This window comes from Sphingobacterium sp. UBA7631, from assembly GCF_002483935.1.
Taxonomy (GTDB): Bacteria; Bacteroidota; Bacteroidia; order Sphingobacteriales; family Sphingobacteriaceae; genus Sphingobacterium; species Sphingobacterium multivorum.
The window spans coordinates 115343-230685 of the sequence record NZ_DLIX01000003.1 but is presented as its reverse complement, the minus strand read 5'-3'; the positions used below and the strand labels follow the sequence as shown (position 1 = coordinate 230685).

Annotated in this window: 101 protein-coding genes and 1 riboswitch (2 of these 102 running past the window's edge); of the genes, 44 read left to right on the top strand and 57 right to left on the bottom strand. The window is 39.7% G+C overall.

Annotated features, from left to right (window positions below; translation table 11 throughout):
• Positions 1-2578, top strand: partial view of a DUF1080 domain-containing protein gene (locus B3P16_RS04195; RefSeq protein ID WP_286841526.1) — the 3' portion only. It extends 824 nt beyond the left edge of the window; only the last 2578 of its 3402 coding nucleotides appear in the window; its start codon lies beyond the left edge, outside the window; it ends in the stop codon at positions 2576-2578.
• Positions 2579-2729: 151 nt separating this feature from the next.
• Positions 2730-3980 carry an ROK family transcriptional regulator gene (locus tag B3P16_RS04190; RefSeq protein WP_046674854.1) on the top strand — a complete coding sequence of 417 codons (1251 nt, stop codon included), beginning with the start codon at positions 2730-2732 and terminating at the stop codon, positions 3978-3980.
• Here the strand turns inward: B3P16_RS04190 and B3P16_RS04185 are convergent.
• The 8 genes from B3P16_RS04185 to B3P16_RS04150 all read right to left on the bottom strand — a co-directional run bounded on the left by B3P16_RS04185 (position 3977) and on the right by B3P16_RS04150 (position 12684).
• Positions 3977-4336 carry a CoA-binding protein gene (locus tag B3P16_RS04185; protein WP_046674853.1) on the bottom strand — a complete coding sequence of 120 codons (360 nt, stop codon included), beginning with the start codon at positions 4334-4336 and terminating at the stop codon, positions 3977-3979. The two genes, B3P16_RS04190 and B3P16_RS04185, sit on opposite strands and share 4 nt — an antisense overlap.
• A 124-nt stretch (positions 4337-4460) precedes the next feature.
• Entirely contained in the window at positions 4461-5651 is a 1191-nt protein-coding gene (locus B3P16_RS04180; protein WP_046674852.1) for a serine hydrolase domain-containing protein, read from the bottom strand.
• A 383-nt stretch (positions 5652-6034) separates the two neighbouring features.
• Complete coding sequence (locus tag B3P16_RS04175) at positions 6035-7666, bottom strand: pyruvate dehydrogenase complex dihydrolipoamide acetyltransferase (protein WP_286841524.1); 1632 nt, start codon at positions 7664-7666, stop codon at positions 6035-6037.
• Positions 7667-7695: 29 nt separating this feature from the next.
• Positions 7696-8691 carry a pyruvate dehydrogenase (acetyl-transferring) E1 component subunit alpha gene (pdhA, locus tag B3P16_RS04170; RefSeq protein ID WP_046674850.1) on the bottom strand — a complete coding sequence of 332 codons (996 nt, stop codon included), beginning with the start codon at positions 8689-8691 and terminating at the stop codon, positions 7696-7698.
• A 243-nt stretch (positions 8692-8934) separates the two neighbouring features.
• A complete protein-coding gene (gene hisS, locus B3P16_RS04165) occupies positions 8935-10317 on the bottom strand; it encodes a histidine--tRNA ligase (RefSeq protein ID WP_070561565.1) in 1383 nt (460 codons plus the stop codon).
• A 24-nt stretch (positions 10318-10341) separates the two neighbouring features.
• Positions 10342-11082 (bottom strand): ribonuclease III, encoded by a 741-nt coding sequence (rnc, locus tag B3P16_RS04160; RefSeq protein ID WP_046674848.1) that lies wholly within the window; start codon positions 11080-11082, stop codon positions 10342-10344.
• Between the two features lie 84 nt (positions 11083-11166).
• Positions 11167-12420 (bottom strand): beta-ketoacyl-ACP synthase II, encoded by a 1254-nt coding sequence (gene fabF / locus B3P16_RS04155; RefSeq protein ID WP_046674847.1) that lies wholly within the window; start codon positions 12418-12420, stop codon positions 11167-11169.
• 27 nt (positions 12421-12447) lie between these two features.
• Complete coding sequence (locus tag B3P16_RS04150; RefSeq protein ID WP_028070665.1) at positions 12448-12684, bottom strand: acyl carrier protein; 237 nt, start codon at positions 12682-12684, stop codon at positions 12448-12450.
• 287 nt (positions 12685-12971) lie between these two features.
• Between B3P16_RS04150 and B3P16_RS04145 the strand changes: the two genes are divergently transcribed.
• Positions 12972-13466: an IPExxxVDY family protein gene (locus B3P16_RS04145; protein WP_236560104.1), complete on the top strand. Its 495-nt coding sequence runs from the start codon at positions 12972-12974 to the stop codon at positions 13464-13466.
• A gap of 134 nt (positions 13467-13600) precedes the next feature.
• On the top strand, positions 13601-15028 hold the full coding sequence (gene pyk / locus B3P16_RS04140) for a pyruvate kinase (RefSeq protein ID WP_070561569.1): 1428 nt from the start codon (positions 13601-13603) through the stop codon (positions 15026-15028).
• A 45-nt stretch (positions 15029-15073) separates the two neighbouring features.
• Here the strand turns inward: pyk and B3P16_RS04135 are convergent, their stop codons facing one another.
• On the bottom strand, positions 15074-15403 hold the full coding sequence (locus B3P16_RS04135; RefSeq protein ID WP_070561571.1) for a hypothetical protein: 330 nt from the start codon (positions 15401-15403) through the stop codon (positions 15074-15076).
• Positions 15404-15777: 374 nt separating this feature from the next.
• Between B3P16_RS04135 and B3P16_RS04130 the strand changes: the two genes are divergently transcribed.
• From B3P16_RS04130 to metE, 3 genes are all read left to right on the top strand, one after another.
• The gene (locus B3P16_RS04130) at positions 15778-17610 is read left to right on the top strand and encodes a sensor histidine kinase (protein ID WP_115047017.1); all 1833 of its coding nucleotides are present in this window, start codon (positions 15778-15780) and stop codon (positions 17608-17610) included.
• 102 nt (positions 17611-17712) lie between these two features.
• Entirely contained in the window at positions 17713-18402 is a 690-nt protein-coding gene (locus B3P16_RS04125) for a response regulator transcription factor (protein ID WP_172840643.1), read from the top strand.
• Between the two features lie 184 nt (positions 18403-18586).
• Positions 18587-18690: riboswitch (SAM riboswitch) on the top strand.
• Between the two features lie 78 nt (positions 18691-18768).
• Positions 18769-21081, top strand: a complete 2313-nt coding sequence (metE, locus tag B3P16_RS04120) for a 5-methyltetrahydropteroyltriglutamate--homocysteine S-methyltransferase (protein WP_313159026.1) — start codon at positions 18769-18771, stop codon at positions 21079-21081.
• A 99-nt stretch (positions 21082-21180) separates the two neighbouring features.
• Here metE and B3P16_RS04115 read toward each other — a convergent pair whose 3' ends face one another.
• On the bottom strand, positions 21181-21711 hold the full coding sequence (locus B3P16_RS04115; RefSeq protein ID WP_286841523.1) for a hypothetical protein: 531 nt from the start codon (positions 21709-21711) through the stop codon (positions 21181-21183).
• 420 nt (positions 21712-22131) lie between these two features.
• On the opposite strand from B3P16_RS04115, the gene B3P16_RS04110 reads away from it, so the two are divergent.
• A complete protein-coding gene (locus tag B3P16_RS04110) occupies positions 22132-22722 on the top strand; it encodes a helix-turn-helix domain-containing protein (protein ID WP_286841522.1) in 591 nt (196 codons plus the stop codon).
• Positions 22723-22752: 30 nt separating this feature from the next.
• Here B3P16_RS04110 and B3P16_RS04105 read toward each other — a convergent pair whose 3' ends face one another.
• Positions 22753-23118, bottom strand: coding sequence for a hypothetical protein (locus B3P16_RS04105; RefSeq protein WP_070561580.1), 366 nt, complete (start codon positions 23116-23118; stop codon positions 22753-22755).
• Positions 23119-23292: 174 nt separating this feature from the next.
• On the opposite strand from B3P16_RS04105, the gene B3P16_RS04100 reads away from it, so the two are divergent.
• Complete coding sequence (locus tag B3P16_RS04100) at positions 23293-23688, top strand: single-stranded DNA-binding protein (RefSeq protein ID WP_070561582.1); 396 nt, start codon at positions 23293-23295, stop codon at positions 23686-23688.
• Between the two features lie 52 nt (positions 23689-23740).
• Here the strand turns inward: B3P16_RS04100 and B3P16_RS04095 are convergent, their stop codons facing one another.
• Entirely contained in the window at positions 23741-24148 is a 408-nt protein-coding gene (locus B3P16_RS04095; protein WP_286841521.1) for a hypothetical protein, read from the bottom strand.
• Positions 24149-24580: 432 nt separating this feature from the next.
• The gene (locus B3P16_RS04090) at positions 24581-25240 is read right to left on the bottom strand and encodes a helix-turn-helix domain-containing protein (protein WP_070561585.1); all 660 of its coding nucleotides are present in this window, start codon (positions 25238-25240) and stop codon (positions 24581-24583) included.
• Positions 25241-25331: 91 nt separating this feature from the next.
• Between B3P16_RS04090 and B3P16_RS04085 the strand changes: the two genes are divergently transcribed.
• The 6 genes from B3P16_RS04085 to B3P16_RS04060 all read left to right on the top strand — a co-directional run bounded on the left by B3P16_RS04085 (position 25332) and on the right by B3P16_RS04060 (position 34530).
• Complete coding sequence (locus B3P16_RS04085) at positions 25332-25721, top strand: YbjN domain-containing protein (RefSeq protein ID WP_046674974.1); 390 nt, start codon at positions 25332-25334, stop codon at positions 25719-25721.
• A gap of 4 nt (positions 25722-25725) precedes the next feature.
• Positions 25726-26433 (top strand): PspA/IM30 family protein, encoded by a 708-nt coding sequence (locus B3P16_RS04080; protein WP_070561586.1) that lies wholly within the window; start codon positions 25726-25728, stop codon positions 26431-26433.
• Positions 26417-26614: a DUF4177 domain-containing protein gene (locus tag B3P16_RS04075; RefSeq protein ID WP_083295781.1), complete on the top strand. Its 198-nt coding sequence runs from the start codon at positions 26417-26419 to the stop codon at positions 26612-26614. Before B3P16_RS04080 ends, B3P16_RS04075 begins: the two co-directional genes overlap by 17 nt.
• A gap of 11 nt (positions 26615-26625) precedes the next feature.
• The gene (locus B3P16_RS04070; RefSeq protein ID WP_046674834.1) at positions 26626-27351 is read left to right on the top strand and encodes an OB-fold-containig protein; all 726 of its coding nucleotides are present in this window, start codon (positions 26626-26628) and stop codon (positions 27349-27351) included.
• A 119-nt stretch (positions 27352-27470) separates the two neighbouring features.
• The gene (locus B3P16_RS04065) at positions 27471-29588 is read left to right on the top strand and encodes a flotillin family protein (RefSeq protein ID WP_115047009.1); all 2118 of its coding nucleotides are present in this window, start codon (positions 27471-27473) and stop codon (positions 29586-29588) included.
• 97 nt (positions 29589-29685) lie between these two features.
• A complete protein-coding gene (locus B3P16_RS04060) occupies positions 29686-34530 on the top strand; it encodes a DNA repair ATPase (protein ID WP_286841520.1) in 4845 nt (1614 codons plus the stop codon).
• Positions 34531-34634: 104 nt separating this feature from the next.
• Here the strand turns inward: B3P16_RS04060 and B3P16_RS04055 are convergent, their stop codons facing one another.
• The 9 genes from B3P16_RS04055 to B3P16_RS04015 form a co-directional block, all read right to left on the bottom strand.
• Positions 34635-36338 carry a bifunctional alpha/beta hydrolase/class I SAM-dependent methyltransferase gene (locus B3P16_RS04055; protein WP_070561591.1) on the bottom strand — a complete coding sequence of 568 codons (1704 nt, stop codon included), beginning with the start codon at positions 36336-36338 and terminating at the stop codon, positions 34635-34637.
• 64 nt (positions 36339-36402) lie between these two features.
• Positions 36403-37839, bottom strand: a complete 1437-nt coding sequence (locus B3P16_RS04050; RefSeq protein WP_286709456.1) for a phosphatase PAP2 family protein — start codon at positions 37837-37839, stop codon at positions 36403-36405.
• Positions 37821-38576 (bottom strand): SDR family NAD(P)-dependent oxidoreductase, encoded by a 756-nt coding sequence (locus tag B3P16_RS04045; RefSeq protein WP_115047003.1) that lies wholly within the window; start codon positions 38574-38576, stop codon positions 37821-37823. Before B3P16_RS04045 ends, B3P16_RS04050 begins: the two co-directional genes overlap by 19 nt.
• Before the next feature lie 4 nt (positions 38577-38580).
• Entirely contained in the window at positions 38581-39612 is a 1032-nt protein-coding gene (locus B3P16_RS04040) for a patatin-like phospholipase family protein (RefSeq protein ID WP_286841519.1), read from the bottom strand.
• A 50-nt stretch (positions 39613-39662) separates the two neighbouring features.
• Complete coding sequence (locus B3P16_RS04035) at positions 39663-40493, bottom strand: phosphatidate cytidylyltransferase (RefSeq protein ID WP_286841518.1); 831 nt, start codon at positions 40491-40493, stop codon at positions 39663-39665.
• On the bottom strand, positions 40486-41070 hold the full coding sequence (locus B3P16_RS04030; protein ID WP_286767400.1) for a CDP-alcohol phosphatidyltransferase family protein: 585 nt from the start codon (positions 41068-41070) through the stop codon (positions 40486-40488). Before B3P16_RS04030 ends, B3P16_RS04035 begins: the two co-directional genes overlap by 8 nt.
• A 179-nt stretch (positions 41071-41249) precedes the next feature.
• Positions 41250-42737 carry a TPM domain-containing protein gene (locus tag B3P16_RS04025; protein WP_286841517.1) on the bottom strand — a complete coding sequence of 496 codons (1488 nt, stop codon included), beginning with the start codon at positions 42735-42737 and terminating at the stop codon, positions 41250-41252.
• Positions 42738-43025: 288 nt separating this feature from the next.
• A complete protein-coding gene (locus B3P16_RS04020; RefSeq protein ID WP_286841516.1) occupies positions 43026-44348 on the bottom strand; it encodes a gluconate:H+ symporter in 1323 nt (440 codons plus the stop codon).
• Between the two features lie 16 nt (positions 44349-44364).
• On the bottom strand, positions 44365-45876 hold the full coding sequence (locus tag B3P16_RS04015; protein ID WP_115046996.1) for a gluconokinase: 1512 nt from the start codon (positions 45874-45876) through the stop codon (positions 44365-44367).
• A gap of 180 nt (positions 45877-46056) precedes the next feature.
• On the opposite strand from B3P16_RS04015, the gene B3P16_RS04010 reads away from it, so the two are divergent.
• Positions 46057-46236: a hypothetical protein gene (locus B3P16_RS04010; RefSeq protein ID WP_070561606.1), complete on the top strand. Its 180-nt coding sequence runs from the start codon at positions 46057-46059 to the stop codon at positions 46234-46236.
• Positions 46237-46276: 40 nt separating this feature from the next.
• On the opposite strand, the gene B3P16_RS04005 is transcribed toward B3P16_RS04010, so the two are convergent.
• Positions 46277-47908: an ABC-F family ATP-binding cassette domain-containing protein gene (locus B3P16_RS04005; RefSeq protein ID WP_046674822.1), complete on the bottom strand. Its 1632-nt coding sequence runs from the start codon at positions 47906-47908 to the stop codon at positions 46277-46279.
• Between the two features lie 84 nt (positions 47909-47992).
• On the opposite strand from B3P16_RS04005, the gene trmD reads away from it, so the two are divergent.
• The 13 genes from trmD to dusB all read left to right on the top strand — a co-directional run bounded on the left by trmD (position 47993) and on the right by dusB (position 62972).
• Entirely contained in the window at positions 47993-48670 is a 678-nt protein-coding gene (trmD, locus tag B3P16_RS04000; protein WP_070561607.1) for a tRNA (guanosine(37)-N1)-methyltransferase TrmD, read from the top strand.
• A gap of 258 nt (positions 48671-48928) precedes the next feature.
• Positions 48929-50332: an anthranilate synthase component I family protein gene (locus tag B3P16_RS03995; protein WP_070561608.1), complete on the top strand. Its 1404-nt coding sequence runs from the start codon at positions 48929-48931 to the stop codon at positions 50330-50332.
• A complete protein-coding gene (locus tag B3P16_RS03990) occupies positions 50329-50622 on the top strand; it encodes a chorismate mutase (RefSeq protein ID WP_070561610.1) in 294 nt (97 codons plus the stop codon). Before B3P16_RS03995 ends, B3P16_RS03990 begins: the two co-directional genes overlap by 4 nt.
• Positions 50609-51184, top strand: coding sequence for an anthranilate synthase component II (locus tag B3P16_RS03985; RefSeq protein WP_070561612.1), 576 nt, complete (start codon positions 50609-50611; stop codon positions 51182-51184). The genes B3P16_RS03990 and B3P16_RS03985 overlap by 14 nt, the downstream gene beginning before the upstream one ends.
• An 11-nt stretch (positions 51185-51195) precedes the next feature.
• Positions 51196-51978, top strand: a complete 783-nt coding sequence (gene trpC / locus B3P16_RS03980; RefSeq protein ID WP_286841515.1) for an indole-3-glycerol phosphate synthase TrpC — start codon at positions 51196-51198, stop codon at positions 51976-51978.
• Between the two features lie 66 nt (positions 51979-52044).
• The gene (locus tag B3P16_RS03975; RefSeq protein WP_286754789.1) at positions 52045-52560 is read left to right on the top strand and encodes an RNA polymerase sigma-70 factor; all 516 of its coding nucleotides are present in this window, start codon (positions 52045-52047) and stop codon (positions 52558-52560) included.
• A 54-nt stretch (positions 52561-52614) separates the two neighbouring features.
• A complete protein-coding gene (locus B3P16_RS03970; RefSeq protein WP_286754788.1) occupies positions 52615-53250 on the top strand; it encodes a hypothetical protein in 636 nt (211 codons plus the stop codon).
• A gap of 144 nt (positions 53251-53394) precedes the next feature.
• Positions 53395-54483, top strand: coding sequence for a hypothetical protein (locus B3P16_RS03965; RefSeq protein ID WP_286754787.1), 1089 nt, complete (start codon positions 53395-53397; stop codon positions 54481-54483).
• Between the two features lie 112 nt (positions 54484-54595).
• Complete coding sequence (locus B3P16_RS03960; RefSeq protein ID WP_286841513.1) at positions 54596-56983, top strand: TonB-dependent receptor; 2388 nt, start codon at positions 54596-54598, stop codon at positions 56981-56983.
• 23 nt (positions 56984-57006) lie between these two features.
• Positions 57007-58236, top strand: coding sequence for a DUF4374 domain-containing protein (locus B3P16_RS03955; RefSeq protein ID WP_286754785.1), 1230 nt, complete (start codon positions 57007-57009; stop codon positions 58234-58236).
• A gap of 70 nt (positions 58237-58306) precedes the next feature.
• Positions 58307-59440 (top strand): PepSY-associated TM helix domain-containing protein, encoded by a 1134-nt coding sequence (locus tag B3P16_RS03950; RefSeq protein ID WP_286841511.1) that lies wholly within the window; start codon positions 58307-58309, stop codon positions 59438-59440.
• Positions 59441-59468: 28 nt separating this feature from the next.
• Entirely contained in the window at positions 59469-61910 is a 2442-nt protein-coding gene (locus B3P16_RS03945) for an outer membrane beta-barrel family protein (RefSeq protein WP_286841509.1), read from the top strand.
• A gap of 66 nt (positions 61911-61976) precedes the next feature.
• Entirely contained in the window at positions 61977-62972 is a 996-nt protein-coding gene (gene dusB, locus B3P16_RS03940; protein WP_286841507.1) for a tRNA dihydrouridine synthase DusB, read from the top strand.
• Positions 62973-63031: 59 nt separating this feature from the next.
• Here dusB and B3P16_RS03935 read toward each other — a convergent pair whose 3' ends face one another.
• From B3P16_RS03935 to B3P16_RS03925, 3 genes are all read right to left on the bottom strand, one after another.
• Entirely contained in the window at positions 63032-64468 is a 1437-nt protein-coding gene (locus B3P16_RS03935; protein WP_286841505.1) for a lipopolysaccharide biosynthesis protein, read from the bottom strand.
• A gap of 71 nt (positions 64469-64539) precedes the next feature.
• Positions 64540-64821, bottom strand: a complete 282-nt coding sequence (locus tag B3P16_RS03930; protein ID WP_046674815.1) for an acylphosphatase — start codon at positions 64819-64821, stop codon at positions 64540-64542.
• Between the two features lie 118 nt (positions 64822-64939).
• Complete coding sequence (locus tag B3P16_RS03925; RefSeq protein WP_070561620.1) at positions 64940-66115, bottom strand: amidohydrolase family protein; 1176 nt, start codon at positions 66113-66115, stop codon at positions 64940-64942.
• Positions 66116-66523: 408 nt separating this feature from the next.
• Between B3P16_RS03925 and B3P16_RS03920 the strand changes: the two genes are divergently transcribed.
• The 4 genes from B3P16_RS03920 (at position 66524) to ggt (ending at position 71733) form a co-directional block, all read left to right on the top strand.
• Positions 66524-68959 carry a TonB-dependent receptor gene (locus B3P16_RS03920; RefSeq protein WP_286841504.1) on the top strand — a complete coding sequence of 812 codons (2436 nt, stop codon included), beginning with the start codon at positions 66524-66526 and terminating at the stop codon, positions 68957-68959.
• A 209-nt stretch (positions 68960-69168) separates the two neighbouring features.
• Positions 69169-69627: a D-aminoacyl-tRNA deacylase gene (gene dtd / locus B3P16_RS03915; protein ID WP_070561625.1), complete on the top strand. Its 459-nt coding sequence runs from the start codon at positions 69169-69171 to the stop codon at positions 69625-69627.
• A gap of 18 nt (positions 69628-69645) precedes the next feature.
• Positions 69646-69972: a nucleotide pyrophosphohydrolase gene (locus tag B3P16_RS03910; RefSeq protein ID WP_070561627.1), complete on the top strand. Its 327-nt coding sequence runs from the start codon at positions 69646-69648 to the stop codon at positions 69970-69972.
• Positions 69973-70032: 60 nt separating this feature from the next.
• Complete coding sequence (gene ggt / locus B3P16_RS03905; RefSeq protein WP_286841502.1) at positions 70033-71733, top strand: gamma-glutamyltransferase; 1701 nt, start codon at positions 70033-70035, stop codon at positions 71731-71733.
• Between the two features lie 69 nt (positions 71734-71802).
• Here ggt and groL read toward each other — a convergent pair whose 3' ends face one another.
• The 26 genes from groL to B3P16_RS03775 form a co-directional block, all read right to left on the bottom strand.
• Positions 71803-73440 (bottom strand): chaperonin GroEL, encoded by a 1638-nt coding sequence (groL, locus tag B3P16_RS03900; protein WP_070561631.1) that lies wholly within the window; start codon positions 73438-73440, stop codon positions 71803-71805.
• 163 nt (positions 73441-73603) lie between these two features.
• Positions 73604-73879, bottom strand: coding sequence for a co-chaperone GroES (locus B3P16_RS03895; protein ID WP_028070710.1), 276 nt, complete (start codon positions 73877-73879; stop codon positions 73604-73606).
• 302 nt (positions 73880-74181) lie between these two features.
• The gene (secG, locus tag B3P16_RS03890) at positions 74182-74595 is read right to left on the bottom strand and encodes a preprotein translocase subunit SecG (RefSeq protein WP_070561633.1); all 414 of its coding nucleotides are present in this window, start codon (positions 74593-74595) and stop codon (positions 74182-74184) included.
• Positions 74596-74607: 12 nt separating this feature from the next.
• The gene (locus tag B3P16_RS03885; protein WP_070561635.1) at positions 74608-75678 is read right to left on the bottom strand and encodes a hypothetical protein; all 1071 of its coding nucleotides are present in this window, start codon (positions 75676-75678) and stop codon (positions 74608-74610) included.
• A 13-nt stretch (positions 75679-75691) separates the two neighbouring features.
• Positions 75692-76207: an LptE family protein gene (locus B3P16_RS03880; protein WP_070561637.1), complete on the bottom strand. Its 516-nt coding sequence runs from the start codon at positions 76205-76207 to the stop codon at positions 75692-75694.
• A 9-nt stretch (positions 76208-76216) separates the two neighbouring features.
• A complete protein-coding gene (locus tag B3P16_RS03875; protein WP_070561639.1) occupies positions 76217-77491 on the bottom strand; it encodes a sigma-54 interaction domain-containing protein in 1275 nt (424 codons plus the stop codon).
• Positions 77492-77527: 36 nt separating this feature from the next.
• The gene (gene miaB, locus B3P16_RS03870; protein ID WP_115046985.1) at positions 77528-78964 is read right to left on the bottom strand and encodes a tRNA (N6-isopentenyl adenosine(37)-C2)-methylthiotransferase MiaB; all 1437 of its coding nucleotides are present in this window, start codon (positions 78962-78964) and stop codon (positions 77528-77530) included.
• 314 nt (positions 78965-79278) lie between these two features.
• Positions 79279-79968 (bottom strand): OmpA family protein, encoded by a 690-nt coding sequence (locus B3P16_RS03865; protein WP_172462318.1) that lies wholly within the window; start codon positions 79966-79968, stop codon positions 79279-79281.
• A 211-nt stretch (positions 79969-80179) separates the two neighbouring features.
• Positions 80180-80932: a hypothetical protein gene (locus tag B3P16_RS03860; protein ID WP_286841500.1), complete on the bottom strand. Its 753-nt coding sequence runs from the start codon at positions 80930-80932 to the stop codon at positions 80180-80182.
• Between the two features lie 205 nt (positions 80933-81137).
• The gene (locus tag B3P16_RS03855; RefSeq protein ID WP_070561647.1) at positions 81138-81536 is read right to left on the bottom strand and encodes a hypothetical protein; all 399 of its coding nucleotides are present in this window, start codon (positions 81534-81536) and stop codon (positions 81138-81140) included.
• Positions 81537-81547: 11 nt separating this feature from the next.
• Entirely contained in the window at positions 81548-82957 is a 1410-nt protein-coding gene (rlmD, locus tag B3P16_RS03850) for a 23S rRNA (uracil(1939)-C(5))-methyltransferase RlmD (protein WP_070561796.1), read from the bottom strand.
• A 424-nt stretch (positions 82958-83381) separates the two neighbouring features.
• Entirely contained in the window at positions 83382-83957 is a 576-nt protein-coding gene (locus tag B3P16_RS03845) for a TetR/AcrR family transcriptional regulator (protein ID WP_046674798.1), read from the bottom strand.
• 125 nt (positions 83958-84082) lie between these two features.
• A complete protein-coding gene (gene pheS, locus B3P16_RS03840; protein WP_046674797.1) occupies positions 84083-85123 on the bottom strand; it encodes a phenylalanine--tRNA ligase subunit alpha in 1041 nt (346 codons plus the stop codon).
• A gap of 236 nt (positions 85124-85359) precedes the next feature.
• Entirely contained in the window at positions 85360-85818 is a 459-nt protein-coding gene (locus B3P16_RS03835) for a single-stranded DNA-binding protein (RefSeq protein WP_046674796.1), read from the bottom strand.
• Between the two features lie 19 nt (positions 85819-85837).
• The gene (gene mutY / locus B3P16_RS03830; RefSeq protein WP_070561649.1) at positions 85838-86887 is read right to left on the bottom strand and encodes an A/G-specific adenine glycosylase; all 1050 of its coding nucleotides are present in this window, start codon (positions 86885-86887) and stop codon (positions 85838-85840) included.
• A 42-nt stretch (positions 86888-86929) separates the two neighbouring features.
• The gene (locus B3P16_RS03825; RefSeq protein ID WP_053003768.1) at positions 86930-87412 is read right to left on the bottom strand and encodes a hypothetical protein; all 483 of its coding nucleotides are present in this window, start codon (positions 87410-87412) and stop codon (positions 86930-86932) included.
• Positions 87405-88346 (bottom strand): urease accessory protein UreD, encoded by a 942-nt coding sequence (locus B3P16_RS03820; RefSeq protein WP_112373964.1) that lies wholly within the window; start codon positions 88344-88346, stop codon positions 87405-87407. The genes B3P16_RS03825 and B3P16_RS03820 overlap by 8 nt, the downstream gene beginning before the upstream one ends.
• A gap of 12 nt (positions 88347-88358) precedes the next feature.
• Entirely contained in the window at positions 88359-88979 is a 621-nt protein-coding gene (ureG, locus tag B3P16_RS03815) for an urease accessory protein UreG (RefSeq protein ID WP_046674969.1), read from the bottom strand.
• A gap of 16 nt (positions 88980-88995) precedes the next feature.
• A complete protein-coding gene (locus tag B3P16_RS03810) occupies positions 88996-89682 on the bottom strand; it encodes an urease accessory protein UreF (protein ID WP_286770605.1) in 687 nt (228 codons plus the stop codon).
• Positions 89683-89705: 23 nt separating this feature from the next.
• A complete protein-coding gene (locus B3P16_RS03805; RefSeq protein ID WP_070561655.1) occupies positions 89706-90200 on the bottom strand; it encodes an urease accessory protein UreE in 495 nt (164 codons plus the stop codon).
• A gap of 10 nt (positions 90201-90210) precedes the next feature.
• Entirely contained in the window at positions 90211-92061 is a 1851-nt protein-coding gene (gene ureC / locus B3P16_RS03800; protein ID WP_046674791.1) for an urease subunit alpha, read from the bottom strand.
• A 2-nt stretch (positions 92062-92063) separates the two neighbouring features.
• Positions 92064-92435 carry an urease subunit beta gene (gene ureB, locus B3P16_RS03795; protein WP_070561656.1) on the bottom strand — a complete coding sequence of 124 codons (372 nt, stop codon included), beginning with the start codon at positions 92433-92435 and terminating at the stop codon, positions 92064-92066.
• A gap of 15 nt (positions 92436-92450) precedes the next feature.
• Positions 92451-92753: an urease subunit gamma gene (ureA, locus tag B3P16_RS03790; protein ID WP_046674789.1), complete on the bottom strand. Its 303-nt coding sequence runs from the start codon at positions 92751-92753 to the stop codon at positions 92451-92453.
• A 37-nt stretch (positions 92754-92790) separates the two neighbouring features.
• Positions 92791-93981: a porin gene (locus B3P16_RS03785; protein ID WP_286841498.1), complete on the bottom strand. Its 1191-nt coding sequence runs from the start codon at positions 93979-93981 to the stop codon at positions 92791-92793.
• A gap of 157 nt (positions 93982-94138) precedes the next feature.
• Positions 94139-95521 (bottom strand): sensor histidine kinase, encoded by a 1383-nt coding sequence (locus B3P16_RS03780; RefSeq protein ID WP_286841496.1) that lies wholly within the window; start codon positions 95519-95521, stop codon positions 94139-94141.
• Entirely contained in the window at positions 95511-96191 is a 681-nt protein-coding gene (locus tag B3P16_RS03775; protein ID WP_115046975.1) for a response regulator transcription factor, read from the bottom strand. Before B3P16_RS03775 ends, B3P16_RS03780 begins: the two co-directional genes overlap by 11 nt.
• A 403-nt stretch (positions 96192-96594) precedes the next feature.
• Between B3P16_RS03775 and B3P16_RS03770 the strand changes: the two genes are divergently transcribed.
• The 6 genes from B3P16_RS03770 (at position 96595) to B3P16_RS03745 (ending at position 101794) form a co-directional block, all read left to right on the top strand.
• The gene (locus B3P16_RS03770; RefSeq protein ID WP_286841494.1) at positions 96595-97998 is read left to right on the top strand and encodes a WG repeat-containing protein; all 1404 of its coding nucleotides are present in this window, start codon (positions 96595-96597) and stop codon (positions 97996-97998) included.
• Positions 97988-98428 carry a hypothetical protein gene (locus B3P16_RS03765; protein ID WP_286841492.1) on the top strand — a complete coding sequence of 147 codons (441 nt, stop codon included), beginning with the start codon at positions 97988-97990 and terminating at the stop codon, positions 98426-98428. Before B3P16_RS03770 ends, B3P16_RS03765 begins: the two co-directional genes overlap by 11 nt.
• Before the next feature lie 83 nt (positions 98429-98511).
• The gene (locus B3P16_RS03760; RefSeq protein ID WP_254667645.1) at positions 98512-99072 is read left to right on the top strand and encodes a YeeE/YedE family protein; all 561 of its coding nucleotides are present in this window, start codon (positions 98512-98514) and stop codon (positions 99070-99072) included.
• Positions 99073-99486, top strand: a complete 414-nt coding sequence (locus B3P16_RS03755) for a DUF6691 family protein (protein WP_070561666.1) — start codon at positions 99073-99075, stop codon at positions 99484-99486.
• A gap of 83 nt (positions 99487-99569) precedes the next feature.
• The gene (locus B3P16_RS03750) at positions 99570-100385 is read left to right on the top strand and encodes a sulfite exporter TauE/SafE family protein (RefSeq protein WP_286841490.1); all 816 of its coding nucleotides are present in this window, start codon (positions 99570-99572) and stop codon (positions 100383-100385) included.
• 11 nt (positions 100386-100396) lie between these two features.
• Positions 100397-101794, top strand: coding sequence for an MBL fold metallo-hydrolase (locus B3P16_RS03745; RefSeq protein ID WP_286841488.1), 1398 nt, complete (start codon positions 100397-100399; stop codon positions 101792-101794).
• 123 nt (positions 101795-101917) lie between these two features.
• Here B3P16_RS03745 and B3P16_RS03740 read toward each other — a convergent pair whose 3' ends face one another.
• Positions 101918-102775: a hypothetical protein gene (locus B3P16_RS03740; RefSeq protein ID WP_112373969.1), complete on the bottom strand. Its 858-nt coding sequence runs from the start codon at positions 102773-102775 to the stop codon at positions 101918-101920.
• Between the two features lie 159 nt (positions 102776-102934).
• Between B3P16_RS03740 and B3P16_RS03735 the strand changes: the two genes are divergently transcribed.
• Entirely contained in the window at positions 102935-104812 is a 1878-nt protein-coding gene (locus B3P16_RS03735; protein ID WP_286841486.1) for a M1 family metallopeptidase, read from the top strand.
• A 104-nt stretch (positions 104813-104916) separates the two neighbouring features.
• Here the strand turns inward: B3P16_RS03735 and B3P16_RS03730 are convergent, their stop codons facing one another.
• Positions 104917-106056 (bottom strand): glycoside hydrolase family protein, encoded by a 1140-nt coding sequence (locus B3P16_RS03730; protein ID WP_286841484.1) that lies wholly within the window; start codon positions 106054-106056, stop codon positions 104917-104919.
• A 443-nt stretch (positions 106057-106499) separates the two neighbouring features.
• Between B3P16_RS03730 and hemW the strand changes: the two genes are divergently transcribed.
• Both hemW and B3P16_RS03720 read left to right on the top strand, forming a co-directional pair.
• Positions 106500-107627, top strand: a complete 1128-nt coding sequence (gene hemW / locus B3P16_RS03725; RefSeq protein WP_083295784.1) for a radical SAM family heme chaperone HemW — start codon at positions 106500-106502, stop codon at positions 107625-107627.
• Positions 107628-107764: 137 nt separating this feature from the next.
• Positions 107765-109213, top strand: coding sequence for a glyceraldehyde-3-phosphate dehydrogenase (locus tag B3P16_RS03720; protein WP_286841482.1), 1449 nt, complete (start codon positions 107765-107767; stop codon positions 109211-109213).
• Between the two features lie 74 nt (positions 109214-109287).
• Here the strand turns inward: B3P16_RS03720 and B3P16_RS03715 are convergent, their stop codons facing one another.
• Positions 109288-110532, bottom strand: coding sequence for a 3-deoxy-D-manno-octulosonic acid transferase (locus B3P16_RS03715; RefSeq protein WP_286841480.1), 1245 nt, complete (start codon positions 110530-110532; stop codon positions 109288-109290).
• Positions 110533-110597: 65 nt separating this feature from the next.
• Between B3P16_RS03715 and B3P16_RS03710 the strand changes: the two genes are divergently transcribed.
• Together B3P16_RS03710 and galE are read left to right on the top strand one after the other, a co-directional pair.
• Positions 110598-111590 carry a UDP-glucuronic acid decarboxylase family protein gene (locus tag B3P16_RS03710; RefSeq protein ID WP_286841478.1) on the top strand — a complete coding sequence of 331 codons (993 nt, stop codon included), beginning with the start codon at positions 110598-110600 and terminating at the stop codon, positions 111588-111590.
• The gene (galE, locus tag B3P16_RS03705; RefSeq protein ID WP_046674775.1) at positions 111590-112621 is read left to right on the top strand and encodes a UDP-glucose 4-epimerase GalE; all 1032 of its coding nucleotides are present in this window, start codon (positions 111590-111592) and stop codon (positions 112619-112621) included. Before B3P16_RS03710 ends, galE begins: the two co-directional genes overlap by 1 nt.
• A 133-nt stretch (positions 112622-112754) precedes the next feature.
• Here galE and B3P16_RS03700 read toward each other — a convergent pair whose 3' ends face one another.
• Both B3P16_RS03700 and B3P16_RS03695 read right to left on the bottom strand, forming a co-directional pair.
• Positions 112755-113492, bottom strand: coding sequence for a hypothetical protein (locus tag B3P16_RS03700; protein WP_286841476.1), 738 nt, complete (start codon positions 113490-113492; stop codon positions 112755-112757).
• Positions 113493-113806: 314 nt separating this feature from the next.
• Positions 113807-115343: the 3' portion of a helix-turn-helix transcriptional regulator gene (locus B3P16_RS03695; protein WP_147281992.1), read on the bottom strand. The gene runs 206 nt beyond the window's last position; the window shows 1537 of its 1743 coding nt (coding positions 207-1743); its start codon lies beyond the right edge, outside the window; the stop codon is at positions 113807-113809.

Genomic DNA, 115343 nt, shown 5'->3' with positions numbered 1-115343 from the left:
CCAAGAATCCCAAAAAGCCAAATCAATCAACGGTCAAATTGCATCGCTTAAATTATTGACAACTCTTGACCCGGCGAAACAACAAAAGAACTTATTAGCAGCAGTTAAGAGCGATAATGGTGCTTACCGTAACATTGCTTTACAATTACTCGGAAAATACGGAAAGGGCAGCGACGCAAAAAGCTTGCTTGCTTTAGCAAGCAAGGGTACGCCTGAAGTTCAAGAAAGTGTATTGAACTACTTAGCCCACAATGGTTCGGCAAGCAGTTTAAAACTAATCCAGGCGTTAGTAAATAAAACACAATCTCCAGTAACTAAATTAGCTGGATTAAGTGCACTAAATACACTATCACAGGGAAAAGAAACCAATACTTTAATCCAGGCTCTCAACACAGATCAACAGTTCAACAATTCGGTAAAGGCGTTGATCCTATCATCTAAAGATGCAAATGTTGTTACCGATGTCAACAATGCGCTCGCCACGGTAGAAGACGACAAAAAGATTCAATTACTGGATATTTTAAGTAAACGTTCCAACAATGCATCATCCAAAGCTGTATTAGCAATAAAGAGTTCAAATCCTGCTGTCGAAGAAGCGATCAACAAAGCACTTCCCAATGTTGCCCAGGAGTCGGATTTAGAAGAACTATTCAATAGGCTAAACAATACGACAGATAATAAATCTGCCGTTCTATTGCAGCGTGCCATTGTCAATGTGATTCAGTCAAGCACAAATTCAAAAGGATTAACAGAAAAACTAGCAGCTAATATAGCGAAATCAGCAGCGCCTAATACCGCTAAATATTTCCCTATTTTTGCTGGGCTTGGTGACGCACAGTCATTGAAAGCTGTAACTGCATACCTTAACAATAATAATACAAGTCTACGGTCAGCAGCAATTGAATCTTTGGCTGGCTGGTCTTCCTCCAACGCACTTCCAGAATTGGTATCTCTTTCCCGAACAGAAAAAGACGATAATCTGTTCAATACGGTATACCGGGGATTAATTAAATCAATTTCTTCTTCTTCGAATACGCCTGAACAGAAAACGTTGTTATTAAGAGATGCATTCAGCGTTGCCAAAACAGCAGATCAGAAAAAAGCAGCATTATCGGCGTTACAACCTACAGGAACATACCAGTCTTTAGTTTTTGCCGCCGACTTAATGAACGATGCACAACTGGGCGGAACTGCTGCCAATGTAGCAATGAACATTGCAATGGACAACAAGTTCTATGGAAAAAAGGTCAGAGAGGTTCTTGAACAGGTAATCGGTAAATTGTCGGGTAGTGAAAGTGGATACCTTAAAGAAGCCGTTGTTCGCTATCTCGCTGAAATGCCCATCAAAGAGGGTTACGTTTCGATGTTCAATGGTAAAGACCTAAGTGGCTGGAAAGGTTTGGTAGCGGATCCGATCAAACGTAGTAAGATGAACGAGAAAACTTTAGCAGCAGAACAAGCTAAAGCCGATGACATCATGCGCAAAGGCTGGACAGCATCCAATGGCGAAATTACCTTCAGTGGTAAAGGAGATAACCTGGCTACCGTAAAAAAATATGGCGATTTTGAAATGCTTGTAGATTGGAAATTGGAGAACTATGGTGGTATAGAAGGTGATGCCGGTATTTACTTGAGAGGTACTCCACAAGTACAGATTTGGGATATTGCGAATACAAGAGTCGGTGCCCAAGTTGGCTCTGGTGGATTATATAACAACCAGAAAAATGAAAGCAAACCATTGAAGGTTGCCGACAATGCTACCGGCGAATGGAATACGTTTAAAATCAAAATGGTAGACGATAAAGTCACGGTTTGGTTAAATGGACAGTTAGTAACCGATAATATTCCTCTTGAAAACTATTGGGATAGAAACCAATCCATTTTCCCTACCGAACAAATTGAGTTACAAGCGCATGGTTCAGTTGTTTATTATAGAGATCTTTTTATCAAGGAATTCCCAAGAAAGCAAATCTTTAAATTGAGCGATCAAGAGAAAAAAGAAGGTTTTGAAGTACTTTTTGATGGAACAAACCTGGACAAGTGGACAGAAAACCAAGCCTATGTCATCAATGACGAAGGTTATATCTGGGTGTATCCAAATGCAAAATTTGGTGGAAACCTCTACACAAAAGAAGAATACGCAGACTTCATTTATCGCTTCGACTTCAAATTGACCCCTGGTGCCAACAATGGTGTGGGAATAAGGGCTCCTCTAGAGGGGGACGCCGCATATGAGGCAATGGAAATCCAGGTACTTGATGATGGCGCAGATGTTTATAAAGACTTGAAGCAATACCAATATCACGGTTCGATTTATGGTGTTGTTCCTGCCAAAAAAGGTCATTTAAAACCTGTAGGTGAATGGAACTCCGAGGAAATAGTCGTGAAAGGAAATCGTATCAAAGTTACACTAAATGGCGCTGTTATTGTTGATGCGGATATCGCCGAGGCAAGCAAAAACGGAACCTTGGATGGCAAACAACATCCTGGACTTAAACGAACCTCTGGTCATATCGGGTTCCTTGGACACGGTACCGAAGTATTCTTTAAAGATATTCGAGTAAAAAAACTCAAATAGTCTTAACTTATACGTAGAAAGGGGATAAGGAATCTTATCCCCTTTTTGCTAATTAGCCCACTTGTTTGTCAAGTGAGAAAAATAACCAAATGATTCCAAAACTTTTGCTAAATTAAAGCCCTGAGGATTCTATTTCAAAATATGATGTTTTATGACTAAAGCCGTAAACTTACTGATTAACAAAAAATTGGAGAGTAAACCTGAAAAGAAAAATCTGTTCAATAAAATCTCCATTATAAAATTAATAGCCGAATTAGGATCTGTATCGGTAAATGACATTGTAAAAAACCTCTATTTAAGCCTGCCTACGGTGAATAGCCTCATTGCAGAGTTGCTGGAAGATGATTTTATCCGTCAATTTGACAAAGGAGAATCTATTGGCGGACGTAAACCCAATTTATATAAGCTATGTGATGGATTGTTTCAGGTGCTTTCGATTGAGCTCCAACGTTTCTCTATCACTATGAGCATAATGGACAACAACCAGAACATTATTGCTGAAACTGTTGAGCTGGATAATGAATTATCTCGCAATGGAGAAAATCTAGCCGCTATCACACAAATCGTTGATCAATATCTTATCGATAAATCAGTTGATATCGAGAACCTAACAGGGATTATCATTGGTATGCCTGGGCTAATCAACGCTGAAGAAGGTACCAACGAGACTTTTTTACATGACGACAATCAATCCATAACAAATTATTTTGAGCGCATATATAAAAAACCAGTCTTCATTCTCAATGACGTCAAAGGCGCTGCTTATGCTGAATTGAAATTTGGATTGGCAAAAAACACAAAAAACAGTTTAATTATCCTAATGGATTGGGGGATTGGTTTAGGAATCGTGTCCAATGGCGAAGTCTATCTGGGACGTGATGGCTACTCCGGCGAAGTGGGACATATGCCCTTTATCGATAATGGCGAACTATGCTACTGTGGGAAAAGAGGTTGTTTGGAAACCGTAGCTTCCGGAATTGCTTTAGTCAACAATGCGAAACAGGAAATCCAGAAAGGAGAGCTGACTAAATTAAACGAATTGCAACCCGATGAATTACAACATTTAACACCAACGCATATTATTGAAGCTGCAAACAAAGGTGATCAATTTGCAATAAACCAGATTTCAAAACTAGGGACAAATCTAGGGAAAGCATTTGCATCCTTGATACAGCTCCTCAACCCCGAATTGATCGTATTGGGGGGGAAAATTGCAAAAGCAAATGAACTGATCACGATTCCGATACAGCAAGCCATCAATTCTTATACCATGGCAATATTGAAGGAACATTGTGACATAAAAGTGTCAAGCCTAAATCTCGACAGCAATACCGTGGGACTTACAAATTATTTTATCACGAAGTATCTGTCGGTTGAGTTGCTTCATAAATCCAAAATCTAAAACTGCCCTGTACTCAACAAAACAAGAGTGCAGGCTCTTTCTGTCTTAATACCATGCTCCATCGCGAGCTGTTCCAATGCTGAATTCTCTGCACCTGGATTAAATATTATTCTTTTTGGCTTCGTCGCTAATATATAATCGTAATATTCTTTCTGATTAGGCTCGCTAAGATACATTGTCACCGTATCAATATCTGTATAGATCTCACCTTTCTTTTCAATGGCAACTCCAGCGGCTTCTCCTCCACTCAAGCCAATATTGACGATTGCATGCCCATGTTTATGAAGCATATTTGCCGCTTTATTCGAATAACGTGATGGATTGGTGCTAGCACCCAAAATCAATGTTTTTTTCATCCCTTTATATATCTTTTGTATTTACTTATTACACGCTCACTCAAGGCATTTAGATTATCTTCTCTGCATTCTAGTTTACGATAAAAAAGATAATCTAAATGCTCCGAGTAGCATCGCTCAGAAATTACTCATCGATGATAAAATCACCATGGGTGCTATAGGCATTTTTACGCAATACCGGCATTCCCATGATTTTATAAAGCTCATCCAATTTGACCAAGCTTCCATTGGTCATATTAGAAAGTAAAACAATAACAATGTTTCTTTTTAAATCTCTTACATAAATATGTCTAAAACCGTGCCACCAGCCTGTATGGTATACGATATGATCATTACCATGCTCAAAGGTACGCCAACCATAACCATAGCTAAAAATTCCCTTTTTGGCATCGGGATATCCTCGGTATGCTGAATCCAATGTTGACTGCTTTAACAATCGTCCATCTCTCAAAGCCAGATCAAAACGATAAAGGTCACGGACTGTACTATAAATTCCTTTGTCACCAAGCGGTCCATCCTGAAAATTTTGCACCACCGATCTTCGCCATACCTTATCATGCCCGATAACGTTGGTCGGAATTTTATCATACACGGCCTTAGAGAGTGCGGCTGTATTTGTCATTCCGGCAACATTGAATACGCTATCTTTCATATACGTCGCATAATCTTGCTTTGATATCTTTTCAATAATGGCCCCTAAGACCATAAAGTTCGAATTATTGTAAAAGAAACGGCCTCCTGGCGCACCATAGCGATTAGGCTTAAATTCGGTCAGCATTTTCATCACATCTTGATTTGTCATTCCTTTCTTGCGATCAGGCCAATGTTCCTCCGAAAAATAAACGTAATTAGGTAATCCCGAGCGGTGTGTCAATAACATTTTTATGGTAATACCAGGATAAGGAAAATCCGGATAGAAGTCATTGATCGTTTGATCGAGACGTAGCTTTCCTGCCTCCACTAACTTCAAAATTCCGACAGCTGTTAACGGTTTAGAAACTGAAGCGAGTTCAAATTTGTCATCTATTTTTAGACTATCCCGTTTTAAGTAATTGGCCCAGCCGAATGTATTCTGATATAAGATTTTCCCATCTTTAGCAACAAGAACGTTCCCATTGAATGCAGCTTTTGAATGAAGGTTTTTCATAAAAGCATCGATTTTCTGATCTGCATTATTTGGATTATAGACGAGTCTTGTGCTATCTACTTTTGCCTGCGCTATTGCTGCTTCCTTCTGTTTTTTCTCTTTTGAACTACAAGCCACTGTAGATACCATCAAAAGAGCGACCATTCCCTTTAAAAAAAATAATTTCACTATACTAAGTCTCCCGGATTTTTGTGTTTTATGTATTGTTTATCAATAAATACCTCCTATTTCCTTTGTTCTAAACAACATCAAATTATTGAAGCTCGTAATAGAAGGACCAGCCTACTGATAATAATGCTAAAATGAAGATTTTAGTATAAAAAAACGAATTTTTCACCACAATAATTGATATTCATCGGATATGTTACCTTTTTTATGTGCGCAGTCTCTTTCACTCTAGCAACGGACAACCTGGGCTTACTTCAAACAAATGGATAACGATGGAAAACTATAGGTAAAAAAACTTTTCCCTATCATAAGATTAACCAATTAAGGCCATAAAAAAAAGCCACCTTATTACTAAAGTGGCTTTTAATTCCTCAACTAAAGGATTATGCTAATAATCTTACTGGATTTTCAACCAAAGATTTTAATGTTTGCAAAAATGCAGCTCCAGTTGCACCATCGACCACGCGGTGATCACAACCCAATGTCACTTTCATTACATTACCAGGAACTACAGCACCGTTTTTAACAACAGGAACTGCTTGAATAGCACCAACAGAAAGGATTGCTCCATCTGGTGAGTTGATAATGGATGTAAATTCGTCAATTCCAAACATACCTAAGTTGGACACCGTAAATGTAGATCCTTCCCAGTCCGCAGGCTGTAATTTTTTAGCTTTCGCTTTTTGAGCGAAGTCTTTCACCTCTGCAGAGATATGCGACAATGATTTACCATCTGCAAAACGCACAACAGGAACTAATAAACCATCTTCAACAGCCATTGCAACACCAATGTTGGTATGCTCATTGAAACGGATTTTATCACCTTGCCATGAAGAGTTTACGGCAGGATGTTTTTTCAAGGCAACAGCAACAGCTTTTACAACGATATCATTGAAAGAAACTTTTACTGGAGCAACCTCATTAATCTGCGCACGAGCAGCCATTGCATTGTCCATGTCAATTGATACAGTCAAATAGAAGTGTGGAGCTGTAAACAATGACTCTGCTAGACGACGCGCAATAGTTTTACGCATTTGGTTAACTGGTTTTTCAGTATAACGCTCTTCACCAACAAATGTAGGTAAAGTGATTGCTTTTGCTTCTGTTGCAGGAGCGGCTGCAGCTTTTGTTTCCGCAGGTTGTGCAGCAACAGGAACAAATGATTCTACGTCTTTCTTCACAATACGGCCACCATCTGCAGAACCTTTGATATCACTTAAGTTGATACCTTTTTCCTGTGCAATTTTACGTGCTAAAGGAGAAGCTTTCACACGAGAATCATCGCTTGAAGTCGATGCTACCGATGCGGCAGTTACAGCAGCAGCTGAGTCAGCTTTAGGAGCTTCAGCAGTTTCTGCCTTTGCAGGTGCAGATTTTTGATTTAACAAAGGTGTGATATCAGTTCCTGCAGGACCAACGATCGCGATGATGTCGTTAACCTTTGCCGCTTGTCCAGCTTCAAGGCCAACATATAATAAAGTACCATCAGCATAAGCTGTAACTTCCATTGTCGCTTTATCAGTTTCTACATCAGCAATAGCATCGTCAGATTTAATCGTATCACCAACTTTGAAGTTCCATTGCGCAATGACACCCTCTTTCATGGTATCACTTAACAAAGGCATTGTAATTACCGTACATCCCAATTCCTCAGGAGTTACAGTACTAGCCGAAGATTCTGGACCAGAAACTTCTTCTGCTTTTTTTTCTTCTGTTTTTTCCGGTGCTTTTTCAGCTGCAGGCGCATCACCGCTCAACAATGCTTGAAAATCTTCACCTGGCTCACCTAAAACAGCAATAACAGCATCAATAGCTACTGCTTCGCCTTCTTTAGGACCAATATATAAAAGAGTTCCTTCTTGGTAAGACTCAAAGTCCATCGTAGCTTTATCTGTTTCAATCTCAGCTACTAAATCACCAGAATTTACTTTATCACCAACTTTTTTGTGCCATTTCGCGATGACCCCTTCGGTCATTGTATCGCTCATTTTCGGCATTCTTACTACTTCAGCCATTCTTTATTATATTATCAAGTTAAAGAGTATTAATCTAAAATAAATGGATAGTCTTGTTGTACATATACATCTTTGTACAATTCATCTGCAGTTGGATAAGGAGATTCCTCTGCAAATTTTACAGACTCTTCAACGACCTTTTTCACATCAGCCTCAACCTCTGCAAACCAAGCGTCATCCGCATAGTTGTTTTCTAAAATAGCATGTTTAGTCGACAACAATGGATCACGGTCTTTATACGCTTCAAGCTCTTCTTTCGTACGATATTTAGCCGGATCAGACATTGAGTGTCCTTTGTAACGGTATGTACGAATTTCTAAGAACGTTGGACCTTCACCTGCACGAGCACGTTGAACAGCTTCGTCCATCGCATTGTGTACAGCAACAACATCCATTCCATCAACCGGAGCAGAAGGCATATCGAAACCTAAGCCCATTTTGTAAATATCCTGCATGTTCGTTGTACGTTGTACAGAAGTACCCATTGCATAACCGTTGTTTTCACATACGAAGATAACAGGGAGTTTCCACAACATCGCCATGTTCAATGTCTCATTGAATGCACCTTGACGCACAGCTCCATCACCCATATAACAGATATTTACATTATCTGTACCAAGATATTTTTCAGCAAATGCGATACCAGCACCTAAAGGAATCTGACCTCCAACAATACCATGGCCACCCATGAATTTGTGCTCTTTGGAGAAGAAGTGCATAGAACCTCCTTTACCTTTTGAACAACCAGTGATCTTTCCATATAATTCAGCCATACAAGCATTTGCAGAAACGCCTTTAGCCAAAGCGTGGGCGTGATCACGATAAGCAGTGATTAGAGAATCCTCAGGTTTGATTACTGACATCGTTCCAGCGACTACAGCCTCTTGTCCTATGTACAAGTGACAGAAACCACGAATCTTTTGCTGTCCGTAAAGTTGACCTGCTTTTTCTTCAAACTTACGCATAAGTAACATAGACTTATACCACTCCAAATATGTCTCTTTTGTTATAGGTGTTGAACTCATTTCAAAGTTTTGATTTTCTTACTATTCTAGACTACAAATCTAATAATTTTGGACGAATTTCCTTGCCCAAAAATCAATTTTATTTATACTTTAAGACACTTCTAAGACATTTGATTTAAAGTATATAGCATTTGATTACAAATAAATGAACGGCACAATCAAATAAATCAAAAACTTATGAAAATAAAAAAGCCAAAGGACTTAATAATCATTTGGCTTAATCTATTTTATGCAAACTGTTTGCTATCGAAGTTTTTGGATCAGCTCACTTTCAGTTACCTTTACCTGCTCCCCGCTTTCCATGTCCTTTAAGGACAATTGCCCCGATGCAGCCTCCTCTTCACCGACTAATAACACGTAGGGAATACCCTTCCCATCCGCATAACCCATTTGTTTTTTCAATTTTACAGGAGATGCATAGAGTTCCGAAGCGATATTTTCCTTGCGAAGCTTGTTGAGTAAGCTCAGGGTATAACTTTCCAGCTGTTTGTCAAAATTGATGATCAGGAGCTTGGTAGAATCAGCTTTCCCAGCAGGAAATAAGTTCAACTCTTCCAGCACATCATAAATGCGGTCTGCACCAAAGGAAACGCCGACACCGGTCAGTCCCTTCAAACCAAACATTCCTGTAAGATCATCGTAGCGGCCACCTCCACCAATACTTCCCATGGCAACCTCATTCGTCTTGACCTCAAAGATACAGCCCGTATAATAATTGAGACCTCGGGCCAATGTAATATCCAGATCTATAATTTGATGAAGCAACTTTTCTTCAGCACCTAATTTGGCCACATAGTCAAACACATCCTCAATCTCTGCAATACCATTTAAGCCGACAGAAGAAGTTGCTAAAATCGCTTTTAAGGAAGCAAGTTTCTCATCATTTGAGCCTTCCAATAAAATTATAGGTTTCAAAATAGCAAGATCTGCTTCTGTAAAACCCCTTTCCAACAGTTCTTTGTTGACACCTTCCAACCCGATTTTATCCAATTTATCGATCGCGACAGTCATGTCTACGATCAGCTCCGGTTTGCCGATGATTTCAGCAATACCCGAAAGAATTTTCCTGTTGTTGATTTTGATATTAAAATCTTTCAGTCCAAACCGTTCGAAGGCTTCTTGATAAATCAAAATAAACTCCGCTTCATTCAATAGACTTTCTGACCCGACAACGTCGACATCACATTGGTAAAACTCGCGGTATCTTCCGCGCTGCGGACGATCTGCACGCCATACAGGTTGCACCTGAAAGCGCTTAAACGGTAAAGTAATATCATTTTGGTGCATCACAACATAGCGCGCAAAGGGCACCGTAAGATCATATCTTAGTGCTTTCTCTGTTATATGCGGAATGAGCTTATTGGAATTTTTATCGTGAAGCAGGCTGTCGGGCGCTTTTGTCAGGTAGTCACCCGAATTAAGAATCTTAAAGATCAATTTATCACCCTCGTCGCCGTATTTACCGGTGAGGGTCGTCAAATTTTCAAATGAAGGGGTCTGTATTTCATTATAGCCATATTTTCTGAATACCGTTTTCAGTGTATCGAAAATATAGTTGCGTTTGATCATTTCGGAAGGCGAAAAATCACGCGTTCCTTTTGCCAAAGAAGGTTTTACTACTGCCATATTTGGCAAAGTTAATAAAATCCTTTATTCTACTTCCAGAATTTTAAGGAATTCACAGGCTTTTTCGGCGGCAGATTTCTCGGCAGACTTCTTATTAAAATCACGGCCAAGTCCACAAACAATACCATCCACGACCGCTTCAATACTAAACATCTTAGAAGATTCCCCTTCCGGGTTGTCTGTTTGCCGAAATACAATCTCTTTGCCAGTATGTTGACACCACTCGATCAACCGACTTTTAAAGTTTGTTTCCGTCTGTTCCAATAGGTGAATATCGACGTGCGGTTTAATAATTCGATTCAACAAAAAGCTCTTGGTAAAAACATAGCCCCTATCTAGATAAACTGCCCCAATCAATGCCTCAAAAGCATCACCCAATAAAGATCCTTGTTTATTTGGAAAACTGATCATTCGCGCATCAAACTGGATAAGCTCATTAAACCCCAACTTTCTGGAAAGCTGGTTTAGATTTGCTCTACTGACAATTTTTGAGCGCATTTCAGTCAGGAACCCTTCGTCTTTATAAGGATATTTCTTAAATAACAGTTCAGCCACAACCGAACCCAAAACAGCATCACCTAAGAATTCTAAACGTTCGTTGCTATTTTTTGCGCCCTCTTTAATTGTAACGGCGACAGACTTGTGTCTAAACGCCATCTTGTACAGATGTACATTTCCGGGAACAAATCCTAGCAGGTTTTTTAGTTTTCTAACGTATTCCCGATCTGGCGAAAAATATAATTTATATATCCTTGCAAAAGGCATCTCTTCTAAAAATAAGGCGACAAGTCCTAGTTAAAGAACCTGTCGCTAGCTCATATTATCAAACCATGTTTGAAGGATCAAACATTAAGCTTTATATTTTTTCACAATAACGGTAGCATTATGCCCACCGAAACCGAATGTGTTGCTCAAAGCGGCATTAACGATACGTTTTTGCGCTTTGTTGAATGTAAAATTCAAGTTGTTATCAATTTCCGGATCGTCTGTAAAGTGATTGATTGTCGGAGGGACAATATCATTTTGAACAGCCAATATAGAAGCGATAGTTTCAATAGCCCCTGCAGCACCCAAAAGGTGCCCTGTCATTGATTTAGTTGAACTGATATTCAATTTATAAGCGTGTTCACCAAACAGGTCAACAATAGCCTTCGTTTCACTAATATCACCGACCGGTGTAGACGTTCCATGAACATTGATATAATCAATATCTGAAAAATCCATCTCTGCATCATTTACAGCCATTGTCATAGCCAGTTTTGCGCCCAATCCTTCAGGATGCGAGGCTGTGATGTGATGTGCATCTGCACTCATTCCACCCCCTGCAATCTCTGCATAGATTTTTGCTCCACGTGCTAAGGCATGCTCCAAACTTTCTAAGATCAATGCACCCGAACCCTCTCCCGAAACAAAACCGTCTCTGTCTTTATCAAAAGGACGTGATGCTGTTTTAGGATCATCATTCCGGGTTGACAACGCATGCATAGCATTGAACCCACCAATTCCAGCTTCATTGACTGTAGCTTCTGATCCACCTGTAACAATCACATCAGCTTTGCCCATACGAATATAGTTAAAAGCATCTATCATTGCATTGGTAGCCGAGGCACAAGCCGATACGGCAGAAAAGTTAGGGCCACGTAGACCATGACGCATTGAAATATGTCCTGGAGCAATATCAACGAGCATCTTAGGAATGAAGAAAGGATTGAAACGAGGTGTTCCATCTCCCTTTGCAAAGTTTGCAACTTCTTCAGTGAAAGTTGTTAAACCTCCAATTCCTGATCCCCAAATTACTCCGATACGATTTGTATCTAATTTTTCAAAATCTAAGCCAGCATCTTTAATTGCCTCATCTGTTGACGCAATTGCATACTGGACAAAAGGATCGACTTTACGAGCTTCCTTTCGATCCATAAATTCATGCGGATCAAACCCCTTTACCTCACATGCAAACTGAGTCTTGAATTTTGACGCATCAAAATGCGTAATAGGAGCAGCTCCGCTTACACCATTTATTAACGCCTCCCAGTAAGCTGAGACGGTATTACCAATTGGTGTAAGGGCGCCTAATCCTGTTACTACTACTCTTTTAAGCTCCATTTATTACGATTAGCCTAATTAAATTAGTTAGTTAACGTTTTTTTCTAAATAAGCGATTGCTTGACCAACAGTACCAATAGTCTCTGCTTGATCATCAGGAATAGCAACGTTGAATTCTTTTTCAAACTCCATGATCAACTCAACAGTGTCAAGTGAATCAGCACCTAAATCATTAGTGAATGAAGCTTCTGGTGTTACTTCGTTTTCGTCAACACCTAATTTTTCAACGATAATTGCTTTTACTCTTGAAGCGATATCTGACATGATTTTATAGTTTAATTGTTTAATAAATCTGTGCAAAGAAAAATAAATTTCATCAAAATTCAAACCTAAATTGATATTTAGATGAAAGTCACCATGTTAGGCGACCGAACTTATTCGCGTCTTATACTAGCTAACCCACTCTATATTAACTTAGTTCAAGTATAACAAAAAATATTTTGTATTCCAAACGCTCAGCTAATTAACTCAAATTTTACACAAAAAGTATATTCCTACCTCAAAATTATTAGTACCTTCGTTAGCAGAGGGACATATATTTAAACATTAAAGTGGTCAATAAGTTAGTAGCAAGATTGGATATGGACATGAATGAAGAGTTGGATTTTACCCTACTCGCCATCACCTGTTCGTTGAAAGATTACCGACTCTGCCATTTCATCAACAAGGAGACTAACCTGAATTTTTCCAGAGGAAAAGAAAGCAAGTACGACCATGATGGTCGACAAAAAAACAAAACCGAAGAAGAGCTTGAATATCACATTGTCTTTGATCCAAAGAAAAAAATAAGCTACCACTTCACTGCTTTTCATTACCTTATCGCCGATGCCGACACCGAATATTTCTTGATCAACAATAAGAGCATCGAAGGCACTTATTTAATCCCGGAAAACCCCCACTTCGATTTTTTTATCATCATCAAAAACTACATCTGTGAGGATGACGTGGAACATATTATCAAAAGGATCAACAAATTACCCGAAGTCGTCATTGCAAAAGAAATATCACCAAAAATATTGAAATCTAAAGAAAATCTCATATTTTAGCAAACTGTAGGTTAGTGTATCAAATACACCCCAACTTAGATCTAAATTAATTCGATTTAGTTTTGACAAAACACAACAATATAGTAGGCTATTTGTTGTGATTAATGAAGAACATTTAAAATACAAAATAACAGATGGAAAAAGTTCAAAAAAGGACTAAAATTGTCGCAACATTAGGCCCTGCCTCGGCAGACAAACAAGTTTTGACCAACATGATTGCCAAAGGGGTTGATGTGTGCCGGTTGAATTTCTCTCATGGCAGCCAGGAAGATCACCTTAAGGTAATCGAAACTATAAATGCAATAAATAATGAAACAGGATTCAATGTTGCCATCTTAGCCGATTTACAAGGTCCAAAAATTAGGATCGGAAAAATGAAAGAAGGTGGAGCTATTCTCGTGAATGGTTCAAAAGTTGAAATTACAACACAAGAACTCATCGGAGACGAAAACAGAATCTACATTACATACGAAAACTTTCCAAACGATGTTGAAGCCAACGAAATCATTTTACTTGATGACGGAAAACTTCAACTTCGTGTTTTAGAGACCAATCATAAAGATACTGTTACCTGTGAAGTTGTACACGGAGGTGTCCTTACTTCACGTAAAGGCGTTAACTTACCGAACACCAAAGTATCTATCCCATCGTTGACGGAAGAAGATTTAGACAACTTGAATTTTGCCCTGGATCATGGTGCAGACTGGATCGCGATGTCTTTCGTACGTTCGGCAGAAGATATTTTTCAATGTAAAAAAATCATCGAGGCAAAAGGAAGCCATGCTCGTGTCATCGCAAAAGTTGAAAAACCGGAAGCGATTGAAAATATTGATGCCATTATCGAAGCTACAGATGCTGTTATGGTTGCTCGTGGTGACTTGGGCGTTGAGCTTCCAATGGAAGAGGTACCAGGACTTCAAAAGATCATCGTACAGAAATGTAGAGATCTTTCAAAACCGGTAATCATTGCGACACAGATGTTGGAAAGTATGATCACTACACCACGTCCTACACGTGCTGAAGTAAATGACGTAGCCAACTCCGTATTGGATGGAGCGGATGCTGTGATGTTAAGTGGCGAGACTTCAGTTGGTGAATTCCCTGAAATCGTTATCGAAACAATGAGCAAAATCATTATCCACGTGGAACAAACTTCTTATCCTTATTATAATGAGAAAGTTAGTGAAATCCACGACGGAACACTTATTCCGGACGCGATTTGCGCATCTTCGGTTTATCTTGCTCAAAAAACAAATGCATCTGCAATTGCGGTATTGACATCATCTGGTGCAACAGCGTTTGAAATTACAAGTTATAGACCAAATGTAGATATCTTAGTTTTCACAGGAACACAAAAATTGCTGAAACAACTCAGCCTACTTTGGGGCGTAAAAACTTTTATCTACGACAAGTTCGAAAGCACAGATGGATCTATTCATGATGTTAACAAATTTATTGTAAAAAATAACTACGTTAAACCTGGATCTATCATTATCAATACAGCTTCGACACCGTTAATCGAAAAAGGTAAAACAAATACAATCCGTGTTTCCCAGCTATAATGGACAATAAGGATTAAAGCAAAAAAAATAGCGTTCTNNAGAACGCTATTTTTTTTGCTTGTTTGGATACAAGGAGTCGATTTTTAATTTAAAGTCCTTCACCTTTAGCGAATCATTCAAGCGCCTAAAAGGAAGATTGTTTTCTTTCTCATCACCTTTGGGCATTTTTTCCGTTCCTGGCATTGGGGCTAGACCGTCCACACGATTTGGCTTCTTAATGGGCATATGATACTTTTCATCTGAAGAATCCAATTTAAAGACAGGCATCTTTGATTCTTTTTCCTCCATTAAAGGAATCTGCGGTTTCACCTTTACTTGTCCTAAAGCAATGGTCCCTATGGAAGACAATACCAATAATAATACGTAGCTTTTCATCTTTATATAGTTATTAAAGAGCACTCATTGTACCAATGAACGCGTCATATTCGGCTTATTCACTTCTCCAGCAGTTAGACTCAACCGCGTAGATTAAAATTTGTCCACAGCGCAATTCAGCACATAATCCATTTCTATTCACTAATTTACAAAGAACAACATCTATATTTAAACAGATTGCTGTTAAACATTGTTAAAACAGCTACAAAACACATTAGCATCTTTATATTTGTAACAATTTAAGAAAAAATGAGCTATCGCACCTTAAATGGCCGCTCACATGGCATAAGGGATGAATACGCAAATGGTAAATAAACTGAGCGCTATAAACTTTTTGATATATTCAAAATACATTTATTTAATACCCAATACTAATGAAGAAAAATAGCATTGTATTAATCATTGGACTGATGTCTCTCGCTCTAATTGGGGTATTGGCCATGCAATTCTATTTTCTGAGAGATTCTTATCGCCAAAAGTCTCAATTATTTGATGAGTCCGTCAATGCTGCGATTACAGCTGTTGCCGGTAAGCTTGAACGACGGGAGGTAGTTGACTTCGCTAAGGTTCAACAGGAGCGTAACATTGAAAAATCCAAGCAGGAACAGGCCAAACAACGTCTTTTGGCCGAGCAACTCGAAATACAGTATAGAATTGAAGAATTAAAAAACAAACAACATGTTGTTTTCTCAAACTTTAAAGAGCAAGAAGACCAATTACGTGCATTGTATCCAAATGTAATTGAAATCAAAAATTCATTCTACGAAACATACATCAAAAGACCGGAGTACCAGAAATTTATCAAATTTTCTGTTTCAAATGAGCTTACCGACGATAATTTGGTACAGGCTTTTATCATGTTAAATGCTTCAAAGGTAGATGATCAGATCAATGGGAAGGACGATAGCACGCGGTTTGTTATCCCCCTAATGGACCCACTGGTCAATCAACAAACAAAATTCCGGGTAGCCACATTACCTCCAAGAGAGAATGCGAAACTTGCGAAAACAATTTCTGATTTGGAAAAAAGATTGGATATCCTCAACAGAAAAAACGCGTGGAGTGGCTTTAATGTATATGATTCCGTTGCCATGCTGGGCGGCAAAAAAGCAGACTACATCGAAGATATTGCTATTGGAATGGAGCTTGCTAAACGTCCATTAAAGGATCGATTGAATGTGATCATCGTTCAAGAACTTATCAAAGAGGAGTTGGCTCAACGCGACATTAAAGCTCCTTTCAATATTGAAATATGGAGCACAAACAATATATTACTAAATAATATTTTAAACGAAGCCGCTTTAAATAACCCAACAAATACAACCAAATACTCAACGGCACTTTTTAAAGGTGATATCGGTGCTGCGCCAGGAAAATTAACCATCTATTTCCCCAATAAAAAGGCGATAATTGCCGATAATATGGGCTATCTGTTGCTGCCCATGCTGGCACTGCTTTTCTTGTTGGTGGGGTGTTTTGCTTATACACTGATTATCATCTTCAGACAAAAGAAAGTTTCGGAAATGAAGACGGATTTCATCAACAACATGACGCATGAGTTTAAAACACCTGTTGCAACAATTATGATTGCCAGTGAGTCACTTAAAGATCCAGACATCAATGCCGACCACAAGCGCGTTCAGAAATTGGCTAATATCATCTACGACGAAAATGTTAGACTCGGAAATCATATTGAACGTGTGCTCGATTTGGCAAGACTAGAAAAAGAAACGCTAAAACTCGACCAGGTAGAAGTATGCATCAATGATCTTGTTTCGGCAGTAACGGACAGTATGCAGCTACGGATGCAAAATATTGGCGGGAAATTCAGTATAGATCTTGCAGCGACCAAGGATGTTGTCGTTGGTGATGAGTTACATTTTTCCAATGTATTTTACAATCTTTTGGATAATGCCATCAAGTACAGCAAAGGAGATTTACATGTCAACATCAATTCAAAAAATGTTGGCGACACCATTGTTGTCACCATAGCCGACAATGGTATTGGGATGAGCCGGGATCACCTGCAAAAGATTTTCGACCAGTTTTACCGTATTCCAACTGGGAATGTTCATAATGTCAAAGGATTTGGCCTTGGCTTAAGTTATGTACAGGACATTCTGAGAAGGCTGAACGGAAAAATTACAGTTAAAAGTGAAAAAGATAAAGGCACGACCTTTGAAGTAATTTTGCCTATTAAAAAATAAAACGTTCCTTTTTTGTATATTTCCTCTTTAAAAAATTTCAAAGGTTGAGGAAGGCTGATTTATCAGCATCAAGGGACATTGGTGAAAATTAATATATTCATTATGCAAAAGATATTATTAGCAGAAGATGATCCTAATTTGGGGGATCTTTTAAAAGACTATCTCGAATTAAAGGGAAAATTTGACGTCACATTATGCACGGATGGAGATGAAGCGATTTCTCAATTCAAAAAAAATAACTACGACCTTTGTATTTTTGATGTCATGATGCCAAAAAAGGACGGATTTACAGTTGGACGTGAAATCAGAAAAACAAACAATACTGTTCCTATTATCTTTGCCACAGCAAAGGGGATGATGGAAGATAAGACCGAAGCCTTTGAGCTAGGAGGAGATGATTATATCACCAAGCCTTTTCGAGTGGAAGAATTATTGCTCCGCATCAATGCTTTGCTGAAACGCAGTGTTCGAGACAAAGAAGAAGAAGTGGTTGCGGATAAATTTGAAATTGGCGATTATTTCTTTGATTATACAAGTCAGCAGATTTCTTACAAAGGACAGATGCAAAAACTCTCCACGAAAGAAGCTGAACTACTCCGCTTGCTTTGCTTAAAGAAAAATGATGTGCTGACCCGGGAAGAAGCGTTGTTAAAAATATGGCATGATGATAACTATTTTACGGGTAGAAGTATGGATGTATTTCTCAGTAAACTTCGTAAATATCTAAAAGAAGATAGCAAAGTTGAAATTGTCAATGTGCACGGAAAAGGTTACAAACTTTTGGTCAGCTAAAAAAAGGGGAATGAAAAATATAGTCATTCCCCTTTTTATGCTACACACGTATTCAAGCGTGACTTACTCGAATTCGTGGATGAAAATAAAAGAACAAAACAATTTCATCCTTAGTAGAATATAAAAAATTGACGCACTTTTATAAAAAATTTGCATTTCAAAAAGAAATGTTCTAACTTAGCGTCGCTTATAGAGAAAGGCAGAGGGAATAGACCCGATGAAGCCTTAGCAACCTGTCCCTTGACAAGGTGCTAAATTCTACCCTACTTGATATGGGAATGATAAGCCGAAGTCACCAAATTCTAGTGTGTCCTTCTCTCTCTAGCAAGAAATATAGTTGAAAAAGAAATATTAAAAACATTCATTATGTTATTGACTAACAATTTAGGTTACCCTCGTGTGGGCGCGTTCCGCGAATTGAAAAAAGCCAATGAGGCCTATTGGGCTAAAAAATCTTCTGTTGAGGAATTATTGGACACAGCAAAAAAAATTCGTGAAGGCAATTGGAAAACACAAAAAGATGCTGGAATAGATTTGATCCCTTCCAATGATTTCTCTTTTTACGATCAAGTATTGGATTTAACCCTCACTGTTGGTGCAATTCCTGCTCGCTACCATTCTTTATTGAATAAAGTAGACAACAATTACAGTTTAGATCTATATTTTGCCATGGCGCGCGGTTTCCAACAAGAAGGAATCGACGTGACTGCAATGGAAATGACCAAGTGGTTGGATACGAACTACCACTACATGGTACCAGAATTCACAAAAGATCAAGAATTCAAATTGACTTCCGAAAAATTCTTAAATGAATACAACGAAGCAAAATCATTGGGCATCGATACTAAACCAGTTCTATTAGGTCCTATTACATACCTTTTGATCGGTAAAGAAAAAGAAGCTGGCTTCGACCGTATCGATTTATTGGATAAACTTATTCCAGTATATGAGCAAATACTAGCTAAACTAGCTGATGCTGGTGCACAATATGTTCAGATTGACGAGCCTTTCTTAGCATTGGATTTAGATGCTAAAGTAAAAGCTTTATATCAACCTACTTTCGAAAAATTAGCTGCAGCAGCAAAAAATATCAAATTAATCGCAACGACTTACTTCGAATCTTTAAAAGACAACGAAGATATCGCAGTTAACCTACCTATCCATGCTTTACATTTGGATCTGGTACGCGGTGAAAATCAATTGGATACGGTATTGGCTAAAGTTCCTGCTTCATTAACATTATCTTTAGGTATTGTTGAAGGCCGTAACATCTGGAAAAATGATTACGAAAAATCATTGGTTAAAATCAAACAGGCTGTTGATGCATTAGGAAAAGACCGTGTATGGGTAGCTCCTTCTTCATCACTGTTGCACGTTCCTTTTGACTTAGACAATGAACACAATGAACAATCGCTACCAACTGAAGTAAAAAACTGGTTAGCATTTGCTAAACAAAAATTAGCTGAAGTAAAAGACTTAGCCGTACTAGCGGAGGGAGAAGTTGATGCTGAAACAGCAAAACGCTTCGAAGCGAACAAAGCGGCTGCTGAAAGCCGCCGTACCTCTCCATTGATCCACAAACCAGAGGTTAAAACACGTACAAGCAATATTACTGATGACGATGCAAAACGCACTTCAGCATTTGCAGACCGTAAAGCAGCGCAACAAGCGAAATTCAACTTACCGGCGTTCCCGACCACAACTATCGGTTCATTCCCACAAACGAAAGATGTTCGTAAATGGAGAGCAGATCTGAAAAAGGGTGCTATTACGCAGGCAGAATACGATAAAGCAATCGCAGAAGAAACAGAAAACACCATCCGTCTTCAAGAGCAATTGGATATCGACGTATTAGTACACGGCGAATTCGAACGTAATGACATGGTTGAATACTTCGGTGAACAATTGGCTGGTTACGCTTTCACACAAAATGGTTGGGTACAATCTTACGGTTCACGTTGTGTAAAACCTCCGATTATCTATGGTGACGTATACCGTCCTGAAGATATGACTGTCCGTTGGTCTTCATATGCACAATCATTGACAAATCGTCCGGTTAAAGGTATGTTGACTGGTCCTGTAACAATCTTACAATGGTCTTTCGTACGTAACGATCAACCGCGCTCAACAACGACTTACCAAATTGCATTGGCGATCTTGGATGAAGTACAAGCCTTGGAAAAAGCAGGTATCAAAATCATACAAATCGATGAACCAGCTATCCGTGAAGGATTACCGTTACGTAAAGCTGATCAAAAAGATTACTTGAACTGGGCAGTACGTGCTTTCCGTGTCTCTTCATCAAATGTTGAAGACGATACACAGATTCACACACACATGTGTTATTCTGAGTTCAATAATGTGATCGAAGATATCGCTGCAATGGATGCCGATGTTATCACGATTGAGACTTCACGTTCTCAAATGAAATTATTGAATGCTTTCGCCGGTGATTTCAAATATCCAAATGATATTGGTCCAGGTGTTTATGACATTCACTCACCACGTGTTCCAAGCAAAGATGAGATGGTAGATCTATTGCGCAAAGCAAAAGCAGTAGTTCCAGCAGAACAACTTTGGGTTAATCCTGACTGTGGTTTGAAAACTCGTGCTTGGCCAGAAACCAAAGCGGCTTTAGAGTCTATGGTTGAGGCTGCGAAAATCTTAAGAGCAGAATAATTCTTAAACTATATTGATAAAGCCCTAGCTGAAATTTCAGCTAGGGCTTCTTTATTGGGCTTCGTTCAAAATAAAAACTGTTATCCGAATAAGGTGAGATTATTTTCGGCTGTTCTTCCGTTCTTTCTTGTTTTCCTTTTCGTTCCCGTTCTTAATTTCCTGTTTTCCTTTAATCCGATCTTCAATCGCCTTCAGGTTTGACGAAAAATCGAGGTCAACATTTTCAAGTTTAGCCTTTTTTAACGCCTTCAATGCCTTTTTGTATTTTCTCATTTTTTCAAATAGCAGTGCTTTCTTGATCCAGATTCCTGTCAAGGGCATGGCCGGAAGTGTCAAAGCAAATTTGATCGTCTTTTTTGCAGCTTCATACTCCCCCATATCAATCAATGTCTGAATGAAATAAGGATATACTTCCAGTGCCTGCACATTATGCACCAAAGCTTCCTGGAAATACCTTTTTGCCTGCTCATAGTCCAATAGCTGTTCGGCATAAACTCTTCCCATCAAACACAGCGCCATTGTATTGGACTCATCATAGGATAGCGCATAGGATAAGGATTCCATGGTCTCCTCCAAATACATCGGATAGTTATCCAGCGCCTGAAGGACATATTTATTTACTGAATTCATAAAATTTTCTAAAACATAACATTCATATCCAGCTTTCACGATAACTTTGAAAGTAACTGGATTTTTAAAACTCCTGAATAAGCTAAGCATATTGGAAAAGTGGACTACCATTTCGAGCGCCACGTTTTAGCCAATATCAACCTAGGTTACTTAACGTATTAAGAAGAAGATTAGGAAAGGGCCGTATTCCGAAGAATATTCCCGAGAATCTTCTCTGTGGACGAAGCGGGATTTTCTAATATTGCAAACATATTCTTCCGTTTTTATTAATTACTCTATTGAATTGCAAAGATTCAAAATATTTACCAAATTCCAAAAACTTTTGATTATTAATCTGTTATATTGTTCAGCACGATATTGGCATATTATTGTCGCATCAATTTCACTAAAATTCACCGACTATTTCCCCATATTTGAACCATGGAAAGTCAATCAGCTAATCAATTAATCAAACTAGCAAGAAAACGTAAGGGACTAACGCAGCAGGAACTCGCCGATCAAGCGGGGGTATCGCTAAGAACAGTGCAACGCATAGAAAAAGGCACGGAAGAAATCAGTGGATTTAGTCTCAAACAGATCAGTCAAATTTTGGAAATACCATTAGAACAACTCATTATGCCAAATGTAAATCAAATCAGTATCGACAACAATCAAACAGGAAGTATTAAAGCGCTATACTTATCATCGCTCACCTTTTTGGTCAATCCATTATTAGGGCTATTGGTCCCAGCAATTATGGGTTATACGAAACAAAACAAAGACGCCTTATACAGTAAGCACCTAAAAAAAATAATTATAATACACGCTGTTGGACTATTTTTTCTCGGAAGTTTCATAGGCTATATCATTATTGCAGATTTTTTTAAAATTGCACTACCGTCTTTTTTAACCAATATCTTTAATAGCGCCTATTTTCTACTCATCCCAGTATGCTATTACATATTGATTCTAACGTTTACTATTTTTAATTATATCGCAATAAGAAAAGCCAAGCTCAGTTCTGCAAACTAAACCAATACATATGAAATGTTGCGATCAATATCACAGCGGTTTCTTTTGAACAATCAATACCCAATCATTCTCCAACAACAGATAGCCTGTTTCGTAAATAAAGTTATAGGTCTGCCCCTTGTTATTGGAAAAAGTATGTGTATGAAACTTAAAATCAAATCCCAACCGCTTTAACTTTTCACGTTGGATCTTCACCATACCCTCCCCACTCAATGCATCTAATAAAATACGGCGGTTTTTTCGTAGGATATTATTCACATTGCGCACCAGATTGGTCTGGTCGCTATTTAATTTATTGTTATAGGCGTTCCGGCAAGCATCATCACAAAATCGCTTGTCCGAACGGCCATATATTACTTTGCCACATTCAAGGCAGACTTTTTCTCCAGAACTCATAACGGAAGATTAAACGACAACAAACGGTTACAACCGACTATAGTCGAATACAAATGGTAAATAGACGACTATAGTTATTTCCCCGCCCCACCTTTGCTTAAGATCATTCGGCGTTCATAGCCAATGACCATCAACTAAAATAAGAATTATTAAAAACTTTTAAAAATTAGACACATGAGCACATTACGCAACAAAGTACAATTGGTTGGGCATTTAGGAAACGACCCGTTAATCAAAACAACTTCCACTGGCACCAATTACTCCATATTACGTCTCGCCACCAATGATCTTTTCAAGAACAAAGCCGGTGAATGGGTTGAAGAAGTTCAATGGCATACACTCGTGGTTTGGGGTAAGCAAAACAATACCATTGAAAAGAAATGCCAACGTGGGACCAAACTCATGGTTGAAGGCAAACTCACCTATCGTAACTATGAGAACGCAGATGGGGTAAAACAATATGTCACAGAAATTAAAGTAGATAATTTCATGATTTTATCTGATTCGAACGGTGCCAAAGATGACATCCCAACACCTCCAGATGAAAATGAAGACGATCTGCCTTTCTAGTATGATCAACGAGGTAGGTTTTCAAGCCCCTACCTCGTCGATTGTTTCCAACTTATTTTGTCAGGCTTGCAGTCAACGCTCTTCCTAGGTTCTCTGCATACGCCTTCCATAATTTAGCATCTTCTGGCGTAAACTTAGCAACAGCTTCAGTTTCTTTGGCCGCCCATTCCTGTCGCTTCGCTGCAAGCTCCTTGAGTTTAACAACATCGCCGCTTTTAGCAACAGCGATAAATTCTTTGATATATTTTGTATAATCCTCCGCCAATTTTTGTGTCCCAGCAGAACTAAACTTCGGTATTGGCACTTCGCCACCGCTATTTTCTACCGACGTTTCGGCCGTATCTTTTTTTAAGTCAATAGCGGCAGTTGTATCTTTTACTTCGACTTTTTTAGTCGCGGAATTATTGCAGGAAATAACAAAAAATCCAGCAATTAATGCTGATAAGGCTACTTTCTTCATTTATTTAAATTTAGTTTTTTATGTCTGGTCATTTATTCGTTTATGCGTGTTGCTCTAAAGCTAAATAAATCACTCTAGTTTTATCGGATCGACAAGTTCACCATCATCTTAATCACAACCCTACCTTTTTGTAACGTTACTTTATTATCGAACTAATTTAATTACAATGCCCGACTCTACGAAATTTTTTGTGGACACTCACATTCTGCAGGCCTGAGTTAGGAGTCTTCTTTTCTTGTAGGCAAGTCAACATCAGATCAACTCCAAGGCCGTACATATTAGGGGTATTACAAGGGTAAACCCCTGCAAACCCCTTGTTAATACCTTGTAAATGGACTGCGATTACATAATTAACCACGGATATGATAACAACATGGAAATACGCCCGATACCGGCAAAACCGAATAAACAATAGGAAAAAGTTCCACGCAATTAGATTCGCTCAAACCTGCCATACAATTTCCAGAAATATGCTTTCTCCCCCATAGTGAGATCAATCTTCTTCCAGGCATTTAAGGCTAAACTAATCTCCTTTTCCTGCAAACTGTATTTTCCAATAAAGAACTCTTCTTCGGAAAAATACAAACCAAATGCTTTATCCAACGTATGTAGGCTCTGAACATCTACCTCTTCAAAAAATAAAATGGATTGAGGGCCAGCCAAAAAATCACTCGGCACCGGAATAGCGTCAGCGTATTCGATTGCGATGAGGCGGTTCCTACTTTGCAAAGGAAATTCAATTATTGGAAGCTCTTCTAATTTCGAAAAATAACTACCCGCCTCAAAAATACCATCTCGTTCCAGCAGCGGGATTTGTAACAATCTTTTACGTCCAATAAGAGAAACATTTGGATCAAAATAATCATTGAAATTAAGAATTTCATTGACAGATAGATTTTTTTCAATAAGATGCTGCACAGGAATGCCAAAATAATTTGCAATTTTTAGAACAATCTCAATTTTTGGCTCTGCACGCATTTCTTCGTAAGACGAAATATTACCTCTAGTAAGATTAAAAATATCCCCAAATGCCTGTTGACTCATTCCTTTCACTTTTCTTAATTTCTTAATATTGTTGCCTACGTTGCTCATTTTAAAAAAAATTGAATATTTATTGCAAAATATTTTTGCATTTTTATTACCTTTATGCAAAGAATATGTGCAATATATAAAAAACTTGATTATGTACTTCTCAAAAATTGAAAATTATATCGCCAATATCGGTTACACCATCACCCATAAGGATACAAAAGAAGGAATCTTTGTCATCGAAAATGAAGACGACGGAATCCGTAACCTGATTGTAGGCATTGCCCAACCCATCCTGATTTTTGAGCAATATCTTTTTACAATCAGCAATGACACCATGGATATGTTCAAATCACTATTGATAAAAAATAGAGATATTATACACGGTGGGTTTGCATTAACAGAAGATGGTACCAAAGTTATATTTCGGTATACCTTACAAATACATAATCTCGATCAGAATGAGTTTGATGCAGCCATTAATTCGCTGAGTCTTTTGATGAGTGAATATTATAATCAGTTAATAAGTTTTTCAAAATTATAGAATAATGAATATTTTTAAGAGAATTTTCAGAATTGGTCAAGCCGAGATCCACGCAGTCGTGGACAAAATGGAAGACCCTATCAAAATGACGGAACAGGGTATCCGTGAGATGAAAGAGGACCTGGAACAATCGTTAGAAGCCTATGCTAAAGTTAAAGCGTTAGCCATACGTACCCAAAACAATTGTGAAAGGAAAAAAGAAGAAGCCAATGAATTCGAAAACAAAGCTATTCTATTACTCCAAAAAGCACAAAAGGGAGAATTAACGACAGAAAAGGCAGAAGGTCTTGCAAAGGAAGCGCTGTTGTTGAAAAAACAGTTATTAATCGAAGCTGGTGAATTGGAGAAACAAGCCGTGATTCATCAAAGTTCATCGGATGAGCTACACAAAAATGTAGACATTCTCAAATTCAATATATCGAAATGGGAAGGTGAACTCTCTACTTTAAAGGCACGTGTAAAGGTATCCAACGCAGCTAAAATGGTCAATCGTCAGCTCGCTAATATCGATTCCAATAGTACGATTTCCATGTTAGAACGTATGAAAGAGAAGGTCGAGGAAGACGAGGCACTAGCAAAGGCCTATGGCGAGATTGCACTAGGTAACAAAAGTAAAGTTGATGAGATCAACGAGACCATCGGCGGGTCTGAAGCCGTCAACAACGAATTAGAAGAACTAAAAAGAAAATTAAATAATGATGAAAAGATTTGAATATAAAACGCTAAAAATTGAACCTAAAGGTTTTTGGGGAACAAAGTTGGATCCCGAAAAAATTGATGAAATCTTAAATGATCTTGGAAATCAAGGCTGGGAATTGGTAACCATGCAGGACCTTGAAGTCAATGGGAATTCCTGGTCTTTTCATTATACTTTCAAGAGAGAGAAAATTTAAACAATAACACTATGACAGAACTAATCAATATCTTATTCAATCCATTGTCCAATGGAATTATGACAGTCTTAACTGGCATGTCTGTAGTGTATTGGTTATTTATGTTTCTGATGGGTGATGGAGTACATCTATTTGATGCCGATGCAGATATAGACCTCCATCCTACACCTGATGTCACGGACGTTGATGGCTCACATGATATCGCAACTGAGGGCGGCGATCATGCACACCATCATCATACGGATACGGACGCTAATACAGAACCTGGTTTCTTTGCAAAAGCAATGGATTACATCAATGTTGGCAAAGTACCCATCATGCTTATTGTAACACTGTTCAAATTTATAGGCTGGATAATTACCATTGTTTCTTCGCTCTTTATCGACGTTGCTTCATGGGGGATAAAGTCCGTATTAATCCTGATCCCTGTTTTTATTGTTACATTTATTTTAATGCATTTTCTGACCAAACCTTTAGCTAAAATGTTCAAAAGTATAGGTTACAATGGCGAAGAAAGTCACGATTTTCTTGGTCGCATGGGTAAAATGAGAGCCAGTATTGAAGGCAAGAAAATAGGTTCTGCCGAATTTATCATCCAACAGGATCCTATTCGCCTCAATGTTGTCAGCCATAATGGGGAGAAAATAGGCTATGGAGACGATGTCATTATTGTTGACGAATCCAAGGACAAGAAATATTATTATGTGACCAAAGAAATCACGATAGACAATATTTAATGGAAAAGGAATAAACGCAAAGCCCCGACACTAAACAACTGTCCTAAAAGAGCGAATCTTTATCCTTTTAAATTCTAATCGTAAACCCAAATATTAAAATCTAAATAAATACAAATCATATGCTATATCAACCTCTTTTATTTTTAAGTGGCTTAAACGGAATTATACTTTTAATTGTCGGTTTGGCTGTCTTTTTAATTTTTGCATTCTTTGTTGTATTGAGTGCATTCTACAAGAAAATTCCACAAGGGAAGGCGATTGTACGAACCGGTGTTGGTGGTACAAAAGTAGCATTCAACAAGGGAATGTATGTTGTACCTGTATTTCACAAGATGGAGATCATGGACATCTCAATCAAAAAAATTGAGATTGCCCGTATGCAGGGTGAAGGTTTGATCTGTAAGGACAATATTCGTGCAGATATCAAAGTTGCTTTCTTTGTTCGTGTCAATAAAAATGTAGATGATGTGATCAATGTAGCCCAAAATTTAGGTTGCGACCGCGCCAGTGAACCAGAAACATTAAAAAGTATTTTTGAATCTAAATTCTCCGAAGCACTCAAAACAGTAGGTAAGAAATTTGATTTCATTGAATTATACGAAGCCCGTCGCGAATTCCGTGATGAGATACTCGACGTCATCGGAACTGATCTTAATGGTTATATTTTGGACGACTGTGCGATTGATTACCTTGAACAGACCGACATCGAACATCTCAATCCAAATAATATCCTAGACAGTGAGGGTATCAAAAAGATCACCGAATTAACAGCCAAACAAAATATAAATGCCAACTTCATTCGTCGTGATGAGGAGAAACTAATCAAAAAACAAAACGTGGAAGCAAGGGAAGCGATTCTAGAACTAGACCGTCAGCTTGCCGAAAAGGAAGAGAAACAAAAACGGGAAATTGACAACATCAGAGCACGCGAAGAAGCAGAAATAGCAAAGGTACGCGAAGAAGAACGTCTCAAGTACGAAAGCGTCCGGATTTCTACCGAAGAGCAACTCGCTGTTCAAGAAGAAAATAAACTGCGGCAGATTATCATTGCTGAAAAGAATAAACAACGTACCGATGCTGTGGAGGCCGAACGTGTAGAAAAAGATCGCGCCTTAGAACAAACAGAACGCGAGCGCATTGTTACCTTAGCACAGATCGACAAAGAACGCTCGATCGAAACCGAAAAGAAAAGTATCCAAGGCGTTATCAAAGAACGTGTACAATTGGAAAAAGGTGTTGTTGAAGAGCAACAAGGCGTCAAAGACATCGAAGTATTCCGTGAAGTAGAACGTAAAAAACAAGCGGGTGTTATTGCGGCATCACAAGAAGCAGAAGAAAAATTAATTTCAACTGTTAAAGCTGCCGAAGCTGCAAAAATTGCGGCAGAACAGGAAGCAGAGAAAAAAGTAATCGACGCGGAGGCTGCTCGTAAAATCGCTGAAAAGCGTGCACAAGAGCTATTGATCGATGCGGAAGCGAAAAAAGAAGCATCACTCAAAGAAGCCGAAAGTCGTAAGATTATTGCCGAGGCACAAGCCAAAGAAGAAGCTGCACTTGGCTTGTCCGAAGCCGAAGTTATGGTTGCCAAAGCTGAAGCTGAAGAAAAACAAGGTACTGTAGAAGCTAGTGTCATTGAGAAGAAAGCAGAAGCGATGCGTAAAGAGGGCTTAGCACAGGCGGAAGTTGTGCGTGAGAAAGCGCTTGCTGAAGCCAAAGGTATCGAAGAGAAAGCTGAAGCGATGAAGAAATTAGACGGCGTGGGCAGAGATCACGAAGAATTCAAATTGCAATTGCAAAAAGAACGTGATATTGAACTCGCACACATCAATATCCAAAAAGACATTGCTCAAGCACAAGCCGGCGTATTATCGGAAGCACTTAAAACAGCAAAAATCGATATTGTTGGTGGTGAAACTATGTTCTTTGAGAATATCGTCCGTCAAGTATCCAACTCCAAAGGTTTTGATCACTTGATTGACAACTCCAAACATGCCACAGCTATTAAAAATTCTTTGATAGGTCCAGATGGACAAGGAGACCTCGCAGAGAAGGTGCGTGGATTAGCCGATAAATATGGAATTTCCACAAACGATATTAAGAACCTCACCGTTTCAGCAGCATTGATCAAACTTCAACAAGCGGCGACTGATGCTGAAAATGGCGAAGATACAAGCTTTATTAATTCTTTGTTCGGATTGGCGAAAAACTTGGGCATATCAAACAAAAAACTGTCCTAGTCCCTCCCCAATTCATTATTGCTTGCAATGATAATTACCATTGCAGGCAATAAACAAAAGATTTTATCACATATACCAAGTCGAGAAAGCTCATTTTATGCCAGAAGAAAACGTAATAAATCAGAACGACTCCCTTGATCAAGGTGCATACGAGATTATTCGGAAGCGGCTTCTTACACAAAAAGAAGAGCTTACTATCAAACTCCAACAACTAAATAATGCCCGCAAGGAAATATTTAATGCGACAAGTTTTATACTCAGGGCCAATCAACGGATCACCACAGAAAATAACTGTGTTGCTCGTGGTATTTTAGCCCTGGACAAGCTATGTATATTTGGTTATAATGTCCATTTTGGGTTACGCACCGAAATTAAACTCGAAGATGTTTTCAGTGTATATACATTCGAAAACAATCAGTTTATCCCACAATCACTCGATCTGATCAATGATCCTAATTTCATTGGCGATTACCAAAATTTATACAAATACTATCGCGACTCGATCTTTTCCAAGTTTCGACGTACGGAAAACTATCTTTATATGATCTTTCAGACCAGCAAAAATCCTGCTGACCTGAAGGCATTCAAGTGGTTGATTAAAGACGGAAAGCTCCAATATCAGGACGACCGCAGCATCCATGAAGTCAAATTACCCAACCAATTTGAATTTGAATGGACAAAAACAACCTTGGAAGACCGTCGCCTCGGAAAACACCCACACATATCCATTAAGGACAAGATCTTTATAGAAGCGATCAATGGCGATATTACTTTCAAAATTGAAAATAACACCGATACAGGGAAAGGAATCTTCTCCGAAAAAGTTTCAAACGCCGACCAACAATTGGATGATGCGGATTACTACTATGCAGACCTTGGCAATTTGATTGCCGTTCGCATCAAACCGTATCAAGAAGATTTCCGTGCATTTGTCTTTAATCAACGGACAAAAGAAGTGGTGAATCTTAAATCCCTTAATGAATCAGCCATTTTACTACCCGATAATCAAGGAATCATTTTTTCTAACGGATACTACCTGCAGAATGGCACCCATAAAATCTTTGACGTCCAGTTTGACCGGGTTAGTTTCCTTAGACGCATCGCATCACCAAACGGTGAAGACTTCCTCTATATCTTTTGTCAGGAGGAAACGAATACCTACATCTTACTGTCTTATAACATCATTCAGCAGCATGTCGAAACGCCGATCATCTGCAATGGATTCACACTTTTTAAAGACGGTAGTTTAATTTACTTCCATACAGAGGCCGAAGCAACAAGGCATCATCAGGTTCAGATCTGGGAAACCCCTTACATGGCCGTGCTCAAAGAAAATGAGTTAAAAAAAGACGACCCGCTTTATAAGGTTGGTAATAAACAGATCGTACAGGCCATGGCCGAAGCACAAGAAGTCATACAGCTCATCAACAAAGAAGATAGTTATGAAGGCCTTTACGAGGATATACTCAAAAAATCGACTGTCCTTCTTGACTCTTATTTTTGGATAAAGGATGAAGCCTTGTCCAACCTTGGTCAGCCATTAGCTCAGATCAAGGAGGTCGCTAATACGGCAATTGACGAATTTGTTAAGGTCCAAGCCCAACGTAAATACGCTACAGAGCTCAATAGCACTGCCGAGAAGAAAATGGAAGAGCTTACCTTTTCCATCAATAGTACTGTAGTCGAAAAGCTTGACCAACTTGTTCATCAACTGGCAGATTCACGACGTTTACAGGGCGAAATCATTGACCTCAAAAATGTCAGATATATTGATATAGTCCGTATCGATGCTTTACTCGAGAAGCTGCAGTCAATCACCACCGAACTTGCCGAAAAGACAATTGCTTTCTTGCTCCGCGACGAGGCTTTACAACCCTATGAGCAGAAAGTGGAGCAGCAGAAAAACAATGTTGCTGCAATTGTCAAAGTCTATGACGCCAAAGCGATTGAGGAAGCCAATTCGGCTATATCGAGTGAATTGGAGCTGTTGATCGATATTCTAAACAGTTTAAAAATTGACGACTCCACCCAAACCACCAAAATCATCGAGAAGATAGCCGTTATTTTCTCGTCCTTGAATGAGGTCCGGGCGCAGCTTACGCGTAAACTCAATTCATTAAAAAGTACGGAAGCCATTGCAGAATTTTCCGCCCAACTTACGCTACTGGAACAGTCTGTCACCAATTATCTTGAACTCTCTACGACAACTGAAAAAGTAGACGAGTATTATACCAAGGTCATTGTTCAACTGGAAGAACTCGAAAGTAAGTTTTCAGAATTTGAGGACTTCGCCCTGAAAATAGCAGATAAACGCGATGAGATCATCAAAGCATTTAATTCCCGCAGAGAGCAAATCGTTGAACAGATCAACAAACGTAGCTCTTCACTCGAGCAAATTGGACTTCGCGTATTAAAGAATATCGAAAACAAATCAAAGACATTTGCAACGCGTGAGGAAATCCTAAGTTTCTTTGCTTCAGATTTGATGATTGACAAAATCAGACAGCTTGTGCAAGAGCTGAAAACGCTCAGTGATGTTTCAAAAGCCGAAAATCTTGAAAACCTGCTCAAAAAATCTCAGGAGGATGCATTACGCATTTTACGTGACAAGAATGATCTTTTTGTAGATGGAGAGAACATTATTGCGCTTGGCAAGCATAAATTTGCCGTCAATAGTCAGTCACTCAGTTTAACACTCGTACGCAAAAATGACGAACTATTCTTCCATCTTACCGGAACGAGCTTCTATCAAAAAGTCAAAGGATCCGAGATCGAAAACTTTAGCGATATTTGGGATCAGGAACTGATTTCCGAAAACAAGGACGTATACCGGGCTGAATATCTCGCCTATAAAACATTCCTTGCTTCCAAAGGACAGTTAGATTTTGATGCCAACCTGTTTATCAATCAGACTGTCGAGCAAAGTTATTCGGAAGGTTATGTCAAAGGAGTGCATAACTTTGATGCCTTGGTAATCTATGATACCATCAAGCAGCTAGATAGCAAACTTGATCTTTTACGTTACGATGCTCATTTGCGTGCTATGGCACAATTGTTTTGGCATTCACTTGCGCAAGACGAGCAGGAAAAACAGAAAGCGTTGATTCAATCTACACATTCGGTATTAAAAGCATTTCCAAATTCCACACGCTACCAATCTGTCGTGGACGAACTCACAAAATTATTCATCAATTGGGACACCCATTTGGATCGTTCGACATTTCATGCGGAGGACGTCGCGAGCTATCTCTTCCAGACTTTCACAAGCTACAGCAAGTTTGTCGTCAGTGAGCAATCGGATGAACTTAAAAAGGCTTTCATCAGGCTATTGGAAAACAAGAAGAGTTTTAAACTCTTTGAAGCAGATATTCAGCATACACAATTTAGTCTCGTAGACCGCTTCTATTTGACCTTAAATTGGCTAAATTCTTTTATCGACGAGAACGACGATTACCAGGCTTTCCAAAAGTACGTGGAGGAAACTGCAGTCACGCTTCTTTATCCGAAGGATGAATACCAATTGATCATCGCCAAAGACAATGCACTCATCCAGGGATTAAAGGGAAATCACGTGATCTTGAACAATGGAGAAGAGCAAATTCAATACCATCAATTTCTGCGTAGATTGAAGACTTTTGCAGAATGGAATGTTCCTCGTTTTCAAGAATTCGCTTCTTTGAAGGAGCAGCTTGGAAAAACATACGCCAAGGAGCTGAAAATCGGAGAATTTGAACCAAAAGTCCTAACATCTTTTGTCCGAAATAAGTTGATCAACGAAGTTTACTTCCCATTGATCGGAAATAATTTGGCCAAACAGCTGGGGGCAGCTGGCGACAATAAACGTACCGCCAGGATGGGTATGCTTCTCCTCATTTCTCCGCCAGGTTACGGAAAGACAACATTAATGGAATACCTCGCGAAAACCATGGGATTACATTTTGTAAAAATCAACGGACCTACAATAGGGCATTCCATTACTTCAATAGATCCTGTGGAAGCGAAAACCTCTGGTGAACGTGAGGAACTTAAGAAGATCAATCTTGCTTTCGAAATGGCCGATAATGTGATGCTTTACCTCGATGATATCCAACATTTGAATCCCGAATTCCTTCAGAAATTCATTTCATTGGCTGATGGGCAACGTAAGATCGACGGTATTTTTGAAGGTGAGAGTAAAACATACGATTTGCGTGGGAAAAGATTCTGCATCGTAATGGCAGGAAACCCTTACACCGAAAGTGGGTCCAAATTTCAGATTCCAGATATGTTGGCCAACCGTGCGGATGTATACAATCTTGGGGATGTGATCGGTGATACCGAAGCACTTTTCAATCTCAGCTTAATTGAAAATGCGGCAATTGAAAACAGCTACCTTGAAAAAATAGCAAGCAAATCTTTCAACGATTTCTATGCTTTAGTGAACTATGCACAATCGGTTGTAGATCAACTTCCCGATTTAGAAGGCAATTACCTGAAGCAAGATATCGATGATTTTATCACAGTATTAAAACATGTATTAAAGATCAGAAACGTTGTCATCAAGGTCAATCAAAATTATATTCAAAGTGCGGCCATGCAGGACAATTACCGAACAGAACCGCCGTTCAAACTGCAAGGGTCTTATCGGAATATGAGTAAGCTCGTCGCCCAAGTTGTGCCGATGATGAACGAACAGGAAATCGATCAAGTTCTCCTCGCACATTATGAAAGTGAGTCACAAACCCTTACTGCCGATACGGAAAGTAATCTTTTAAAATTGAAAGAACTTGCTGGATTAATCAATACAGTGGAACAAGAACGGTGGGAACACATCAAAGAAATATTCCGCAAGAACAATAAACATGGTGGACTTGCCAAAGATGATAAGGTCTTTGCACAAATGCAGGACTTTAACGAAAACCTGGAGGGCATCATACAAGCTATCCGTGCTTATAGGAATTAATATTCGTCCTGATTATTCCAGCTGACGTAATTGGAAGCGTCAGCTGGAATAATCATTACCCTAAACAAAGACATAACTTTTCACTGCTAAGAATAGCGGAATGGCTACCCATTTACCGTCCCTGAAGACACCGTAAATATGCCAAAGTCATCGATCAGCATACGTTCCTTAACAACTCCATTGTACGCCATCAGACGATCTAATTCTTTCTGCGAACGACGACGCATCACCCAGTCCTTTTTCTGATGACTGTTTAACACGTAAGCAATCATCTTTAACTGTGGATGCCATGGCTGTCCAGTATAAACCAAATGACTGCTTGATTCGCAAATCGAAATTGCGCCTTTTACAGCCCTACTTGCCATTTCATTGTCACCAAAAAGTTCAAAAATACCTGAGATAATAACAATATTAGGCTCGAATTCCAGTTTGGAATAGGTAGCTGGATCAAAACAATCGTAATTGGTAAATCGTATCCCCTGCAATCCATTTCTACGGATAATCCTCTCTCCCACCTCAATATTGGACAACAGGAATTCATTAATCACGATTTCGGCTTCGGGATATTTCGCTTTGATATCAAATAAGTAATTGCCGGTGCCACCTGCAATATCCAATATCTTCACGGTCTTTCCAGCAGCTTTGACCTTCGCGATATTCTCTTCCAATAACTGTAATAAGTGCTGTTTTCGAATGCGAATTCCTTTCCATCCAATCGCCTCCAGATAACCTCGGTCGAGGATACGACCGAACCGATTTTTACCCTGCGATTCATTGCGATAGACGTAGTCCAGCGATATCCCCGAATCAAATCCAAACTGCAGGCCTAAATTCATTCCTTTACTTAAGGAACCTATTTTGCCCAATGCCCATTTCTGGACAGCATAGTTCAATTTTTCACCTGCAGGAAGTAATTTATGGTATAATTGTTCATACTCTTTCACCGAAAAATCATCGGGTTCGAGCGTCAGTTCAGGACTTTGTCGGGCATAGGCTTTGTCGATAAAATTTCGCAGATAGTGATAAACTTTCTGCCGATTTGTTTCAAATAGAATCCCGTGGTAGAAATTACGTAAAGTGATAAAAGTCTTCAACTTTGAAGCTATTGTCACAAAGAATTTTTTCTGCACCGAATTTTTGACCACATAATCTTTTTCAGCAGAAAGGACAATTACTGGGATATCAATCGCCGCTGCGTCTTCAACGATACGCTCGCCGGCTTTTAATAGATCAACCAACAAAGCGCCATTGATAGATTTGGAAATCAACGGATCAGCATCGTAAGCCTTCTGCTGATCGATATCGTGAGTCAACACCTTGGATTTGACGTAACTCTGGATAATCAGATCTTTTTTTAGCTTTGTTCCCAAAGCAATCATCCGATTGGCTAGGGGCACATATAATTTAATTTCAAATGCAGGTGCCAACAATGCAATACCTGCGACTTTAGGCGCAAAATCGTGTACCCACGCACTGACAACAACCCCCGCAATACTATTGGCGATAACGAAGATGTCTTTCGAATCAACCAAATATTCACGGCCTATATAATGAAAGAAACTATCCAAATCACGCACATAATCCATAAAGATCGGTGAAACTGGTTCTTTCGTATAACCATGTCCGCGCAAATCAAATGCAAAGATGGAGTGATCGGCAAACTGTGGATCCGTAGCCATCTCCTGCAGACGTTCCGAATGCTCATGCCCCCGGTGCAGTACGACCAATGCCCGCTGTCCGGCCTGATAATTCCAAACGCGATATAATAACTCTCCTTGATCAAAACTCTTGAAGTAACCTGATTTCATGTATAATTTTTACGTACTAATATCAAATAGTATATTTCATAACAAAGATCATGCAAAGGACCGTCTAGCTATTTCTCTCGACCAGCACCTCCATCAACTCAAGTGCATGTCTATGCAATACAAAATGCTTATTATGAGATTTAACCCGATCTATAGCATCCGTTAAATCTAAAGATAATATTTTTTGTGACAATAGAACAGCAAAAATCATACTCCTGCTGTAACCCATTGTACAATGTATAATCATATTTTCACCTCGCTTCAATTGTTGATAACTGATTACGAGCGCTGCCAATATCCTTTCGGCATCCGACAATTTAATTGCTGCTATATCCAACAATGGAAACGAATGATAGTTTTTCTCTAAATGTAGAATAGGTATTTCTTCCAATTCAGCAGCCAGATCAAAAACAACCAGATGCTTATTCAGACCAAGCACACGGAGATCTCCTGCAGTCATCCTCGGCCCCACATAACAACCTGGTAAAATTTCAAATAAAGGCGGATTATTGCTGCGTCTGACAAAACGCCACAGTAACCAATATATGCATTGATATGGACAATAAAACCATTTTTTAAATCTAGGTATCCAACCTTTTTCATTTTTTAAAAACCTTGGATTATTGATAACATAATTCCTTCCTACCGCAATGCAGACCAGGGATGGCCAACACAGAAGATATAATCCAAAAGCATGAGCTCCGCCCCACAATGCCAGTAACAATAAACTCCAGCCAATGGCATAGTAAACGTTACCAATTCTTTGGTTTCTACGACAAATCTCCGTTTCGAGGTCTAATTTCGTCTTTTCGTATAAATTTGCCTTTTCGGTACCAGCCAAAAAGGGAAAATTCCCAGCCTTTAACATAGATAATGCACTGTCATGAAGCAGTCCCGATGGAGATGGGAATAGAACGAATCCCATATGAACCAAAATCAATGCGGTCAGCACATCCACCAGATGGTGCTGATAAACGGTGAGTGTAGCAATGCCCATGAGTAGTAGCCAAATTCCCACTACCCAGCGTTTCCAGCCTTTTAGCTGCTTACCGAGCACCGACCAAAACAGACATGCATAGGCCACATGCAACGAAGGTGCTTGATTAAATGGGGAATCGTACTTCCCTAAAAAGGCGAAGAAAAATTCAAAAACTGAATGCTCAACGCTAGGCCTATCAAAAGAAAATCGCAAGGGAAAAATAAAAAAACAACAAATAGAGAAGATGGTAATGAAACTGAAACGCTTCGTATAGACCCAAAGCTCTTCTCGACTTCGACAACAGAAAGGAACCACAGCGAAGAACAAACCACTGCTCATGTAGGGGATAATCATCCAAGAAACGAACGGCATAAAGTGTTCAAAAGGAAACACAAACGAAGATACAGTAGTCTGATTTGCAGCATGGACCGCAGCAGCAGAATAAGTCACCTGGAAAAATAGCGCACAATAAAGGAAAACAGCAAATTGCAGTCCCCCATTTTTCAGTCGTTTTTCATCCATTTGGCCTTCCTCGACATAATTTTATTCAATACGATATTTGGAAGTAGTCCCAGCGATGCCATTAACCACTTCATACGCTTCGGAAACACTACTTGCTTCTTCTTCTGTTCGATAGCTGCCATTATACGCTGTGCCGCATCGCCTACGGGGATTAAAAATGGCTTTTTAGACAAATCTTGCTTATTGAGCGCTCTCAGTTTATCCGTATCAACATAGCCCGGGGCGATAACAGTAACCGCAATTCCATACGGCTGGAGTGCCCTCCGATATGCATCAGCCACTTGGATTGCAGCACGCTTGGTCTTACTATATAGGCTTGAATTGGGAAAATGAAGCGTTCCCGATACCGATGCGACGATTGCAATCTGTCCTTCCGACTGACCCTGCATAACCATTCTTGCCGCTTCGAAACAATTTATCGTACCCATCATATTCACCTGTAGCATGGCAACCGCCTCCTGATAACTTATCTGTTGAGCAACGTCATCTGCGTAACTCCCGGTACAATTGATAAAGAGGTCCAAAGATGAATGTGCACAAAATGTGCTGACCGCATCCTGCAGACTGTTTAATTGACATACGTCTACTTCAAAACTTTTAAGGCTATGCGTCCAGGAATATGCTGACATTTTCGGCAGATCACGTCCACATACCGCTACCTCTGCTCCTTGATCAAGATAACGCTTGGCCAAAGCAAGGCCTATTCCACTTGTACCACCGGCAATAAATACTTTCATCCAATTACTTCTTAAACGAATTTAAAGTCACCTGATAACCATAACTCCATTGCGCTTCCATCGCTTCAGCAAATTCTTCCAGATCTCTCGGGAAAGAAAGCGTAACTTCAAATTTACGCCAATCAATTCCTTTTTTACAGTATTTCCCAGCTAATTGTTTCGCGGCATCCTGTGTATCTATCCAATGTGCATACGGAAAATGTTGTTCCAAATCTGCTAACCGTTTATTTCCACTAAAGCCCAATACTGCCCGTACCAACGCTTCTTCTTGTGGTTTGTAAGGTTGTTTTCGCTCACATATAATGTTTTCAACAAGCACATTTGCTAGCTCCATTGGAACGAGATCAATTGCTCCACCAGCGTAATGAGTATTATTGGAACATACAGGTTCAATATAAAACATATCGGACATTGAAATACGGGCCGCCTGTAGCACAGAAAATTCAGCGCTCAAACGAACTTCTTCAGCCACTGCACTGTGCACATAATTCTCATCCGCAATGCCTATTGCCTCAACAGGCACATTGGCCAATACATCCTTAGTTCCCATCAGCATTTTTTGATAGAGTTTCCGATCTCCACGCCGCTGCCCTACTTCAGACGGGCTGAACAGCATTTTAGCGCCGACCACCAGTGCCGGTATTGCTGCCGAGAATGGTCTATCCAAGGTAGGCAATAGTAAGGAAAGATCCTGTTCCATATCTACGAGATAGCGACTAAAGACATCCTCGATAAAGGGCGCCCGTTTTTTGTTCAGCTGTTTTTTCAAAACATACACGCCCAGCTTCCCCAAACGACGCTGTTCAGTGAGCCGATGATGCAAGAAAAATCGATAAAGTTCTTCAGATTGTAGATAGCACTTGCGGGCTTCATGTGTAGCAAAGGCCTGTATAACAGCGACTGCCATTGAACCTCCGCAGCTCGCTATAAGCAGATCTGGTTTTAAGCCCAGCTCATCTAACGCAGCGTACATGCCCAGATATAGACTGAACCGCGTTCCACCCCCTGAAAATAAAACAGCACGTTGATAAGCCATCACATTGAAATTTTAATTAACCTTCTCTCTACTACATTCGTCAAATTTTATTAATTCCCCAACAACAGGATAATCAGAGCATAAAACAGTGGCGCATTGAAGATCAGACTATCGATACGGTCCAATAAGCCACCATGCCCGGGAATCAATGTTCCAGTATCTTTCACTCCTGCCTTCCTTTTCAGATAGGAAAAAAGAACATCTCCCCAGAATCCCAAAATACCGAAGAACAAACCGAACAACGAAAAGTATAGAAAATTCTGAAAAGGCAGTAGGAAATACCCCAATAAATTACTCAGTATAATTGTTAAGCCGATACCGCCCACACATCCAGCAATTGTCTTATTTGGGCTAATACGCGGAACGATTTTACGTTTGCCGAAAAACTTGCCCATCAGGTATTGAAAGACGTCATTCAGCTCCGTTAGCACAACAATGTAACCAATTAATTTTAATCCCACCATTACGTTGTTATCCATTTTTATGGATCGGATAAAAGCTAAATGGCTAAAGGCAAGCAAACAAGCTACTGCTCCAAAAAACAGTCCAAATACAGCTCCCTTCTTAACCTTTAAACCATAGTTGAAAAATAAAGCAGTCCCCAAACACATGAAGCTGGCCAACACTAAATATTCTTGATAGGAACAAAAGTAAAGGAGCAACGCTTGCAACATTGCCATGGAAAGAAATACGAATGGATTCGCCTTCCATTCAGGGATAAACATACGCGCAAACTCGCACATCCCTTGAAAGGTTATCCAGGCAACAAACAAAGGTGATAATGTTGGTGGGACGAAGGCAACCGCCAGCACCAAGACAATGTATCCCCAACTTCTAACGCGAACAGGAACATCTGCGAATTTGCCATTGGCATCAGCCATGCGCCAAAGCCTTTCTCAATCGAGTTACCGAACTCAAAAGTAAGAGTAAGCACAAAACGCCAAAAATATAGCCCGAAAAAGCAACGATAGAAATATGCAATAATGCTAAAATTCCATATACGCCCAACAGCAAAGCACGATCACTTTTGCCCATCGGCCCATCGTAACGACGATCATTGGCAATTACCTTCCCTATCAATCCACAAAATTCATTCACAACACTCAAGACAATAAAAGCGACGATTGTATACACGCTTTCCGGATGAAACTTCAACAAAGGAAAAAATAGCACGACATCCGAAACAATATCTCCGACTTCGTTCAAAACCTCTCCGGTCTTGCTGGTCTGATTAAAAAGCCTCGCCATCATACCATCTAAGGCATTCAAGGCCATGCGTAATAACAATCCGATTGGCAGGACCAAAAAGAAAATCGGGAAACGATCAGCATACCAAAAAAACAAAGCAATGATCAACGAGAATACGATCGATCCAATTGTAATTTGATTGGCCGTTATCTTCCTGTGATGCAAAAAATTCAAGATCGGCATCAGCAACTGCTGAAATTTTGGTTTCAATTTATAAACAGAAATCATATAGCGTTAGCTGTAACTTATTTTTTATTTTTTTTAAAAAAAGTTTGCATAGTGTAATAAATACACTATATTTGTGTCATCATAATTTAGGTTTATAATTGGTTATTTAAGGTTTTCATTCTCCCCGTTTGGAAACCTTTTTTTTTGCCCTAAATTACGGATTACCATCTTCCGCCTGCACCACCGCCACCAGAAGATCCGCCACCAAAACTACCACCACCTCCGCTACTACTACTCGATCCTCCGCCAGAGCTACTCGATGTTGAGCGCACTTTAACTGGAGTTGAATGTTCACCATGGGATACCCGATGGCCACAGTTCTTGCATAAGTCAAAGCGTTCTTCCAATCCCTGCGAACTATACGTTGCTGCACGTATCGTCTTGGTACGCCCGGTCTCAAAAGTTCTGTAATGACATGCAGGACAATCAATGAACCCAACATTTTCATCCCAGGGAACCAGCTTTGTTTCATTGGTCGTCTGATCTATCCATATTTCGTACGAACGACTACCGATTTTTTCCTCCAAAAGCTGCCCCTTATCCAGGTATGCACTTTCTCGGGTAGACACATCATCCTTATTCATGCGCAACCAACGTCCAGATTGATCTGGAGGAGCCAATCGAAGTTGATTCTTCCGAATGCGTTTATTTAATCCAATGAGATCAAATAGCGCCAATGGACTCAGCAATAGCGGAAATAAGCCCCAGACACGAAATTTGCGCAAAGCTTTTTGTATATTTTCTTCGTCCTGATAAGAATTGACAATCTGCGTACGACTTGCATTATACTTCATCGCCAAGGTAATACTACCAAAAACACCAATAAAATAAGGTAAATTTTTCCACTGATAGACCTCCTCAAAATTATTGAGGGCAAATGCACAGATAAACACCGAGATAAACATTACTATCCCAATACAGCCGCATCCACTGACTAAAGGCGGGAAATATTTACTTTTTTTGGTCAACTTCCCTTTGATCGCTCGGGTCACTTCACCCAACCAGATATAACAGATTGCAAACAAACCTAAAACCAACAGTGAATTTTGCAGGATTGGACTTTTAAAGCTCCAGACAGGTGTTGCCTCTGGCATTAAGCGCTCCAGCTCGGCTTTACTATCCGGTGAGGTGAGAATGGTCTTTATAAATTCTGAAGCCTCCATAACACCCCGGTCGTAATCCTCATTCCTAAAATTAGGTACGAGATATTTTTCGCCAATGCGCTTTAAATAAGCGTCGGGCAAAATACTTTCCATACCATACCCAGTGATAAAACGGTATTCATGGCGGTCTTTAGCAATAAACAACAAAAGCCCATTGTTACTTTCCTTCTTACCGATCCCCCAGGCATTGAATAATTTTAAAGCAAATTCGAAATCACTGTCGCCAACGTAATCGTTCACAACAACGATGGCAAATTCACTTTTTGTAGTAGCCTCAATCTGCGTCGATAAACCATCTAATTCAGCCACTGTACCTGAGGATAGAATCCCATCAGGATTGGACACAAAATAATCCTGCCCCTTTATTTTTGGACTGGGCAAATTGTCTACTGTATAAGCAATTGATTGTCCAAAAGACGGTAACCCAGATAGGCAGCTTACCAACAGGATTGAGCAAAGTATATAAAATCGGTGTAATCTCCACATAATTTTAGAACAACAAAAATTTGGTTCATTGTCACGATATTAAGAAAAAAAAATCAAACAAAGGTTTCCGTCAAAAAAAAGCCCATAATCAACCGATTATGGGCCTGTATAATTCAATATTCGTTTGAGCTATTACTATACATCCTTACGATTACTTCATATCATCATTTTGTTGAGCTACCGTGACAGTACACGATCGTGTTTATGTTGTTTATAAAAAAGCAATGCTTAGAAAGCCAAGAGTATTAACTAAAGATGTATGACAATAGGAAACTTTCCCATTCGCTGTCAATGACCAAGCCAATGTAAAATCAAGACGCCAATCAATCCAACAACAGAAACGAGCGTTTCCATCACCGTCCATGAGCGAAACGTATCCTTCATGCTCACTCCAAAATAAGATTTAAACATCCAAAACCCAGGATCGTTGACGTGTGAGAACATAAGACTACCCGCTCCCGTCGCTAGCACCATTAATTCAGGAGTAACCTTTCCTGCCTGCACAATGGGAAGCATAATGCCCGCTGCCGTGAGCCCAGCAACACTAGCCGAACCGATAACTAGGCGAATGATACCGGCTATTAACCATGCAAGCACAAGAGGCGACAAGCTCAGGTCTGCGGTTAGGTCAGCGATGTAGTTCGCTACACCACTGTCTACCAAAATTTGCTTAAAGGCGCCTGATGCTGCAATGATAAAAAGGATCATCATTATCCCGCGGATTGCTTCTTCCACACTTTCTGATTGCTCCCGCAAACTTTTACCTTGGCGGATACCCATTGTGTACATCGCCATTAGCGATGCAATCATTAAAGCCACAACCGGGTCACCCAAGAAACGTAGTGCCTTCAGCCAAGAGGAGCCTTCTGGAAATATTAGATGTGAAAATGAACCAAAAGCAATTAAAATTATTGGAAAAAGCCCCGTAAATATGCTAATTGCAAATCCGGGAAGCTCTTTCCTATCCGCTTGATTGTGTTCAGGAAAAAACTCGGTCGGTGGGTTGGTCGGAATACGCTTAAGCATCCTTCCAAAGAGCGGTCCACCGATAATGATGGCAGGAATTGCCACAACAATGCCATAGACCATTGTTAAACCGATATCCGCTTTGTAGGTAAGCGCTATGGCCGTAGCTCCCGGATGTGGTGGCAAATAACCATGTGTCACGGACAGCGCTGCCAGCAACGGCATGGCTATGTAAAGCAAAGGCATTTTATTGGAAACACATACCATGAAAACGAATGGTACTAAGACGATAAAACCGACATTGTAAAATAAGGGAATTCCTACTAAAAAGCCCGTGAGAACCATTGCCCAAGGTAAGTTCTTTTTGCCAAATACAGCCGTTAGTACCGTTGTAATCTTTTCTGCAGCACCACCCTCCGCCATCAATTTTCCCAGTAAAGACCCGAAAGCCAACAATAGTGCCAACTGGCCCATAGTGGTACTCACTCCGTTTTCAACAGATTTAAGGATGTCGACGGCACTCATATTCATAGCAAAACCGACCGCAACAGAGGTTATCAGTAATGAAAAGATCGTGTTTAACCTGACGACGGTAACTAAAAGAAGTAGTAAAGCTACTCCCAAAATAACGATGATTAGAGGCATAATAATTTATATTTACTTAAAACTCACCTTCCAATATATGGTACAGGCGTTCAAATTTCCGGAAGTTTTTCATATATACAGCGTGATTCTCCGCACTCGGTTTATAATAATGCTCGGTCTCTTGCTCTCCTTCCGCTTGTTTGTTTTTTATAGTAGGCTCACATCCCTGAATACCCAAGGCTTCCAAGCCTATCAATGCTGCTCCCCATGCAGAGCTTTCTACTGTATTTTTGGTGAATACAGGTTTATTGAAAATGTCTGCAAGCATCTGCACGAACAACGATGACCGCGCCAAGCCGCCGCTTGCAAAGATCGTATGAATGGGACCGGTGTTCTCCTCTAACGCGATTCCTACACTGTAAATTGCAAACAACATCCCTTCCATCATGGCACGTGCAAAGTGCGCCCTGCCATGATGCAACTGTATTCCAAAATAAACACCTTTAGCATTGGAATTCCAATGTGGTGCCCGTTCACCAGTTAAATAGGGCAAGAATATCAAGCCCTCTGCCCCCGGAACGACGGAGCCGATCAAAGCATCTAACGACGCCGAAAGATCTCCATCTGCTTCCATTTGGGTATATTCGTTCAAAAAGTTGTCTCGAAACCAGTTGCGTAATACACCGCCATTATTAACCGCACCACCAATTATATATTCATTTGATCTCAGTAGGTAGGTAAATAGTCTTTGTTTTTTTTCTTGATTTGCCTGCGAGCTTGCTACGCGAATAGCTCCACTGGTACCTACAGTTACCGAAGCCACTCCAGGACGTATAGCTCCTACTCCGAGATTAGCCAAACAACCATCGCTACCACCTATAACAAAAGGGGTATCTTCAGGGATATGCATCAAGGCCGCAATTTCTCGGCTAGGCATATTTAAAATATAATTGACCGGAACTGGAGATGCTAGCTGTTCTTCCGATATGCCCGCCAAGCTTAACGCCTGATCAGACCATCTTAGGTGATGTATGTCGAAAAGCCCTGTTGCAGATGCAATGGAATGATCGACCACATACACGCCAAAGAGCCGGTAAAAAAGAAATTCTTTGATACCGATAAACTTGTACGATTGAGCAAATAATTTTTGATCATTGGCCCCTATCCACATTAATTTGCAAAGCAAAGACATGGGATGTATTGGTGTACCCGTCTGCTGATAAAGCAACCTGCCCGCCTCACTTGCCTCCAAGGCAACCGCAATATGCTCACTTCTGCGATCTGCCCATATAATGCAATTGCTAAGTGGCTGTCCTGCCGAGTCAACAGCGATCAGTCCGTGCATAGCACTGCTCACCGAAATACATACAGGTTTCGGTATCTCCCCACTAGATTGCCTTAAGCTAATCATGACATGCATAATAGAATCAATACATGCGCCATAAACAATCTCCGGATCTTGCTCATACCACCCTTCCAACGGGTTTATTATAGGATAAGGTATACTATGCTGGGATAAGATGTTACCTGCGTGGTCAAATGCAACAGCTTTCGCAGATGATGTCCCAATGTCTAATCCAATGATCATAAATAAAATTGATGTTTAGGAAAGTTCAATATACGGAATATCTGTTAGCTTACAACAAAAGACTCAATACCAGCAAAGTAATTGGAGCGAGAAAATCGCCGCATACCGATCTGCTGATAATTGTCTTTCGTAGTATCAACATAAATGGTAAATTTCAACTTAGAAAAATGGTATTAAACGATGAGTATAGACAAAAAGAATAACTACGATTTTGGAATAGTTGGACTCGGCGTAATGGTATTGATCGGGAAGGTGTCTTTCACACACTTTGGGATTAAGGAAAAAAAGCTTGAAGGCTCGATTAATATTCTTTTAAAACACAAAAAAGCGGCTTTTATATCAAAAAGCCGCTTTTTATAACTGAGCCCCTATCGGGTTTTACACGACGTTTATCTAGATGCTAACGTTCAATATCTTTCAAGCTACTCATCTTCTTGTATTCCAAGAAACCTTTAATATCTTCAAAATGCTCCCGTACACGTTTATTTCCGAATTCAAAGACTTTCTCTGCCAAACCATCCAAAAAGTCACGGTCGTGCGAAACAAGGATCAATGTACCATCGAAATCTTTTAAAGCATCTTTGATAATGTCCTTTGTCTTCATATCCAAATGGTTTGTGGGCTCATCAAGAATCAATACATTGACCGGTTCCAACAACAATTTTATCATCGCCAAACGCGTTCTCTCCCCTCCAGATAATACTTTCACCTTTTTAGTTGTATCATCGCCGCTAAACATGAAAGCCCCCAAAAGATCTTTCATTTTAACACGTACATCGCCTACTGCGATTTGATCAATGGTATCAAAAACAGTCATTTCACCATCAAGTAAGGCTGCCTGATTCTGTGCGAAATAGCCAATTTTTGCATTGTGGCCAACTTTTAACGTACCTTCGAAATCGATCTCACCCATAATTGCTTTGATCATGGTAGATTTACCCTCACCGTTCTTTCCGACAAAAGCAACCTTTTCACCACGTTCGATAACCATATTTGCTTTTTGAAACACAACATGTTCATCATAAGCTTTGGTTAGATCCTCAACAATAACAGGATATTGACCCGAACGCGGAGATGGTGGGAACTTAAGACGCAATGCGGAAGTATCCACTTCGTCAATCTCGATGATTTCCAATTTCTCCAACATCTTTACACGTGATTGTACCTGCAATGTTTTAGAATAGGTTCCTCTGAAACGATCAATAAACTCCTGATTGTCCGCAATAAAGCGTTGTTGCTCTTCATATGCTTTTAGCTGATGCTGGCGACGCTCCTGACGTAATTCCAGGTAATGACTATACTTGGCACGATAATCATAAATCCGTCCCATCGTCACCTCAATGGTCCTATTGGTGATATTGTCGACAAATGCCCTATCGTGCGAAATAACGATAACTGCTTTAGCCGAATTGACCAAGAAATCTTCCAGCCATTGAATACTCTCGATATCCATGTGGTTGGTTGGCTCATCCAATAAAATCAAATCCGGCTTCTTCAATAATATTTTAGCTAATTCGATACGCATCCGCCAACCACCCGAAAACTCAGAAGTCTGTCTTGTAAAATCAGAACGCTCAAAACCGAGTCCCTTCAAGACCTTTTCAACTTCTGCATCATAATTAACTTCCTCAATTGAATAGAACTTTTCGCTTAATTCGGATACACGTTCGATCAATTGCATATAATCATCAGACTCATAGTCTGTACGGATATTTAATTGCTCATTCAGGTTTTCCAACTCATCACGCATACCATAGACTTCTTCGAAAGCCTTTGACGTTTCCTCAAAAACAGTCACGTTATCCTCTGTTAGCAAATGTTGCGGTAAATAGGCTATAATGGCATCTTTCGGACCAGCAACATTACCTGTAGTAGGTTTACCCACTCCAGCGATAATTTTCAATAAAGTCGATTTACCGGCGCCATTTTTACCCATCAATGCGATCTTATCATTCTCATTGATGGAGAAGGATACATCTGAAAAAAGAGTTGTTCCCCCAAAGGAAACAGAAATATTATTTACGTCAATCACTGTATATACACTTAATTTTGGCACAAAGATAAGCGAATCAATCTTATAAATAGACAATGGTGCATTTTTGTGTATCTTTGCCCCATGCGTTTTGATATTATTACGGTCTTACCTGACCTCTTGGAAAGTCCATTTGCACACTCTATTTTGCAACGAGCAAAGAACAAAGGCTTGGCTGAAATATATGTCCATAATTTAAGAGACTATTCAACAAATAAACACAAAAGTGTCGATGATTATCCGTACGGGGGCGGATCGGGCATGGTCCTTCAAATAGAACCCTTTGCCAAGTGTATTGAGGAATTGCAGTCTGAACGGGAATACGATGAGATCATTTATATGACTCCCGATGGTGAAACATTCAATCAGGATATTGCGAACGGATTATCGACAAAAGGAAATATGATGATTCTCTGTGGGCATTACAAGGGAATAGATCAACGTATCCGTGATATTTATGTAACAAAGGAGATATCTGTAGGTGATTATGTATTGTCTGGAGGTGAACTTCCAGCGGCGATTGTTACAGATGCTGTGATCCGTCTGATTCCCGGAGTTTTGTCGGATGAAACATCCGCGCTTTCAGATTCTTTTCAGGATGGATTACTTGATGCACCTATCTATACACGCCCTGCAGACTGGAAAGGCCACAAAGTGCCTGATATTCTCCTTAGTGGTCATGAGGCAAAAATCGCTGCATGGAAAGATGAACAACAGTTAAAAAGAACACAAGAAAGACGTCCTGATTTATTAAATGATTAAGAAATAAGGTGAATTTTTGTTTTTTTGTCACAAAAAGTTTGCTTATTTATTTTTTTTTATAAATTTGTGTAATAATGACACGAAGATATACAAATACAAATTGGTGGTGGCCTGAAGCAATAAGCATCGGGAACTAATTGGTATTGTCATAATATTTCATAATCAACCAAAACCATTTATGGAAATTCCAACCCCGATGCTGACCAGTATCGGGGTTTTTTTATACATAATTTACAAAAAGAAGATAAGACACAAAAAATGAAGTATACATTCAAAACACAAACCAGAAAGTTGCTTGCGGATACAACTACCCCCGTGAGCATCTATCTTCGTCTAAGAGATATCTTTCCAAACTCCTTGTTACTGGAAAGCTCCGACTACCATAGTCGCGACAACAACATAAGTTATATCTGTTGTCAACCAATAGCTGGAATCCAGCTCGATGAGGAAGAGCTGACGCTCACTTATCCGGGTAGAGAACGTATCGCAAAAAGTGCACACGAAATCGAATTACGTCAAGAAGTTTCCGATTTTAGAAATTCGTTCGAAGATCATACAATTGCTGAACTTAACTTGATCTCCAATGGCCTATTTGGTTACTTCACCTTCGATTGTATTGAACACTTTGAGGACATCAAACTCACAACAACGGTAGATCCAGCACGGAAAATACCGTTTATGCAATATCATGTTTACAAATATGTCATTGCCATCGACCACTTCCGTAATCAACTCTATATTTTTGAACATCTGCTGGACGACGAAGAATCAGAACTTGAAAGAATGCAGTTCCTTATTCAGAACAAAAACTTCCCTGAATATACCTTCAAACTAGCTGGTGAGGAAAGCTCCAATCGTACCGATGAAGAACACCGTCAGCTGGTCAAGAAGATGAAAGAGCATATCCAACGTGGCGATGTATTCCAGATTGTTCCATCCAGAGGCTTTAAGACACCATTCTCTGGTGATGAATTCAATGTCTATCGTGCACTCCGCTCCATCAACCCATCACCTTATCTTTTCTATTTTGACTACGGTGACTTTAAACTTTTCGGATCTTCGCCTGAGGCTCAACTGCGTATTCACGGAAAACAAGCGACGATTTTCCCTATTGCAGGAACATTTAAACGGACAGGCAACATGGAAGAAGATCAAAAAATAGCCACCAAACTCAAAGAAGATCCAAAAGAGACTTCAGAACATGTTATGCTCGTAGATCTTGCCCGCAATGACTTAAGTAGACATTGTACCCAAGTTAAAGTTGAGTCCTACATGGAACCACAATATTACTCCCATATTATCCACTTGGTCTCTAAAGTAACGGGCACATTAAAAGATAATATCAATCCATTTGACATCGTAGGCGATACGTATCCAGCGGGTACACTTTCAGGTGCTCCAAAACATATGGCGTTGACACTGATTGATCGTTACGAAGGATTACAACGCTCATTTTATTCTGGTGCAATTGGATTCATGGGTTTTAACGGCGACTTTAATCATGCCATTATGATTCGTTCCTTCCTAAGTAAACAAAACACCCTACACTATCAGGCCGGCGGTGGTATTGTACTAGATTCAGATCCTGAAATGGAGCTACAAGAAGTAAATAACAAAATTGCTGCTCTACGAAAAGCATTACAATTAGCAGAAACATTATGATCAGACCATTGGAATACTGTGTCAACAAGCAACATATCCATGATTCGGTAGACACTATTGACAACCGCATCGTTGAGCTATTGGCATTACGAAAAACCTATATCGGTAAAGGTAAGGCCTTCAAGGATGAGCAAAACGAAGAGCAGCATATTATTCGGAACCTGGGCAGTAATTATGGAGTGCTGGCAAAAAGATTTAATTTGCCAACCGAATTTATTCAATCTATATTTCAGGAAATTGAAAATTATATTAATCAAGATTTTATAGTAAAAGGTTATGAGCAACAATAAAATAGTCGTTATAGACAACTACGATTCGTTCACTTACAACTTGGTCCATTTGTTACAGGAATTAGATCAAGAGTATGTTGTATGGAGAAATGATAAATTCAAACTGGAAGATATTGATGCTTTCGATAAAATACTTCTTTCGCCCGGACCAGGCATTCCGGAAGAAGCTGGATTATTGCTTGATGTTATCCGTACCTACGCTCCACATAAAAGTATATTGGGCATTTGTTTGGGCCAACAGGCGATCGCAGAGGTTTTTGGTGGTACGCTATTCAATATGGAAAAACCTTTGCATGGCGTAGCAACAAATATTACCGTTGTTGATGAGTCAGAAAAATTGTTTCGCGACTTCCCAAAAGATTCCAAAATAGGACGCTATCATTCTTGGGCCGTAAACAAAGACACCTTACCGGCTAGCCTCAAGGTAACGGCGATCGACGAGAATGGCATCATTATGGCCTTAACCCATACTGAATACGATGTAAGGGGAATGCAGTTCCACCCAGAGTCGGTATTGACCACAAATGGTAAGAAATTAATTGAAAACTGGTTGGGAATCTAACATCTAGAAAAATGACTATACTTGATAAAATCATTGAACGAAAAAAAATAGAAGTAGAACAGGCAAAAGCTTTAGTTCCTTTGGAGGAATTATTAAACTATCCCTATTTCAATGTGGCTTGTCTATCGTTGAGAGAATCTATTCTTGATCCTGAAAAAACAGGAATTATAGCTGAATACAAAAGAGCATCGCCATCAAAAGGAGACATCAATAGCACTTCAGCAGTGGAAGATGTTGTAAAGGCATACGAGGAGGCAGGTGCTTCAGCGGTGTCTGTTCTGACGGATGGGGAATTTTTCAAAGGCAATTTAGAAGATCTATCGAAAGCACGTAAGGCTATTAGCATTCCTATCTTAAGAAAAGAATTCATCGTCGATAAGTATCAGATCGCCGAAGCAAAAGCGTATGGCGCAGACATCATTCTTTTAATTGCAGCATGTCTGAAAAAGGAGGAAGTTCAGCAATTTGCAGCCTATGCACATCAATTGGGTTTAAATGTCTTACTTGAGGTGCATAACGAACAGGAACTGTTGGATAATCTTTTTGATGACATTGACGCAATCGGTGTTAATAATAGAAATCTGAAAGATTTTTCAGTCGACATTCAGCATTCCTATGATCTCCTAGACAAAATACCAACAGAATATATTAAAGTATCTGAGAGCGGCATAGCTGATCCTTCGACAATTAAAGCCTTAAAAAAAGCTGGATTCCAAGGTTTTCTAATTGGTGAAAATTTCATGAAGACAGCCGATCCTGGACAAGCCATCAAAGACTTTGTAAAAGAAATATAGAAAGTTATTTAAAATCGATCTAAATAAGGTTATATTTGCCAAGGTATAAGCTAAGGTCAGTGTATTTTGGAAACGGATTTTTTTATTATAGATCGAGAGAGTTTTGAGCAAATATATCTTCGCCATTGGGAAGGTATGTTTGCTTTCTGTCTTAGTAATATCCAAGATGAAGAGCATGCAAAAGAAATCGTTCAAGATGTTTTCAAATCACTTTGGGAAAGACGGAATGAACTTCGACTGAAAGAAGTTGAACGTTATCTGATCCGCTCGGTAAAACTCAAAGCTTTTGAATACATTCGCAATAAGGTCGCCCGTCAGCAGCACCTAAACAATATTTCAAACATCACCGAATCCCACTATACGGATAATACGTTGATTGCCGAGGAACTCGCAAATAAAATCTCTCGTCTGGTCAATACACTGCCTAACCAATGTCGAAAAGTATTTCGGATGAGCAGGGAACAGGGACTTACCAACAAACAAATCGCTCAGGAACTGGTGATCTCTGAAAGAGCTGTAGAATACCATATTTCGCGGGCGCTTAAAACTTTAAAAACAGAATTAACAGAATATATATCGTAAGTTGATCCATAAAAAAAGAAATCTCGTATTTTTGTTAGCAAGTTGAATATACGGATGAACATAGACCAGAAGTTAATAGAGAAATATCATTTAGGCCAATGCTCGCCAACAGAAAGACTGCTGGTAGAACAATGGTTGCTGGATGACACCTTCGAAACTAAGCCATTGCCTATTTCTACAGCTCAAAAAAACAAATTAGAAAGTGATATCTGGGCCGATATCAACACCTATATTGAAAAATCAGAAACCCCAGTACAAATCAGGAGCAAAAAATACCCACTTAAATATGTTGGTATTGCAGCCTCCCTCCTAGTCCTGCTTGGCTTTGGGTTCCATCAGTTCAATAACATGCAGGAGAAGACTGATGCTACATTCGACAACAGAACGAATGCTAGTCTAAAATATATCAATCAGGATAATTATAAAATAGTCTTAGGCAAGAATGCAACTGCTCAGATCAATACCGATACCGGGGAAATCAAAACGACAGGAAATATGCTCTTTATACCCAAAAAGAACATTGCATTCAGCCTTTCGGGAGATAAAAAGAAAGAACTAAAAACCGGTGAGACCTATTTTGTATTGCAACCACAAAAAAACGGAAATCAGGTTATCATTGCCAAATCCGAACTGACTTTCCTTGCACCAACATTACAGCACGAACTTAAATTACAATTTAACATCATTTAATCGTTCCCAATTCCCCCATCCTATATGACCATGCTAACAAGCCGTCTTATCTTATTCTTACCGCTCTTGCTTCTTAGCTTTACGATAAGTTGCCGATCAGAACATGCTGAGAGAAACTTAGCTGGAAAATATAGCTTCTATACCATGGATAAGGATTTAGGAAACACCATCATCACGACCAACAGCATTGATAGCGGAAAATTGACGATTCGACAAAGTGGAGTTGATATCCCAACACAAGAGTTCGATCGTAGTATCATTGTTAAAAATGGTAGATTTTATTTCCTCAGAGAAGGGAAATTTAGAAAATATACACTTGAAAAAACAGGCCTAAAAGAAATTGCTCAGTTGTCTATGCCTGACCAACATATTGAAAATATCAATTGGCTCAACAATGACACCTTGCTCCTTTTCACATCAGACAACAAAACTAACCGTCGCTTATGGTATACGAAGATCGCTGTCAATGCGTTTAACATCATTCAGCAACAAGAGGTAATCTTACCTTCCGCAGCACCCAATTTCAATATTATTTCCATCGGCTTTAGTACCATACACCAGCAACAACTACTCGTTGGATATACCTTCAATAAAATTATCAATGAAACAGACTTCACCACAATAGATACCCTCTATGTAGCAACATTCGATAAAACGACATTACATTTAAAGGGAATTCAAAAAGATACCCGATCCACTTATCCCGGAGGGATAAATACGGTACAATCCTATAGTTTCAATGATGAAGAAGGAAACTATTATTTTATGGCTTGTCCAGGTATAGCTTTAGGAAACATTCCCTCAAAGCCAACTGCAATCTTTAAAATTGGTCAGAAATCAACTCAAATTGACCCGAATTATTTCTTTGATTTAACAGCACAGACTCATAACCACGCTTATGGTATGTGGTATTTGGGAAACCATCAAGCAATTGTACGGAGCGAACGTAAAGATCGCTATACCGATTTCAGTGACCACCACTCTACTTATCAATTTGAATATTTTCTTGTTGACCTCAGTACCAAAACCACACGCAAACTCAACCTACCCTTTGACAAAGGTACCCGTAAAGAATCTGTACTTGTTGAAAATGGTAAAGCATATATCACCATTGATGATAACTCAGACAAGCATCAGGTTTGGATCTATGATATCAAATCAGGTCAAATTACCCCAGGGCTTCAATTAGACCAAGAGACCGATTTCATTGTAAGAATCGACCGACTAAATTAATTCCACCTGTAAAACAGATCATTACAAAAATTATCCTTTTTTTTCACCTTAGGACCTTCGGTAAATTTAGAGTTACGCAACTACTTTGTGTGTAATTAATCTAAATAAAACAATGTCCAAATTTAAAGTGATATGGTTACTATTATTTTTAACCCTATCTTTTCCCTCGTTTTCTCAGCAACTTGCTCAAATCGAAGGTAGCATCAAAAATAGCGCAAAGGAACCGATTGAAGGCGCTACAATTTTACAAAAAGGCACCAAGAAAGGCGCACAAGCAAATAGAACCGGTACATTTATACTAAAACATGTACCCTTTGGAAATCATGAATTTATTATTTCAGCACTCGGCTATAAAACTTTAACGCTGAAACTCGAAGTCAATAAATCAACCGAAATTCTAAAAGAGATCACATTAAGTACAGAAAGCAATTCATTGGATGAAGTACAAGTTGAAGGAAAAACTGTCAGCAAAAAGATCAAAGAATCTGGTTTCAACGTTAATGTAATCGAAACCAAACAGTATGCCAATACCAATTCCGATATCAATCAAATACTCAATCGAAGTACAGGCGTAAAGATTCGAGAACAAGGCGGCTTAGGTTCCCGATATTCCTTTTCGCTAAATGGCTTATCTGGCAATAACATTAAATTTTTCATCGACGGGGTACCAATCGAGTCTTTCGGTAGTGGCATGAGTCTTAATAATATGCCGGTCAACATCGCTGAGCGCATCGAGGTGTATAAAGGTGTGGTGCCGGCGCACCTAGGATCAGATGCTTTAGGTGGAGCGATCAACATCGTCACCAATCGTGATTATAAAAAATCTTTAGACGTCAGTTATAGTATTGGTTCGTTTAATACACACCGTGCTGCGATGAGCGCCGGTTATAAACATCCAAAAAATGGCTTGATGATCAATTTGAATAGTTATTACAATTACTCAAATAATAACTATCTCATGAGAACCAATCCGAAAGTAGGTGTATACCTAAAGGCACCTATGCCTCCGAAAAATGAATTATTTGACACCCTTCAATCCGCAAGACGTTTTCATGATGACTATCGCTCATTTATGACACAGGTTGAAGTGGGTATAAGTAATAAAAAATGGGCCGATATCGCTGTCTTAGGGTTGACTTATAATGACGTGTATGACCAACAACAAACCGCAGCGACACAAGAACGTGTGCTAGGGCATGTATTCAGTAAAAGTCATACGTTTACACCAAGCTTGCGCTATAGAAAAGACAAGTTTCTTTTTGAGAATCTATCAGCGACAGTATATGCAAATTATTCACGCGGCGAAAATATTATTACCGACACGAGCTCGAGGACATATTACTTTTGGAACGGTATAGCGACAGAATATAGTCCTAATGCAGGGGAGCTGAATAGCTACAAATCCATCACCCATCAAAAGATTAACAACAGCTTTTCGCAGGCAAATTTAAATTACAAGCTATCGGCATCGCACCTTTTCAATTTCAACTATAATTTAAACACCAATAAACGCGAAAATTATAATGAAATAGATCCTTACAATGATTTTTATAATATAACAAATCAGATCTATAGAACGACTATTGGGCTCAATTATCAACAGATTCTTTGGAAAGAGCGACTAAATAATTCATTTTTCATCAAAGAGTATGGCTTATCCGGCAAAACCAACACAGCTGGTAAAACCTCCAAAAATTACGTTGGTTATGGCGCTGTGACGAACATTAAATTAGATGCGACTTACGGCATAAAACTATCGTATGAACATGCCTATCAGCTACCAACTTTTACAGAGCTCTTTGGAGATGGTTTAAACGTGATAGCTAATGAAAAATTAAATCCTGCAAATAGCGACAACTATAACCTGAATTTCTACTATGGAACAACCTTTGGAAACCACTATCTAAATGTTGACGCTTCTACCTATTATAGGAATGTTAAGGACTATATCATTCAGAAATCTTACGATACCCCGCAGGGGCAAAAACAACTAGCGGATAACGAAGGTGGCGTGAAGGTCAATGGTCTTGATTTCGAAGTTAAATATGGGTACAAATCCAATTTCATGGCCGTATTAAACATGAGCTATTATAATGCAGTCGATCGCGAAAAGTATGATAAAAATAATAGAGAAAAGATAACCTACAAAAATCGTACACCCAATGAACCTTGGCTATTTGGAAACTTAGACATCAGTTATGGCCGAAATAACCTTTTTAGCGCCAAAGACAATCGTATACAGCTAAATTATTACTTGCAGTTTGTCAATAACTATTCGTTAAGCTGGTCCAAATTAGCGGAAAAATCAACAAAAGATTATATTCCAGCCCAATGGCTACACAATATTGCCGCTACCTATTCTTTCAAGAACAATACTTATAACATCACCGTCGAGGGGAAAAACATGACTGATCAAATTGCTTACGATATTTTCAAACAACAGCGTCCCGGTCGTTCTGTCTATCTAAAATTGCGGTACCTCATCCGCTCTTCACATTAAAAATTATTTAATACTATAATATCATGTTAAAATCAATTACAAAAAACGTTAGTTTAATTGCTTTGGCAGGCATTTCGTTAATAGGCTGTAGCAAGTCCACGCCTGACAACAGTACGCCAACAAATCCAACGGAAGAAGTTGGTGGAAATTTTGCGATAAAGTTCAGTACAGACAATGGCTCATTTATGCTTCCTGTAAAGGATCTCATGTCGGGTACGATTTCTCCAGTAGGCGCCGGTACTGATGTGACAAGTATGTTCCCTTGGGAAGAGAATGTAATTCAAAAAGGTAAATATTTCTACTCGATTGATCCAAATGCAGCGCAGTTCGGAAAATATAGCTTTGAAAATGGTGTATTAAAGGCTATTAAAGTCATTCCTTTCACCAAATTAACCACTTTATATATAGGATGGCATAGTTGGCTTGATGACGATCGCTTGGCCGTCGGTCCACGCAATAGCAACGAATACGCTGTAATCAACACAAATACGATGCTTGTAGAGGCAAGTGGTACAATAACATCAGATACCGATATCCCGAAAGACCATAATATGCGGATTTATGCATTTCTTCCTCAAGGGAATAAAATTGTCTTAGGTTATTGCTTATATAACAATATAACAAAAGTAAGCTACGACGTTACGTATACAGGTTCGGTTGACTATCCATCGTTTAAGAACTTTAAAAAAACAGGTGAAGACAACCGTTCAGCACCTGTCGGTCCAGTTAGAAACGGCTATTTCCATAAATTCAAGGAAAATGGTTATACATATTTGCAAACGTATACAATGCCTGCATTAGGTGGGGGCAAAAACTTACCTACTGGATTCTATCGAATTAAAGATGGAGATGACAAGCTTGATCCAAATTACTTCTTCAATATCAGTCAATATCAAGGCGGAGATAACCAGCTAGGTGTTTCTTACCTGGGTAACGGTAAAGCTTTACTGATCAGTGCACATGACACAAACAATAACGTTAAAGAATGGAACGATTGGTGGTATGCTGCTATGTGGGAATACTTGATCGTTGACGTAAACTCGCAAAAAGTAGTTAAAAAATTAGACTTTCCATTGGTCAGCAATTCCCGTTCGGCAGTTGTCATCAATGGGAATGCATACATAGCGGTAAATGATCCAAAAGCAGACGCCATCTACATTTGGGAGTATAACCCAACAACTGACAAATTAACAAAAGGCGCCAAAATACTTGGTGGTGACGCAGATACACCAATGCTCTATAATTTAGATTAATCTCTTATTAAACCGGGGCGGCCTATTGTCGCCCCTTCGATTACATACGATCCATTATCATTATTAAATTATGTTCAGTAAAATCAACGCCTGGCTGCATCTTTGGTTAGGGCTTGCCGCCGGTATTCCCGTTATTATCTTAGCAATCACAGGTTGTGTACTCGTCTTTGAACATGACATCAAAGAATTGACTACAAATTACATTCACATCGAACCCAGGAGTGCCGAAGAACAACTTCCTCCTTCCGCCATTTACAAAGCTGTAAACCATATTCTTCCTGATAAAAAAATCGCAAGTTCCTGGTATAATGGATTAGACAAATCCGTCAAAGTGAGTTTGGACCATTCCGATAGTCTAGTGTACGTAAATCCCTACACCGCAGAAATCCTCGCCATTGTAGATCATGAAGATTTCTTTCATTTCATGGATGAAGGGCATCGTCACCTTTGGATGCCCGTAAAAATAGGGCGACAGGTAGTCGGCTGGAGTACATTCATCTTTTTTATATTGTTGATCACTGGGCTTATACTTTGGTGGCCAAAAAAATGGAACAAGAGATCCAGAGAACAAAGCTTTTCAATCAAATGGAAAGCGAAATTTAAAAGAGTGAATTACGACCTTCACAATGTGCTCGGTTTCTATTCACTAACAATAGCGCTGATTATGTGTTTTACTGGACTCATTATGAGCTTTCCATGGATCCGAAGTGCAGTGGTCTCGTTGACTGGAGGGTATCCCAGTAAACCTAAGATAGAGAAATCAACTAAAGAAGAACAGATTGAACAACCTTTAAACGATGCTTTAGTTGTTGCTGATCAGATTTGGTATAAGGTACGTCATGAATATGCCAAGTATAACAAAGAGGCTGTCATTGTACATTATCCTGAACCGGAAGACAAAACAGTGTATGCTTGTACCGATATGGAAGGTGGTACCTGGCGCGATCTCAATTTCGATCGATATACACTTGAGCTAGCTGGCAGAAAACAAGGTCCTATTGATGAAGCAAATACCACAGAATGGTTGATGCGATCCAACTATGCACTTCATACGGGTTTTATTGGAGGAATGACAACAAAAATCATCTACTTCGTGGCCTCATTGATCTGCGCGACCCTGCCTATCACAGGATGCTATATCTGGTGGGGCAAGAAAAGAAAAACGGTAAAAAAAACAAAACGTACACAGCTAGTAGCTCCTTAAATTTTAGTAATCTCTTAATCATAGTACTATGCGTCATATCCTGCATTATATCGTAAGTTTTCTATTCATTTGTACAACGTTCAATTGCTATGCACAAAAAACCAATCCTATTAAGGGACAAATTGTAGGTGAAGATAAACAAGCTATTCCTTATGTAACTATAAGCCTTCATAACGCTAAAGATAGTACACTATCCCACACGATCCTTTCGGATAGCTTAGGACATTTTACATTCGCCAATGAAAAAGCAGGTCGCTATTTTGTAAAGATAAAAAACATCACACATCAAGAGACTTTTAGCCCACATTTCAGTCTGACTGAGCAACTCGGCGAATTTAACCTCGGTCAGATTATTCTCTTAACGAATAATACGTACTTAGCAGAAGTACTGGTGCAACGCAAAAAGCAATTCATCGAACAACAACAGGATAAGCTTGTATTCAATGTAGAAAACTCGATGCTTGCTGACGGCAATAATGGACTTGAACTACTGAATAAGATCCCAGGAATAGCTGTAGATGACAGCGGAGTATTAAGCATGAAAGGGAAATCGGGAGCAACCCTGATGATTAATGGAAAGATGACCTATCTTTCAGGCGATCAATTGGCCAATTTACTACGGAGCACATCTTCCATTGATATCAACAAAATTGAGGTTATGTCCAACCCTAGTGCAAAACAAGATGCGGCTGGTTCAGCAGGAATTATCAATATCGTTTTAAAAAAAGGAATAAAACAAGGATGGAATGGTGCCATCTCGCTCAATGGAGGAGCAGGAAGAGGCATGCATCTTGGCGGTAGTCTCAATTTAAATTACCGCACGGAGAAGCTTAATGTATTTGGAATTTACAACCAATATCATCAGAACCTCAAATATTTCAATTCCCTCACGCGGTATTTTTATCCGGATCAGCACAAGGTTCCAGAATCTTATGCTCAACAGGAAAATAACATACGTCCCAAACTACGGTCTAATAACTTTAGGGCTGGTATAGATTATAACATAGATTCCAAACAGACACTTGGCGTGCTTATCAATGGTGGATTTGGCAAATATCCGAAGTATGAACCGACGACAAATAACTTCAGAAACTTTGACGATAATCAATTAGTATGGTCTTCATCTACGATAACGGAAGGGAAAGAACGCTGGCGGGATATGCTCTACAATATCAACTACACGCTCAAATTTAACGATAAAGGGCACGAACTAAAAATCGACCTCGATCTTGTCGACCATTATTCCAAAATGGATCAGCAGCTGAACACGAATTATACGAAAGCAGATGGTACCCCGCTCAACCAACCGTCGTCACGTCGAGGAGACATTCCCTCAGACAATAAAGTGTACGTCGCCAAATTGGATTATACACTGCCCCTTTCCCAAGGGTATAAACTGGAGACAGGCTGGAAAGCCAGTCATGTACGTACAGAAAATGACCTGTATTATGACACCTTACAAAATGGTCAATACGTCCCTGACCTGACAACTAGCAACCACTTCATTTACAAAGAAACGATACAAGCGGGGTATATCAATCTATCCAAAAGCTGGAATAAAATTTCGGCTCAGGTTGGTTTCAGAGGAGAACATACCCATACTTTAGGTAATCAAATCACTCTCCATGAGCAATTTGAAAAATCATATTTCAAACTATTTCCTTCGGCATTTCTAACCTATACCCTCAATGAAAAAAACAAATTGCAGACAAGCTACAGCTACCGTGTGCAAAGGCCATCATTTTGGGATCTCAATCCATTTCGTGTATATACAGATCCTTTTTCCTATTCGGAAGGCAATGCTCAGCTTAATCCTGCTTATGAGCATTCTCTTGAACTTGGTTATACATTTGTCAGTAAATATATTTTTACCTTAAACTATGCGAAGAGAACCAATGTCGTTAACGAGATCATTGGCACGGATCCAGCCAATCCATACATTACCTATGAGCGACCCGAGAATATTGGTTCGTATAGAAATTACGGGTTGTCCATTATCGCCCCTACCCAATTGACAGCTTGGTGGGCAGCTACGCACTTCGCAAATTATTACCGGAATGAATATGATATTCCGCAAGAGGATGGCTTGATCAGCCGAAAAGGCAATACGCTTACACTAAATAGTCAGAACACATTCAAATTGCCTAAAGATTGGTCAATAGAACTAGGTGGGAGCTATGTATCCGGGCTGACAATAGGATTAAGTCAGATCAAGAGTTACGGTCAAATATATACTGGCATCCAAAAAAATATACTCAATAAAAGAGCATCTGTCAAACTAGTGGTGAATGATATTTTGAGAACCAACAATCGGCGTTATGAGACCGTTTCCTCAACAATAAGGCTCGTAGGGAAATCGAACCCTGACAGCAGGACGGCTATCCTCTCCTTTAATTATCGATTTGGCGGGCTTAGCGATTTGAACAGTCAACGTTCGACAGGGTCTGAAGAGATCAAAAATAGGCTTTAAACTCGTGACAGTGAGTTAACTTTATACTAATGCCAAATTTTGTACCTTTGTAAAAAATTATCGAAGATGTCGGTCAAGATTGGTGAAAATATTGATTTGGGTAAATTCCCTTTGTTATTAGCTCCGATGGAGGATGTAAGTGATCCTCCGTTTCGCTATGTGTGCAAACAGAATGGTGTTGATTTAATGTATACTGAATTTATTTCTTCGGAAGGGTTAATTCGGGATGCTGCAAAGTCAATTCAAAAATTGGATATTTTTGAGTATGAACGTCCTATTGGCATTCAGATCTTCGGTGGAGATATTGAAAGTATGCGTCAATCTGCTGAAATCTGCACAAAAGCAGGACCTAATTTAATCGACATCAATTACGGCTGCCCAGTTAAAAAAGTAGTCTGTAAAGGAGCTGGTTCATCCCTGCTACAGGACATCGATAAAATGGTTGCAATGACAAAAGCTGTCGTTGAGGCTACGGATTTACCCGTAACAGTGAAAACACGTCTTGGTTGGGATGACAACACAAAAAATGTATACGAAGTTGCTGAAAGACTACAAGATGTAGGAATCAAAGCACTGGCTATTCATGGACGTACGCGCGCACAATTGTATAAGGGTCAGGCGGACTGGTCCATGATTCGGGATATCAAACGTAATCCGCGTATCAAAATCCCAATTTTTGGCAATGGCGATGTAGACTCTGTCGAAAAAGCTGCAGCATGGCGCCAGGAGTTTGAAGTGGATGGCATTATGATTGGCCGTGCAGCAATCGGATACCCTTGGATCTTTAGAGAAATAAAACATTTTTTCAATACTGGTGAACGTTTAGAAGGACCTACCATTGCCGAACGTGTCGAGGTTTGCCGAACACATCTCAACAAATCCATCGAATGGAAAGGTGATAAATTGGGGATTTTTGAAATGCGTAGGCATTATGCGAATTACTTTAAAGGAATCCCCAACTTTAAAGAACACCGCATGAAATTAGTCAGCTTACAAAGCCAGGCAGAGATTCTTGAGGTACTTCATGAAATTGAACACTCGTTCATTACAGAACTCATCTAAAAAGAAAAAAAGGCAATAACTATGAAATTATTGCCTTTTTTGTAAATATGTAAAAAAGATTATTTTCTTCGTAATAAGTTCATCAACTCATTTTTTTCAAGTACAAAGGTAACGCCTAGTAGGATCAAAAGCATGGCATTGCCGATCCAGATATTGCTATGAAAAACCTGAAAACTCATCCACGAGATCAAAATCCCTATCCCAAGATAAATAGTAATCTTTATCATCTTATAAGGTATAGGATAGTACTTTTGACCCCAATACAGTGAAAAACCAATCATCACAAAGTAGACCACTGTCGTCGACAAAACAGCCCCGACATAAGAATAGATTGGAATAAGCCAAACATTGAGCATAATCGTAATTAAAGCTCCTATTCCTGAAATATAGAGAGCATAGCGTGTCTGATCCGTCAACTTATACCAAATCGATAAATTCATATATATACCTAGCAGAACATAGTTAAACAGAAGAATCGGAACAATTTTAAGTCCAGTCCAGTAGATAGCAACCTCCGATTCATTTCCTTTAATGAAGTATTTTAGCCAATCGAGATTGACCGTCAATCCAACCATCGCAATAACCATTAAAATAACAAAATACTCCATAATTAACGCATATGTTTTGGAGGCATTTTTGTTTTTAGAATACGAAAAGAAGAATGGTTCGGCACCCAACCTAAAGGCCGTTACGAACAGACTTAAAAATACGGCCAATTTGGCTACAGCTCCATATATGCCCAAATCACGGATTCCTACCTCACCTGGCAACAATTTCGGAAAAAACATTTTATCCAGGTTCTCATTGATAATAAATGATATATTGGCGATTAATATCGGAAAACTATATTTCAACATCTGATCCAATAGTTTACCATCTAACTTCAATCGGAATGTCAGCAACTCGGGTAATAGTAGCACCAATGTAACAACACTAGCAAATAGGTTTGAAATAAACACATAACCTATCCAGCCCTCTTTAAACCATGTACCTGCAAAATCAGCCCAAAAAGCAGATTCATGCACCCATTCAGGTAGGAAAATGATAAAAAACAGATTGGAAACTACTGTAATACCAATATTAACAAATTTTAGCGCACTGTATTTATAGGGTCTTCCTTCTGCACGCAGTTTTGTAAATGGGACAACGGCTAGCGCATCAGCAACAAGAATAAAAGCGAAATATTTAATATATTGTTCATAGAGCTCCACATCTCCACCATCTGCAAACCATGCTGCAATAGGTCGTGTAAATACATAAACCGATAATAATAGGATACCCGAAGTTGCTAATGTAATGAAGAAACTATTATTGTAGACTTTGTTTTTATCTTTCGGTTCGACCTTTTGCAAATAGCGAAAATACGTTGTTTCCATTCCAAATGCCAGCAAAGCATTTAACATGGACATCCAGGCATAAAAGTTAGAATAGATTCCATAGACGGCCGCATCTTTAAATTTACGTAGATAAAGTGGCGTCATCAAAAATCCTATCATTCTGGAAACGATAGTGGTTATACCGTAAATGAAGGTATCGCTGAGAAATTTTTTGATTGTAGACACTGGCCTTAAGATTGAACTCTTTTAACTACTTCAAAATTGGAAAAGCCCTTCATTTCGCCTTCCTTTACTTCAACACTTTCAACAATTGCACCCTCGGGCCCTTCTTGGCAGAACTCCAACAGTGAATCTAGTGCAAAATCGTCGCCCTCGCCCTCAATATAGACAGAACCATCTTTTAAATTGACAACAAAGCCCCTAACACCAACTTGATCTGCAACCGCCTTGGTTGTCAATCTAAAAAAGACTCCCTGTACTTTACCTCTTATTGAAATATTCAAATGTTTCATCTGTAACTTATTTTTTCTTCCATCGGTCAGATGGAACTTACCATGACTATAGTTCCGTTATTATAGTCATGGACGGTTCAATAAGAGCAAAAGTACAGAAGTTTTGGGGAATTAAATACTACGCTAAACGTTTTACCTTAACATCTTCATGTAGGCGCATGTGTTCCATACCTTGCAACAATACAATCCCAGGCTTTTTACCCACTTCAAGTGAGCCAAATTCATCCTCAATGTTCAACGCGATCGCACCATTAATCGTAGCCCATTGAATAGTTTGCAAGAAATCGAGATCCTCAAAGTGCGCATGCAATACCTTTAGCTCCTCCAAAATGGATAATGTATCATTTGAAGCTAAACTGTCCGTTCCGATTACTAAACGCTGTCCGGCATTCATAAAATTCTGAACCTTTGGTAATGTTCCTTCAATATAAAGGTTGGCTTTTGGACAAAGACACCACATCACATCACGATCCATGCGCTCTACAAAATCCAGATCTTTAAGAGAAGTATAGGTATTATGAACCAACAATAATTTATTGGGATATGGCAAATAAGGAAGATAGGACTGAATCGAATTTCTTGCCTGCGCCTTAATCGCATCGGCGTTTTTTCCTATACTTTTATAAAAGTCCAGGAACTCCCCCATTTTATAACGGAACAGTTTATTCTCCTCTTCACTTTCTTGATTGTGGATACTGATAATATTTGTTTCCGGAACCATCTTCTTGAATTTTTTGAAAAGTACTTTCGAACAAGAATATGGCGCGTGTGGCGTAATGGATACATGCCCATTCCTAAACTCTTGAGTCAACGATTTAGCCTCTTTTAACTTAAAGTCAGCTTCGTCAGGTTCAATTCCGAGCACCTCCACAAACGTATGATATAAGATCTGAGAATCTTCCTTCAGTTTCGAGGAATTATCTGTGTTGGCATGATCTCCGACTGCAACAATACCATTTTCATACATCTCTCGATCGGCTTTTGCCATAGCGTCGTCTATTTTTTTCATCGACGCCGACCGCGTTGTCATCACCTTACTAAGAAAACTCGGAAGTCCCGTACCTTTAGGGACAATACCTTTCATATGCGACAATTCAATGTGGCAATGTGCATTGATAAAACCTGGAATTATCACTCCTTCATATCTCTCAACCTTCGTTTTGTCTGAAGGTGTAAATGAAGTTGGGTCATAGATACCTTGAATTACCCCCTCCTCATCTACCGAAACAATACCATCTTTTATTGGCATTGAAGTAATCGGCAGAATATAATTAGCGCTTAAATATTTTAACATTTTATCTCCTCACTATCAATTTAGTAACTAAAAATTTTTGACCTGTATGAATACATACCTCTAGTAGAAAAATTCATGCCAAGGTACCTAAAAAGAACAATAAATACCAAAAACAACAATTTGCACAAATTTTTAACCAAAAAGAAATAAAGCCGCAAATCCACTCTTTTGTATTTGTCATAAATTACTTCTTTATACTTCATTTCAATTTTAAATTTATATATTCGCAGCATCGAATAGGGGTGCCTTGTTTTGTCAGGAACACAAATAAAGGCTGAGATTATACCCAACAGATTAAATTCTGTACACCTGATCCAGATAATGCTGGCGTAGGGAGAGGTTAGTTAAATAGTGCGGTCATAGTAACCCCTTGCTATGATTTGTTTAACTCAAACAAAATACATTACCATGATCAAATTTTTGATTTGTAGCTCCTTAGCTACTATTTCAAGTCAAATTGCCATTGCGCAACAAAATCTGACAATTAAAGCTGTAGACAATACCAATCAGACCCCTTTACAGTACGTTTCCATATCCATAGACGGACAAGCATCCTTCGCTGGCCAATCGGACAAAAACGGACTGATTAAACTATATCGTATCAATACAGGTAAGCATCAGATTCAGGTATCTTCTCTTGGATATAAAACATGGAGCCGAAATGTGGATGTTAAAGACAATTTGGAACTTACGGTAGCATTAGAACCTAGTACAATTCAAATGGAAGAGGTCCTTGTTCAATCTACCCGTGCCAAAAGAAATGCTCCTACAACCTTTAAAAACATCTCCAAAGAAGAAATAACACGTAACAATCTCGGTCAGGATATCCCATTTCTTTTAAATCAGACCCCGTCCGTGCAGGTAAATTCCGATGCCGGTGCGGGTATAGGTTATACAGGAATGACGATCAGGGGATCCGACAATCAACGAATCAACGTAACACTCAATGGAATCCCCTTAAATGATGCAGAGAGCATGGGTTCCTTTTTTGTAAACCTTCCCGACTTTGCCTCTTCTACCGAGAGCATCCAAGTTCAGCGTGGTATTGGGACCTCGACGAATGGCGCCGGATCATTTGGAGCCTCATTAAATATCCAGTCCAATACTCTAGTAGAAACTCCTTACGCAGAACTTAACAATTCATTTGGCTCTTATAATACTTGGAAAAATACGGTCAAAGTCGGTACCGGACTAATTGACGACAAATTTGCCTTCAATGCCAGATTATCTCGAATAAGTAGCGATGGTTACATCGAAAGAGGTAGTTCAGACTTACAATCTTTCTATGTGGACGGAGGGTATTATGGTAAGAAACATATTTTAAAAGGAATTGTATTCTGGGGAAAAGAAAAGACCTATCAAGCCTGGAATGGCGTTCCTGAACCATTGATTACAGGAGATCGGTCGCGCATGGATGATTATGCAGATAATGCACTCGAAATTTCCGGTGCCGAGAAGGATCGTTTCATGAACGCTGGCCGTAATTATAACCTATACACGTATAACAATCAAACAGATAATTATACGCAGAAACATCATCAACTTCATTATACCAATATACTGAACGACAAATTGACGCTCAATACAGCCTTACACTATACAAGAGGTTATGGTTACTATGAAGAAATGAGACCGGGAGATAAACTAAGTAAATACGGTTTGCCTAACGTCATTATTGGTAAGGACACCATTCAAAAAACAGATCTTGTCCGCAGGAGATGGCTGGATAATTATTTTTACGGAATGACTTATGCTCTGAATTACAGGCCAAACGATCAGCTTGAAATTACTTGGGGTGGAGCTTATAATCAATACAAAGGAAAACATTATGGCCAGGTGATTTGGGCACAATATGCATCAACAGGATTTCTTGACGACAAATATTATTTTGGGAAATCACAAAAAAATGATTTCAGCAATTTCTTAAAAATCGATTACAAACTAGACAAATGGATATTAATGGCCGATATTCAATATCGGAATGTAGATTACCACATGTATGGTGATGATGATAAGGTAAAAAATTATAATTATCATCCTAAGTTTAATTTCCTGAATCCTAAAGCCGGTGCAACTTATCTGCTAAATGACCATTCAAATGTATACGTTTCTTATGCCTTTGCACAAAAAGAACCTGTCCGAAAGGATTTTATAGAGAAAAATAGCGCCTTACCAGATCCTACCCCAGAGAAAATGCAGGACATTGAATTGGGCTATCGTTTTACAAATGAAAAATTCAACATCGGATTAAATGGATATGGCATGTTTTACAAGGATCAGTTGATCCCAACAGGTGAAATTAGTGATACAGGCTCTCCAATTCGACAAAATGTCAATGATAGCTATAGAATAGGTCTTGAATTCGATGGGTCATGGAACATCAGCAAGCAGTTCAATTTGAAAGCAACAGCTAGTTTCAGCCAAAATAAAATTAAGGACTTTGAAGAGGTCATCGGCGATACAAGGATATTTTATTCGAAAACAAACATTGCTTTATCACCGGGAACTATTTTGTCAAGTAATTTCTCTTATAGTCCAATAACATCACTTACATTTTCGCTTCTATCCAAATTTGTAGGAAGACAATACCTGGATAATTCTTCTGCGAAAGAAAGAAGCATTTCCGCTTATTTTGTCAACAATCTGTTAGCAAACTATAACTTTACAGCATTAGGTATCAAAAATATCAGTGCTACCCTACAGGTCAACAATATACTGAACGTGAAGTATGAGGCTAATGGCTACACCTTTGGCTGGATGGAAGGAGATACCCGGAAATATTATAATTTCTATTTCCCACAAGCCCCAACGAATTTCTTACTGGGCTTGAATTTCAAATTCTAAACCACCCTTTATAAAAGCCTCCTGATTCCAAACGCATTAGTAGCTGGGAAGGCGGACTGAAGGTCACTTCTGATCAAATCTTTTAGCATAATTAGCGTCCCTTTTTCCTTCGGGAGAAAGGGACGTTTCTATATATACCTTGGAGAAAACTGAATTTCCCATCGTGTTTGACAATCGGAATTTTTACCTTTGGTTTTATACTTTTCACTATGCGCGCAGTTATACAACGAGTTACCAAAGCTTCTTGTACGGTAGATAATCAGATAACAGGCCAGATCCAGAAGGGTCTAATGATTTTATTAGGAGTTGAAGAAGCAGATACAACGGAAGATCTGAAATGGTTAGGACAGAAGTTCATCAACTTACGCATCTTCGAGGATGAACAGGGTATGATGAATAAGTCGATACAAGATGTAGACGGAAATATCTTACTCATCTCACAATTCACGCTCTTTGCTCAAACAAAAAAAGGAAACAGGCCTTCCTTTATCAGAGCAGCAAAACCGGACAAAGCCAAACCAATGTATGAAGAGATGGCTTTACTGCTAAGTCAATTGCTCCAAAAAGAGGTTCAGCTTGGCATATTCGGAGCCGATATGAAAATCGACCTACTGAATGATGGTCCAGTTACCATCGTCATGGACACAAAAGATAAGGACAACTTTTAATTTTTAATTGAACACAAGATGACTATTAAAGAAGCACAAGAGATTATTGACAAATGGATCAATAGTACCGGAGTACGTTATTTCAACGAGTTGACAAACACCGCCATACTCATGGAAGAAGTCGGTGAAGTTGCCCGAATAATGGCTCGGCAATACGGAGAACAATCTTTCAAAAAGTCAGACAAAGAAGTTAATTTAGCAGATGAAATGGCCGATGTATTATTCGTTTTGATGTGCCTTGCCAATCAAACGGGAATTGATCTAACAGCGGCTTTGGAACAAAATCTTCAAAAGAAATCAATTCGGGATGCCGACCGCCATAAAAACAACGAAAAACTTAAATAACCAAGAGTAGTATTGTTTGTACACCTCTTTGAGATAATATTTAATTTTAAATCGCGTACGATGTATAAATTCATAACCTATTCGCTCATAACAAGCATATGCTTTGCCTCTTGTGCGACAAGACAGCAGCTAAATACTAAGGTTGAGCAGGCCAGTACTTTTAATAAGGCTGCCGTTGTCACAGCACATCCTTTGGCTTCAGAAGTCGGGGTAAAGATTTTAAAACAAGGTGGGAATGCAATAGATGCTGCAGTTGCCGTACAATTTGCTCTTGCAGTTGTTTATCCCAATGCAGGAAATATTGGCGGCGGTGGCTTTATGCTCTACCGCGATCATCGGGGTAATTTAGATGCCTTAGATTTTCGTGAGAAGGCTCCCCTAAAAGCATCCCGGGATATGTATCTCGATGCCCAAGGCAATGTTATTCCGGAGTTGAGCCTTTATAGTCAATTGGCCTCTGGTATCCCTGGATCTGTTGCTGGTATGTGGGAAGCCCACAGAAAGTACGGCAAATTACAATGGAAAGATCTCGTACTCCCAGCAATACAGCTAGCCAGAACAGGGTTTAAAATCAGTCAACGACAAGCCAATGAGTTTGAAAGCCATAAAGAGCGTTTTGTCAAACTGAATCCCGCTGGTGCTGCAATTATCAAAACCACAGTTTGGCGAGCAGGTGATCTATTTATCCAGGAGGAACTTGCAAAAACACTGGAAAGAATCGCAATCGAAGGCCGAGACGGTTTCTATACAGGTAAAACGGCCGATTTAATTGTTGCCGAAATGGGTAAAGGGAAAGGTATTATTAATCATCAAGATCTACTGGATTATCAGGCGCTTTGGCGTACCCCAATTTCCACAAATTATAGGGGCCACAAAGTTATTTCCATGCCACCACCTTCGAGTGGCGGAACATCTCTTTTAGCCCTACTCAAATCAGTCGAACAGTTTCCACTTCAGCGCTGGGGCTTCCAAACCGATTCAACCATTCGTGTTATGGTCGAAGCTGAACGCTATGTATATGCCAATCGGGCTAAATATTTAGGAGATCCTGATTTTATTAATGTACCTGTCGAACAGCTTATTGACTCAAGCTCAAATGCGCATAAACTCCATTCAGTCAATTTCCATAAAGCGACATCAAGCAAAGATGTCAATGCAGATGTCATTCCGGGTTATGAAAGTGAACAAACGACGCATTTCAATATTGTAGACGAGCAAGGGAATGCAGTATCCATTACAACAACACTTAATGATTCTTATGGCTCAGGAGTATTTGTGGAGGGCGCAGGTTTTCTCCTAAATAATGAAATGGACGATTTCTCCGTAAAGACCGGTATCCCAAACATGTATGGGCTTACTGGGGAAAAAGCGAACGAGATTCAGCCCGGCAAAAGGATGCTCAGCTCCATGACACCCACTATTGTAGAAAAAGATGGCAAACTATTTATGGTTGTAGGAACCCCTGGAGGATCAACTATCATTACCTCTGTTTTTCAGACCATCCTCAACGTTATTGACTTCCGACAAAATGCCCAATCAGCTGTAAGCCTGCCAAGATTTCATCATCAATGGCTTCCTGATCGTATTGACGTTGAAAATAACGCAATCGATGTCAATCTACGTGATCGATTGACAAAAGATGGCTATACGATAAATCCGAGAGGGACAATCGGTCGTGTGGAGAATATACTTGTATTACCAAATGGTAAATTACAGACAGGAGCCGACCCGCGTGGAGACGATACGGCAAAAGGCTATTAAAGAACAAAAAGAAAGGCTCATTTGGAATTCCAAATGAGCCTTTCTTTTTTATTTAGAAATGGGATGATCTTACATCATTCCACCCATACCGCCACCCATTGGAGGAGCACCAGCACCTACAGGGTTTTCTTCAGCTTCGTCAGCCAATACACACTCTGTAGTTAATAACATTGAAGCAACTGAAGCTGCATTTTCCAATGCTACACGAGATACTTTAGTTGGATCAATTACACCAGCAGCGATTAAGTTTTCGTAACGGTCTGTACGTGCATTGTAACCGAAATCTGCAGTTCCTTCTTTCACTTTTTGAACGATTACTGCGCCTTCGATACCAGCGTTATTACAGATCTGACGTAATGGCTCTTCGATAGCGCGTTTGATGATGTCAATACCGATTTGCTCATCTTCGTTGTCACCTTTAAGGTTTACCAAAGCTTCAGTTGAGCGAATGAAGGCAACACCACCACCAGCGATAATACCTTCTTCAACAGCTGCACGAGTTGCGTGTAAAGCATCATCAACACGGTCTTTTTTCTCTTTCATTTCAACCTCAGTAGTTGCACCGACATATAACACGGCTACACCACCCGACAATTTTGCTAAACGTTCTTGTAGTTTTTCGCGATCGTAGTCAGAAGTTGTTGTTTCGATTTGTGAACGGATTTGAGCAACACGTGCTTTAATATCCTCTACATTACCAGAACCATTGATAATCGTTGTGTTATCTTTGTCAACTTGAACTTTTTCAGCTTGACCTAAGTAAGATAACTCAGCATTTTCTAATTTGAAACCTCTTTCTTCAGAGATAACAGTACCACCAGTTAAGATAGCGATATCTTCTAACATTGCTTTACGACGGTCACCGAAACCTGGAGCTTTAACAGCCGCAACTTTCAACGAACCACGGATTTTATTAACAACTAATGTTGCCAATGCCTCACCATCTAAGTCTTCAGCAATGATTAATAATGGTTTACCAGTTTGAACTTGTTTCTCCAAGATAGGCAACAATTCTTTCATGTTGCTGATTTTCTTGTCGTAGATCAAAATGTATGGATTATCTAATTCCGCTTCCATTTTGTCAGAGTTGGTCACAAAATATGGAGACAAATAACCACGGTCAAATTGCATACCTTCTACAGTTTTTACTTCTGTTTCAGTACCTTTTGCCTCTTCAACAGTGATAACACCGTCGTTACCTACTTTTTCCATTGCTTGAGCAATCAAAGCACCAATTACTTCGTCGTTGTTTGCAGAAATAGTAGCAACTTGTTTAATTTTATTATTGTCTTGACCAACTTCTTGAGATTGAGATTTCAAGTTAGCAACAACAGTTGCAACAGCTTTGTCAATACCACGTTTTAGATCCATTGGATTAGCTCCAGCAGCCACAGATTTGATACCTGGAGCAACGATTGCTTGTGCCAATACAGTAGCAGTAGTCGTACCGTCACCAGCTTGATCAGCTGTTTTAGAAGCTACTTCTTTTACCATTTGTGCACCCATATTTTCTAAAGCGTCTTTCAATTCGATTTCTTTCGCTACCGAAACACCATCTTTAGTAATTACTGGAGCACCAAATTTTTTCTCAATAATTACATTACGTCCTTTAGGACCCAATGTTACTTTAACTGCATTCGCTAAAGTATCTACACCTTTTTTAAGGGCCTCGCGAGCCTCAACGTTATATTTTACTTGTTTTGCCATTTTTATATGAGTATTTAGTATTTCTAAGAAGTGTAATTCGAGTTTAAATTAAACCGTAAACCGATTTATTTTTTACACGTCCAATTTTACAGCTTCACTAAAATAACCTATTGAATTTTTAATTGAGCCAGTAAGCTCGTTTTAAATAAACTGTTCCTATTAATTAGATAACCGCGTAAATATCAGACTCACGCATAATTAAGTACTCTTTTCCTTCGTAAGTAATTTCAGTACCTGCGTATTTTCCGTATAATACTTTGTCACCAACTTTCACAGTTAACGGTTCGTCAACTTTACCTGTACCTACAGCAACTACTGTACCTTGAGATGGTTTTTCTTTTGCTGTATCGGGGATATACAACCCTGAAGCTGTTTTTTCTTCTGCTGGAGCAGCTTCTACTACTACTCTGTCTCCGATAGGTTTGATACTTAATGCCATAATTAATTTACTTTTTATCTGTTATTGAATTTATTTTAATGTTATAATCGCTATAAACACATCATCTTTTATGCCAATTGTAATTAAGACAGCTTATAAGACAATTTTTCACAGAAAAGTTAATATCTCCATCGACAAAAATTCATTTTGCTGTCACACTGTCATTCCCAGTCTGTCAGTCTTACTTCCGTCGACAGACAGACTAATAAATTTATCGCTACATACCTGTCTTAAACAAAATATCGAACATAAAAAAGCCCCGTCTGTACAAACAAACGGGGCTCATCATTTTTTACTGACAACTATTTCTTAGCTTCTTCTGCTGGTTTTGTTGTCGGTGTAGCCGCTGGAGCCTTTTCTTGCGATTGAGCCGGAGCAGCTTGCCCTTGTCCCGCCGGAGCGCCAACAGGTTGTTGTCCAGTACCCAAGTTCAATGGACCTTGTTGTTTAGGCGCTTCGATTTGACCCCCCAATCCACCTTTAGATGTACTTGGAGACGTACCAATAACATTTACACCTAAGCTAAATACCATAATGGCAATAACCATGATCCAGGTACCTTTTTCCAAAAAGTCACCTGTACGTTTTACTCCCATAAGATTCGTTCCACCTGAAAAACCAGATGACAAACCTCCTCCTTTTGGATTTTGGATTAAAACCAAAAACGCTAAAATAATACTAGCTAATATGATTAGACCGATTAATAATCCTTGCATCTCTTTATGTTATTAATTTAATTTCTTTTCTAATTCTGTTATGCGTGCCGCAAAGTAAGCATTTTTTTCTGGATATTTCAAAACTAATTTTTTGTAAACATCTATTGCTTTTGGATATAAGCCCTGTTCCACATAGATCTTTGCAAGTGTTTCGGTAACAAGTGAATGCTGATCTTCCGAACTTTTTCTAGCTTTATTCTCCAAGTCTAACTTTTCTGCTTGCAGGGGCTGAATCATAGGTTCTTCACGAATAAATTTTTCGATTACCTCGTCTGTTTTACGCGGTATTTGAAAAGAGATTGTCGTTTTAACCTCATCACTTAACTTTGCTTCAGGCGATTGTAAATGAAAGATATTTTCCCGGATCTGTTGATCGAGTAGCTGATTATCCAGCTTCTCATGAATTTTAGCAATATCGTCATTCGAGGGCGTCATTGGGCGTAATGGAGATTTTACATAGGGCTGATAGGTATCAGCATATTCTAATCTCGTCTTATGCAACCACCACAAGAAACTGTAGGGCATGGTATCATCATCATAGACCGAAACACGCTCCTGACCATCATCCATTGTATTGGCAACAGCTTCCGCTACAACAGGTGCTACTAATGCAGGTTCCTCTGAATCGACACTATTTTCTTGCTGCTGATCGTTTGACCGAAAATAATCTTTTGCAACCCCGGCTTGAATCAAACGATCCAATTCATCAACCTCAATCTTGGATAAAACTGGTTCAGCTACCGTTTCACGCTCAGCTTCAATTTCGATAGTCCCATCATCGTCGCGAAGTGCTCCATCCACTGGAATTTCATCTGACGGCATGAATACATCAGGCTCTGTCGTTGGTTTACAATGCATAAATTCATACAACCAACTCGGAGAAGATGCATAGAGCAAAGTAGACGATAAATTCTGAACTGAACTATGCTTGCCAAAAACTTTGCGTTCATAGATAAATCGCAGGCTTTGGGCATAAGGGTATTTTTCAATCAATGCTAAAACAACATCTTCCGCCACAGTGTCGGGATGATTGATTGCTTGAAAAAAAAGCTCGTTATTGGATAATGATATATTAAGATTCATCTTGGAAATAGAATTACCAATTAGCAAACGCTTTATTGTATATATCCTCAGTTAGCATTTGAATAATTTCTTTACCCAAGGTCTCTTCTTGTGCACTCTGAAGATTACCTGCAAACTCTTTAAATCGCGTAAAAGGCTGTTCAAAATCATCCTTCGGATTAATTTTATTATGATAACTAACCTTGATTGTAATCGTCAACCTATTCATCGCTGCACGATCTGTCCCAGCTTCAACAGCTGCAGGACTTATCGAATACTCTGTAATAAATCCCTCAAAGGTAGCATCACCGTCTTGATTCACCTGACTCAATCGAGATTGGTTACGGATACGTTCTTTCAGTGCCTCCGTAAAATTCTGACTTAAGGTTGGATAAACCAAAGGAGCTATATTTTCGAAATATTGAATATTAACTGTTTTCATTCCCTCAGGAATGGATCCACCAGTAAATCCATATTTTACCCCACAACTATTCATTACAAACAAAAAGATTGTGGTGAGAAAAGCATATAAAATTTTTCTTGACAACATCTGTAAACCTTAATCTAAATTTAAGTCTTTAATTTTTCTGTACAAAGTTCTTTCAGAAATCCCCAACTCTTGCGCAGCAGCTTTACGTTTACCTCGGTGCTTTTTCAGCGCTTTTTTAATCAGATCAGACTCTTTATCAACAAGCGATAAAGATTCCTCAACTTCTTGAGCATCCTGCAGGTATTCATCCTGTGCAACAGGACTTTTTAATACGTTTGTTGTATTTGCTGGAGAATGTATGGTGAGCGTTGGGGTTGTATTATAATTTTCTGGTTCTGCTTTCAATTGTGGTTCAATCTCCTGGTATAACTGATTAATGTAAGGGGAATTTTGATCAAATGTGCTCGAATCGACACCTTTCTGAATTAATTCAACCACCAGTTTTTTCAGATCAACCATATCCTTCTTCATATCAAATAAGACCTTATACAGCAAATCTCTTTCGGAGAAATCCTCTTTTCCACCATTATTTGAAGGAACTACCGCTGGCAAACTCGTTCGGGATTCATTGGGCAGATAATTTTGAAGTGTATAGGCATCGACAACGCGTTCCTTCTCCAAAACTGCAATTTGCTCCGCAACATTTTTCAGTTGACGTACGTTTCCGGGCCAGCTATAGTTGCGCAGCATATTTTGTGCATCTTCTGTCAATTGAACCCCAGGTGTACGGTATTTCTCAGAAAAATCTACAATAAACTTACGAAATAATAAGTTGATATCTTCAGGTCTTTCACGTAATGACGGTACACGCAACGGTACAGTATTCAGACGATAATAAAGATCTTCGCGAAATTTACCTTTTTGTACAGCTTCAAATACATTCACATTTGTCGCAGCAACCACACGTACATTTGTCTTCTGTACCTTGGATGACCCTACCCGTATATACTCACCTGACTCCAATACACGTAATAATCTTGCTTGCGTACCCAAAGGCAACTCACCTACTTCATCCAGAAAGATTGTTCCACCGTCAACGACCTCAAAATATCCCTTTCTGGCTTCATGGGCACCTGTAAAGGAACCCTTTTCGTGACCAAATAACTCAGAGTCAATGGTACCCTCTGGTATAGCTCCACAATTGACCGCAATAAAAGGGCCATGCTTACGTGAGCTTAATTGATGGATAATATGCGAAAAAACCTCTTTACCACTCCCACTTTCACCTTGTATTAGTACGGAGATATCAGTTGGAGCCACTTGTCGTGCAATATCAATAGCACGATTCAACAAAGGCGAATTACCAATAATTCCAAATCTATTCTTTATATCTTGGTTATCCATAAATTTCCAGTTGGAAATAAAACAATCTAAGCTTTCTTAATCAACAATCTTTCCCAATAATGTCGCAGAGGTACATGACTCGATAAGTACATTCACATAATCGCCTTGTTTAAATCGAGGATCAATTGGAAATACCACCAATGCATTTTGATCATTACGGCCACAGAAATCAAACTCAGATCTTTTCGAAAATCCCTCAACAAGCACTTTACAAACTTTGCCAATAAAATGTTGATAACGGTATAAACTATGATCGCGCTGTTTATTGATCACTTCTGTCAAACGACGTTTTTTAACATCTTCAGGAATATCATCTGCGTATCTTTTTGCCGCCAATGTACCTGGTCTTTCTGAATAAGCAAACATATAGGCGAAATCGTATTTGACATAATCCATCATAGACAATGTTTCTTGATGCTCCTCTTCTGTTTCAGTACAGAAACCTGTAATAACATCTGTGGAAATAGCACAATCCGGAATAATACGACGGATGGCATCGACACGCTCCATATACCATTCACGGTCATAGGTACGGTTCATTAATTCCAATACTCTAGAGTTCCCTGATTGAACTGGCAAGTGAATATAATTACAGATGTTTTCATGCGAAGCGATTGCATATAAAACTTCATCTGTAATATCTTTTGGATGGGAAGTAGAGAAGCGAATACGTAAAAGCGGGCTGATTTCAGCAACCATTGTAAGCAAGCTAGCAAATGTTATGGTTTCACCCGGTTCCTCCCCTTCAGCTACTGGAGCAGTATATTTATACGAATCCACATTTTGTCCCAACAACGTAACCTCCTTATATCCTGCATTGAAAAGATCTTGGGCTTCCTTCACGATAGATTGTGGATCACGACTACGTTCACGTCCACGTGTAAAAGGAACAACACAAAAAGAACACATATTGTCGCAACCGCGCATAATCGAAATAAAAGCTGTCACACCGTTCGAGTTTAAACGGACAGGATTAATATCGGCATACGTTTCCTCCCGAGATAATAAAACGTTTACAGCTTTAGCTCCATCGTCAACTTTATCAATCAAATTTGGTAGATCGCGATAAGCATCTGGCCCCACCACGACATCCACCAACTTTTCTTCTTCTAAAAATTTCGATTTCAAACGCTCCGCCATACAGCCCAGCACACCAACGATCATTCCGGGATTTTTTGCTTTAGCAGCTTCAAATTCCTTTAGACGATTGCGTACCCGCTGTTCTGCATTTTCGCGGATTGAACAGGTATTAATAAAAACCACATCAGCTTCCTGATAATTCTTGGTTGTTTCAAATCCCTTATCCAACAAAATAGAAGCAACAATCTCACTATCCGAAAAATTCATCTGGCAACCGTAACTTTCAATATACAGTTTGCGTCCATTACTTAAAATCGGATCCTGTTCTAATAATAATGCCTCACCCTGACGAGATTCGTCGTGTTCCTTAGTGGTATGTGTTAAATCTAGCATAGCTCGATATTCAATAGAATATAATTTTTATTATTTTCGATGGAATAACTAATGCAAATACTCATCTTTTGCTGATCTGATTTCAAGCCCTTAGTTATTTCAAAGACTACAAAGTTAGAAATTTAAATCCATATAATGACAGTTTGTCAGACAGAAATATGGTTTATACTTTGTCAAATTTTAGGCGTAAATGGGCCGTATAAAAATTCGGACGGCTGTATTCCACAAAAAAAGCGCTGAATTTATCAGCGCTTTTTCTATGATTCGCAATCAAGTCAAACAGACTCCGAAAAGACCAAAGTCCTGAATCAGATTTATTGACCTGCTTGTTGTTTTGCTTCTTTCTTCATTTGATCACCTGCCACAATCACGATTTCAACACGACGATTTTGAGCACGTCCTGCTTCCGTATCGTTACTTGCAATTGGCTCAGAGAAGTTTCTACCTTCAGTTCTAATACGCGAAGACGCTAAGCCTTTAGATACCGCAAATGCACGTACAGAATTTGCGCGGTCCAAAGACACTTTTTCATTCGCAGCCAACGTACCTACATTATCTGTATGTCCGATAACCAGGATTTCAGTACCTTGTTCTTTGTTCAAGGTTGTTACCAAATTTGCGATATTATCTTTAGCTGACGCTTTTAAATCTGATTTATTGAAATCGAATAAAATACCTGAATCAAACTTAACCACGATTCCTTCCGCAGATTGTGTAACTTCCGCGCCTTCAACAGTTTTAGAAATCTCAGCGGCTTGCTTATCCATTTTTTTACCGATCAATACACCTGCAGCACCACCAATGGCAGCACCAGCCAAAGTACCTATTGCCGTATTACCAGCTTTACCTCCGATCAATGCACCCAATGCACCACCGGCAACACCACCGATTACGCCGCCTTTAGTTGTATTATTTGTATTTTGGATGGTAGAACAACTTCCAAATAACATAGCTGAGGTTGCAACTGTCAAACCTAATACAGCCAATTTTCTATTCATTTTCATATGTATGCTATCTAAGACTTTTAATATTCAAATTAAATACCGTTCTACTAAAATCAAACAAAGTGCCAAAAGATATTTTTATCAACTTTTTTGTTACAAAACACGACAAAAGGCCCTTAAAACTTCCGAAAATGACGTTGATACGCTACAAAATTTTAAATCACCTTTTCCGACCTTACAATCAGCTAACAGTAACAAAAGCAAAATGTTTTTATTTTTCTTGAGTCTTTACTTCAATATCAGGTAAAAGAGCCCCTTTAGGCCTTCCCTTGGCATTAAAGTCGTCCATAGACTGCTGTACGTAATGCATTAGATCGTACTGTCCCCAATGCTCAGCAAGATCAAACGATGGACGATAGCGTATCATAAAAGCATCTAATTCTGTACTATCCAGTTTCGTCAGGTTTTTAACAGCCTCCCGAGAAAAAATACGATCAACTTGCAACTCATCCTTCTCCCTATCCATAAAACGCCCAAAGCGTTTGGCGTTCTTGGCTTCCCGTCCAAAAAGATTATAAAGCGCTGTTGCCGGGCTACCCAGATAGGTCCCGAACTTATTTTTACCCCCATTATAAACGCCCTTTTTAGCGTAATTACTCATGGCATCATTTAATTCGGCCTCCTTTGTTTTTCGTTCAACGATGACAGTCTCCAATCGGATCCCTTCTTGCAACTCCACATAAAACTCGTTCAGGTTGGTCAGCACAGTTTTAACCGGTGAATACCCAACTTTTGTAAAAGACAAGGAATCTCCTACCGATGCATCAATCGTAAAAACACCAAAAGAGTTACTCAACGTAGACCTGTGTGTACGAATATTAAGCACCACAGCATCTCCAATGCGATTACCGTTACCTTTTTGCAGCACCATCCCCGAAACCTTCTGCAACTGTTGCGCAGTAGCACCGAAATAGGTGAATAACAGTAAAAAAAGCCCTAATATATGTATCTGTATTATTTTCATCCTAATATTTCTCTTCAATTACCCCAATTGGTTTCAGTGCGATTGTGATTCTCAACAATTTTATTGGGTCAAACATTTATTTCCGCAAGAACAGTTTATAATTTATTTCAATTTATTAATTCCCTGTTACACCTAACCTACTTTGCTAAAAGTAGTAATAGTTTGACACTTGTACTGTTAAAAAAGTTTAAATATTCTTTGTTGATCACTTGTATGGATAAAAAACAAAATTAGCGCCTTCAGCAACGACAACAAATAAGCACATATAGTCTTTCGCAGGTTTATAGTTCTGAATAAAAGAAGCCTTACGATCTTCTTGAATAATATCCATTTCTACAAACTCTTCCAATGTAGAGGCATTTATACTCCATTTCGTTTCCAATTCTTTACGATCCAATATCAGTTCACCAACAGAAACTTCATGCTGATGTGCAACAAAAATAGGATAGTCAGAATAACCTTCTTCAACAATCTCCTGCGCTACCTCACGGATTGATTCACTATAAAAATCGAGATCTACCTGCAAACTCTTCAATGGACTTTGCGCTGTAGACGCTGTATTTTCTTCTCTTGCAGATCCTGCAAATAAATCTTCTACTTCCATATGGTATCCTATTACTTCTTTAACTCCAATAAAACGACATTCTCAACGTGTTGCGTATGCGGAAACATATCTACCGGCTTGATCCGCTTCACCTCATATTTTTCGCCTAACAACACCAAATCGCGGGCCTGTGTAGCAGCATTACAACTGACATATACAATACGCGGCGATTCCATTTCTAACAAACGCGCTACAACGTCAGCGTGCATTCCTGCACGTGGTGGATCGGTAATAACCACATCCGGTTTACCGTGTTCGGCGATAAAGGAAGGGGTCAACACATCTTTCATATCACCGGCGTAAAACTTTGTATTCGTGATATCATTGATCGACGAATTCACTTTAGCGTCCTCAATGGCAGTGGGAACATACTCTACACCCACAACTTCTCTTGCCTTCTTAGCGACAAAGTTTGCAATTGTACCTGCTCCTGTATACAAATCATACACCAGCTCATCCCCCTTTAAATTGGCAAAGTCACGTGTGATTTTATACAGCTCATACGCTTGTGCAGAGTTTGTTTGATAGAACGACTTAGGCCCCACTTTGTAACGCAAGCCCTCCATCTCCTCATAGATAAAGTCACGACCTGCATATACATGAATATCCTGGTCGAAGATTGTATCATTGCGTTTCTGGTTTACGATATATAACAGGGAAGCGACTTGAGGAAACTTTTCTTTAACAAATTCCATCAACAACTCAACCTGTCCTTCTTCAGGATATGCAAACACAACGATCACCATCATCTCCCCGGTAGACGAGATACGGATAATCAAATTGCGCAATACACCGGTGTGTTCACGCAGATCGTAGAACGTCATACCTTGACTAAGCGCAAAATCACGAATGCTGTTGCGAACTTCATTTGACGGATCTTCTTGCAAAAAACAATGATCAATATCTAAAATCTTATCAAAACGCCCTGGCACGTGAAAACCTAGCGCATTCATTTCCAATTGGGACGCATCTTCATCAACTGAAGTCAACCATTTTTTGTTGGAAAATGTATATTCTAATTTATTTCTATAGTATTCCGTTTGCGCAGAGCCCAAGATACTTTCCATCGCTGAAGTATCCACTTTCCCAATACGCGATAGGGCATTATCGACAGATTGTTGCTTGAATTTTAATTGAGCATCATAGGTCATATGCTGCCATTTACATCCACCACACACACCGAAATGTTCACAAAACGGATCTACGCGATAAGATGAAGCCTCTTTTAAACTGGTTACCCGAGCTTCCGCAAAATTCTTTTTCTTGCGCATAAGCTCCACGTCAACAACATCACCGGGAACAGCTTTTTCTACAAACAAAACCAAATCTTCGGTTTTTCCAACACCTCTACCCTCTTCGGCAATATCAATGATGGCAATATCTTTCAAGAACTTTTTCTCTTGCGGAATTCTTCTACTCATAGGGTGCAAAAATACAAATTTATACCGATTTTTCATCTGCATAAATGATTTATAGCCATTGATTATCACTGGCATAAACGAGTACCTGACGGGTATGATAAGTTTCAAGCGAATAAAATACGGGGATCAGATTCGGACATTGTTCGTACCTTATTCGGATGCGATACAGATTGTGTACCAATACTGACCAGATTCTGACCTGACTCTGAACAGGAATTATCTGTTCCGAGTCAGGTCAATAATAGTTGCAAGAGTGTTCATCTCCGAAGGTGGTACGAACACAATACGAATACAACCCGGCAACAGCATGAACGTTGCAGAGCATCATAAAAAAGTGAGCATGCAAAAAAGATAAGATGTAAACCTTTTTCAGGAATGGACATCACGTCGCGAATTAGAAAGGGATGCGCGCGTTATAACAACTTTACTGAACTGTTGCCTGAACAAGATAAGGAAGGATTTCTTTCTGAAACGAAATAAAGTTTTTCCGCACATCGGCATCTGAGACAGCCGTAAAAGCAAAAGAAAACACAATACTTTTACTGGACTTGATCAAAAAGGTTAGCTTCTCTTCGCTAATCGCTTCATTTATCTTTTCATTCTGAATGAATGTACTTAAGAGCAGAAACTCCAAATCTTCAGACAGCGTTTTTAAATATTCTTGGGCGTTTGCAGATTCCCGGATAAATTCCCAGCCGATCAATTCATTGCAAGCCGTATAGGTCAGTCGGCTTACCCGCAATATTGTTGAAGCCAAAAACGAAGCCATATCATCTTCATATTTGGTTGTTTTCAAAATATCCTGCAGACTCGCACGAAGATAATCCATGAGAATGGCATGCAGGATCATTTCTTTACTATCAAAATACTTGTACACTGTCGCCTTCGCAATCTTAGCTTTTTTTGCCAATGTGTTCACACTGGTTTTATGATAGCCATTTTGACGAAAGAGCTCACGTGCTGTTCTTTTTATGGATTCAATAATATAATCTGGTTCCATATACGTTAGATCGTACGAATGTTGAAAGTCATCTACAAAGCCTAAAGACCAAAAAGCATCACATTGTTCTCTTGCCTAGTTATCGTAGAGAATAATGTGATGCCACAATCTTTACAATGAATAATTTATATTAATTCAGTCTCAAATTGAGACAAGAAACGTGTGTCATTTTCTGAGAAAAGACGTAAGTCTTTAATCACATATTTAAGGTTTGTGATACGTTCTATTCCCATACCAAAAGCAAAACCAGAATACTTTTTACTATCGATACCACAGTTATCAAGCACGTTAGGATCGACCATACCGCAACCTAAAATTTCTACCCAGCCAGAGTACTTACACAAGTTACACCCTGCCCCCTTGCAGATTGTACAGGAGATATCCATTTCGGCCGAAGGTTCAGTGAAAGGAAAATAGGACGGACGGAAACGCACTTTGGTACCTTCACCATACATCTCTTGAACAAAATGATATAACGTTTGTTTCAAATCGGCAAAAGAAACATTTTCGTCTACATATAAACCTTCTACCTGATGAAAGAAACAGTGCGCACGGGCTGATATAGCTTCATTTCTATAAACACGTCCAGGCATTATCGCACGAAATGGCGGTTTACCGGCTTCCATTAAACGCACCTGAACCGAAGAGGTGTGCGTTCTCAATGTAATGTCATTACCTTCTTGTTTTTTGATAAAGAAAGTATCTTGCATATCACGCGCAGGATGTTCCGGCGGAAAATTTAGTGCGGAGAAATTATGCCAATCATCTTCAATTTCCGGTCCTTCTGATACAATAAAGCCTAATTTCTTGAAAATTTCAACAATTTCTTTACGAACTAAAGAGATGGGATGTCTAGACCCCAGCTGAAAACCTTGACCAGGCAATGTTAAATCACCCGCTAGTTCCTGGGATTTTTGCTTCTCACCAGACCCGAACTTTTCTTGTGCTTCTTTGAATGTATTTTCTGCTAACTGCTTAAATTCATTCAACACTTTTCCCAAAGTACGCTTCTCTTCAGGCGTAACTGTTTTGAATTCATCAAAAAGATTTTTCACAATCCCTTTGGAAACCAAAAACTTCAATCTGAAATTTTCTACATCGGCTGAAGAAGCTGGCGCAAATGCCTTAATCTCTTCAGTATACTGCGTAATTCTATCTTGCAACATAATTAGAGCAAACATAGCCAAAATTTCCACCAAAAAGAAATTTTGAACTTCGACCGGGCATTAAAAACATCACAACAGAAACAGCATGCTCGCTTGGGAGAAAGGAATCAGATTATACGGCTAAAACGCTGATAAAACAAAAGAGCGGGCTTAGTTGCCTGCTCTTTTGTTTTATCGATGATTTTACAATAGTTATTATACATGTAAAGTTTTTACATAATCTCAAATTCTTCAGCTTAAAATGGTAATGGATTATCCTCCTGATCATTCTCCGTAAAATCGACCTCCACTTCCTTATCTTCGACTTTTTGCGCCTGCGTGTTTGCTGTATTACCAGCACTTACACCAGCATTCGGTTCAAAATCCGATTTACGACCTAAAAGCGTGAAGGTTTCAGCGACAACCTCTGTAGCATATCGTCTAATACCCTCCTTATCCTCATAAGTACGCGTCCGCAGTCGACCTTCAATATAAACTAACTTCCCCTTTGTTAGATATTTTACAGCCACGTCAGCCAGACCTCGCCACATTACAATATTGTGCCATTCGGTTTGTTCTACTCTTTTCCCGTCTTTGTTATACGTTTCTGATGTTGCCAATGGAAAACTGGCAACAGAGACATTACCTTCTAAATAGCGAATTTCGGGATCTTTTCCAAGATGTCCCACTAAAATGACTTTGTTAACTCCTGACATAATTTAAAAGCATAAATGGTTAAAAATTTGACCTTTCCAAAAAGGTAAAGATCAACTTGTGTTTAGCTAATTTATCTAAATCTTTTAGAAATACATAATCCCAATTGGATTTTTTTTGAATTAGATCGCCTTTTAACCGCACCTCAAAAAATGTCGCGTAGATATTCTGATGACTCAGGATATGTTTTGTCTGCTGCTGTAAAACATAAAGTTGTGCATCGGGGCCGAAACAGGAAATAAACCACTCATCGCTAAGAACATCCGGGATAGACAAGCTGTAGTTAGACTCCAAAAGCGGAAACTCATATAGGTTCTGCCAAACGTCACTTGCACCGCGTTTGGACATCAGTATCCGATCGTTGTCCTTCAAGATAAAATAATTAAAGTATCTATCTTTACTTGCCTTGGCTTTAAGCTTTACAGGCAACTGCTCTACCTGCCCCTGACTCAGCGCATAACAGGAAGGACGAAACATACAGAATTCACATAAAGGCAGCTTGGGCTTACAATGAGTAGCCCCAAAATCCATAATTGCCTGATTATACAATGCCGGGTGTTTACGATCAAGATTTTCTTTAGCGATAGCTGTAAAAATCTTCTTTCCTTCTGTAGAATTGATAGGTGTTTCTATGCCATAGTATCGCGCTAGTACACGAAACACATTTCCATCCAATACCGCCTGGGCTTCATCGTTCGCAAAAGAAGATATCGCCGCAGCAGTATACTCACCTATTCCCGGAAGCGTTATTAATGTTTGATAATCTACCGGAAAGACACCCTGATACTGATCGCGAACAATTCGGGCAGCCTTATGCATGTTCCGTCCTCGAGAATAATAACCCAGACCTTGCCAAAGATGGAGAATATCATCTTCTTCTGCATTCGCAAATTCCACAACATTCTTAAATCGCTCGACAAAACGTACATAATAGGGTAAGCCCTGTTCGACACGAGTCTGTTGCAGAATAATTTCAGAAAGCCATATTTTGTAGGCATCTTTTGTTTCTCGCCACGGCAGATCTCGTTTATGCTGTCGATACCATGCTTGCAATTCCTCGCCAAATTTCATAGCGACAAAAATGCGCAATTTTTCGCTAAAACCAGCATTTCATCATTCGAGGATAGGCCTACGAATGTAGGTAATCTGCTCATCAGGTTCCAAAATCGTATTTTCCAACGTGATAAAGCCCTTGTATTTTTCTTTTAGCGCCTGATAGAGGCGTCCGTCATAGGAAACAGCAAATCGCCCATCTGCTTTGAGATAAACTGGCAGATGCCGATTGCCCACGTCGAAGCAGAACTCGCCCACAACTGATAGATTCTGACAATCCAACAATACACAAAGACAAGGTAAAATGTTGACCTGGATAAATAAATCACCGCGATGATAAATACACTGTCCTGAACGCAGTGCGCTGCTATCATCGCGCTGTATGCGCACCAGATTACCCTTTCTTGTTTTTCGCTGGATAACGCGCTTATTTACTTCATAATAGGAAAGATCCAAAATATCTGAATCGCGGCCCAGCTTCAATTGGTCAAAATCAGGGATAACATCAATCCATATCTCCTCGTGCAGGCTCTCCTTATGCATAATTAGTTCCTTCCACCACGACAGCTTCCATCAACTCGGGCTTACTTTTTCGACGGGGTTTGCGCTGTTCAATGACGCTGATTTCCTCGGCCTTCGATTTCTCATCTTCCGCTATCGCTTCAACTGTTGTCTCTTCCTTCTTTTCAGAAAGCTTATATTGTGTAAAATCCCAACACAATTGGCCCAACATGTGTAAGAAGTCGTACAATAACTCTCCATCAGTACCCAAAGCACGCAGGATAACCACATCTTTTGAAGCCTGTGTAAAACCATAAGAAATATCGTTGTATTCGACAGTTAAGATTTCATCCAATTCATATTTTAATTCTTGCGCAAAAAGAGCCGAGAACACAAAAGTGGCCTGATGGGTGTATCCCTCAAAAAACAACATCTTCTGTATCGGCTGACTTTTGGGCCGCAAAACCTGATTGTCAATAAAAGACAGTTTACCATTTCTAAAAATCTTGGTTTGCGTATGCAGACTATCAAACTCAAATGCCTCTTTCATGTGGATTCTACCCACACTAATAATATCCCCCCACATCAAAACCGCATCTTCAGCCAAGTGAATATGATTGCTAGCCTTGAAAATAGAATCCTTAAACGGCGTTACTGGATGTGGAATGTAATGAAATAGGCCTCCGGCATCCACATGCACATCCGTATGTTGCTTTGCTCCCGTTTTCATGGGGTGAAGCTTATTGAAGGACTGTGTAAAAAGCTTCAATTGTGCATCTTTTTTCACACGAACATCAATATGCAAATAATCCGTATCCATAATACCAGGCGATGCACTCATGATGATCATTTCCAAATGGTTGGTCAATCCTGCAGCGCCATAATGCGTTAGTTTATAAGGTGCATTATGATAACTCTCCTTCAATCTGCTTCTGCCGTCCTCTTTGGCAACATTTAATACGATTTTGCTATCCATATACGATAAAATTTAGCCTACAGGCTCCAACAAAGCATACTTTTTGATCCATGATTTTACATCTTCCAAACCTTCTAAAGTCATTAAGTTTGTAAAAATAAATGGTCGTTCACCGCGCATGCGGATGGTGTCCTGACGCATCACTTCCAAGTCCGCATTTACATAAGGGGCAAGGTCTATTTTATTGATCAACAACAGATCCGAGCGCGTAATACCTGGCCCGCCTTTACGTGGCATTTTTTCGCCTTCAGCAACATCAAGAACGAATATGGTCAAATCGGCTAGATCCGGACTAAACGTGGCTGTCAGATTATCACCCCCACTTTCAACAAATATCAGTTCCACATCCTCAAAACGATGCGCTAATTCTTCTACAGCTTCAATATTCATCGAAGCATCTTCACGGATTGCCGTATGCGGGCAACCTCCTGTTTCAACACCAATAATACGTTCAGCGGGCAGTGCCGAATTCTGCTGTAGATACATCGCGTCCTCACGCGTATAAATATCATTCGTTACAACACAAATACTATAATCTGCCGACATCGAACGTGTCAACCGTTCAATAAGTGCCGTCTTGCCAGAGCCCACAGGACCAGCAACACCAATTTTCACGTAATTTCTCTTAGACATCTTTATTTCAATTTTTTTACGAAATGTAAATTCTCGTGTATAATTTTTCATGTTGCATGCATCGAATATCCTGAGCGATACAACAATTTCCAATCAGATCCTCATCCAGTTCGGGCTGTAATCCGACCAATTTATTAATCAAGGGCTGCAGTTTAAACAAAATCTGCTGTGCATCCATTTGGCTAATGGGAACCAGTTTGGCACAATTCGTCATAATACCATTCAAAGAATTATAATAAAAAGCGCTCAGTGCGTCTGCATAACTAATTTCCTGTGCGTGGGCAAACATGGCAAATGCCATTGCATAGTGACCATGCAGTTCTTGCGCATTGATAGCCTTTAGATAAGCCGAACAACGCTTGACCGGTTTTAACTTTTCTGTTAATTTCAAAAACCGTATTCCCAATTTTTTACTGGCATCCCGAATCTCATAAGGGGCTTTGAAAGCAGTAATCAATGCATCCAGTTCAGCGATCTTTTTCCTGGTTGCTCTTGATTCACACAATTGCCAGGCCTTATGAAAAAAAGCGGCATCGTTGTAATAGAAGCTATGCTCCAATAAAGTCTGTGCATATTCTTTTGCTGTTTTAGCATCATGTACAATCTCTTTATTGATATAGGTTTCCAAGCCGTAGGAATGTGTGAAGCCTCCAATCGGAAATACAGAGTCGTTAATCTGCATTAATGTCAACAATGGATTCATATGTAATCGTTATTAATTAAGTATTAAAGCCCCTTGGCCAAGGTAATTTTATGCTGGACTACAGCATACTGATGTATGCGTAAAGTATGGGTTCTTTCAATCACCCGTAACTCTTTCGTCGGTGTAAAACCGGCCCTTTCTAAGGTTTCCCAAAGGGGGTTTTCATACGCTGCAATAATTTCATGCGCAGCGTTTATGAAAACAGGGATATGTTTATTGCCAATCTCGAGACATATCCGAGCCATATCCAAGAGGTTTTTGGGGCGTACGACAAGGCAAGGACAGGGCAATATTCGAACAGCGATACGCAGGTCCTTTGTTTCAAACAAAATATCACCGTCGAACAAGGATTCCGTTCCTAAATTTTTAAAGCCTATTTCGCGGCCTGCAACAGTGAAGCCCCGGATAATACGTCTTTCCGTATCGAACCATTCGAGTTCTAAAAAATCAAGTTCAACGCCGTCCTGATCGGTGCCATCGGTCCAAATATTCCCCTTAATGTCTCTTGCTAACAACATAAATAACCAATTAGAATAAGAAGTACCGTTGGGCCATTGGAAGTTCCTTCAACGGTTCACAGGTTGCCAACACACCATCTACTGTTACTTCGTATGTTTCTGGATTAACGACGATATTTGGTGTAGCATGATTATGTACCATATCTTTTTTCATCACCGTACGACATCCCTCCACAGGCAGACATTTACGCGATAAATTCAATTTTTGAATATTTCCGTTCTCCAACGAAATTTTCGAAACGAAATTGAAGCATAGTTTTGAAACTGCTTTACCGTAATTTCCAAACATTGGCCTATAAATAATTGGCTGTGGTGTCGGAATTGACGCATTGGCGTCCCCCATTTTAGCGCCCAAAATCATACCGCCTTTGATGATCAACTCGGGCTTTACACCAAATAATTCCGGTTTCCAAAGGATCAAATCGGCATACTTTCCTTTTTCAATCGAACCGATATATTGATCAATACCATGTGCTTTAGCAGGGTTGATTGTAAATTTAGATACATAACGTTTGACACGGAAGTTATCATTTTCTTTGCCTTTATCTTCAGCTAAAGGGCCGCGTTGGATTTTCATCTTATGGGCCGTTTGGAATGTACGGGAAATAACCTCTCCCACACGTCCCATCGCTTGGCTATCCGAACTCATAATGGAGAATACACCCATGTCTTGCAAAATATCTTCGGCAGCGATGGTCTGAGGACGTATACGTGAATCAGCAAATGCCACATCTTCCTTCACATTTTTATCCAAGTGATGGCAGACCATCAACATGTCCAAATGTTCTTCAGCAGTATTTACCGTAAAAGGTTTTGTTGGATTGGTAGATGCAGGGAGGATATTGGGATACATGGCGATCTTAATAATATCCGGAGCGTGTCCACCGCCAGCTCCTTCCGTGTGGAAAGTATGGATCACACGACCATCTATGGCGGCAACAGTATCTTCCAGGAAACCGGCTTCATTCAGCGTGTCGGTATGGATTGCGACTTGTACATCGTATTTATCAGCAACTTTCAATGCCGCATCAATTGTTGCCGGAGTAGCCCCCCAATCTTCATGGATTTTGACACCCAGTGCTCCAGCTTCAATTTGTTCTTCGATAGGTTTAGTGGTCGATACGTTACCTTTACCGAAAAAGCCAACATTGATAGGAAGGTTTTCAAAAGCTTCAAACATACGCTCGATATACCACTTTCCTGAAGTCACTGTCGTGGCCAGTGTTCCGTCGGCTGGTCCCGCACCGCCACCAATGAACGTGGTTACTCCAGAATATAGGGCTGTTTCAATCTGTTGCGGCGAGATAAAGTGAATGTGCGTATCAATACCGCCGGCAGTTAGTATATAGCCTGCTCCCCCATGTACTTCCGTAGACGCACCGATGATCATGCCCTCGGTTACACCATCCTGTACATCTGGGTTTCCAGCTTTACCAATACCGACAATTTTACCATCCTTAATTCCGATATCACCTTTTACGATACCCCAGTGGTCGATGATAATGACATTAGTGATGCAAAAATCCAATACCCCCTCATCACGCAAGGCACGGGCAGATTGTCCCATACCGTCACGAATGGTTTTACCACCGCCAAACTTGTTCTCTTCTCCGTAAACATTGAAATCTTTTTCAATTTCAATGAAAAGCTCTGTATCTGCCAGACGAACCTTATCTCCAGTGGTGGGTCCAAAAAGAGCAGCATATTTGTCTCTTGGGATATAAAGTTCCCCATCAACATATTTTACAGATGATTTATCTAAACCTAGTTTATCTAAACCAAGCGCATGTAGACCAACAGTAGTTCCCAACGTGGTGAGTCCTACGACTTTAATCCATTCGCGTCTATTCCATCCTCCCATAGTTACTTCGATTGTCTGAATTTTAATTTTTTCATTTTATCAATGGCTTTGCTTTTCACCGATTGATCTGTATACTTACCATTTGTCAATCCATTAAAACCGTGGATTTCCTTACTTCCGCCAAACTCAACCAGAACAACTGATTTTTGTTCCCCTGGTTCAAAACGGACAGCGGTACTGGCTGGAATATTCAAGCGCATCCCAAACGCTTTCTCTCTGTCGAAGGAAAGCAACTTGTTGGCTTCAAAGAAATGATAGTGTGAACCCACCTGAATAGGTCGGTCACCTTCATTTTTCACAACGATGCTTGTGGTTCTGTGCCCAACATTAGCTTTGATTTCCTCTTTTTTTAAAATGTATTCTCCTGGAATCATATCATTCAATATTTATTAACGAATAGGATCATGGACAGTCACCAATTTAGTACCGTCCGGAAAAGTTACTTCGATCTGAACATCATGGATCATTTCGGGCACTCCTTCCATGACTTGGCTCCTTTTCAATAAAGTAGTACCATAAGACATTAAGTCCGCCACAGACCTCCCGTCCCTAGCCTCCTCCATGATCTGGGCACTGATGTAAGCGATACACTCTGGATAATTTAATTTTACCCCGCGTTTCAATCGCTTAGCCGCCAATTCGCCGGCCAAATGCAACAGCAGCTTTTCTGTTTCTCTCGGTGTTAAACGCATAAAAAAATAGTTATTTGTTAATTTGTTAAAGGAATTATTATAAAACTGGAATGGTAAAATATGCCCCAAAGGCTAAGCGGTTGTACTGACTCTTGGCCATATCCATATAGTCCTTATAGTTTACGGTGTTACCGACGTAACCTAGATAGAACCGAAGATCCTGGTTATGAAACGGCTTATGTTGCAAAGCCGCAAAATAGGTCCAGTTTTGGCGAAAATTCTTGCCGAGTTGCTTATCATCCCGCGATCCCGCAATCTCATAGCCACCTTTCAACGCCAGCTCCCATTTTTTACTCAAAAATTGATCATAGCGCAGTATGGCAGAGCTGTAGTTTACATCTTTGGCCAATACACGGTTCTCGCCAGTTCGACCATAAAATTCGTTGATCGCGGAAGATGCAATCATTGCATGATCGACAGCAAGATAAGAGTACTGTAAATCAAGATATAGCATCTGCTTTGCTGTTTTGAATTTATTCGCTAATGAAATGGCATGATTGGTATGTCCCTTTGCGAACTGAGCGATGTTGTAAGACCATTTCGTATTAAAACGTTTGTCCATAAATGCACCCACCCATGTGAAATAGGCTCCCATAGGCACAGTAGAGCGTTCCAAATCACCTACAGCAAAACCATTTTTTGTATGAAGCTCCATAAAACTATCATTGGTTGTGTTGTAAACTTGGGCATGCAACGAATGATTCGGGTTGACTTCATAGGATAACATTCCTCCGACGACGAAGAGATTCAATATACGGTCTACATAGTCTGTGAACTTATATTCGTAAATTGGGTTATTTTCGAACTCATAACTCCCGACCATTGCACTTTGTTTACCGGCCGTAACAGACCATTTGAGATCCTTGCCAAACTTGTACTTAATATAAGCCATATCCAAGGCACGCGATCCATTATCCTGACTCGTTGGAGCAAATGACCTATTGAGGCGAAAACGTACTTTATAGGATAATCGATCATTGTATTCCCCGCTCATCAGAATACGGGCGTCATCAAGGTTTGCTTTTGCTTGAGAAGCACCCTCGCCATTGTCCGTTTGCAGACCTGCTCTTAACAGGACATCCAATTTAAATGATTTTGCTCTCGCGGGTTCTTTCAGTAGCAAGCTGCTTCTCTGTGCCTGAACAGAGTCCGTTTGGACCTGCTCCTGCGCATGCAATGATGCTACGCCAATCCCAAGTGTTGTAAAAAGTAAACGTGTTTTTTTCATCCTTATAGTGTATTCCTCTAGGGTAAAGAAGCCATCCCGCAGTTTCAAAACAGAATTCGATTCAAAACAACAAGATAGATCCATGCTTTATACTTATCTCCGGTACAAGTATATCACAGCCACCTAAAAATGGAATAAGGATGAGATTAAAATGAAATTAGAAAGGAGTTTTTGGAATTGTAACAACGACCAAAGTGCCTTGACCTTCCTTTGAATGGAGGAGCAATTCAGCACCATGGAGGTCAAAGATATTTTTGGCTAAAACAAGCCCCAAACCATTGCCATAGATATCACCGACATTAGAAGCGCGGTAAAAAGAGGTAAAAATATGTGGCTGGTCTTTTTTAGGAATACCGATCCCTTGATCAAACACTTTTATCGTAATATTTTTGCTATCGCTACTTATTGCTACGCCAACCTGCAGTCCATTGCCGTACTTAAATGCATTTGAAATAATATTGCTAAAGGCAATAAAAAACAGATCCGGATTCGCCAAAACCGTAAGTTCATCACTATCTTCCGGGATTTCCGTTAGATCAAAAGAAAGCTTGAGGTCCTTATGAATACTTTTTTCCGCTTTATAAATTTCATAGAGTAACTCGTCAATTCGAATAATTTCTTTATTGTCCACTTCCCCCTTGAAACCCATGCGAGACAGCTGCAAAAGATTATTGATAATCAACTCCATTTTATCCGCATATTTTGCGATAGTCTCCAGGGAATAATAGGCTTCATGCTCTTTCGACAAGAGCTGTTGCGCCAATTCGGCTTCTCCCCCAATAATTGTAAGTGGGGTCTTTAGCGAATGTGAGGCATTTCCGATAAAACTCTGTTGCGATTGAACCGAAATATCCAATCGGTTAAGCATTGAATTTAAGTTCGCAATCAAAACACCCAATTCATCTTTGCTATTACTGAATTTACTGAACAGGCGATGGTCTAAATGGGCGATATCAACTTTATCTAAATCATTGTTGATATCTTTAATAGGTTTCAATAATCGGTCAGCAAAGTAAAAAGACATGAGTACGATTAAAAAAATCGCCAAAATCCCACCTGTGATCAGTGTCTGATCCAATTGACGCTGTTCCTCATGACCGTAATCATCGATCCCTTCCGATACAACAATCAAATTCTCGTGGTGAAGATGATCTTGAAAGAATACCGCTACAAAAGCAGTCTTACCATGCATGTATCTTCCCTTTCCATGGCGAATTACGTCGGTATAGAATGTTTCGGGCATGGGCAACTCAGGCCGCATTTGAACACGATCACTTCCTTTAACAACACGAATAAGATGGTCTGTTCCCTCAGATAACTGTTTCAGGTATTTACGTTTTACCTGAATATAGAGCGCTCTATTTTCATCCTTCTGATGGACGATGTGATCTCCAACAATCACGGCATTCTCTTCTAGCCGATGAAAAAATTTAGTTTGCAGACTGTCGTACGTGAAATAAGACACATAAATGGCAAAAACAACAAGCAGCAGGGTACTGATGATCGAAAATAGAAGAACTATTTTGGTCCTAATTTTCATGACGGATTACATAGCCCATACCAATCACTGTATGGATAAGTTTACGCGAAAATTGTTTATCGATCTTTTTCCGAAGGTAATTCACATATACGTCAACAACATTGGTACTTAAGTCAACATCCATACCCCATACTTCCTCCAGGATATCGATCCGGCTCAATACCTTATTTCGATTGAGCATTAAAAATTCAAGTAGACGAAATTCAGTAGCGGTAAGAATAATAGGAGAATTGGCACGTTGAACCGATTTGCTGTCTCTATCCAATTGAAGATCGTCAAATACCAATATATTTTTCTGCTCGGTCACTGTTTTGGATTTGCGGCTGTAGCGGCTGATTCGAGCCTTTAATTCCTCTAAACGGAAGGGCTTCGTCAAGTAATCATCCGCATCCCTGTCAAATGCCTCGACGATGTCCTCCGTTTGATTTAATGCCGTCAAGATAATAATAGGGACTTCGTTGTTTGACATCCGAATGTTTTTACAGACATCCAAACCATTCATACCAGGCAACATTACATCCAACAGGATGAGGTCATAATGATTCAATCCCGCCATTTTTAGACCAGTATAACCGTCCATAGCAATACTAATATGATAGCCTTCTTCTTTTAAGCCTCTTTCGATCAATGATATGACAGATGGTTCGTCCTCAATTAGTAATAGTTCCACAGGTATCTCTTTTAAACAGTAAAAAATTCGAGGTTTGTAAAATACAAAATTAACATGTCACCTTTTTTCAAAAAGCTACATTCTTAAATTATTTTCGCTTTTTCTTGACGATTATATGATAATAACACATAAAATAAGTATAAAAACACATCCACCCTCAAGATCCCTTAACCACCGCCATGACATCAATTTACTTCAAGTGGTATAGCGATATACCGCAACTCAAAACCTCTACTTAAAAGAATCAGACTATTCTTAACACTTGAAACTTAGCACAGACCAAAAACCGGATTTAAGCATTCAAATACAATAATATCTATTTTTGAAAGAATTTCCACAAATAACGAAAGATTATTTCAAAAATCAATTGAATTTCAATATTTTTGTAGCTCAAAATCACACGATGAAACAATTTATTCTTTGTTTACAGCTGGCATTTTTACTCCTTATAGGACAAGGACATGCTCAGGAGAAACTATATAAAATTTCATACCAATTTGCTGATCCTGAAACGGGAACAGATACGGCATCTTCAGAATTCATCAAAATATTGGCTGGAAATAAGGAAGCGTTAATGCAGGCCTTCATCGCGAAAGACCAGATGCGCATTGAAAGTTTATTATTTGGAAAATCGATACAGATCAGCAATATCCGCGAAGGCAGTTCTTTTCTACTGGATGAAGTAAATAAAACCTATACCGCAACAGAACTGGCCACGGGCAAACTCATTGAGACTTCCGCAAACGAAGGCGATAATTATGCCTATTCAGGGGATTTTGAGATCAGCTTAATTCCCAATCAAAAGAAGATAATTGCAGGAATCACCTGCGAAAAAGCGACATTCAATCTAACAGGTAGTCAAGATCCACAAACGGAAATTACCGTTTGGTATGCACCCAAATTACCAAAGTTATACTGGGGCACTTACGATTATCTCGAAAAAGTACCTGGGGCAGCGCTCTATATCGGATCGGCGGGTTTAGGAATTCAGGCCACTAAAGTCGAGGAGATACCATTCGACCAATCGCTCTTTGAAGTCCCAGCAGATTACGAAGAAGGTGAAGCTACAGATGAAGCTGTAGATTCCACGTTAAACGACCATCTATCTTGGTATCAAGATTCCAGCACATCATATTTTGGTGTACAGGACAGCTTAGGAAACAAATTAACACCAGCAAAATATACGGCAATATATAGCTATGTAGGAGACTATGCCATCGTAAACGATGCAGCGCAAATGTTTGGCTTGATAGATCTCCATGGCAAAGAAGTTATTCCATGTCAATATGAATCGCTCAGTTTAGAAACCGAAGGCGGTCCTGTGGTTTATATGAGCGATCTTAAGTATGGACTTCTGGATACAAACGGTAAAATATTGCTGAAGGCGAAGTATGACTTTATTTCAGTACCTAGCCCAGCATATGGACTTTTTACGGAAGGAGAATACACGGGTATTATTGATCAAAAAGGCACCGTTTTACTTCCTGCCAAATATGAGACCATTTCAGATTATCGCGATAATCTCGCGTTAATTATAGTAAACCAATCCTACCAGCTTATTAATAAAACGGGGCACAATCAACTTAAGACGGACTATGAATTTCTGTCTTTTGCAGGAGAGAAACTTCTTCTGGCCTTTAAAGACGACAAGTATGGATACATTGATTACACAGGAAAAGTCGTGGTCCCAATTAAATTTCAGAATGCCCAAGCTTTTGAAAACGGGCTAGCGCTTGTAACGGAGGATCTAGAGAATTTTTACTATATTGACGCAAAAGGGAAGTTTATCAAGAAATATGAAGAGTAATCCACAGACATTCCACTTGTCGACATTGCATCGTGGAAAATACATGTTAATCTTGCTGGTTTCAATCTTTTTGATCGGAATGGGCATGTCTAAAGTTCCCATACAAGAAATTCTCAAGATTATTGTTGCTCTTTTAATGATCCCTTTAGCACTGTATTTGGCCATAAAGTGTTCGACTTTATCATCGACTTGGGTCTTGGACGAAAATACACTGCAGATAAGCAATGCTAAAAAAACAATCGTTTTCCCTCTGAATAATATTTCTCATATCAGGAATCTTAAACGTTCTGGCGGAAACCTGATCATTATCAACCAAAACAAAGGACCGGCTTTTCGTACTTGGCGCAACAAATTATTTCAAAAAGAAGATGATCTTCCTCTGCTAACCGAAGCCCTAAAGACCGCAGACATCGAATATTACGACCTATAAATTCTTTCTTCCTTCGGTAACATTTGTTACAGGCTTTTGCAAAGGCAGTATGTACCTTTGTAACATCACTTAAGAACATTGTTATGCTATTGGAATACATTAAACAACCATGGCCCTGGTATATTTCAGGACCTTTAATTGCGCTGGTCATGTACCTGCTGCTCAAACAGGGGAAGGATTTTGGCATGTCCAATAATCTACGCACCATGTGTACTGTATTAGGTGCCGGAAAAACTTCCTCTTTTTTCAGATTCGATTGGAAGACCCAATCATGGAATTTATTGGTGGTACTCGGGACAGCGATTGGCGGTTTTATTGCACATCATTTTCTGAGCGATGGCGCTGCAAGCCAGATTAATCCCAAAAGTATTGCCGACCTAAAAGAGCTGGGTATTATCGACCAGCTACAAGGCTACCTTCCTGAATCCATTTTCGTTTTCGACGGATCTTTGTTTCAGTTTCTAATTTTAAGTATTGGCGGTGTATTGATTGGATTTGGAACACGCTATGCTGGTGGATGTTCATCAGGCCATGCTATTTCTGGGCTTAGCAATTTTCAGCTTCCTTCTTTGATTGCCGTTATAGGTTTCTTCCTAGGCGGGATCATCATGGTTCATTTTTTATTCCCACTAATTTTCGCATAAATGAAAGCACTAAAATTTATTTTCATCGGTATATTGTTTGGAATCATCTTATACAAATCGGAGGCCGCGTCATGGTATAGAATCTACGAAATGTTTCAATTTCGTTCCTTTCATATGTATGGCATCATCGGTACAGCACTGACCACAGCAATTATAATCGTACAGATCATCAAGAGAAAGCGAATCAAAGATAGTAACGGGATGCAAATAGCATTCTATGACAAAGACAAAAGTATTACACGATACCTGGTCGGAGGAACAATCTTTGGCTTGGGATGGGCATTGACAGGTGCGTGTCCGGGCCCCATGTTTGCCCTAATCGGTGCCGGTTATTGGACTATTGGAATCGTCCTTCTTTTTGCTTTGTTAGGTACTTGGCTTTATGGGCTGTTGCGCAATAAGTTGCCGCATTAAGTTGAACAGACTTTGTTATGAAACTACCTCATATATCCGAAATCTGAGGCCTGTACCTGGAGTTTAAATTTTAGAAAGAGAACATGGAATTAATATTTATAGCTGGTTTTATATTAGCTGTTCTGGTCGGGCTATCAATGGGCTTGATGGGTAGCGGCGGAAGTATTCTAACATTGCCCATCTTTGTTTATATTTTTCATATAGAACCTCAATATGCATTGGACTATTCGCTGTTTTCTATAGGAATATTAGCCTTGGTCGGATCAATTTCTCCGTTGAAAAAAAGAGAAATTGATCTGAAAACTACGGCCATTTTTCTCTTTCCATCGCTAATTTCTGTCTTTCTGACCAAGCGTTATCTGCTTGTAGCCATACCAGAGTCATTTCACCTGGGCGAAATAGCGGTTTCCAGAAACCATATCATCATGTTACTTTTCTCGATGGTGATTCTGATTTCTGCAACAGCAATGGTGCGAAAACGTAAACAGGTTCAGCACGATCAATTCAGAAGCGGAATTGGTCAGATTTTCAACGTTGTCCTCGTCGGATTGCTCGTCGGTACCATGACTGGCTTGGTGGGCGCGGGAGGAGGCTTTATCATTGTACCTGCCCTCGTTTTACTCTTAGGAATCCCACTTAAACAGGCCATTGCCACTTCGTTGTTTATCATCGGTTTAAACGCTTCATTCGGTTTGATCGCGAATTATCAGTTCCTGGAACATATGAATTGGTTTATATTGGTTACCTTTACGTTAATCACTTTAATAGGCCTCCAAATTGGTTCCAAATGGAAAGACAAATTAGATGCAGCAAAATTGAAAGGTATTTTTGGGTACTTTTTAATTAGTATTGGCATCCTAATCTTTGCTTTCGAATTCATTCAATTTGTAAATCATTAAAATCACACGCTATGTTTTTTCAACACATTTTTGAGTCATCTTTAGCACATTCAAGTTATATCATTGGTTGTCAAGCCAAGGGTGTCGCTATTGTCATTGACCCTAAAAGAGATGTAGACAGCTATCTTGAGATTGCACAAAAGAATAATCTGACCATAACGCATATTGCGGAAACACATATCCATGCCGACTACCTTTCAGGTACGCTAGAGTTAGCCGCATTGACAGGCGCCCAACCTTATCTATCCGATGAAGGTGGAGAAGATTGGCACTATGAATTCCCACATATTGGATTAAAACATGGCGATCAATTTCACGTTGGAAATCTGATTTTCCAGGTTATCCATACACCCGGACATACGCCCGAGAGTATCAGTTTTGTATTGATTGATACGCCTGCAACCATGGAGCCGGTCATGCTATTTACAGGTGACTTTGTGTTTGTTGGCGATATCGGACGCCCAGATCTGTTGGAAAATGCAGCGGGAATGGTCGGAACCAAGGAAATTGGGGCCCACCAAATGTACCGATCGTTACAACATTTCCTGACGCTACCTGATCATATTCAGGTATGGCCCGCGCATGGGGCCGGATCCGCTTGTGGAAAGGCGCTGGGCGCCGTTCCGAGTTCAACGGTTGGTTATGAAAAAATACGCAATTGGGCACTTCAATACCAAAACAACGAAACAGCCTTCGTGGAAGAACTATTATCAGGACAGCCCGAACCACCACGCTATTTTGCCATGATGAAAAAACTCAACAAAATAGCGCGGCCATTGCAAACGGCAGTTCCTCAGTACAACAAGTTAACGAACGAAACTTTTCTGGATTTATACCAGCAAGGAACAACCGTCATTGATACACGCTACAAGTTTGATTTTGCCAAAGGGTATCTCCCCAATAGCATCAATATTCAGAACAACAAAACATTTAATACCTGGGCTGGCTGGATCCTTAATTACACAGATCCGTTTATACTCATTGTAGCGGAAAGTCAATTGGACGACATTGCCCGCAAGCTTATGCGCATTGGATTGGATCAAGTCGCTGGATATGTTACGCCAGATACGATCCCGCATTTGGGAATTGCATTGGAGCACCAGCAACTCATCGGTTTCGAAGAGATGAATAGTGTATTGGGCAGATCCGATATCCAAATACTTGATGTACGCAATTCTAGTGAGTTTGCAGAGGGGCATTTACCTCATGCTACTCATATCTTTGTCGGTACAATTGCAGACAATCTCCACAAAATTGACCAAAACAATCAGCTGTACCTGCACTGTCAGTCTGGAGACCGCGCAACAATAGCAGCATCCATATTGGCAAAAAACGGTATTAAGGACGTCAAAATTTACAGTCCTTCCATCAATGAATGGAAATCAAAGGGCGGAACTTTGGTGCAATAACCTTAAGAAAAAGATCCCAGAATAAACATTCCTGGGATCTTTTTTTAGAGAACCAAACGATACCATCGAATTTGAGCTGCCAATGCATGATAAGGAGCAACTCAACTCGGCAGTATATTTCGTTTATAGACTATTTCTATTGATCCGCAAGAATTCGATAACCTCATCCTTCTTCTCTTCCATCTTGCCTTTCTTTTCGGTAAATTGATGATTATAGATGGTCAGATACTGATGGTCGTCCGTTTCAGATTCATATAATTCGGCCGTGGCAAAAGAGAAATGCTCTTCTTCATCTGAAAGATGATCATACACATAGGCAAAATCATGATTCCCCAAGGAGCTTACGACGGCATCTTTATCCGCCACGAATTTCAACCTTCCGGGCAATGTCCGCTTATTCATCCATACTTCGTCTTTTTCAGAAAAAGGATAAATAGTAATACCGCGGAAAGCCATAATAAGCGGCGTAATCAGAATAATACCCATCTCAATCGCCCAAACGGCCCACAACATACCACCCGAAACCGGGCTCTTTTTCAAGGTAAAGGTACCGACTTCGTTTAAACCTTGCATCGCTTCCCAAATAAATGAAGGGTGTAAGAAAAAGGCTTTGAACCCTTCCAGATTGAAAGATGATTTTACCCAGGTATCTCCGCCCATGGTTCCCTCCGCATTGTACATCAGCGAAACGAAAAGAGCCCATTGCGCATAAAAGGCTAAAAGCGCGACTAGCAAAGTAATCAATAGTGCAATGCCCTTATTTCTTAATTTCCATTTTTTGAAACAGAAATTCAGCACATAGAATATCCCAGCACCAAATCCCAATGTAATAAATACATTAAAATAAATAATAGGGATAAACCACTGCAAAGCGATGTAAACAATTGCCAATACAACGGCACTAATTGTGCCTAGCACAAGAGATCCGATAAATGCCAAAGCAGGAGCCTTTCCCGAGGGCTTATAATATAGATTTTCCATAAAAACAGTAAAATTGATTTTTAACTTAACAGTTAAATTCCCTAACCAAAACCACGCCAATTCCCAAAGAACAGTCAACTTTCGTCAAGATTTGATGACATTAACTTCGTTACATTCGTTTAAGTGCCATTTATTGAGACAATTTTGTAAGTTTGGGGCATGAAAATCAAAATAATATCCTTTTTTACACTTGCATGTGTATTGAATATTTGGGGGGCAGTAGCGAAGGCCCAAAGAAAAGGATTCTGGCAACAGAAAGTTGACTACCATATGGATGTCAACGTGGATGAAAAAGCATATCAGTACGATGGAAAAATGACCTTGAAGTACAGCAATAATTCAGGGCAATCACTTAAAAAAGTATATTTCCATTTATATTTCAATGCTTTTCAACCAGGATCGATGATGGATTACCGCTTAAAAAACATCAGTGATCCAGACAAGCGCATGGTGACCAACCTTGGCACAAAAGAAAAGCCGGTATATCAAAGCCGCATTGGAGAGCTTAAGACCAATCAAATTGGTTATCAAAAAATCAAAAGCTTAACAATGAATGGGGCTAACGCATCATTTAAAATTGACGGAACGATCTTGGAGGTCGCTTTACCAACTCCTATCCAAGATGGCGAAACAGCACGTTTTGATATGGAGTGGACCGCACAAGTTCCGGAACAAATCAGAAGAACTGGCCGGAATTCTGCCGAAGGTGTAGCATTATCTATGGCGCAATGGTATCCGAAGATGGCCCAATTCGATGAATTCGGCTGGCATTTGGATGAATATACAGGTCGTGAATTTATTGCTCCTTTTGGCAATTTTGACGTCACCATACACCTCAATAAAAATTATGTTGTTGGTGCCTCAGGTGTTCTTCAAAACCCATCAGAGGTCAAAGGTTATCAACAGAAAGCGAAAGTAAAAGCCATCGACAATAAAGCGACCTGGCACTATAGAGCCCAAAATATCCATGATTTTGTCTGGGCCGCAGACCCCAAATTTGTTGTGGATTCCGCTTCAAGTAAAAATGGTATAAAAGTATATACCGTATTCTTGCCAACTGACAAAGAAGTTATTTCAAATTGGAAAACGGCAATAGGCCTTTCTACCGAATTCTTTGACTTCTGTAGTGCGAAGTTTGGTAAATATCCATGGCCAACTTATACCATCATTCAGGGTGGCGATGGTGGTATGGAGTATGGCACAGCTACTCTGATCACAGGCGGCCGCAATCTAAAAAGTCTTGTTGGTGTCATATTCCATGAATCGGCACACTCCTGGTACCAACAATTGTTTGGGATCAATGAAACCGTAGATGAATGGTTTGATGAAGGTTTCACCTCCTATGTCGAAGAGTTGGCCATGCAACATATCTTTGAAAAAAGAGGTGCTATTGCCTCCAACCCACAAATTGCCGCCTACCGTGGCTACTATAAATTGGCCCTTTCTGGTAAAGAAGAACCGATGAGCTTACTGGCAGATTATTATAACACCAACTATGGCTACAGCAACGAAGCATACAACAAAGGTGCCGTGCTTGCAGAACAGTTGGGTTATATTATTGGTCAGGAAAATTTGGAAAAAACCTTCCTGAAATTTTATGACATCTGGAAATTTAAACATCCGACACCAAATGATTTTAAACGCGTTGCTGAAGAGGTTTCCGGTATAAACTTAAAATGGTATTTCAATCTGTTTATCAATACAACACGTCAAATTGATTACGCCATCGAAAAAGTAACAGACACCGACATTTTATTGGCTAATAAGTCAAATTTTGCCATGCCACTGGATGTTCTGGTAGAATACACAGATGGAAGTAAAGAACTATTTTATATTCCTTTGCGTGAAATGCGGGGAGAAAAACCGGAAGAACATTTTGACATATACAAAGGTGTTAAAAGGACCGTGCTTAAAGATTGGTTTTGGACCAAACCCGACTATACTATCCATGTGTCGAAAACACCAAAAGCGGTAACTATTGATCCTTCACTACGCTTAGCGGATGTAGAATCGGCAAACAACAGTTTTAGCAAATAACTCGTAGATTCCCATTATCTGAACAGATCGGGGTAAAAAAAGCTTCCAAACCACTTCACATATACCTGGTTTGGAAGCTTTTTTTGCTAATCACCTCACCTGAATCAAGTACTCTTAAGAGGAATAACCATATTCCATGTGCGTTCAAATTGATAGGGCGCCGAACCATCTCCCGTAGCAGCAAACAAATGCGTAGGTTTCCCATTTTCAAATAATAAAAACGGTCGTTCAAAATTCGCCTGATGACTCGTTGTGCCATCATCCCATTGAATTGTTTTAGAATAAGCTTTTACAGACTTTGAAAGATGCCAATCTATACCATCTTTGGAATAAGCGTGTATCCCGCCCCCCTCTTCACCGCAGATCTTTCCGTAACGGTCCTTCATAATAAGTTCAAACTGCTGACCATTATGCCACACAAATGGATCTTCTACATCATTTTCATGGTTTTGGTCCGTATGGAATGAAAAAATGGGTTTTTCCGACAAACGGCGATAAGGTCCGAGAAAAGAATCTGCTTGTGCAGCTCCCAATAGAAGTGGCGGATTATAATTTAGTGGGGAAGATATATACACTAAATAAACCTTTCCGTTCGGTAAGACAACTGGCGAAGGGTTTGATGTAATGGAGGCATCCCATTCTCCTTTCCGCGGATTCAGAATCGGTTGATCAACTCGTTTCCATGGCCCTGCAATTGATCTGGAATAGGCCATCCCAATACGTTTATGCATCCAGGCTTTCTGGCCTAGGCCCGACTCCCATACATTTTCTGTAAAAGCAGGAGTTGGCTCATCATAATTATTGCCAAAGTAATAAAGTACATAATAGTCACCGCTTTTTACAATGCGCGGATTGTGTGTTGTACAACCATCAAAATATTGCTTCCCCCGAGCGGGCAAAACAACTTCAACAAATTCGTATGGCCCTTCAGGGGTATCTGAAATAGCCCTGACGACTTCTGAGTTTGTGACCCAATTACCAAAACCATATTGTTTGCTCCAACGCGAAGCAAACATATGATATCGTCCATCCTCTCCTTTTATAACCGAAGGATCCCAAATCCAATAATCTTTCATCGCAAATCCGCCGCCTTTTGGTGCCGGTAACAACCGATCGATAAAAGAGTCCTGATTATTAAAAGAGTCTTTAGGAATAGCCCCAAACGCATATCCATGGTTTGAAAACAGGAAGAGGCCGGAAACACCGGCAACGTTTTTTAGAAAGTCTCGACGGGAGGTTTTCATACATTTTACTTTTATTAGAAGAAAATAATTCGTTTTCTAATCTATTTGATCGGCTCCCATGAAATAATTTACACGAGGCTGATACCCACAATTTTTTAGAAAGAAACTCTTGAATTCACTTTCCTTCATCAGACATGAGGTGTTATATTGGTACTTCTACAAAAATATCGACAACAAGATAACGAATAACCAGCTCGTTGTCAACCTTCTTGTGGATGATTCTTCCATCCTATTGCACTTTCTTTTTAAATCCTTTAATGAACTGCGGAAAAGTCCAACAGCTATCTTACCCGGAATTTATTCGGCTAGTGGCTACCGGAAATAGTTAAACCTATAAATTCCTCTTGCATCTAGGCATAAGTCTAGAAAAGATTTCAGGTATGCATACTCGAAAGAAGAAAAAATAAGGAGCGATTTGGTCAGGTCTTGGTATATTTGTCCCCATGATTTATGTCCATATTCCCTTCTGTAAACAGGCTTGTCATTATTGTGACTTCCATTTTAGCACTTCACTACAATACAAAAGTGAGATGATCAATGCCATACGACGGGAAATTGAACTCAGGGCATCCTATTTGGAAGACAAAAAGGTCGAATCGATCTATTTTGGTGGCGGTACCCCTTCCTTACTGGAAGCGGATGAGATCGCCCAGATCATCGATACGATAGGGAAGCATTTTGACATCGCAAATCATGCTGAAATTACACTGGAAGCTAATCCCGACGATTTAAATGCCGCCAAAGTAAACAGTCTACGGAATACAGTAATCAATCGATTCAGCATAGGCATACAGTCTTTCTTTGAAGAGGATCTTAAATGGATGAACAGAGCACATAATCAACAAGAAGCACTGGCTTCAATTATGCGGGTGCAAGATGCGGGCTTTGAAAATATTACCTGTGATCTTATTTATGGCTATCCGTTACTGACTGACGAGAAATGGCGCCACAATATGCAACAGCTGATTGACTTTGAAATTCCCCATATTTCTTCGTATTCCATGACTGTAGAAAATAAGACAGCATTGGATCACTTCATTAAAAAAGGCTTAAGTCCAGCAATTGATTCGGATCAGGCCGCAGATCAGATGAGTCTCCTTATCCATACATTGAAAGCTGCGGGATATGAACAATATGAAATTTCCAATTTTGCAAAAAATGGCCTTTATGCGCGTCACAATACAAATTATTGGAAAGGTAAACATTATCTTGGTATAGGCCCTTCGGCACATTCGTTCAATGGAATTTCCAGAGCCTGGAATGTTTCCAACAACGCGAAATATATGACCGCAATCAATTCAAACCAACTTCCCCTGCAAATTGAGGAGCTTTCAACATTGGACCAAATCAACGAAAGTATCATGACTTCGCTGAGAACCATGTGGGGGCTCGATTTGATTGCGCTGGAAAGTAAATTCGGGCAATCTATCAAAAACCGCGTATTGAAGGATGCAGAGCCATTTCTGGAAGAGGGCAATCTTGTTTTGGAAGAAAGTAAATTACGTTTAACGGATGCAGGTAAATTAATGGCCGATCATATCATGTCCGACCTATTTGTTATAGAAGATTAATAAATAAAATAGATAAAAATTACAAAAACAATAATAACAACCGTGTTTATGTTTTAAATATTACGAAAATAAAAATATAGGTTATTTTTTTTGGCTCTTTGTGCTATGTTTGCAACATAATCTATTATAACATTATTATGTCACACAAGCCATCTTTTGACTTAGAGATCAAAAGTTACAGAGAGCAACAAAACGCTGCCGTAAGCTTAATTCAAATTGTCAGTAACCTGTGGTATAACCGCGCTATTGAACTTGTATTTTTTCGAAATCAACTCATTGATGTAAAATCGAGTTCAATTCTTAACCTGGTCAAGGAAAGCGTCCTCCTTACCGAAGAGCCATTCGATATTTTTGACACTCTTCAGGTGGCACAGGAATTGGAAAAGCTCACCCTATCTCCTGCACGTATCGATATCGGAAAACTGACCTTACAGGTCAAGAAACAGGCAATTGACAACAACGACCTGCCGAGTTTTATAACAAATGAATTAAAGGACATCAATCAACAAGCGGAATTAAAACCACGCGATGTTGTTCTTTATGGATTTGGCCGTATCGGCCGTTTACTCGCCCGAGAGCTTATGCATAAAGCCGGTGCCGGACAGCAGCTTCGCCTTCGTGCCATTGTAACCCGGGACGCCAATGACAGCAAGTCCATATTGAAAAGAGCGACACTATTAAAAACAGATTCCATACATGGTGCATTCGAGGGCGACATACAGGCCGACATTCCTAATCAGGCACTTATTATCAATGGTATCACTGTCCACCTTATCTCAGCCAAACAGCCAGAAGATATCGATTATACCGAGTATGGAATACAGCATGCTTTGGTCGTCGACAATACGGGCGCTTTTCGAGATGAGCAAGAACTAAGTCGCCACCTGCAATCCAAGGGTGTCGCCCAAGTTTTATTAACAGCACCGGGGAAAGGTGTTCCAAATATCGTATATGCAGTCAATGAAAATAATATTGACTTGCAAAAGCATGCGATCTTTTCCGCTGCTTCCTGTACGACGAATGCAATATCCCCTATTTTGGCGGTGCTTGAAAATAAAATAGGCATTGAAAAAGGACATATCGAAACCATACATTCCTATACCAACGACCAGAATCTTGTCGACAATATGCACAAAAAGTCCAGACGGGGTCGTGCTGCGGCGCTCAATATGGTGATCACAGAAACTGGAGCGGGCGCTGCTGTTTCAAAAGTATTGCCATCGCTAAAGGGCAAACTGACCTCCAATGCCATTCGCGTTCCCGTGCCAAACGGATCATTGGCAATTTTAAATCTCGAAATTAAAGCCAAAACTACGGTCGACGAAATCAATGCACTTTTAAAAGAGGCATCTCTGCAGGGTGACCTGGTCGAACAGATTAAATTTTCTAAAGATCATGAACTCGTTTCTTCGGATATTATTGGTTCCACTGCCACCGCAATCGTGGATGCTCCAGCGACGATCGTTTCGGGAGATGGCAGGAATGTTATTCTATATATCTGGTACGACAATGAATACGGATATTCCCATCAGGTGATGCGCTTATCGCGTCACATTACCGGTGTAAGAAGATATACCTATTATTAGGAGGCAGTCAAGCATCAAGAATAAGAAACCACGCGTAACCTGCAGAATATAGGCGGCGGCAGTACAGCTACCGCTTATATTTTCACGGAATTGCTTTTGAGGTATTTCATTATAATTGCTGTTGCTCCGGCCTTCTGCAGCACATACGCACGGGCCAGTTTTCCCGCCTCTTGACGGACAGCCTGATCTTGTAGAACAGCAAAGACTTTCTTTAGTTCTTTAGCACTACCAATGGCGAAACCGGATCCATTTTGCACGAGCTCTTTCGCCTCCTGAAACTTCTTGAAATTTGGACCAAATAGCACCGGTATGCCATACGTTGCAGCCTCGAGTGTGTTATGTATCCCTACGCCAAAACCACCACCAATATAAGCCAGTTGGCCATAGCCATACAAAGACGAAAGCATACCAATGTTATCGATAACCAGCACCTTTGAATCGGCAACTAATGCGGCATCGTAGCTAGCCATCTCCGAAAAGCGGAGCGCCTTCGGCCAAAGGTTAAAAATGCTCGCCAAATGTGATTCATTGATTTCATGTGGCGCCAAGATCAGCTTATAGTCTGAATAACCCTGAAGCAATTCCTGTAGAGCCTGTTCATCTTCCGGCCAGGTACTTCCTGCGACAAGCGTCGGACTTTCACCAACAAATTGGCTGATCTCGGAAATCATTTTTCTATTTTTAGGAATGTCTACCACGCGGTCAAAACGTGTATCTCCGGCTAACCCAGCATTCCGTATCCCATATTCTTTCAAAAGACGTACACTTTCTTCATTTTGCACAAAGAAGTAAGTCACAAAACTTAAAATTTTCAGAAAAAAAGTACCATAAGCCTGAAAAAAGATCTGATCGGGTCTAAATATTGCTGAGATCAGAAACAAGGGAATGCCCCGTTTATGTAGGCCTTCAAAAAAATAATACCAATATTCATATTTCGTGAACACAGCGAAACTTGGATTGATCATGTCGAGAAAAAGCCGTGCATGCTGAGCAGTATCATAGGGGAGATAAAAAACATAATCGGCCAAAGCGGTGTTTTTTCTGATTTCGTAGCCAGAGGGAGAGTAAAATGTTACAATTATTTTATGATCCAAATAATTATTTTTCACCGCTTCCAGGACAGGTCTTCCCTGCTCAAATTCGCCCAATGATGCAAAGTGAAACCAAATATGTTTTTGGGAAGAATCAACCGTTTGTTTCATCCTCGAATACCAGTCTTTTCGCCCCTCTACCATAAGCTTGGCTTTGGCGTGAAAAGGAGCCAAAATACGCAGTAAGAGTCCATAAAGAAAGATTCCAATTGAATAAAGCAAACGCATGTTTTTAAAATAATGTTTATCTTAGTCAAAGATATTAAACCCATTTCATTAAACGGAACCATTGAGTGGAAAATAAACATAGCAAACGGATTTTGATAACAGGAGCAGCTGGCTTCCTCGGTTCTCACCTTTGCGATCGCTTTATTGCGGAAGGTTACGATGTCATTGGAATGGACAACCTGATTACCGGAGATCTACAGAATATAGCACATCTATTTAAGTTGGAAAATTTCGATTTCTATCATCACGATGTATCGAAATTTGTCCACGTTCCCGGACACTTGGATTATATCTTGCATTTCGCTTCGCCAGCCAGTCCCGTTGATTATCTTAAAATTCCGATACAAACATTGAAAGTCGGATCTTTGGGAACACATAATCTCTTGGGCCTTGCACGCGCCAAACAAGCACGCATATTAGTAGCCTCCACCTCTGAGGTTTATGGCGATCCACTTGTTTCGCCACAATCCGAGGACTACTGGGGCAACGTAAATCCCGTTGGACCTCGCGGTGTATACGATGAAGCGAAGCGTTTCCAGGAGGCAATAACAATGGCCTATCATAATGTACATGGTCTGGATACCCGTATTGTCAGGATATTTAACACCTTTGGTTCCAGAATGCGTCTGAATGATGGCCGAGCTATTCCTACCTTTATCGCACAGGCGATTCGGGGGGAAGACATTACGATTTTTGGGGATGGTTCGCAAACACGATCATTCTGTTATATTGACGATCAGATCGAAGGCATTTTTCGCTTGTTGCATTCAACTTGTGCAACACCTATAAATATTGGTAATCCGGACGAAATCAGCCTACTGCAATTGGCCCATGAAATTGTTGAATTGACAGACAGCTCGAGTAAAATCGTCTACGAACCATTGCCGGTTGATGATCCAAAACAACGGAAACCTGATATTGACCTGGCGAAATCTAAATTAGCCTGGGAGCCTCAAATAGATCGAAAAACAGGATTGAAAAAAACCATAGCATTTTACAAAAAGATCCCTTTGGATACGTTATCACATAAAGACTTTACTTACTATAATCAACAATAATGAACAAAAAAATATTAGTCACAGGAGGAACAGGTTATATCGGTTCTCACACAGTGGTCGAACTACATCAAGCAGGATATGTGCCTGTCATCGTGGATGATCTGTCCAATTCAAACATCAAAATTTTGGATCAGGTTGAGAAGATCATCGGCGTTAGACCTGAATTTCACCAGTTTGACCTTTGTGACACAGACCGCGTGAATGAATTTGTAAAAAACAATACCGATATCTCGGGCATTATCCATTTTGCGGCCTCTAAAGCTGTAGGTGAATCTGTACAGAAGCCCTTAAAATATTACCACAACAATTTTTTCTCGTTAATCAACTTATTAGAAGCATATCAAAATAAGCCGATTAATTTTGTCTTTTCTTCAAGCTGTACCGTATATGGTGAGCCAGACTATTTACCTGTCGACGAAAGTGCTCCCGTGAAGAAGGCAACCTCTCCTTATGGTAACACAAAACAAATTGCGGAAGAAATTTTACAGGAGACTGCCGCTGCATATGATAACTACAACATTATCGCACTCCGTTATTTCAACCCAGTAGGTGCACATGAGTCGGCTTTGATCGGTGAATTACCAAACGGCGTTCCTCAGAATCTGCTTCCATTTATCACACAAACTGCCATTGGAAAAAGAGAAAAGTTAACGGTATTTGGCTCTGATTACGACACACCGGATGGATCTTGTATCCGCGACTACATCCATGTTGTTGACTTAGCAAAAGCTCACGTTGCAGCAATCAGATTGTTGGAACAAGGCAACCCGAACGGAAAATACGATGTCTTTAATGTGGGAACTGGAAACGGATATTCTGTCCTTGAAGCGATCAAAGCTTTTGAGAAAGCTTCTGGACAAAAACTGAATTACGAATTTGGTCCACGTCGTGATGGAGATATTATCAAGGTTTATGGCGACGTTACTAAATCAGCTAATCAGTTGCATTGGAAAGCAGCACTTGGTATTGATGAAATGATGGCTTCTGCCTGGGCATGGGAAAAAAATCTGAAGGAAAATCCATTGGATTAAAAGTAGCCTATTGTGCGGCAACAAAGCATAATACTTAGCTTAACGTTATATGACCGTCTTAAAAACTAAGACGGTCATATTTTTGGCAGTACGAGTCCTTCGACATCCCTTCTTTCGAATCCTTCCAACCACATCATTCAAGCTGAAAAGCAGTTAGAATCGAAGCTGGATTAAAATCCTTTTCGTTGAGTATATTTGGCCGACGACGATCTTTCGCGAGATATAAAATAGTAAAGCCAACAAAAATAGAACTGCCTACAAAATCACCACATGGTATGGACAAGGATTTTTCCGGTATGATGTTCTCTTTATACTTCACATCATATTCCCATTCCGTGTCTTGAATGACGACAGATCTAAGTTGATCAAAATTGAATGCGAATGCTTGAAATTTGAATACAATGGCATTACATCTTTTAGGAAGGATCATGGCTCTTTTCATATCAAACTCCGGAAAAGACACCTTCAGTTTTTTCTTTTTGCTCAGTGAAATGGCAGGATCGATAAAAAGATAGTCCTGTGTTGGACAGTTTTCATTGAATTGAAAATTTACCAAGCGATCCAGTACACAGTTACTCAGTGTTCGACTGCCTTTTTCGCGATCAAGATTTGTCTTTATCACACGGTAGATCTGCCTATTAAGGCGATTGCCCATCTGCCCATCGTGGAGCTGCTGATGGATTTCACTAAGATACGTTCGAATCAGTGCACCGGCACGGCTCACCGTTCCAAACTCCCGCCCTGCTTTTTTTGTATCTTCCTTTTGTTTGACAGGCTTTGGCCTACTCTGAACATAATTTTTGTCACCAACTTTTCTATTTACGAGAGGACCAACCAGCCCCCTGATAAATCCATTATCATTGACTCCCATACTTCAATTTACTAAGGGAAAGCCTGAAAACCAAACATCAGCCTGATTTTTAGTGATTTACAAATAGCAGTCAAACGAGGATTTTAAATCTTGCAATTTTCAAGGGTCTTTTTTGCAAATACCTTATAGCCAAATCCGCCTTATGTTCTGCTTGCTCCCAACTTGTAAAAAACGTACCAGCACAATGAAAGCACTTAAAAAGGTAGATTCAACGTGGACTCACTGTGGACTCACCTTGCATACAGGTCAAAGCCGGCCACAATACGATCTCAACTTGTCCTCCAAAAGGTCCCTCGGCCATCCGTTGATCGACATTAAACAAACTCCTTGTCGGAAATATAGTCCATAAGCACCCCGGCTTGATCTCCAAGCTTCTTTTTCAAGCGCTGCATAGATTTTTTTATGGCGTCTGGAGTGACGCCCAATACGTTGGCTACTTCCTTATTATTTAACCCCAGTTTCATAAGTACAATTACCCTCAAATTGGATTCCGTTATATCGCGAAATCTGGATTGTATATCCTGCAGTAAATTGGGAAATTCTTTTACAATCAATAATTTAAATTCCTGCCATTTCTCTTCAGTGATGAGATGTGACTGCAACAATATTTTTAGTTCCTCACGATCTTTTTCAACAACATTCCCTTTTTCCTCAAGCATAGCAGAAAGCACATTGATCTGTTCATTATTCCGCTTAAGGTAAGCGACGTACTCTTCCACCTGGCTTTTAGAGCTCACCAGTTCCCTGTCCAATTCCGCTTTTGTATATTTTAAATTAAGAAGCTGATATTCATAGTCACGTATACGTTTTCTCGCACGGTATCGAACCGCATTATAAATAAAAAAGAATACCACCAGTACTAACAAACTTATTATGACCCATAATCGTCTCTCAGCTTGCTTTTTCTTAATAACAGCTTGCGCCAGCGATAACTTATCGGCATACTTTTGCTTATCGGCCATAAACTTCAACTGGGTCAATACTGGATCACCATCTAAAAAGCGTAGGGAGTCTTGGAGGCGTTCTATCCGTCTTCGTGCATTCAGCTCACGACCGATATCGTTACTTTGCATGGCCAAATTCAACTTGTGAATTTCCAGTTCAAGTATGGTCTTCTTATCATCCGAGCCTGACAAAAGCGATTCAGCTTCCGCAATCATAGGACGGACATCTTTCGTTTCCTTATTCGCTATATCTAAACGAATTCGCATCATTAAGGCGAAAATTGTATTTCTATCATTACCAAGTGATCTTGAGATCTCAAGATCCTTATCGAGGAGCAATAAGGCTTTATGGTAATCCTTCATCCCTTCGAACACAGCAGCCTGATTACCTAAAATCTTCGCGTAGCGTAATGAGTCATTTTCTGAAAGTGCCAACGTCTGCGCCAATTCAAAAATTTTCATCGCCTGCAAGGTATCACCACCACTTTTCAGCGTCAATACACCTAAATTGTCTAAGATTTCAGCTTTCAATCTCGGCGAAATTTGTTCTTGTCGTTGCCCTAAATCCAGATATTTAATTCCAGAAATATAATCACCTAAGGTTCCAAAAAAATAGCCAAGCTTCTTGTACGTTTGAGTTAGGTCTAAAACAAGTTCTTTAGGTACATCTTCTAATCCTTTCTCCCCTTCCAAAATAAAAGGTAATGCCTCAGAGGCTTTCAGGCATCGATATAGGTAAAAGCCATACATCACTTTTACCCAAACGCGTACATTTTGGTAGCTATAGCCTTCTTCAAGGTCCAGCGCTTTTAAATAGTATTTATCACTAAAGTTATTTCTTGCGCCTTCGTCATTAAACGACTGATCCGCCAGTAAACAATAATAGATTGCCAAAAGCGCCTTATCA

Coding starts and splice junctions, on each gene's coding strand:
- rnc (WP_046674848.1), bottom strand. CDS start 11,082: ATGCCTTTTGCAAGGATATATAAATTATATTTTTCGCCAGATCGGGAA.
- B3P16_RS04115 (WP_286841523.1), bottom strand. CDS start 21,711: ATGAATTCAGTAAATAAATATGTCCTTCAGGCGCTGGATAACTATCCG.
- B3P16_RS04020 (WP_286841516.1), bottom strand. CDS start 44,348: ATGCCTCTAATCATCGTTATTTTGGGAGTAGCTTTACTACTTCTTTTA.
- miaB (WP_115046985.1), bottom strand. CDS start 78,964: ATGCTAGATTTAACACATACCACTAAGGAACACGACGAATCTCGTCAG.
- B3P16_RS03990 (WP_070561610.1), top strand. CDS start 50,329: ATGATCAGACCATTGGAATACTGTGTCAACAAGCAACATATCCATGAT.
- B3P16_RS04010 (WP_070561606.1), top strand. CDS start 46,057: ATGAGTATAGACAAAAAGAATAACTACGATTTTGGAATAGTTGGACTC.
- B3P16_RS04190 (WP_046674854.1), top strand. CDS start 2,730: ATGACTAAAGCCGTAAACTTACTGATTAACAAAAAATTGGAGAGTAAA.
- B3P16_RS03935 (WP_286841505.1), bottom strand. CDS start 64,468: ATGATAGGATTTTTGATGACGCCACTTTATCTACGTAAATTTAAAGAT.
- pdhA (WP_046674850.1), bottom strand. CDS start 8,691: ATGAGTTCAACACCTATAACAAAAGAGACATATTTGGAGTGGTATAAG.
- B3P16_RS03855 (WP_070561647.1), bottom strand. CDS start 81,536: ATGGAAGTAGAAGATTTATTTGCAGGATCTGCAAGAGAAGAAAATACA.
- B3P16_RS04080 (WP_070561586.1), top strand. CDS start 25,726: ATGAATATTTTTAAGAGAATTTTCAGAATTGGTCAAGCCGAGATCCAC.
- B3P16_RS04100 (WP_070561582.1), top strand. CDS start 23,293: ATGAGCACATTACGCAACAAAGTACAATTGGTTGGGCATTTAGGAAAC.
- B3P16_RS04015 (WP_115046996.1), bottom strand. CDS start 45,876: ATGATCATTGGATTAGACATTGGGACATCATCTGCGAAAGCTGTTGCA.
- B3P16_RS03945 (WP_286841509.1), top strand. CDS start 59,469: ATGCGTCATATCCTGCATTATATCGTAAGTTTTCTATTCATTTGTACA.
- B3P16_RS03825 (WP_053003768.1), bottom strand. CDS start 87,412: ATGCATAAGGAGAGCCTGCACGAGGAGATATGGATTGATGTTATCCCT.
- B3P16_RS04055 (WP_070561591.1), bottom strand. CDS start 36,338: ATGAAATCAGGTTACTTCAAGAGTTTTGATCAAGGAGAGTTATTATAT.
- B3P16_RS03960 (WP_286841513.1), top strand. CDS start 54,596: ATGTCCAAATTTAAAGTGATATGGTTACTATTATTTTTAACCCTATCT.
- B3P16_RS04075 (WP_083295781.1), top strand. CDS start 26,417: ATGATGAAAAGATTTGAATATAAAACGCTAAAAATTGAACCTAAAGGT.
- B3P16_RS03920 (WP_286841504.1), top strand. CDS start 66,524: ATGATCAAATTTTTGATTTGTAGCTCCTTAGCTACTATTTCAAGTCAA.
- B3P16_RS03930 (WP_046674815.1), bottom strand. CDS start 64,821: ATGAAACATTTGAATATTTCAATAAGAGGTAAAGTACAGGGAGTCTTT.
- trpC (WP_286841515.1), top strand. CDS start 51,196: ATGACTATACTTGATAAAATCATTGAACGAAAAAAAATAGAAGTAGAA.
- B3P16_RS04175 (WP_286841524.1), bottom strand. CDS start 7,666: ATGGCTGAAGTAGTAAGAATGCCGAAAATGAGCGATACAATGACCGAA.
- B3P16_RS03965 (WP_286754787.1), top strand. CDS start 53,395: ATGGATAAGGATTTAGGAAACACCATCATCACGACCAACAGCATTGAT.
- B3P16_RS03865 (WP_172462318.1), bottom strand. CDS start 79,968: ATGAAAATGAATAGAAAATTGGCTGTATTAGGTTTGACAGTTGCAACC.
- B3P16_RS03760 (WP_254667645.1), top strand. CDS start 98,512: ATGCTATTGGAATACATTAAACAACCATGGCCCTGGTATATTTCAGGA.
- hisS (WP_070561565.1), bottom strand. CDS start 10,317: ATGGCAGTAGTAAAACCTTCTTTGGCAAAAGGAACGCGTGATTTTTCG.
- B3P16_RS03765 (WP_286841492.1), top strand. CDS start 97,988: ATGAAGAGTAATCCACAGACATTCCACTTGTCGACATTGCATCGTGGA.
- groL (WP_070561631.1), bottom strand. CDS start 73,440: ATGGCAAAACAAGTAAAATATAACGTTGAGGCTCGCGAGGCCCTTAAA.
- ureC (WP_046674791.1), bottom strand. CDS start 92,061: ATGGGAGGATGGAATAGACGCGAATGGATTAAAGTCGTAGGACTCACC.
- B3P16_RS04150 (WP_028070665.1), bottom strand. CDS start 12,684: ATGTCAGATATCGCTTCAAGAGTAAAAGCAATTATCGTTGAAAAATTA.
- ureG (WP_046674969.1), bottom strand. CDS start 88,979: ATGTCTAAGAGAAATTACGTGAAAATTGGTGTTGCTGGTCCTGTGGGC.
- B3P16_RS04085 (WP_046674974.1), top strand. CDS start 25,332: ATGTACTTCTCAAAAATTGAAAATTATATCGCCAATATCGGTTACACC.
- B3P16_RS04125 (WP_172840643.1), top strand. CDS start 17,713: ATGCAAAAGATATTATTAGCAGAAGATGATCCTAATTTGGGGGATCTT.
- B3P16_RS03820 (WP_112373964.1), bottom strand. CDS start 88,346: ATGGATAGCAAAATCGTATTAAATGTTGCCAAAGAGGACGGCAGAAGC.
- B3P16_RS03755 (WP_070561666.1), top strand. CDS start 99,073: ATGAAAGCACTAAAATTTATTTTCATCGGTATATTGTTTGGAATCATC.
- B3P16_RS03730 (WP_286841484.1), bottom strand. CDS start 106,056: ATGAAAACCTCCCGTCGAGACTTTCTAAAAAACGTTGCCGGTGTTTCC.
- B3P16_RS03895 (WP_028070710.1), bottom strand. CDS start 73,879: ATGGCATTAAGTATCAAACCTATCGGAGACAGAGTAGTAGTAGAAGCT.
- B3P16_RS03785 (WP_286841498.1), bottom strand. CDS start 93,981: ATGAAAAAAACACGTTTACTTTTTACAACACTTGGGATTGGCGTAGCA.
- B3P16_RS03875 (WP_070561639.1), bottom strand. CDS start 77,491: ATGGATAACCAAGATATAAAGAATAGATTTGGAATTATTGGTAATTCG.
- B3P16_RS03745 (WP_286841488.1), top strand. CDS start 100,397: ATGTTTTTTCAACACATTTTTGAGTCATCTTTAGCACATTCAAGTTAT.
- B3P16_RS04095 (WP_286841521.1), bottom strand. CDS start 24,148: ATGAAGAAAGTAGCCTTATCAGCATTAATTGCTGGATTTTTTGTTATT.
- B3P16_RS03950 (WP_286841511.1), top strand. CDS start 58,307: ATGTTCAGTAAAATCAACGCCTGGCTGCATCTTTGGTTAGGGCTTGCC.
- pyk (WP_070561569.1), top strand. CDS start 13,601: ATGGAAAAAGTTCAAAAAAGGACTAAAATTGTCGCAACATTAGGCCCT.
- B3P16_RS03720 (WP_286841482.1), top strand. CDS start 107,765: ATGTCACACAAGCCATCTTTTGACTTAGAGATCAAAAGTTACAGAGAG.
- B3P16_RS04060 (WP_286841520.1), top strand. CDS start 29,686: ATGCCAGAAGAAAACGTAATAAATCAGAACGACTCCCTTGATCAAGGT.
- B3P16_RS04040 (WP_286841519.1), bottom strand. CDS start 39,612: ATGGCTTATCAACGTGCTGTTTTATTTTCAGGGGGTGGAACGCGGTTC.
- B3P16_RS03925 (WP_070561620.1), bottom strand. CDS start 66,115: ATGTTAAAATATTTAAGCGCTAATTATATTCTGCCGATTACTTCAATG.
- B3P16_RS04025 (WP_286841517.1), bottom strand. CDS start 42,737: ATGTGGAGATTACACCGATTTTATATACTTTGCTCAATCCTGTTGGTA.
- hemW (WP_083295784.1), top strand. CDS start 106,500: ATGATTTATGTCCATATTCCCTTCTGTAAACAGGCTTGTCATTATTGT.
- fabF (WP_046674847.1), bottom strand. CDS start 12,420: ATGGAGCTTAAAAGAGTAGTAGTAACAGGATTAGGCGCCCTTACACCA.
- B3P16_RS03700 (WP_286841476.1), bottom strand. CDS start 113,492: ATGGGAGTCAATGATAATGGATTTATCAGGGGGCTGGTTGGTCCTCTC.
- mutY (WP_070561649.1), bottom strand. CDS start 86,887: ATGAAATTTGGCGAGGAATTGCAAGCATGGTATCGACAGCATAAACGA.
- trmD (WP_070561607.1), top strand. CDS start 47,993: ATGCGTTTTGATATTATTACGGTCTTACCTGACCTCTTGGAAAGTCCA.
- B3P16_RS03985 (WP_070561612.1), top strand. CDS start 50,609: ATGAGCAACAATAAAATAGTCGTTATAGACAACTACGATTCGTTCACT.
- B3P16_RS03740 (WP_112373969.1), bottom strand. CDS start 102,775: ATGGAAAATCTATATTATAAGCCCTCGGGAAAGGCTCCTGCTTTGGCA.
- B3P16_RS04105 (WP_070561580.1), bottom strand. CDS start 23,118: ATGAGTTCTGGAGAAAAAGTCTGCCTTGAATGTGGCAAAGTAATATAT.
- B3P16_RS03880 (WP_070561637.1), bottom strand. CDS start 76,207: ATGTTGTCAAGAAAAATTTTATATGCTTTTCTCACCACAATCTTTTTG.
- B3P16_RS04185 (WP_046674853.1), bottom strand. CDS start 4,336: ATGAAAAAAACATTGATTTTGGGTGCTAGCACCAATCCATCACGTTAT.
- B3P16_RS04090 (WP_070561585.1), bottom strand. CDS start 25,240: ATGAGCAACGTAGGCAACAATATTAAGAAATTAAGAAAAGTGAAAGGA.
- metE (WP_313159026.1), top strand. CDS start 18,769: ATGTTATTGACTAACAATTTAGGTTACCCTCGTGTGGGCGCGTTCCGC.
- B3P16_RS04070 (WP_046674834.1), top strand. CDS start 26,626: ATGACAGAACTAATCAATATCTTATTCAATCCATTGTCCAATGGAATT.
- B3P16_RS03780 (WP_286841496.1), bottom strand. CDS start 95,521: ATGAAAATTAGGACCAAAATAGTTCTTCTATTTTCGATCATCAGTACC.
- B3P16_RS03770 (WP_286841494.1), top strand. CDS start 96,595: ATGAAACAATTTATTCTTTGTTTACAGCTGGCATTTTTACTCCTTATA.
- secG (WP_070561633.1), bottom strand. CDS start 74,595: ATGCAAGGATTATTAATCGGTCTAATCATATTAGCTAGTATTATTTTA.
- rlmD (WP_070561796.1), bottom strand. CDS start 82,957: ATGAGTAGAAGAATTCCGCAAGAGAAAAAGTTCTTGAAAGATATTGCC.
- B3P16_RS03995 (WP_070561608.1), top strand. CDS start 48,929: ATGAAGTATACATTCAAAACACAAACCAGAAAGTTGCTTGCGGATACA.
- ureB (WP_070561656.1), bottom strand. CDS start 92,435: ATGATTCCAGGAGAATACATTTTAAAAAAAGAGGAAATCAAAGCTAAT.
- B3P16_RS03735 (WP_286841486.1), top strand. CDS start 102,935: ATGAAAATCAAAATAATATCCTTTTTTACACTTGCATGTGTATTGAAT.
- dtd (WP_070561625.1), top strand. CDS start 69,169: ATGCGCGCAGTTATACAACGAGTTACCAAAGCTTCTTGTACGGTAGAT.
- B3P16_RS04045 (WP_115047003.1), bottom strand. CDS start 38,576: ATGAAAGTATTTATTGCCGGTGGTACAAGTGGAATAGGCCTTGCTTTG.
- B3P16_RS04130 (WP_115047017.1), top strand. CDS start 15,778: ATGAAGAAAAATAGCATTGTATTAATCATTGGACTGATGTCTCTCGCT.
- B3P16_RS04110 (WP_286841522.1), top strand. CDS start 22,132: ATGGAAAGTCAATCAGCTAATCAATTAATCAAACTAGCAAGAAAACGT.
- B3P16_RS04135 (WP_070561571.1), bottom strand. CDS start 15,403: ATGAAAAGCTACGTATTATTATTGGTATTGTCTTCCATAGGGACCATT.
- B3P16_RS03805 (WP_070561655.1), bottom strand. CDS start 90,200: ATGTTGTTAGCAAGAGACATTAAGGGGAATATTTGGACCGATGGCACC.
- ggt (WP_286841502.1), top strand. CDS start 70,033: ATGTATAAATTCATAACCTATTCGCTCATAACAAGCATATGCTTTGCC.
- B3P16_RS04065 (WP_115047009.1), top strand. CDS start 27,471: ATGCTATATCAACCTCTTTTATTTTTAAGTGGCTTAAACGGAATTATA.
- B3P16_RS04035 (WP_286841518.1), bottom strand. CDS start 40,493: ATGGCTGATGCCAATGGCAAATTCGCAGATGTTCCTGTTCGCGTTAGA.
- B3P16_RS03860 (WP_286841500.1), bottom strand. CDS start 80,932: ATGAAAATAATACAGATACATATATTAGGGCTTTTTTTACTGTTATTC.
- B3P16_RS03910 (WP_070561627.1), top strand. CDS start 69,646: ATGACTATTAAAGAAGCACAAGAGATTATTGACAAATGGATCAATAGT.
- B3P16_RS03970 (WP_286754788.1), top strand. CDS start 52,615: ATGAACATAGACCAGAAGTTAATAGAGAAATATCATTTAGGCCAATGC.
- B3P16_RS03715 (WP_286841480.1), bottom strand. CDS start 110,532: ATGCGTTTGCTTTATTCAATTGGAATCTTTCTTTATGGACTCTTACTG.
- galE (WP_046674775.1), top strand. CDS start 111,590: ATGAACAAAAAAATATTAGTCACAGGAGGAACAGGTTATATCGGTTCT.
- dusB (WP_286841507.1), top strand. CDS start 61,977: ATGTCGGTCAAGATTGGTGAAAATATTGATTTGGGTAAATTCCCTTTG.
- B3P16_RS03835 (WP_046674796.1), bottom strand. CDS start 85,818: ATGTCAGGAGTTAACAAAGTCATTTTAGTGGGACATCTTGGAAAAGAT.
- B3P16_RS03810 (WP_286770605.1), bottom strand. CDS start 89,682: ATGAATCCATTGTTGACATTAATGCAGATTAACGACTCTGTATTTCCG.
- ureA (WP_046674789.1), bottom strand. CDS start 92,753: ATGCGTTTAACACCGAGAGAAACAGAAAAGCTGCTGTTGCATTTGGCC.
- pheS (WP_046674797.1), bottom strand. CDS start 85,123: ATGTTGCAAGATAGAATTACGCAGTATACTGAAGAGATTAAGGCATTT.
- B3P16_RS03955 (WP_286754785.1), top strand. CDS start 57,007: ATGTTAAAATCAATTACAAAAAACGTTAGTTTAATTGCTTTGGCAGGC.
- B3P16_RS03750 (WP_286841490.1), top strand. CDS start 99,570: ATGGAATTAATATTTATAGCTGGTTTTATATTAGCTGTTCTGGTCGGG.
- B3P16_RS04050 (WP_286709456.1), bottom strand. CDS start 37,839: ATGGATGAAAAACGACTGAAAAATGGGGGACTGCAATTTGCTGTTTTC.
- B3P16_RS03885 (WP_070561635.1), bottom strand. CDS start 75,678: ATGAATCTTAATATATCATTATCCAATAACGAGCTTTTTTTTCAAGCA.
- B3P16_RS03845 (WP_046674798.1), bottom strand. CDS start 83,957: ATGGAACCAGATTATATTATTGAATCCATAAAAAGAACAGCACGTGAG.